Here is a 115,343-nt window from a genome sequence, read left to right as displayed (position 1 = left end):
TAGTACATCAATAAAAAGTATAGGAGGTTATACATGAAGCTGATAAGATATAAAGGAGCATACACATATAATATAGAAAGTAGTAAGTTATCCGATTATGAAATGTTAACGCAATATAACCCTTTATTTATATCTAAAAAGATTAGATTAATAGAACTATTTATAAATGATCTATACCATCTTAATCAGTCTCATGTAACGTGTTGTGACGCTAGAGGTGTTGTGTCTGTATCATATCCATTAGATAAGCTAGTATTTTATATCATAGAACAAAAAGATAGGTTACAACATTATAGAGAAGCGTCTGATATAAAACTATCAATGGTGAAGCGGTTATTAGAACGATATACACACCAGGAACAGAAAGAAATAATGGTATTTATGAAAAGTAATGGTATATATAGAGTGAATAAGACGATAGACAAGCTAGGTAAGGAACTCTATATATTATCAAATAACGCACGTATTGAGCGTAATAGAGAACGTGAACGTAATAAGTTAATTAATAAATACAAGCGTTCTATGGGGCTTATATGAAACAGAAAATAGAAGATATAAAAGCGTTTATTAAGTATTACAGCCGATTAAACATAGAAGAAAAATCAATAGAATTAGAAGATGATATAGATACGTTCTTTAGTACAAATAATATTGATAATCACTATACAATCAATGAACACATTGATGATATAGCCTATATGAATGAACTATTATATTTAGCGGAAGCGGTTGGAACTGATAAAGAATTTTATATATTCTACTTGATGAGTGAAGGCAGAACACTAGAAGAAGTAGGGAAGGTGTTTAGCTTATCCAGGGAACGTGTAAGACAAGTATATGATGATGTAATAATTAAGATTATAAATAAGCAATAATGAAGCCTATACATTTAATGTAGGGCTTTTTATTATGGACTACCCCCACCATAGAAATTGATGGTAAATATAAAGACTTTGGAAACGGTGTAGGGGTCGATTGTTCAAAAATATAGATCACTCACACGTAAGGGGCTCCTGATTATTAGATATACGATTTTTGAGCATCTGACAATCAATGTATGAAGTCGAAGGAAAATATTAATTAGATAAATTATAAAAGCATTTGATGGTTTATAAAAGAAAAAGTAGCTTTTTTTAGTTGTTTAGACAATAATTAATATGAAATATAAGTGTATACTAAAATATTAATTATTATGGAGGGGTAACTAGATGTTCCAAATTGATATTCCTCATTCTAGCTTTGATTATAGAGGGAGTGCGTGGTCTGGCTATGGCTTGAATATTGTATTACATGAAGATGTTTATAATGACCATCTAGAAGTAAAAAATTATTCATTTAATACAGATTATGTTAAGTATGTTTGTAATGACATTCAAGAACAAATCATTACTCAATATTTCTTTGATGTTTATAATGGTGTGAGATTGATTTCGGGAGAAGTTAGATTTAAACAGTATCCCAATAATGTTGATAGTTTATCTATGTTTGAATTTCTGAAGGTTGATAAAAAAGTTTCTAATCTAAAGTTTCCAAATATAGAAGAACGTCATTTAAAAGAAGTACATTACAAATACTTAGATTTAGTATTTAAATCAAAATTGAATATGGATATGATGTCTTTATTAAATAGAGTGGCTAATTCAGATGGTAAATCCTTAATAAATCAATATAAAATTTATGACTCTTGTAATACGTTTAAAAATAACTTAAAAAAAGAATTTATATATGCTGATAAATTAGCTGATAATTTAAAAAAATTTAAAGTATACAATAATTTTTCTAATAACTTTAATACGTCAGGGATTATTGGGAGACATGGAAATAAAATTGGAATTTCATCTGTTAAAATTGACGATCTTCAATGTTTTGTTGCTGATACGATAGAATTAGTTAAATTGGTGTTTGATATACAGATAAACAATCAAATTGTATATGATTATTTAGATTTCAATAAATAATCATATATTTTGGCTAAAATAATAAATGGGCAAAAAATGGGCAGATTTATAAACCAATGGGCAACCTCAGGAAACATAATATAAAATATGACCGCTTCAACCCCTTGTTATACAAGGTTTTGCAACGCTATGATTTTTCTATTTTTCGTGTTGTCGATTGAGTGGGAATAGATTAGAAAGAATCCTTTAATCATAAAGATTAAAGGATTCTTTTATTTCATAAAATACATGATAAACAAATAAGCGATTGTAAAGAATAACGCATTTGTCACGGCAAATTTAAAATTAAAATGATATTCATTCTTTGAGAAGCGATTGATTAACAAAGCTGTGACATAACTTGCTGTGATACAGATAATGAAGATCATGAGTCCGAATAATAATATTTCCATTTGGCACCTCCTGTTTTCTTTATTATAACAAAAGGTGGGATATAGTTTATTTCATGTGAAACGTTTCTTTTCTTAATGATTCTAGACTGACATGTCTTTGTATAAAAGATAAATATAAGTCATTTTAATGAAGTATTAAGATTTATTTAAGAATTTACGTAGTTTCATTTTTAATGTGAAGGGTATTAAAGTATTATAGTCAACAATTACTGCAGTGAGTAAAAGTAGTTTCAGCTAATCGTTATATTAATTAGATGAATGATTATAATAGGCATATATCTTGTGCTGAAGCAGTAACAGAGGTTGCTGCCGATATTAAGTCAGAAGAATAATACGGAGGCCATTATTGGCCTCTTTATTTATATTGTATAGGAGCGATATTATGCCGATGACGGAGAAAAAGTTACATGAGATTTATAGAACGTTGGTCGATGGTATGATTGAAAAGGATACGCATTCAATCGATAGGATTATGATGGATGGCAGTCATATTATACATATTACTGGGTATAAGCAGAAGAAATGTGAATGGCTCCATGCTGTTCAATCGGAAACGATGAAATATTATAGTGTTCGTGAAGAGTTCTTGGAAATCATTTATAGAGAAAAAACGGCACGTGTTATTGCGCGTAATTTAGTGGATGCAAGAACTGATGGCTATCGCAATATTTTGCCATTGGAACTGACGATATTTTTAGCGAAATTCGGAAAAGAATGGATGATTAGTAACATAGAGACTAAAATGTATTAAAATATTGATCATGAATTATTGACAGCATCCTTGATATATTATATTATTGATATTGTCTTATTTGGAGGAATACCCAAGTCCGGCTGAAGGGATCGGTCTTGAAAACCGACAGGGGCTTAACGGCTCGCGGGGGTTCGAATCCCTCTTCCTCCGCCATTATTTTGACAATTAAACTTTTATATATTGAAGACCTTAACATTATGTTAAGGTCTTTTTTACTTATATCTATCATCAATGTATTTTTGAAAACCCTTTCATAAAACCTTTACATACTTGTATAGACAGAGTACAATGTTAGCATATTAAGAAAAGGGGATGGAACATATGGCAGTCAACAGAAAAGATGTAAAAGATATTATAAAAGCCATTGGTGGAAAAGAAAATGTTAATGCCGCAACGCATTGTGTTACGAGATTAAGATTAGTATTAGATGATGATAATAAAGTAGATAAGTCAGCTCTAGATAAAATTAGTTTAGTTAAAGGATCGTTCGCAGCAAATAACCAGTTCCAAATTGTTATCGGCCCTGGTACTGTAGACGAGGCATATAAAGTATTTGTAGATGAGACGGGTGTCGGCGAGAGTTCGAAAGAAGAAGTTAAAACAGCAGCAGCAGAGAAGATGAGTCCGATTCAAAAGTTGATAAAAACATTAGGTGATGTATTTATTCCATTACTTCCTGCGATCGTAACAGCGGGTCTATTACTTGGTTTATCAAATTTATTATTAGAAGCTGGTGCAATTTATAAAGGGAAAGCTGTAGTTGATGTATACCCACAAATAAAAGGTATTGCAGAAATCATCAAGTTGATAGCTGTAACTCCATTCCACTTCTTACCTGCATTAATCGGTTGGAGTGCGATGCGTGTGTTTGGGGGCAGTCCGATTCTTGGATTAGTATTAGGTTTAGTGTTAGTTAACCCCGCACTTGCTTCACAATACGGATTAGCGGATGCGAAAACAGGTAAACTTGTTGAAATTCCAACTTGGGATGTATTTGGATTGAAAGTTCAACAATTAAACTATGCAGCTCAAGTATTACCAATCTTAATTGCAACTTGGTGTTTAGCACAAGTTGAGCGTTTCTTAAATAAACGTGTGCATGATTCAATTAAGATGTTAGTCGTAGGACCTGTTGCATTATTGTTAGTAGGTTTCTTATCATTTATAATCATTGGGCCAGTTGCATTCTGGTTAGGTAACCAAATTACTGGCGCAATTCAATTTATCTTTGAACAAGCTGGATGGTTAGGCGGATTAATTTATGGGTTAGTTTATGCTCCGCTTGTTATCACGGGGTTACATCACATGTTCTTAGCGGTAGACTTCCAACTGATGAGTTCTAAATTAGATGGAACATATTTATGGCCAATCTTAGCAATTTCTAATATTTCTCAAGGGTCTGCAGCGTTTGCAGCATGGTTCTTATATAAACGTAAGAAGATGGTGAAAGAACAAGGTTTAGCATTTACTTCAGGTATTTCTGGATGGTTAGGTGTAACAGAGCCTGCAATGTTTGGTGTAAACATCCCACTGAAATATCCATTTATTGCCGCAGTAATAACTACGGGTCTTGTTGGTGCATTATTTGGTTCTCAGCAACTATTGGGTAAAGTCGGTGTTGGTGGTGTCCCTGCTATTATGAGTATTAATAGCGGGTTTAAAGGCACGTTCTTAATCGGTATGCTTATCGCGATGGTATTGCCGATGATTTTAACATTAGTATTCTCAAACTTTGCGAAGAAGAAGATGGGCGATGATATTGCAGAACCGATTGTTGCAGATAAAAAGTTATAGGACTTACATTATACCGAACAACTTGTAAATACATGTTGTTCGGTATAAAATTATATAAATACTTTAAGTTAGGGGTAATACAATGGCGGTAACAGATTGGAGAAAGTCGGTTGTCTATCAGATTTATCCTAAATCATTTAACGACACAACAGGAGATGGACAAGGAGATATCAATGGAATTATCGAGAAACTGGATTATTTAAAGCATCTAGGTATTGATTATATATGGCTTACTCCGGTTTATCATTCCCCGATGAACGATAACGGTTACGATATTAGCGATTATTATGAGATTAATCCTGAATTTGGAACTAAGGAGGATTTCAGGCGCTTGTTAGATGAAGCCCATGCACGTGGTATCAAGATCATGTCTGATATTGTCATCAATCATACATCTACCCATCATAATTGGTTTGTAGAATCACGCAAATCTAAAGATAATCCTTACCGAGATTATTATATTTGGAAAGATGGGTCGAAAGACAACCCTCCAACGAACTGGGAATCCAAGTTTGGGGGTAATGCATGGCAATACGATGAATTATCAGGACAATATTACTTACGACTGTTCGATGTGACACAGGCTGATTTGAACTGGGAGAATGAATCGCTACGTAAAGAAATTTACGATATGATTAACTACTGGATTGATTTTGGGATGGATGGCTTTAGGTTTGATGTTATTAATTTGATTTCAAAAGGGACATTCAAAGATTCTGATAAGATAGGTAAAGAATTTTATACAGATGGCCCTCGAGTACATGAATTTCTGCATGAATTAAATCGCAATACGTTCGGTGATAAAGAAGGATTTATGACAGTAGGCGAAATGAGTTCCACGACATTGGAGCATTGTATTCGCTATACAAGGCCAGATCGTCAAGAATTGAGCAGTGTCTTTAATTTTCATCATTTAAAAGTTGATTATAAAAATGGTGAAAAATGGACGACGATGCCCTTTGATTTTGTAGAATTAAAGCGTATATTATTTCACTGGCAGACGGGGATTTCAAAAGGGAATGGATGGAATGCGATATTCTGGTGCAATCATGATCAACCTCGTGTTGTAAGTCGTTTCGGTAGTGACAAGACGGAAGCAGAACGCGTGAAATCTGCAAAAATGCTGGCAATTGTTCTGCACTTGCTTCAAGGTACGCCTTATATCTACCAAGGAGAAGAGATTGGTATGACAAATCTCTATTTAAATAGTATAGAAGATTATCGTGATGTAGAGTCATTAAATGCTTATCAAATCATGAAAGCAGAAGGACGCTCAGAAAATGAGATTCTAAAGGTGCTTCAAGATAAATCAAGAGATAATTCAAGGTCTCCGGTACAATGGGATGATAGTAAGTATGCAGGGTTTACAACGAATGAACCTTGGATTAAGGTCGCAGATAATTATCAACAGATAAACGTTGAGAAAGCTTTAAAAGATGAAAATTCTATCTTCTATACTTACCAAAAACTGATAAAATTAAGACATGAACGAGATATAATAACTTATGGAGAAGTGAAACCGTTATTAGAAGAACATAAACAGTTATTTGTTTATGAGAGAACACTGGGTAATCAAGTTTTATTTGTTGTTGCAAACTTTAGTGAAGAACCTGCAGAACTACCAGTATCATTTGATCTAGAAGGCGAAGTGCTAATAACAAATAACGATACTGTATCGCATAAAATAAAGCCGTATCAAGCATTTGCCATTCTTCGATAATGCATTTCCCTAATCTGAAAACAATATTTTAGATATAGAGGTGAAAGAATTGAACAGCAATAAGTACAGAAAGATCTATCAGGACTTAAGCGGAAAGATCATCAACGGAGAATATAAAGAAGGTGCACAACTACCTTCCGAAAACTTGCTCGTACAAAGTTATGGTGTATCAAGAGAAACAGTACGTAAAGCATTGAGCCTGCTTCAAACTAATGGTTATATACAAAAGTTAAAAGGAAAAGGTTCAATAGTTATTTATAATCAAGCAATGAATTTCCCTGTTTCTCAACTCATCAGCTTCGAAGAAATTAAGCATTCATTGAATATGGATTATAATACGGTTGTAGAATCTTTTGAAACTGTAAGAGCAAAAGATCATAAAACTGTTCAAGAAGCTTTGAATTTAGGCGATGATACAGAGTTGTATCGTGTAGTACGAAGTAGAAGAGATAAAGAGCGTGTTAATATTATTGATACTGATTATTTCATTAAATCGATGATGCCAGGATTAAATGAGGAAATAGCACAGCACTCAATCTATGATTATATTGAGAAACGACTAGGACTTTTAATCTCATATTCGAAGAAAGCAATTACTTTTGAGCCTATGACAGACGATGATCTTGAATTGTTTAAAGAAACTATGCCCCCATATGCAGCGGTTGTTCGTTCGGTTGTACACTTGGAAGATGCGTCTGCATTCCAATACAATGTATCCAAGCATAGAGCGAGTGAGTTTAAATTTGTAGACTTCTCAAGACGTACGATAAGAAAATAGTATAACGAAATAGTTGCAATAACTATGAGAAATATAGTATTATTAACTTTGCCGTGCTAAGTGGGGAGGTAGCGGTTCCCTGTACTTACAATCCGCTTAGGTAAGACCTAATTCCTTTGCTGAGGGTAATGAGTTGTGAGGTCTGACCTGAACACGTAGTGTTGAGAGAGCGGTCCTAGTCAATATAAACCCACGAATCATGTCAGGTCCGGAAGGAAGCAGCATTAAGTGGTCATTTGTATGTGGCTAGGGCAGCCGTTCTTGAGCTGTCGATTTAGGTAACGCTTGTGCTTGTTATTCGAAGCGAAGGTGCACGGTTTTAATTTAAAATAATACATTTATTATAGATAAAGTATCGGAACAATTGTTTCGGTACTTTTTTAAATATACTCAGAATATCATTATCGTTTTTATATGATGCTGATATTTTCAATGTTATAATTAATATTATTATATTTTTGGAGGGAACCCTTTTGAGTTATCAAGCGTTATATAGAGTGTTCAGATCTCAGTCATTCGAAGAGGTTGTCGGACAAAAACATGTTACTACGACATTAAAGAATGCAATTCAAAAGAATAAGATTTCCCACGCCTATTTATTTAATGGCCCGAGAGGAACAGGCAAGACAAGTATCGCTAAGATATTTGCAAAAGCCATTAATTGTACCGTGAGTACAGATGGCGAGCCGTGTAATTCTTGTGATACGTGTGTCTCAATTACGAAAGGAACAAACTCAGATGTCATTGAGATTGATGCTGCGAGTAATAACGGTGTTGATGAAATTCGTAATATAAGAGATAAAGTAAAATATGCACCAGGTGAATCTACATATAAAGTCTACATTATCGACGAAGTTCATATGCTGACAACAGGTGCATTCAATGCATTATTGAAGACATTAGAAGAACCACCTGCTCATGCTGTTTTTATTCTTGCTACAACGGAACCACATAAGATTCCTGCGACAATTATTTCAAGATGCCAACGGTTTGATTTTAAAGCAATTTCTGTTAATGATATCGCTGAACATCTTGCTTACGTCTGTCGAACAGAAGAGATTAAGTATGATGAAGATGCCTTGTATTTTATTGCGACAACTGCTGAAGGTGGTATGCGGGATGCGCTGAGTATACTTGATCAGGCAATTGCATTTGGAACTGAGGCATTGACTTTAGAACATGTCCATAGTGTCACAGGAAGTGTAGGGCGTGAAGACTTCTTTGAACTTACGGATTATATAATCACACATGACGTTAAAGAAGCGTTCAAACAATTTCATCGCTTATTGTCTGAAGGAAAAGAAACGACACGTTTAGTAAATGATTTAATTTATTTTTTAAGAGATATTATTATGGATTATGCAGCAGACAATAAAGGAGACGAAAGTATTTATCAGCTTAATATAGGATTACTGTATGAGATGATAGATAAAATAAACGATACATTAGTATCTATGCGTTTTGCAGTAAATACGAATGTTCACTTTGAGGTGCTGATTGTTAAACTGTCGGAACTTATTAAACGTAGACAAGGTGCTACACAAAGTGTTGTTCAAGTTGATACTTCGCACTTAGAAAAGCGTTTACAACAACTTGAAAAGCAAGTCGCAAGTGGAATCCAAAGTGCTCCCGTGCAAGCGTCCAGACCAAAAAAAGAACAAAAACGTTCGAAAAATGCATTTTCAATGCGTCAAATTGAAACGGTGCTGGATCATGCAAATCGACAGGATTTAAACTATTTGAAGCAGAATTGGCATACATTGATTCAGCACGTGGAAAACGAGGGGAAGAAAGCGCTAGTAAGCCTTCTAAAAAATTCTGAGCCTGTTGCTGCAAGCAGCACGCACGTATTAATTAAATTTGACGAAGAAATTCATTGCGATATGGTTAATAATGATGACGCAAAAAGGGAACAGATTGAGTCAATAGTATACACAATTATTGAAAAACAAGTTAAAATGGTGGGAGTGCCAGGTTCTCAGTGGCTGCAAGTCAGACATAATTATCTGGAGAATAAAAAGCAACCAAAGCAGGAAACGCAGTCTGTGGAAGATGATATTGTTACTCAGGCAGAAAACCTGTTTGGTAAAGATGCAATTAACATTATAGATTAATTAGGAGGAATAAATTATGCGCGGTGGCGGAAATATGCAACAAATGATGAAACAAATGCAAAAAATGCAAAAGAAGATGGCTGAAGAGCAAGAGAAATTAAAAGAAGAAAGAATTGAAGGAACAGCTGGTGGCGGCATGGTTACTGTTGTCGTTTCAGGCCATAAAGAAGTACTTGATGTAATTATCAAAGAAGAAGTAGTAGATCCAGAAGATATCGAAATGTTACAAGACTTAGTATTAGCTGCGACAAACGATGCATTATCTAAAGCGGATGATGTCACAGCGCAACGTTTAGGACAACATACTAAAGGATTAAACATTCCGGGAATGATGTAATATGCATTATCCTGCACCAATTTCCAAATTAATTGATAGTTTTATGAAATTACCTGGAATCGGCCCGAAAACTGCAAGTCGTCTGGCCTTTCATGTGTTAGATATGAAAGAAGACGATGTAGTAGGTTTTGCGAAGGCACTTGTAGATGTGAAGCGTGAATTAACGTATTGTTCAGTCTGCGGACATATTACGGATACAGATCCATGTTATATATGTGAAGATAAGACGCGTGATCAATCTATGATATGTGTAGTAGAAGAAACTAAAGACGTTATCGCAATGGAGAAGATGCGAGAGTATAAAGGACTGTATCATGTTCTGCACGGTGCGATTTCTCCGATGGAAGGCGTTGGACCTGAAGATATTAATGTCCCTTCGTTGCTCACGAGATTACGTGATGAGCATGTACAGGAATTAATATTAGCAACAAATCCAAATATTGAAGGTGAGTCAACGGCGATGTATATTGCAAGACTCGTGAAACCCATCGGAATTAAAGTGACACGTCTAGCGCACGGTCTTCCAGTAGGTGGAGATTTAGAGTATGCGGATGAAGTGACGTTATCCAAAGCAATAACAGGAAGAACGGAAATCTAGAGAAATCATGAAAAAGCATCCTCAATCAATGATTGGGGATGCTTTTTCGAATAGTGCCTAAGTATCAGTGATAATAACCATGTTAGATATATCGTTAAACATCCCAATATAGACGTTATTATGAAGTAAAGATTGATGTATTTGCATTACATGACAAACATATTAAAAGATTATAGATACTACAATAAGTAATTTTGTATATAGGCTGTTATAATTAATAATTATAATGAGGTGAATAAAATGACAACTGGATTAGTATTAGAAGGCGGCGGTATGAGAGGTATATATACTGCAGGAGTCCTGGATTGTTTTTTAGAGCATGGTGTTCAATTTAATTATGTAATCGGTGTTTCAGCAGGTGGGAATATGGCAGCATCTTATCTTTCAAAGCAGAAAGGAAGAAATAAGAAAGTATCATTAGATTTTTTAGATGACAAACGTTACTTATCACTTTCTAACTATATAAAGAATAAAGAGATGTTTGGAATGGATTTTATCTTTGATGAAATACCAAAAGAATATGTACCGTTCAATATGGAAGAGTTTCTTCGATATAATGGAGAATATGTCATCGCATGTACTAACTGTGAAACCGGAGAAACGGAATATTTTAATAAAGCATATTTAAGAAAAGACTTAATGACGATTCTTCGAGCTTCAAGTTCTTTGCCACTAATGGCACCAATAGTAGAGTACGATGGTAAGAAACTATTAGATGGTGGAGTAACAGACCCGATACCTTTAAGAAAGGCACAGCGCGATGGCATGATCAATAATGTAGTCGTACTCACTAGGCCGAAAGGATATGTAAAACGTTCCAGCCGACTTTCTAAATACTTTAAAGTAAAGGGGTATAAGAAAGTGGATGAAGCGATGCAGAAAAGACCCGCAGTTTATAATGAGACGTTGCAATATATAGACAATCAGGAAAAAAGCGGGCATGCAATAGTAATTCGTCCATCTAAAGATTTAAAAGTAGATCGTATGGAAAAGAATTGCGATAAGCTTTCAGCAATGTACGAATTAGGCTATCATGATGCTTTAGAACAACTTCCTAAGATAAAAGGATGGCTCGATCCAAAAGAAAAGTAAAAACTTTTTAAAAAAAGTAGCGAAAGTGTAATTTTTATGCTTGTTATAGTGCTTGAAACCCTGTATAGTTATATCTTGTCCGGAAGAGATAATTCATACAGGACAAGCGCTTCGAAAGACAACAAAAAACTTTTTAAAAAAAGTTGTTGACTTTCGAAAAACAAGAGAGTATAATTAAATCTTGTGAGACGCAAAGAATAACGCAATGAACATTGAAAACTGAATGACAATATGTCAACGTTAATTCCAATAATTTGAGTGATTAAGTTCACTCCCAAGAGTGATTGCCTCAAGCAATCAAAGAGCTTTATCAAGCAATCTATTATGGAGAGTTTGATCCTGGCTCAGGATGAACGCTGGCGGCGTGCCTAATACATGCAAGTCGAGCGAACGGACGAGAGTGCTTGCACTCTCTGATGTTAGCGGCGGACGGGTGAGTAACACGTGGGTAACCTACCTATAAGACTGGGATAACTTCGGGAAACCGGAGCTAATACCGGATAATATCTAGCTTCGCATGAAGCGATAGTGAAAGACGGTTCTGCTGTCACTTATAGATGGACCCGCGGTGTATTAGCTAGTTGGTGAGGTAACGGCTCACCAAGGCAACGATACATAGCCGACCTGAGAGGGTGATCGGCCACACTGGGACTGAGACACGGCCCAGACTCCTACGGGAGGCAGCAGTAGGGAATCTTCCGCAATGGACGAAAGTCTGACGGAGCAACGCCGCGTGAGTGAAGAAGGTTTTCGGATCGTAAAACTCTGTTGTAAGGGAAGAACAAGTACGTTAGTAACTGAACGTACCTTGACGGTACCTTACCAGAAAGCCACGGCTAACTACGTGCCAGCAGCCGCGGTAATACGTAGGTGGCAAGCGTTATCCGGAATTATTGGGCGTAAAGCGCGCGTAGGCGGTCTCTTAAGTCTGATGTGAAAGCCCCCGGCTCAACCGGGGAGGGTCATTGGAAACTGGGAGACTTGAGTGCAGAAGAGGAGAGTGGAATTCCATGTGTAGCGGTGAAATGCGCAGAGATATGGAGGAACACCAGTGGCGAAGGCGGCTCTCTGGTCTGTAACTGACGCTGAGGTGCGAAAGCGTGGGGATCAAACAGGATTAGATACCCTGGTAGTCCACGCCGTAAACGATGAGTGCTAAGTGTTGGGGGGTTTCCGCCCCTCAGTGCTGCAGCTAACGCATTAAGCACTCCGCCTGGGGAGTACGGTCGCAAGACTGAAACTCAAAGGAATTGACGGGGACCCGCACAAGCGGTGGAGCATGTGGTTTAATTCGAAGCAACGCGAAGAACCTTACCAAATCTTGACATCCTTTGACAACTCTAGAGATAGAGCTTTCCCCTTCGGGGGACAAAGTGACAGGTGGTGCATGGTTGTCGTCAGCTCGTGTCGTGAGATGTTGGGTTAAGTCCCGCAACGAGCGCAACCCTTATCTTTAGTTGCCATCATTAAGTTGGGCACTCTAGAGAGACTGCCGGTGACAAACCGGAGGAAGGTGGGGATGACGTCAAATCATCATGCCCCTTATGATTTGGGCTACACACGTGCTACAATGGATGGTACAAAGGGCAGCAAAACCGCGAGGTCAAGCAAATCCCATAAAACCATTCTCAGTTCGGATTGTAGTCTGCAACTCGACTACATGAAGCTGGAATCGCTAGTAATCGTAGATCAGCATGCTACGGTGAATACGTTCCCGGGTCTTGTACACACCGCCCGTCACACCACGAGAGTTTGTAACACCCGAAGCCGGTGGAGTAACCTTTTAGGAGCTAGCCGTCGAAGGTGGGACAGATGATTGGGGTGAAGTCGTAACAAGGTAGCCGTATCGGAAGGTGCGGCTGGATCACCTCCTTTCTAAGGATAATTACGGAAACAGACCCTCAGGTCTGTAGGAATTGACATTGACATATTGTATTCAGTTTTGAATGTTTATACATTCAGATTGTACTTTGAAAACTAGATAAAGTAAGAAGATATAAAGATTTTACCAAGCAAAACCGAGTGAGTTCATATTTGAATTCTTGAAAAAATCGCGCGTCTGCATTTATGCAGACATCACAATATTAATAACAGATTAAGTTATTAAGGGCGCACGGTGGATGCCTTGGCACTAGAAGCCGAAGAAGGACGTTACTAACGACGATATGCTCTGGGGAGCTGTAAGTAAGCTTTGATCCAGAGATTTCCGAATGGGGAAACCCAGCATGAGTTATGTCATGTTATCCATATGTGAATACATAGCATATGAGAAGGCACACCCGGAGAACTGAAACATCTAAGTACCCGGAGGAAGAGAAAGAAAATTCGATTCCCTTAGTAGCGGCGAGCGAAACGGGAAGAGCCCAAACCAGAGTGCTTGCACTCTGGGGTTGTAGGACACTCAACACGGAGTTACAAAGGAATAGTTTAGACGAATGACTTTGGAAAAGTCAGCCATAGAAGGTAAAGGCCCTGTAGTCGAAAAGTTATTCTCTCCTGAGTGGATCCTGAGTACGGCGGAACACGTGGAATTCCGTCGGAATCCGGGAGGACCATCTCCCAAGGCTAAATACTCTCTAGTGACCGATAGTGAACCAGTACCGTGAGGGAAAGGTGAAAAGCACCCCGGAAGGGGAGTGAAATAGAACCTGAAACCGTGTGCTTACAAGTAGTCAGAGCCCGTTAATGGGTGATGGCGTGCCTTTTGTAGAATGAACCGGCGAGTTACGATTTGATGCAAGGTTAAGCAGTATATGTGGAGCCGTAGCGAAAGCGAGTCTGAATAGGGCGAATGAGTATCAGGTCGTAGACCCGAAACCAGGTGATCTACCCATGTCCAGGTTGAAGTTCAGGTAACACTGAATGGAGGACCGAACCGACTTACGTTGAAAAGTGAGCGGATGAGGTGTGGGTAGCGGAGAAATTCCAATCGAACCTGGAGATAGCTGGTTCTCTCCGAAATAGCTTTAGGGCTAGCCTCGCATGATGATTACTGGAGGTAGAGCACTGTTTGGACTAGGGGCCCCCCTCGGGTTACCGAATTCAGACAAACTCCGAATGCCAGATAATTTAATGCGGGAGTCAGACTGCGGGTGATAAGGTCCGTAGTCGAGAGGGAAACAGCCCAGACCACCAGCTAAGGTCCCAAAATATATGTTAAGTGGAAAAGGATGTGGCGTTGCCCAGACAACTAGGATGTTGGCTTAGAAGCAGCCATCATTTAAAGAGTGCGTAATAGCTCACTAGTCGAGTGACGCTGCGCCGAAAATGTACCGGGGCTAAACATATTACCGAAGCTGTGGATTGTCCGTAGGACAATGGTAGGAGAGCGTTCTAAGGGCGTCGAAGCATGATCGTAAGGACATGTGGAGCGCTTAGAAGTGAGAATGCCGGTGTGAGTAGCGAAAGACGGGTGAGAATCCCGTCCACCGATTGACTAAGGTTTCCAGAGGAAGGCTCGTCCGCTCTGGGTTAGTCGGGACCTAAGCCGAGGCCGAATGGCGTAGGCGATGGACAACAGGTAGATATTCCTGTACCACCTAAGATTGTTTGAACGATGGGGGGACGCAGTAGGATAGGCGAAGCGTACTGTTGGTTATGTACGTCCAAGCACTGAGATTGAGTATCAGGCAAATCCGGTACTCACCAAGATCAAGGTGTGATGGGGAGCGAAATTATAGTAGCGAAGTCGTTGATTTCACACTGCCAAGAAAAGCCTCTAGTTAGAAATTAGGTGCCCGTACCGCAAACCGACACAGGTAGTCAAGATGAGAATTCTAAGGTGAGCGAGCGAACTCTCGTTAAGGAACTCGGCAAAATGACCCCGTAACTTCGGGAGAAGGGGTGCTTTTTAGGGTGCAAGCCTTGAAGAGCCGCAGTGAATAGGCCCAAGCGACTGTTTATCAAAAACACAGGTCTCTGCAAAACCGTAAGGTGAAGTATAGGGGCTGACGCCTGCCCGGTGCTGGAAGGTTAAAAGGAGTGGTTAGCGTATGCGAAGCTACGAATTGAAGCCCCAGTAAACGGCGGCCGTAACTATAACGGTCCTAAGGTAGCGAAATTCCTTGTCGGGTAAGTTCCGACCCGCACGAAAGGCGTAACGATTTGGGCACTGTCTCAACGAGAGACTCGGTGAAATCATAGTACCTGTGAAGATGCAGGTTACCCGCGACAGGACGGAAAGACCCCGTGGAGCTTTACTGCAGCCTGATATTGAAATTCGGCACAGCTTGTACAGGATAGGTAGGAGCCTTTGAAGCGTGAGCGTCAGCTTACGTGGAGGCGCTGGTGGGATACTACCCTGGCTGTGTTGACTTTCTAACCCGCGCCACTTATCGTGGCGGGAGACAGTGTCAGGCGGGCAGTTTGACTGGGGCGGTCGCCTCCTAAAGAGTAACGGAGGCGCTCAAAGGTTCCCTCAGAATGGTTGGAAATCATTCGCAGAGTGTAAAGGCACAAGGGAGCTTGACTGCGAGACCTACAAGTCGAGCAGGGTCGAAAGACGGACTTAGTGATCCGGTGGTTCCGCATGGAAGGGCCATCGCTCAACGGATAAAAGCTACCCCGGGGATAACAGGCTTATCTCCCCCAAGAGTTCACATCGACGGGGAGGTTTGGCACCTCGATGTCGGCTCATCGCATCCTGGGGCTGTAGTCGGTCCCAAGGGTTGGGCTGTTCGCCCATTAAAGCGGTACGCGAGCTGGGTTCAGAACGTCGTGAGACAGTTCGGTCCCTATCCGTCGTGGGCGTAGGAAATTTGAGAGGAGCTGTCCTTAGTACGAGAGGACCGGGATGGACATACCTCTGGTGTACCAGTTGTCGCGCCAGCGGCATAGCTGGGTAGCTATGTATGGACGGGATAAGTGCTGAAAGCATCTAAGCATGAAGCCCCCCTCAAGATGAGATTTCCCAACTTCGGTTATAAGATCCCTCAAAGATGATGAGGTTAATAGGTTCGAGGTGGAAGTACAGTGATGTATGGAGCTGACGAATACTAATCGATCGAAGACTTAATCAATTTTATAGATTTTTTATTCGGGATTGCCGGGTAGAATCTAATATATCTTACTTACTTTATCTAGTTTTGAAAGTATAAACTATTTATTCTTTCATTTGTCTGGTGACGATGGCAGAGAGGTCACACCTGTTCCCATACCGAACACAGAAGTTAAGCTCTCTAGCGCCGATGGTAGTTGGTCTTACGATCCGCGAGAGTAGGACGTTGCCGGGCAATATATAAATGGATGCGATGAGCCGCACATTGGGGACCTGTTAGGTCTCTTTTTTTTATGTCTTAATTTAAGTGAAATTATTTGCTTCTTTATATTCGAAGTCAATTTTATTGTGAGATATAATAGTATAGATAGAGATAACCAAAAGAGGGATGATGAACTTGAATACTCCTATATTGAATCAAATGAAAACGCACTTTGAAAATTTGGAGCCTATTTCATTGCATGTACCGGGTCATCATTATAATACGATTGGTCATCTGAGTGAAGTCCAATTTAAATATGATGTGACGGAGATAGAAGGGATGGATGATTATCATCATCCTGAATCGATAATTCTTGAAAGTGAAAAGAAATTAACGAGAAATCAATTATACGAATCTAAATACTTAGTTGGAGGTACAACGAGTGGTATTTTGTCAGCAATATTAGGATTCTTACATAAATCTCAGCATGTAGATGGGTATCGTATTGCGATTATGAGGAATGCACATAAATCTATAATTAATGCTATCAATATAGCGAAAGCAAATACTTATATACTTCCTACAAAAATTTCTGAGGCTACAAATGAATATTCAGGTGTAGACTTAGATCAAGTTAATCATGATATTCTAAAAAATGTAGAAGTAGTTGTATTAACTTATCCTAACTATTTTGGAGAAACATATCATATAAAAAAAGTTATAGAATTTTTTCGATCAAGAAATATTGTTACTATAATAGATGAAGCTCACGGTGCACATTTTGATATTTCTACTTCTTTTCCAAGTTCATCTATTAACTATGGCGCAGATATCATTGTGCAGTCATATCACAAAACATTACCAGCCTTTACGATGAGTTCAGTGATGCATATTAGAAAAGATAACCTATATATTGAAGATGTGTGGCGTATGTGTTCGATACTTCAATCTTCTAGTCCATCTTATATGTTAATGTTAGGATTAGAGCACGCGCATCAATTCTACTTGGATTATGATGAGATGCTGTTTTTCCATAGGCGTCAAGAATTGATTGATACGTTTAGAAAAAAGGGATTTCAGGTGATTACTCCTAGTGATCCTTTAAAATTAATGATAACCCATCAAGAATTCTCAGGGTTTCAAATTGCTGAATTATTAGCACAGCATCATATATACACGGAGTTAAGCAACGGAAAATTTTCACTGATTATCCTCCCTTTATGGCATAATGGGGATAGATATCCATTTAAAACGTTATTGGAAAGAATAAAACAATTAAAGATTGAACATGTTGCTTTAAAGGATATTATCATAAAAGAAAATGATATTTTATTAAACAAAAATAGTTCAGATGGTGTTATTAATTATCGAACGCAATCTGATTTAAAAAAATGGATTCCTATAAGTGAAAGTGAAGGGTATTTTTCAGTTCAGCCAATCGTGCCATATCCACCAGGGATACCTTTAATTATGCAAGGAGAAGAGATTAAAAAAGCTGCGATTGAGGGCTTAGCACAGTATATATCTAATGGTGGAAAGGTACACGGCATTAAAGAAGGAAATATTTTAGTTTATCAATAGTTAGGAGAAGATTATGTCTTATTTTATAACAATCGAAGGGCCAGAAGGTTCTGGAAAAACAACGGTAATCAAAGCGATCGCTGATCAATTAATAGCGCGCTTTGATGTGGTTTGCACAAGAGAACCTGGAGGTATAAAAATTAGTGAGGACATTCGAAAGATATTGCTAGATGAAGCGAATGTAATGGATTATCGTACGGAAGCATTATTATTTGCTGCAAGCAGACGGCAACATCTTGTTGAAAAGGTATTGCCAGCAATTCAAAAAGGGGAAATTGTAATTTGTGATCGTTTTATAGATAGTTCATTAGCATATCAAGGCTATGCTAGAGGGATTGGAATGGATGAAATTCGCTCTATTAATGAATTTGCGATTGAAGGTAAATATCCAGATTTAACATTGTATCTTAAAGTAAGTGCAGAAATCGGTTTAAATCGTATTAAAGATAATTCACGTGAAACAAATCGTCTAGATAAAGAAGCGATTGATTTTCATGAACAAGTAGTTGAAGGATATGATATATTAGCCGCACAGTATCCCGATCGTATTCGTATTATTGATGCTGAACAGTCACCGGAGCAAGTGGTATCAGAAAGTATGAAATGGATTAATCAGTTATTGAATTAATTTATGATATAATTTAATAAAGAGGTGTTTAATATGAAAATGGTAATAGCAATCGTACAGGACCAAGATAGCCAGACGTTATCTGATGAACTAACTAAGCATAACTTTAGAACTACTAAATTAGCATCAACAGGTGGTTTTCTGCGTGCAGGGAATACGACATTCTTATGTGGTGTAGAAGATGAACGTGTTGATGAATTATTGAATCTTATCAATATGAAATGCAGAAATAGAGAGCAGACGATTACGCCAGTTACGCCAATGGGTGGAAACGCCGATGCATATATTCCTTTCCCAGTCGAAGTAGAAGTTGGTGGAGCAACTGTATTTGTTATGCCGATTGAACAATTTCATCAGTTTTAATTAAGCTGCGCTAAGCGGCTTTTTCAATATATTTAAAGGAGTTTAAGATGCAACAACAATTAATGCAAGCAATAAAAAATGATAAGCTCAGTCATGCATATTTGTTTGAAGGTTCTAATAAGCAGGCATTAAAAGAAGAAGCAATCATTTTCGCTTCAGCAATTATTTGTGGCGATGATGAAGTTTGTCATTCTAGAATAGCTGCCCATAATCATTCGGATTTTATTATTATGGAAACTGATGAAGCTACGATAAAAAAAGAGATGATTGAAGAAGTACTTCATAAAATGAACCAAAAGCCGATTGAAGGATCATATAAAGTATATATTATCGTTGATTTTGACAAAGTGACAACACAAGGGGAGAACAGCATTCTTAAATTCCTGGAAGAGCCACCAGGGAATACAATTGCATTATTGTTAACAAGTGCACCAAATGAAATATTGCCAACAATTCATTCGCGATGCCAGCATATTTCAGTACAGAACAGACAGGATATCTCATTAACGTTAAGTGGGCAAGTCCCTACGCCTTTACTAATGACATTATCCAAATTAATGATGAGTGAGGACGAGGCAATTTCTTGGTATACAGAGAAAAATTTTGGGGAAGTTCGAAGCCAGGTTGTAACTTGGCTACAGACATTATTAAATGGGGATATGATGGGGCTTATTCAAGTTTCACAATTACAATCACACATCTCAGAACGCGTATATCAACAAATTGCATTGGATATGGTGCAATTATTTCTGCAGGACATACTATATCTTCAACTGAATGAACAGTCAGTAAGAAGCTATCCTGATTATGAAGTTGCCATACAACGTATTAGTCAAAAAATTACGATTCAACAATCAATTAATATGATAGAAGCAGCGCTTAATGCAAAGCAAAAATTATTACAATATGTAAATGCAACATTAGTGTTTGAGCAGATGGCAATAAAAATTGTAGGTGAGGTTAGAGCATGATAGAAATTATAGGTGTCAAGTTTCACAGAGCTGGGCGTACAGAATATTATAGTCCAGGGCATGAACAATTTAATAAGAATGAGTATGTCGTAATCAATCATAAGAAACGTGGTATGGAATTAGCACGCGTCGTAATACCTAATAAGGAAATTAATGAAGATGAAGTTGTAATGCCAGTTGCGGTTATTCATAGAAGAGCGACTGAAGAAGATCTTATAAAGTATGAACAGAACATGGTAGATGCGGATATTGCACTTGAAATATGTAAAAAACACGTTAAAAATCATGAGCTCGATATGCGCCTCGTCAATGCAGCTTACACATTAGATAAAGGGAAGATCATATTTAATTTTACTGCAAGCGAACGTGTGGACTTTAGAGAACTTGTAAAAAGTTTAGCATATGATTTGAAAACACGTATAGAGCTTAGACAAATTGGTGTTAGAGATGAGGCAAAGATTTTGGGTGGCATAGGACCTTGTGGTAGAAGTCTATGTTGTGCAACGTATCTTGGAGACTTTGAGCCTGTATCTATTAAGATGGCGAAAGATCAAAATTTGTCATTAAATCCCACGAAAATTTCAGGCGCATGTGGGCGGTTGATGTGCTGTCTAAAATATGAAAATGATTATTATGAAGAAACAAGAAATAAACTACCGGATATCGGTGCAATTATTGATACACCGCATGGTAAAGGAAAAGTTATCGGACTTAATATCTTAGATGTTACAATGCAGATAAAAGTACCGGAAATTGAAGCACCAATTGAATTCCATATTGACGAAGTAGAAGTTTAGGGGGGCTAGAATTGAATCGAGACGAAATGTTGATGAGACTTTCGCAACTTGAAAAAGACATTAATCAAATTAATGAAAGCTATGATCACTTAAAAACAATGGTTGTAGAACTCATTGAGGAAAATGTCACGTTAAATTTAGAAAACGATAACTTACAGATGTTTATACATGAACCAAAACAAGAAGAGGCGAAAGTACCAAAGAAACATAAAGTACTGCAAAGTAAAGACAATCTTGCAATGCTTTACGCAGAGGGTTTTCATATATGCCCCACAGACTTATTCGGAAAACACCGTGGGGGCGAAGGCTGTATTTTCTGCTTAAATTTATTATCTGATCACAAATAAAAGAGGGCGAAGGGCCTTTTTTTATTAGGGAGGGAAAAATGTTAAAAGAAAATGAACGATTCGATCAGCTTTTGAAAGAAAATCTATCTATCATTCAAAATGATGATGTATTTTCGTTCTCAACAGATGCGTTATTGCTAGCCCATTTCACACAATTACGTGCGAAGGATCAAATAATTGATCTCTGTTCGGGTAATGGGGTTATACCTTTACTCTTGTCGTCTCGTACAACAATGACTATAGAAGCGATAGAGATTCAAGATGCATTAGTTGATATGGCAGTACGTACAATCCAGTATAATGATTTGATATCTCAAATAAAAATGCATCATATGGATCTCAAAGATGTTGGTAGTACATTCTTACCAAGTCAATTTGATGTCGTTACATGCAACCCACCTTATTTCAGGGAGAATCAATCTTATCAACATTTAAAGGAAGCGCATCGTGTTGCACGTCATGAAGTAATGTGTACATTCATGGATTGTGTACGTGCTGCAAACCACCTACTTAAGCAAGGTGGCAAGATGGTGATTGTTCAACGTGCAGATCGATTAGCAGATGTTATTGTGGATATGAGAACCGGAGGCATTGAACCGAAGCGACTCATTCCTATTTACTCCAAAAAATCTAAAACTCAAGCGATTACTGTTATTGTTGAGGGGATTAAAGGTGGTAAACCAGATTTGAAATTACAACCGCCATTTTATATATATAACGATGACGGAACTTATAGTTCAGAGATGAATGGCGTTTATTATGGATAAACACTATATCTATATTCTGAAATGCGCAGATGATTCCCTTTACACAGGATATACAACACATTTAGATAGAAGGTTAGCTGTACATAGTAGCGGAAAAGGTGCGAAATATACAAGGGTAAGGTTACCTGTTGAACGCGTATATGAGGAAAGCTTTGATTCAAAACGAGAAGCTATGCAAAGAGAATATGCGATAAAACAAATGACAAGAGCTCAGAAACTTAAGCTCATAAAAGGAGACTTAGCATGACCGGGGTATTATACTTAGTAGGTACACCAATAGGAAATCTAGAGGATATTACATTTCGAGCGGTTAGAATATTAAAAGAAGTAGATTGTATTTACTGTGAAGACACGCGTGTCACAAGAACTTTGACGATGCATTATAATATTGATACGCCTCTGAAGAGTTACCATGAACATAATAAAGATAAAGTCACCGATCAGCTGATTGAAACATTGGTATCCGGCAATCATATCGCACTTGTATCAGATGCAGGGTTACCACTAATTAGTGACCCAGGTTATGAACTCGTAGTAGAATGTCGTGATAAAGGAATTAGAATAGAAACAATACCTGGTCCAAATGCTGCACTCTCAGCACTTATGACAAGTGGCATTGCTTCATATTCATTTATTTTTGATGGTTTTTTGCCACGTAAAGATAAGGAGAAGAAAAAGAGGTTACAAACTTTAATGGAACTCCCTCATACGGCGATTATATACGAATCACCATTTCGTGTGAAACACACGATTGAAACAATAATGGAAATTGATGCAACAAGAAAAGTATCTATTGCAAGAGAATTAACTAAGAAATTCGAACAAGTAGAAACAGCTAATGTCAAAGAAATCTATAACAAGTTAGACAATGAAATCAACTTGAAGGGTGAATTTGTAATCATAATCGATGCAGTAAGCGAAGCGGATAAAGTACATTGGTGGGCAGAGCTTACGGTATATGAGCATGTGATACATTATATTGAAACAGGTATGCGATCTAAAGAGGCAATCAAACAAGTCGCAGTCGATAGAGATATAAAGAAGAATGAAGTATATGAAATTTATCATATTGAACATTAAAAAAGGTGCCCTGCGGCACCTTTTTTAATGGATATAGTATTTATTTTTCTTCTTGCGCTTCTTTTTCTTCGATTTCTTTAAGTAATTGTGCAATACCTTCTTTACTTAACACAAGTTTACCGCCAGCTAATAGATAGTTATCTTCAGAAACATCGCCTGTCACGGCACAAGTCATGCTAGGTTTATATTTCTTTAAAATAATTTTATCGGCGTCTGTATAAATTTCTAAAGCATCTTTCTCAGCAATATCTAAAATACGTCGTAATTCGATCGGAATAACAACACGTCCTAATTCATCAACTTTTCTTACAATACCTGTAGATTTCATTTTATTTCCTCCATATAATTGTATATTTGATAATATCAGTAAATTCGACACTCGAATTAAATTGTTCGACATTTGTCTTAATTAGAGTGTACTACCTTTTTTTTACAAAGTCAATGGAATAAGGTTATATATATAATTTGTAATGAAATAGTAATGTTTGTTAATTATAATTAATATTATTTGATGTTTATTATTTGTATGTTTTTTTAAAACATGTCGAATTGTAAGTATTAGTAATATTGAAAAAAACCTTTATTTTATGTATATTTAATAAGTAAAGACGAGGAGGATTTCATATGACGAACAATACTTTTTACGTTACGACCCCTATTTATTATCCAAGTGGGAAGTTACATATAGGACATGCATATTCAACGGTAGCTGGAGATGCAATTGCACGCTATAAAAGAATGCAAGGCTATGATGTTAAATACTTAACGGGTACAGATGAACATGGTCAAAAGATTCAAGAAAAAGCTCAAGCTGCTGGTAAATCTGAAATTGAATATTTAGATGAAATCATCGCAGATATTCAAGCACTATGGAAAAAATTAGATATCTCTAATGATGACTTCATTAGAACGACAGAAGATAGACATAAAGTTGTGGTAGAAAAAGTATTTGAGAGATTACTGGAGCAAGGGGATATTTATCTAGGCGACTATGAAGGTTGGTACTCTGTACCTGATGAGACGTTCTATACTGAAACGCAACTTGTAGATCCTATTTATGAAGGAGAAAAAATTGTTGGGGGTAAGAGTCCAGATTCTGGGCATCCGGTGCAACTTGTCAAGGAGGAAAGTTATTTCTTTAAGTTGAGTAAATATACAGATCGTTTAATTGAATACTATGATGCACATCCAGACTTCATCCAGCCTGTTTCACGTAAAAATGAAATGCTGAATAATTTCATTAAACCAGGTCTTGAAGACTTAGCAGTATCACGAACTTCATTTGATTGGGGAATTAAAGTTCCATCTAATCCGAAGCATGTTGTTTACGTCTGGATAGATGCGTTAACGAATTATATCTCGGCGCTTGGATATTTATCTGAAGATGAGACAGAATTTAATAAGTACTGGCCTGCTGATGTACATATTATGGCAAAAGAAATTGTGCGTTTCCATACAATTATCTGGCCAGCGTTATTAATGGCGTTAGATTTACCTCTTCCTAAGAAAATTTTTGCTCATGGCTGGATTCTTATGAAGGATGGCAAGATGAGTAAATCTAAAGGAAATGTCGTGGATCCTCATATATTAATCGATCGTTATGGCCTAGATGCCGTTCGTTATTATTTAATGAGAGAGCTGCCATTTGGATCAGATGGTGTATTTACTCCGGAAGCTTTCATAGATCGTACAAACTTTGATTTAGCCAACGATCTCGGTAATCTGGTAAACCGTACGATAGCCATGATTAACAAATATTTTGACGGTAACCTTACCGGATACAAAGGGCAAATGCATACAGTTGATGCAGAAATTGAAGATCTAGCAGTAGCAACTAAGAAAGCTTATGATAATGCGATGGAAAATATGCAGTATTCAGTTGCTTTACAAGAAGTATGGAAATTAATTTCACGTACTAATAAATATATTGATGAAACAACACCGTGGATTCTTATTAAAGATACGTCCCAAAAAGAACTCTTAGAGAGCGTAATGTATCATCTTGTTGAGAATATTCGCTTTGCAGCGGTATTGTTACGTCCATTCTTAACAGAAGCACCATATAAAATCTTTGAACAGTTAAATTTAAAAGACAATGCACTTTATGAATTTGATAGTTTAAACACTTATGGACATATTACGGAACTTAAAGTAGTGGAAAAAGCGACACCGATTTTTCCGAGATTAGATGTAGAAGCAGAAGTGGAATTTATTAAAGGTACAATGCAACCACCTGTATCTGAGAAAAATGAAGCTGAAGGTAAAAGTGAAATCACAATTGATGTATTCGATAAAATAGAATTAAAGGCAGCAACAATTATTGATGCAGATTACGTGAAGAAGGCTAAGAAACTGCTGAAAATTCAAGTAGACTTAGGTAATGAAAAACGCCAAATTGTATCAGGTATTGCAGAATTCTATAATCCAGAGGATATCATTGGCAAAAAAGTAGTAGTCGTTACAAATCTAAAGGCGGTAGAACTACGTGGTGAGAAATCAGAAGGTATGATTCTTTCTGCTGAGAAAGATGGACAATTAACACTTGTAAGCTTACCAAGCACGATTGAAAATGGTTCTATCGTTAAATAAATAGGAGTGATTTTGTGTTAATCGATACACATGTACATTTAAACGCAGACCAATATGATGAAGATTTACAGGAAGTTATTGATAGAGCACGTAAAAATGGAATAGACCGTATGATTGTCGTGGGATTTGATGAAAAAACGATTAAACGGACAATGAAATTAATAGAGGATTATGATTTCGTATACGGTGTTATTGGGTGGCATCCAGTTGATGCTATCGATTTCACTGATGAGTATTACGAATGGATAAAAGAACTTTCAAAACATCCTAAAATTGTTGCGATTGGTGAAATGGGTCTTGATTATCACTGGGATAAGTCTCCAAAAGATATACAAAAAGAAGTATTTAAGCGACAAATTCAACTTGCAAAAGAAGTGAAACTTCCAATTGTTATTCATAATCGTGAAGCAACTCATGATGTAATTGAAATATTGAAATCAGAAAATGCCCAAGAAGTTGGCGGCGTAATGCATAGCTTCAGTGGCAGCCCAGAAACTTGCGATGAAGTATTAAAACTAAACTTTGTTATTTCTTTAGGGGGACCTGTAACGTTTAAAAATGCCAAACAGCCTAAAGAAGTTGCGAAGCATGTACCACTCGATAAACTACTTGTTGAAACAGATGCGCCGTATTTAACACCGCATCCTTATCGTGGAAAGCGTAATGAACCGATGCACGTAAAGTTGGTGGCAGAAGAGATTGCGGAACTACGCGGTATCACATTAGAAGAGGTGGCACTACAAACAACAGCTAACGCTGAGAGATTATTTAAAATGGCAAATAGGGATTAAATAACTTTAGCGATAAAGACCACGTATTACTCACGTGGTCTTTTATATATATATAACGTATAATATTTAGTTGTATAAAAGTAAAGGATAGATATATATGAAAATTAACGAAATTATTGTAGTGGAAGGTAAAGATGATACAACACGTGTAAAGCTTGCAGTAGAATGTGATACGCTTGAAACGAATGGTTCTGCTATTAACGAAGAGACCATTGAAGCGATTAGACATGCAGCCGAAGTGAGAGGTGTTATTGTACTTACAGATCCTGATTACCCAGGAAATAAAATCAGGAAGACGATTGAAAGTCATGTACCTGCAGTAAAGCATGCGTTTATTGATGCTGATATTGCTGTAAGTAAACGTGGTAAGATTGGTATCGAACATGCACCCATTGAAGCAATTCAAGATGCATTAATGCATGTATCAACGCCGTTTGATTATACTTCTGAAACGGTAAGTAAAGCGTTTTTAGTAGATAACGGCTTAATTATCGGTCCTTATGCGAAGGAAAAAAGGAAGCAAGTATGCAAGTACTTAAGAATCGGTTATTGCAATGGAAAGCAATTATTTCATAGACTCAATGCTTTCGGTATAACTGAGCAGGATGTAAAGCAAGCACTATATGATAAAGGAGAGGAATAATGGAATATAACGATATTGCAACACCAACAAGAACGAAACAGTTATTAGATCGATACGGGTTTAAGTTTAAGAAAAGTCTTGGCCAGAATTTTCTTGTGGATACAAATGTCATCAGAAATATAATTGAGGCTGCAGGTATAGATAAGACGTCAGGTGTAATTGAAATTGGTCCTGGAATGGGGAGTTTAACTGAACAATTAGCAAAACACGCGAAACAAGTCTTAGCATTTGAAATAGACCAGCGACTTATACCGATACTAGGAGAAACGTTAAGTCCTTATGATAATGTAACTGTAATCAACGAGGATATATTAAAAGCAGATGTAGCTTCTGCTATAGAAACGTATCTACATCATTGCGATGAAATTTTCGTTGTGGCCAATTTACCTTATTATATTACAACGCCGATATTAATGGGCTTACTGGAAAAAAACTTGAATATTAACAGTTACGTGGTGATGATGCAAAAAGAAGTAGGAGAGCGTTTGTCTGCAATCCCTTCAACAAAAGCGTATGGTTCATTATCCATTGCAGTGCAGTACTATACGGATGTGAAACGTATTATGGTTGTTCCTAAAGGTGTCTTTATGCCCCCGCCGAATGTAGACTCTCTCGTAGTTAAGCTGACAACATTAGAGAGCCCTCGTGTAGATGTTGAAGACGAAACGTTGTTCTTTAAGTTAACTAGAGGTGCTTTCGTCCAGCGCAGGAAGACAATCTTAAATAACTATATGAGCTTGATACAAGATAGTAAGGAGCACAAAGAACTTATTATTGAATGGCTTGAGGCAAGTGGCGTAGCACCTTCACGTCGTGGAGAGAGCCTTAATTTAAATGATTATGCACAACTTTCAAATAATATGAAAAAGTATCCAGAGTTGGTGATTTAAAACATTGACAACAGAAAATAAAATTGTTAAAATTAAAAATTTTATTGACTATTTTTCATTATAATGCTAAAATGAAGGGCATAGCGAGGTGGGTCATTATGCCAAAAACATTAGTAGACATCAAAAAAATTCTTGACTGTCAGTTGGGTAATCGAATTGTATTAAGAGCTAATGGAGGACGTAAAAAGTTAATTGAGCGTCGTGGTGTGCTTAAAGAAACTTATCCATCAGTTTTCGTGGTCGAACTAGACCAGGAGCAACATAATTTTGAGCGTGTGTCTTATACATACACGGACGTTTTAACAGAAAACGTGCAAGTTACATTTGTAAATGATCAACAAGAAGAATTTCTTGTACAATAATTAGTGAAGCATATTCTCTACGTAGAGAATATGCTTTATTTTTTATTTTCTTTATCAATCTACAATTTAGAAATCGAATTGTGATAAAATAACTGTATTAATTAATTGAGCGAGGACGAGATATGATTTATGAGAATGCACCAGCTAAAATAAATTTGACACTAGATACACTATATAAAAGAAATGATGGCTATCATGAAGTAGAAATGATAATGACAACAGTAGACTTATATGATCGACTGACTTTTGAGAAGAGAAAAGATAAAAAAATTGTACTCAAAATAGAGCATCGATACGTGCCAAACGATCATAGAAACTTAGCTTATAAGGCTGCAGAACTTATGATAGAGCGTTACAATATAAAATGCGGAGTAACGATTACGCTCGATAAAACAATTCCGATAGCGGCAGGTCTAGCAGGAGGTTCTAGTGATGCTGCTGCCACATTTCGCGGAATGAACAAACTGTTTGAATTGAACCTATCACTTGAAACTTTAGCAGAACTGTCAAGTGAAATTGGGTCAGATATTCCATTTTGTATATACGGAAGAACGACACTATGTACAGGCCGTGGTGAAGTACTTGAACATTTACCGAAGCCACCTTCATGCTGGGTAATCTTAGCTAAACCTGAGATCAGTGTATCGACGCAAGAGGTTTATAGTGCACTTGATCTATCACAAGCACATGAACAGATTGAAAATGAGAAATGCAGACGTGCCATTGAAGCAGGAGATTACCTGGAGATGATACGCTCTTTAGGGAATAGGCTAGAAGCTGTAACGATAGAAATGCATCCTGTTATTCAAATGCTTAAAGAAACGATGATGAAAGCCGGAGCAGATGCTGCTATGATGAGCGGCAGTGGACCTACTGTATATGGATTAGCAGCAAAAGAACGCCAAGCTAAAAGCGTAGTCAATGCATTAAAAGGATGTTGTAAAGAAGTATATATGGTAAGGATGCTGGGGTAGGGAAAACCGAACATTTGTGGTATATTAAACATACATCATGCGTAAATGAGGGATTTTATGAAATTTAAGAGGAGTGAACGTATCGTCTACATGACGAGTTATTTGCTAAGCCATCCAAATGAGCTTGTGCCATTAACCTACTTTGTAGAAAAGTTTGGACAGGCTAAGTCTTCAATTAGCGAGGACGTACAAATTATTAAAGATACTTTTGAAAAAGAAGAGATTGGAATTATCACAACAACAGCTGGAGCGAGTGGTGGAGTAACGTTCAGACATAGAATGTATTATGATGAAGCCGAAGGACTGATCAGAACATTATGTAATATGTTGCAGGAGGAGGAAAGACTGCTTCCTGGAGGTTATTTATTCATGTCAGATGTTGTGGGTAATCCGAGATTGCTTGGGCAAGTGGGAAAACTGATTGCTACAATGTATATGAATGAAGAAATAGATGCAGTAGTTACCATAGCGACAAAAGGAATCTCATTGGCGAATGCAGTAGCCAGCATTTTAAACTTACCGGTTGTAGTAATAAGAAAAGATAACAAAGTAACGGAAGGTTCTACGGTTTCTATCAACTATGTATCTGGTTCTTCGAGAAAGATAGAGACGATGGTATTATCAAAGCGCACGCTTCCTGAAGGTTCGAAAGTTTTGGTTGTTGATGATTTCATGCGTGCAGGAGGCTCTATAACAGGGGTCATGAATTTAATGAATGAGTTTAAAGCAACAGTAAAAGGGGTAACAGTATTAGTAGAATCGAAAGAAGTTAAGAATCGTTTAATTCAGGACTATACCTCTTTGGTTAAATTATCTAATGTAGATGAATATAATCAATCTTTTACTGTTGAAGAAGGTAATTGCTTAGACAAATTTTCTGAAGCAGGGAGAAATTAACATGAAAAATATTTATTCTAAAAATGCGCCAGAAGCAATCGGGCCATATTGTCATGCTGTTGTTGTAAACAATATGGTTTATACAAGCGGTCAAATTCCTTTGACATTACAAGGTGAATTAGTCAGTGAAGATGTTCAGGAACAAACAAAGCAAGTGCTGGACAACTTATCTGCCGTTCTTGTAGATAGCGGTGCTCATTTGGATAGTGTGGTAAAAACGACAATCTTTATTAGTGATATGAATGACTTTCCGTTAATTAATGAAGTTTACGGTGAATATTTTAATACCCATTTACCAGCAAGAAGCTGTGTTGAAGTGAGTAGATTACCAAAAGACGTAAAAGTTGAAATTGAAGCGGTGGCCCTGAAACTATAAACGATCATTAACTTACATTTATATTAGGAGGCTATTCAGAATGAAGGTCACAGATGTAAGAATGAGGAAGTTGGTTACGGATAGTAGGATGAAAGCTTTAGCATCCATTACGTTGGATGAAGCGTTTGTAATACATGATTTGAGAGTAATTGACGGAAATAATGGTCTTTTTGTAGCGATGCCAAGTAAACGAACATCTGATGGAGAATTCCGTGATATCGCACATCCTATTAACAGCGAAATGCGACAAGAAATTCAAGAAGCAGTTATGAAGGTTTACGATGAAACAGAAGCGGTTGAACCTGGTACAAGTGCTATAGATATCGCTGATAGTGCTACAAGTGAAGTATCATCACAATTAGAAGAGTCTGATTCAGATACGGCGTTATCAGAAGATTTAAAAGCATAAAAAAGGTAGGCAGATGCCTATCTTTTTTTTTTTAATGGATTGTTGGCACTTTCGAAATTTGCTTTCAATGCCTTCCGAAAATTGCCCTAAATAGATAAAAAATATGTTAAAATATTATAGACTGGGTACTTAAGAAAAGATGCTCTATCATAAACTATAATATCACTCAAAATGGAGGACATATGATGACAAGACAAGCTGTTATTCTCGCTGCAGGTAAAGGGACGAGAATGAAGTCGAAACTTCACAAAGTGTTGCATCCTGTCTGTGGTAAGCCGATGGTGAAACATGTCATAGATAATATTAAGAAAGCAGACGTTACTGAAATCGTAACGATTGTGGGATACGGTGCCGAAGATGTAAAGGCTGCTTTACGAGATCAATCATTATTCAGTATGCAAAGTGAGCAACTTGGTACTGCGCATGCTGTACAAATGGCTGCAGAACATTTAGAAGGTAAACAAGGAACAACAATTGTCATTTGTGGAGATACGCCATTAATCTCTGAAGAAACAATTGCCGGATTTATTGCGCATCATGAATTAACAGGTGCAAAAGCGACGATTCTTTCCGCTAAGACAAATACACCATTTGGCTACGGTAGAATTATTCGCGATACACATGGTGCAGTAGAGCGCATTGTTGAAGAGAAGGATGCTTCGATAGAAGAGCGACTAATAAATGAAGTGAGTTCGGGAACATTCTGCTTTGATAACGCATTGTTATTCGAACTGCTTGGACAAGTCGATAACAACAACGCACAAGGCGAGTACTATCTTCCGGATGTAATCAAATTACTACGTGAAAGAAATGAACTTGTTGAAGCATATGTCACTGAAGATTTTAGTGAAACATTAGGGATTAATGATAGATATAATTTATCTATAGCAGAACAAACGCTACGTTTAAGAATTAACAAACAACATATGATGAATGGTGTAACCATTATTGATCCATTAACGACATACATAGAATCGGATGTAGTCATCGGTAGCGACACAATTATTGAACCGAATGTGATGTTAAAGGGAAGCACGCAAATTGGTAATGATGTCATCATTACTTCCGGTAGTACTATTTCAGATAGTAAGATTGCCGACAACGTAACAATAAAGCATTCTGTAATCGCTGAATCTGAGGTGGGTGACTCTACGACAATTGGGCCGTTTGCTCAATTAAGACCGGGAAGTCTCTTGGGAACGGATGTAAAGGTTGGAAATTTTGTAGAGATCAAAAAAGCAAAGTTGGATGATGAAGCAAAAGTGTCACATCTAAGCTATATAGGAGATGCACAGATCGGTGCTAGAACGAATATAGGCTGTGGAGCCATTACTGTCAATTATGATGGTACAAATAAATTTAAAACAATTGTTGGGAAAGATGCGTTTATCGGTTGCAACTCGAATCTAGTTGCACCTGTTACAATTGGCGATGAATCCTTTATCGCAGCAGGTTCTACCATTACTGATGATGTACCTGAAAAAAGTCTGGCACTAGGTCGTGCGCGTCAGACAACTAAAGATGGCTATTATGATAAATAAATATTCATATTTCAAAACGGAGGCTTAAAAAATGATGAACAGCGAATATAAGAATACGTCTTTAAAAATCTTTGCATTAAATGGTAATAAACCTTTAGCAGAGGAAATTGCTAAAGTCGTAGGTATTCCTTTAGGAAAATCAAGTGTTAAACGTTTTAGTGACGGGGAAGTTCAAATTAATATTGAAGAAAGTATTCGAGGATGTGATGTATTCATCGTTCAACCTACTTCAAATCCTGTTAACGAACGCTTAATGGAACTATTAATTATGATTGACGCACTAAAGCGTGCTTCAGCAGAAACTATTAACATCGTGATGCCATATTATGGCTATGCAAGACAAGATCGTAAAGCAAGAAGTCGGGAACCAATTACGGCAAAACTTGTTGCAGATATGATGGAAAAAGCAGGAGCAGACCGTGTAATTGCTCTTGATTTACATGCGCCGCAAATTCAAGGATTTTTCAATATTCCAATTGACCACCTCATGGGTGTTCCGATTCTTTCAGATTATTTCGATGCGAAAGAAGGGATTGACAAAGAGTCTATCGTAGTTGTATCACCTGACCATGGTGGGGTGACACGTGCACGTAAGATGGCAGATCGATTAAAAGCGCCGATTGCGATTATTGATAAACGTCGTCCAAAACCGAATGTAGCAGAAGTTATGAATATTGTAGGAGATATCAATGGTAAGACGGCGATTATCATCGATGATATTATTGATACTGCTGGTACAATTACACTTGCTGCTCAAGCGCTGATTGATAAAGGTGCTAAAGAGGTATATGCATGTTGTACGCACCCTGTACTATCAGGGCCAGCATATCAACGTATCGAGGACTCGGCTATTAAAGAGCTGGTTGTAACAAATTCCATTATTCTACCAGAAGAGAATAAGCCAGCTAAGATTAAGCAATTATCTGTAGGAGAACTTTTAGCACAGGCAATTGTGCGTGTATATGAACAAGAGTCTGTAAGTATTTTATTTGATTAGTAACAAGAAGAAATTGGGTAGGAGCATTCAGTCGTCTAGGCCGTCAATCATAATAGTAAAAAGGGTTTTGTTGCATCTTTCGAAGTAAAAATTAAAAATTAAAAATTATGTTTATTAGTTAAAAATAATGGGTATTTATAATATATCGATGAACACAATAAACGTTTTACAAGCAGGTTTTCACAACTGATGGGTAAACGTAGGAGCGCGATGGTGCGCAAAAAGGAGATTATATTATGACTTCATTAAAAGCAATTATTAGACAAGGTAAACAAACTAAAGGTGAACTAAACAAGATTAGAAATGAAGGTAAGATTCCTGCAGTTGTTTATGGCTACGGTGCATCAAATACTTCAGTTAAAGTAGATGAGCCTGAATTCGTTAAAGTTATTCGTGAAGTTGGGCGCAACGGAGTTATTGAACTAGGAGTGGGTGCAAAAACTATTAAAGTTATGGTTTCAGATTATCAAGTCGATCCTCTTAAAAATAAGGTTACGCATATTGACTTCTTAGCAATTAATATGAAATCTGAATTAACGGTAGATGTTGTTATAAATTTAACAGGCGAAGCTCAAGGTGTTAAAGAAGGTGGCGTAGTTCAACAGCCACTGTTCCAGTTATCTGTAACAGCTACACCAGATGAAATTCCTGAAACGATTGAAGTTGATGTAACTGAATTAAATATCGGAGACTCAATTATGGTAGGAGATTTGAAATCAGGTAAAGCTTATACAATTAATAATGAAGACGATGAAGCGATTGTATCTGTAGTTCCACCAACAGTCGAAGTAGAGTCAGAAGAAGGCGAAGCTGCTGAAGGTGAAGAAGCTTCTGAAGAGGACGCTCAAGGCGAAGAAAAAGCTGAATAATACGTTAGTTTTTAGGGATGAGGCTTATAGTCTCATCTCTTTTTGTGTCTTTAATGAATTATTATTATAATTTGTCTATAATGGAAGTATTATTAATTCGGAGGAATAATTTATGAAGTGCATTGTTGGTTTAGGGAATATTGGAAAGAAATATGAATTAACAAGACATAATATAGGTTTTATGGTAGTTGATCGTTTGGTTGAATCATATAATTTAGAGCTCAATCAACAGAAATTTAAAGGTCTCTATACAATTGCGATGATAAATGGTGAAAAAGTCCTGCTAATTGAACCAATGACATATATGAACTTGTCTGGCGAAGCAGTGAGGCCATTGATGGATTACTTTAATGTTTCAACAGAAGATTTACTTGTATTATATGATGATTTAGATATGCCGCCTGGTAGACTACGCTTACGCCAAAAAGGATCTGCTGGGGGACATAATGGTATTAGATCATTGATTCAGCATCTAGGAACAGATCAGTTTAAAAGAATTAGAATCGGTATTGGTAGACCGACGGGCCATTTAAAGGTCGTTGACTTTGTTTTACAGAAATTTACCCATGATGAAATGATTATTATGGATAAAGTAATAGATCAGACTATTAAGGCGGTAGAGGCATTCATCGCAGGTGAAAGATTTGAAAATATTATGAATCAGTATAATGGTGATGTATGAAACAAATAATAGATAAACTCATATATAAAGATGAGCGATTTCAAGATTATAACAATGCAATCGGTAATAAAAATATACTAATCACTGGATTAAACCCATCTGCAAAAGCAATGATGCTCGCTGAAAGTTATATGCATCATCAAAAACAGATGGTTGTTGTTACAAGCAACCTTTATCAGGCTGAAAGGTTAGAAAGAGATCTCGTACAGCTCGTCAATGAAGAAGATGTCTTCAAATTTCCTGTACAAGATATCATGATTGAAGAATTCTCTACAAAGAGTCCGGACCTTATGCAAGAGCGTATAAGAACCCTCACCCATTTGGCAAAAGGCCAAAATGGGCTATTTCTCATTCCGGTGAATGGGCTTGAGAAATTAATTAGTCAAAAAGAAACATTCCTAAAATATCATTTAGAAATTACGTTAGGTATTGATATAGACTTAGTGGAATTGCAGCAACGACTCATTGATATGGGATATCAAAAGACAGAACGTGTAACAACATTAGGAGAATTTTCCGTTCGTGGAGGACTCATTGACATATACCCAATGATTGGTGAACCTGTACGTATCGAACTATTTGACACCGAAGTAGACTCGATTCGTGCATTTGATATTGATAGTCAACGTTCGTTGCATAATATAGATAAGGTGGAGTTATCGACTGCAAGTGAATTTATTTTTTCTGCTGAAGATTTAAAGTTGATGTCAGATAATCTCAGCGAAGCATTTGAGAACACACGTACGAAGATTAAGACGAATGTCCGAGATGATTTAAGAGAAACTTATGAAACGGTAAAACTTAATATGACGGAGTTGTTTAGTCATAATATTCTGCGTCGCATGGTTAAATTTGCCTATCGTGAAGAGACGACAATTGCAGATTATTTTAAAGAGGATGCCATCATTGTGATTGATGAATATAATCGTGTGATAGAGGCTAAAGATGCGGCGATTCGAGAAAACAGCGAATTTATGGAATCACTGATCGAATCTGGTCGTGGATTTATTGGTCAGACGTTTATCAAAGAAGGTAGTTTAGAAGCACTTACGAATAAACATAAAGTTGCGTACTTCACTTTATTTACTGCAAGTATGACTGCAGTGATCGATGAGGTTTTTAAGTTTTCATGTAAACCTGTGCAACAATTTTATGGTCAATATGACTTAATGTTCTCAGAGTTTGATCGTTATCGTAAGAATGACTTTAATATAGTGGTGTTAGCAACAAATGATACGCGAAAAGAAAAGATTAAGTCGATGCTCACTGATATGAATCTTCCAGTAACATTTAATATCGATGAAAGCAAGCCTGGTATATCTACAATTGTACAAGGGGATCTTTCAGAAGGGCTCGAACTTCCTTATATGAAACTAGTTGTTATAACGGAGCGAGAACTGTTTAAGTTACGTAAAGAAAAACCAAAACGTACTCAAAAAAAATTATCAAATGCTGAGAAAATAAAATCGTATCAAGAACTAAATATAGGTGATTATGTTGTTCATACACATCACGGTGTTGGCCGTTATCTTGGTGTAGAGACATTGCTCGTTAATAAACTGCATAAAGACTATATTAAGATTCAATATAAAGGTACGGATCAACTGTTTGTCCCTGTTGATCAGATGAGCCAAGTACAAAAATTCGTTGGTTCAGAAGATAAGGATCCAAAGCTCAATAAACTTGGCGGAACAGAGTGGAAAAAAACGAAAGCGCGTGTTCAAAAGAACGTTGAGGATATTGCGGAAGAATTATTAAAGCTCTACCAAGAACGCGAACGCATAGAAGGGTATCAATTTGGTCCGGATACTGAAGAACAAGAAAACTTTGAAATGGACTTTCCGTATGAACCGACGCATGATCAAAAGCAAAGTCTTATCGAAATTAAAGGTGATATGGAAAAAAGTAAGCCGATGGATCGTCTGTTATGTGGAGATGTTGGATACGGTAAAACGGAAGTTGCAATTCGCGCGGCATTTAAAGCTGTTATGGATGGGAAACAAGTTGCGTTCTTGGTACCTACAACAATCTTAGCCCAACAACATTATGAAACAATTATTGAGCGTATGCAGGATTATCCGGTAGAAGTGCAGATGATGAGTCGTTTTAGAACGACGAAAGAAGTTAATGAAACAAAGAAAGGACTCAAATCAGGGTTTGTAGATATCGTTGTCGGAACACATAAATTACTCGGGAAAGATATCGTATACAAAGATCTGGGATTGCTGATTGTAGATGAAGAGCAACGTTTCGGCGTGACGCATAAAGAAAAGATTAAAGCATTAAAGACGAATGTAGATGTATTAACTCTAACAGCGACACCAATTCCAAGAACATTGCATATGAGTTTGTTAGGTGTACGAGATTTATCGGTGATTGAGACGCCGCCAGAAAATAGATTCCCAGTGCAGACTTACGTACTTGAGTACCAGCATAACTTCATAAAAGAAGCGATGGAAAGAGAATTATCAAGGAATGGACAAGTGTTTTACCTTTATAATCGCGTTGCTACCATTTATCAAAAGGCAGAACAGCTCGAGATGATGATGCCTGATGCGAGGATTGCGGTAGCACATGGACAAATGTCTGAAAGAGAATTGGAAGAAACGATGCTCGGCTTTATTAATGGCGAATATGATATTCTTGTTACAACTACGATTATCGAAACAGGGGTGGATGTGCCGAATGCAAATACATTGATAATTGAAGATGCAGATCGTTTCGGATTAAGTCAGCTGTACCAACTGCGCGGACGTGTTGGTCGTAGTAATAGAATTAGTTATGCATACTTCCTTCATGCGCCGAATAAAGTACTCACTGAAGTTGCAGAGCAAAGACTACAAGCGATTAAGGAATTTACTGAACTTGGTTCAGGTTTTAAAATTGCGATGCGTGATCTAAATATTCGTGGTGCAGGGAATCTACTAGGAAAACAACAGCACGGATTCATTGATTCAGTGGGATATGACCTGTATTCAGAAATGCTACAGCAAGCAGTGAATGAAAAACGGGGGATTAAAGAGGAAGAAGCGGTGCCACAATTAGAGATTGATGTAGAAATAGATGCATATATTCCGGCAGAATATATAAGAGAAGAACAGGCAAAGATTGAATTTTATAAGAAATTACGTAGTGTTACGACAGAGCAGGAACTGATCGATGTCCAAGACGAAATGACCGATCGTTACGGGGAATATCCAGAAGCCGTAGATCACCTCATGAAAATTGTTGAAATTAAAGTAAATGCATTAAGCTTCGGTATTGTACAAGTGAGAGACACAGGAAAATCGATTGAACTGGAAGCTTCAGAAGCAACAACGACTAAAGTTAATGGTGAGCGTTTATTTAAAGCGACAGAATCTTTTGGCAGAGATTTGAAGATTGAATATAAAGATAATAAACTGACATTTATATTAAAGAAACAATCAAATTGGTTATCTGCACTTGTGCAGCTATCTCATCGAATTCAGGAAGGAATTATGATGGATGGAGAATAAGCCAGTCTTTAATAGCGTAATTATCTTAACGCTTACAATGCTATTCGTAAAGGTATTAAGTGCAATATATAGAGTGCCATACCAAAATGTATTAGGGGATACCGGGTTATATGCTTATCAACAAGTGTATCCGCTAATTGCAATTGTCTCAGTGCTATCTTTAAATGCGATTCCCTCCGTTGTCAGTCAGTCGCAGTATGACACTTTATTTATGAAACAGTTAAGAAGTATACTGGCGATGGTTAGTTTACTGAGTTTAGTGTTAATTGTTGTATTTAGTAAACATATTGCATTTCTTATGGGAGATACAGAGCTTGAGCGCATGTTGCAAGTATCTGCATTAGTACTCCTACCATTTCCATTTGTGGCTTTGGCGCGTGGACAGCTTCAAAGAAAACATCAAATGGAGCATATTGCTGTCAGTCAGGTTATTGAACAGATTGTTAGGGTTACAACGATATTGTTTGCAATTACCTTGTTTGTAAAAGCTGATTTTTCAGTGTATGAAAGTGGTAGCATCAGTATATTCGGATCGTTTTTAGGTTTGAGTGCTGCTTATATCTATTTAAAGGTAAAAGGATTTACGCATCTTGAAAGTAATTATCAAAACAATGAGGTACGAACCTATTATCTCGATTTCTTTACTTTAATATTTTTTTATAGCTTAAGTTATTTAGTACTCATTTTATGGCAGCTGGTTGACAGTTTTACGATGATTAATCAACTGAAACAAATAATGAGTTTAGATGAAGCAAAAGAACTAAAAGGAGTTTATGACCGAGGCAGCTCGTTAATTCAAGTGGGGCTTATAGTAACAACGTCATTTTCGCTCGTGCTCATTCCAGTATTAGCAGAGTGCAGAGCTAAGAATGCATTAACTGAAATGAAATCTTATGCGGATAGTGCTTTGAAGATAACGATCGTTTTCAGTAGTGCAGCTGCTGTAGGATTGATGAATTTAATTCGTCCTCTAAATTTATTTTTATTTGAAACGATAACGGGATATGAAGCGTTAGCCATATATATGTTATCTGTAATATTCGTATCACTGATTATTATGTTTACAGCCATGCTACAAATCTATAACGCATTTCGTATTCAGTTGGTAGCTGTCATAGCCGGAATCATGACGAAGTTTCTGCTTAACTTGTTGTTAATACCACAGTTCGACATCACAGGGGCATCAATAGCTACTGTGGCTGGACTTGTAATGTATACACTATGTCTTTATTACAAAGTACAAAAAATATATGAACTAAAATTAAATACCTTTATAAAACGCTGGTTGCTAGCACTTACTGTAATGAGTATCGCCATTCAATGCATATTAGTGATTCCTTATAGTACAAGACTTACAGCTATGGGTGTATCTATTATGGGTGTGGTTATAGGATTGACTGTTGTATTGTATGCTATGGTGAAATGGAAGATTATCAGTGTACAAGAGTGGTATCATCTACCGTTTGGAAATATAATGATAAAATTAATGAAAGGATGATTTGATGGGTAAGATAACAGTGGTAGGATTAGGGAACTATGGGTTAGATGAACTACCGTTTGGTATTTATCGCTTTTTAAATAAAGTAGATAAAGTATATGTTCGTACATTAACGCATCCGGTAGTAGAAGATTTAGAAGATATCGAGTGGATCAGTTTCGATGAAGTGTATGAAAAGCATGATCAATTTAGCGAAGTATATGCAGAAATTGTTCAGACTTTAAAAGAAAAAGCGATGGATGATGATATTGTTTATGCAGTTCCTGGACATCCAATGGTGGCAGAATCTACAACGGAGTTATTATTACAGGATAAAGCTATCGATATAGAAGTGTTAGGTGGGAAAAGCTTTATCGATGACTTATTCCAGGCAGTATCATTTGATCCTAATAATGGATTTCAAATGCTGGACGGGACGATGATGACAAGTGAAGCGATTAATATTAGAAATGCATTAATCATCACGCAAGTATACGATCAGATGATAGCAGGAGATGTGAAAGTTACATTGATGGAGAAATACCCTGACGATCACAAAGTTGCTATAGTTACAGGTGCCAGAGGGCAAGGATCAGCAGTTAAGTGGTGCCCTTTATATGAGATGGATCATGACTTTGAGCTATCTAATTTAACTTCGCTTTTTGTACCTGCGTTAAGTCAAGAACATTATGCTGGAGATTTTGAATATTTAACATCCATTATGGATAGATTAGTTGCAGATGACGAATGTCCATTTGATAAAGTTCAAACCCATTCTAGCTTGAAACGTTACCTTTTGGAAGAGGCATATGAATTATTTGAAGCGATTGATAATGATGATATCGACCATATACTTGAAGAGTTAGGAGATATACTTCTTCAAGTAGTGTTCCATGGTGCGATTGGCAAGAAGTCAATGATGTTTGATACACGTGAAATTGTCCAGGCTATTAGCGAAAAGATGATTAGACGTCATCCGCATATATTTGGAGAAGGAGTAGAAGTAAACAGCATTGAAGAATTAAATCAAGTGTGGAAAAATGCAAAGCAATCAGAAGGTAAAGAAGAAAAACAGATAAAACAAGAGAAAATTTTTGCAGATTTATATTTAAAATTATATGATTTGGTTAACAATCAGAAAATGACAGTTCAGCAAGCACTTAAAGTATTGGTAGGTGAAGAGAATGAGACTCGATAAATATTTAAAAGTATCACGGTTGATAAAAAGACGTACTTTAGCAAAGGAAGTCAGTGACCAGGGACGCATTAAAATCAATGGCAATGTGGCTAAGGCCTCAAGCAATGTAACGATTGATGACGTATTGGAAGTAAGGCTTGGACAACGTGTTATCACGGTTAAAGTGACTGATTTAAAAGAGCATGCAACAAAAGATAATGCAAAAGGTATGTTTGAAGTGGTGTCAGAAGAAAAAATACACGCTGATGAATAGAGGTGTTATGCGTGGCAAAAAAAGTGAGTAATCTGGACAATGACTATATTTCAGAAAAAGCGTTGCGAGAACGAAGGAAAAGAAAAAATAATCGAGTAATAAAGAAAAGGTTGTTCGTATTCGGTGGAGGATTATTGAGTATCTTGCTACTTCTAACAGGAGTGTTGTTATATCAGATAAGTGTCAATAACCACCTAAAAGAAGAGCATGCTAAGCAACGTGCAGAATATAAGCAATTGCAGGAAAAAGAGATTGTACTTAGAGAAAAGCTAAAACAACTCAATAGTAAAGAATATATTGAGAAAATAGCAAGAAGTGAATATTTCCTGAGCAATGATGGAGAAGTAATCTTTAAGTTACCGGATAATAAAGATTCGAAGTCAGATAGTGAAGGGCAATAAAGAATTCACTGACTATTTAGATTTATAGCGTTGTAAAAAGTAGTGAGTAAGCATATAATGGTATATTATGAAGAATTTTATCAGGAGGATTTATTAATCTTATGTCAATTGAAGTTGGAAACAAATTAAAAGGTAAAGTTACAGGTGTTAAAAATTTCGGTGCTTTCGTTGAATTACCTGAAGGAAAAAGTGGTCTTGTACACATCAGTGAAGTTGCAGATAGCTATGTAGAGAATGTTGCAGATCATTTAAAAGTCGGCGATGAAGTAGAAGTTAAAGTATTGACGATTGGTCAGGATGGTAAAATTAGTCTTTCTATTAAGAAAGCAAAAGAGCGTCCTAAAAAACCTGTAGCCCCTAAAGTTGAAAAAAAACCGGAAGATTTTGAGAAACAATTATCAAACTTCCTAAAAGACAGTGAAGACAGACAAACTTCAATTAAGCGACAATCAGAATCTCGTCGTGGTGGTCGTGGATCAAAACGCTAATATTATTTTTTAGCATTAAACAATCTCACTTAAATATTACTTTAGTGAGATTGTTTTATTTTATTGATAAAAGGTGATGAAATGGAACGTTTCTGGAAAAAAGATGAGAACATTGGCGTTGCTGTTTCGGGCGGTGTTGATAGTATGGTATTACTCGATAAAATAAGACAATCAGGGTGCTTTAAGCAGTTATATGTACTACATGTTAATCATCAGTTACGTGATATATCGCAAGAAGAACAAGAGATGTTGCAACGATATTGTACATTACATGGACTCGAACTTATCGTCTATACGATACCACAAGGAACTTTCGATTTAAGCAAAAGTATTCAGCACAAAGCGAGGAAACTCCGCTATGCTTTTTTTGAGTGGACTGCAAAAGAAAAAGGTATCAGCTGGGTTCTGACCGCGCATCATAAAGATGATCAGATTGAAACGATATTCTTCAGGTTGCTATCTAACCGTTTTACTTTTCAGCCTCCAAGTATGCAGATGATTGTAAAGGGTACGGTGAATTACGGGAAGCCACTATTAAATTATTCTAAATCAGAATTGTATCAATATGCAGAGCGTGAACGTGTTCCATTTATGGAAGATGAATCAAACGAAGAGATAAAGTATACTCGTAATTACATAAGGAATGAAATTATAGATAAGTTAGATGAGGCAAAGCTTTCAAAAGATAACTTGCTACACGTTGCCCATTACATAGACTTGGCACAATCATTGGTCAGACAATGTGCGGTGAAGTATTCAGAAGGTATAGAAATTAACAGTGTTAACCGTACGCAGCTAAAGAAAGAGAATCATCTTGTGCAGCAATATGTCATCCAGTCATTATTAAGTCATTTTATAGATGAATCTATCAGTGTGCGTGAAGTTGATGAGATCATACGAGTGATGAAGACGGAGGCTACGCACGCGTCATATACATTTGGAGAATATACATTGTATATGGCCTATGACCACATTACGGTGCGTAAACAAGAAGAGAAGAATAACTTTCTTCACATTTCGTTACCAGGGAAGTATAAATTTAATGAATATATGATTCAAGTAAATTATTTAAAAAGTGATATAATAGTAAGGAATCGTCAAGAAGGAGATGTGCTCTCTACTGATGGTCATCATCAAAAGGTTTCTAGAATAATGAAAGATTTAAAGATTCCCATATATGAAAGAGACACTATTCCGCTCATAGTATATGAGGGAATAATCATTGCTATTGGAAGTTTAAAGTCGAGTAACCATTTTATGAATCAACATATAAAAATTTCAAAGGAGTATTAATATGCACAATGATATTAAAAGTACAATTTTAACGAGCGAACAAATTCAAGATACTTGCAAACGGTTAGGAAGTGAAATCACTAAAGATTACGCTGGGAAAAACCCGCTGTGTATCGGTATATTAAAGGGATCAATTTTATTCATGGCAGATCTTATTAAAAATATTGATACCCATGTTGAATTAGAATTTATGGATGTGTCTAGTTATCATGGCGGAATGGAATCCACTGGAGAAGTAAAGATTTTGAAGGATTTAGATGTTTCTGTAGAAGGTCGTGATTTGATCATCATAGAAGATATTCTTGAGACAGGTACTACGTTAAATGCTATTGTAGACTTATTAAAGTATCGCAAGGCTAACTCAATCGAAATCGTCACATTACTCTATAAACCAATGCGCAGAAAGGTAGATATCGAAGCAAAATATGTAGGTGAAAAAATACCGGATGAGTTTGTAGTAGGATATGGCCTTGACTATCAAGAGCATTATAGAAATCTGCCGTATATCGGTTTGCTGAAAGAAGAAGTATATACTAAATAACACTCAAATGTTGTTATTTCCCCTTAAGTTTAAATAGTAGATTGAATATAGTTAAATATGGTAAAATGCTTTTTAGCTTTATATATGGAGTAGGAGGAAAATTTGAATGCAAAAAGCCTTTCGTAGTATTTTAATGGTAGCGCTTGTTGGTATTGTAATATTCGGTGTGTTCTCTATGATTAACGGCACTGGATCAATGCCCAAGCAAATGACATATACAAAACTCATGTCCGAACTTGAAAAAGGCGAAGTTGAAGAAATGACAATTCAGCCAGGACAGGAAGTTTACCTCGTAAAAGGAAAGTTAAAAGGTGCAAAAGCAAATGAAACATTTACTTCTGTACTGATGTATAACAACCAGAAAGATTTAGAGAAGATTACTAAAATTGCCGAAGATCAAAAAGGTGATTTAAAGTTTGATATTAAACCAGCTGATAAAGAAAATGTATTTTTAGGTATGTTAAGTACACTAATCCCGATTTTATTATTAGCATTCGTCTTTATCTTCTTCCTCTCTCAATCACAAGGTGGCGGCGGCGGTGGCCGTGTTATGAATTTCGGTAAATCGAAAGCCAAATTATATGACGATAAGAAGAAAAAAGTACGTTTCAGCGATGTTGCTGGAGCTGATGAAGAGAAGCAAGAGCTTGTTGAAATTGTCGATTTCTTAAAAGACAATCGTAAATTTAAGAAGATGGGTGCAAGAATTCCTAAAGGTGTTCTTTTAGTAGGACCTCCTGGTACAGGTAAGACATTGCTTGCACGTGCAGTTGCTGGTGAAGCAGGCGTACCATTCTTCTCAATTAGTGGTTCTGACTTCGTGGAAATGTTTGTCGGTGTTGGTGCTAGTCGTGTACGTGATTTATTTGAAAATGCAAAGAAGAATGCACCATGTATTATCTTTATCGATGAAATTGATGCAGTAGGACGTCAACGTGGTGCTGGTGTCGGTGGCGGTCACGATGAACGTGAACAAACATTAAACCAGTTATTAGTTGAAATGGATGGTTTCGGTGAAAACGAAGGAATCATTATGATTGCAGCTACGAACAGACCGGATATACTTGACCCTGCCTTACTTCGTCCAGGACGTTTTGATCGTCAAATTCAAGTAGGTGCACCGGACGTTAAGGGTCGTGAAGCAGTACTTAAAGTACATGCACGTAACAAACCATTCGATGAAACAGTAGACTTAAAGGCACTTAGCCAACGTACTCCTGGGTTCTCTGGAGCAGATTTAGAAAATCTATTAAATGAAGCAGCACTTGTTGCGGCACGTCAAGGTAAGACTAAAATTGATATGCGTGATATTGATGAAGCAACAGACCGTGTAATTGCTGGTCCAGCGAAGAAATCACGTGTTATCTCGGTAAAAGAACGAAATATTGTTGCATGGCACGAAGCAGGTCATACCATTATCGGTTGTGTACTTGATGAAGCAGAGATGGTTCACAAAGTAACAATCGTTCCACGTGGAAATGCCGGTGGATATGCAATGATGTTACCGAAGCAAGATCGTTATTTCATGACGAAGCCTGAGTTGTTAGACAAGATTGTTGGTTTACTTGGTGGACGAGTAGCAGAAGAAATTACATTCGGTGAAGTATCTACAGGTGCACACAATGACTTCCAGCGTGCGACAGGAATTGCTCGTAAAATGGTAACTGAATATGGTATGAGCGATAAGCTTGGACCATTACAATTCGGCCAATCACAAGGTGAAGTATTCCTTGGACGTGATATGGGTCACGAAGCTAATTATTCAGATCAGATTGCTTATGAGATTGACCTTGAAGTACAACGTATCATCAAAGAAAGTTACGAACGTTGTAAACAGATTTTACTTGAAAATCAAGACAAACTTAATTTAATTGCTAAGACGTTATTAACAGAAGAAACACTAGTTGCCAACCAAATCAATAGCTTATTTGAAAACGGGACACTACCAGAAGTAAGCTACGATGATTCTCATTTATATCATATTAAAGAAAAAGATGAGAAAGTAATGGACAACACTTCAGATAATAGCCGTGTTACGATTAAGGATGAGGATGAAGATGAAGAAGAAACAGGCTCATCTTATGAAGAAGTGAAAGAGCAGTTAAAAAATCCAGATGTACCTGTTGAAGAAAATGAACAAGAACCAGAACCTAAAGTAGATAGATTAGATAAAGATAAATTTTAACAAACCAATCCCTTTTCTTCTTTACTATGAGATGAAAAGGGATTTTTTAAAGGAGAGTCAAGATGACACAAGATTATTTAGTAAGAGCCTTAGCATTTAATGATGAAGTACGTGCCTTTAGTGTACGTACTACAAATACAGTTGAAACTGCAAGACAAAAGCATGACACATGGCGTGTAGGAACAGCGGCGTTAGGTAGAACGATTACTGCTGGAGCGATGATGGGTGCAATGTTAAAGAATGAAGAAAAATTGACGATAACGATTAATGGTGGCGGACCATTAGGACAAATCGTTGTTGATGCGAATGGTAAAGGTGAAGTAAGAGGTTACGTAGAAAATCCACATATAGAAGTTGAATCTATTCGTCCAGGTAAGATGAATGTTGGTGCCGCAGTGGGAGCAAATGGGTTTTTACGAGTGGTTAAAGATATAGGGATGAGAGACTACTTTACAGGATCTACTGAATTGCATAATGGTGAAATTGCTGAAGATTTTACCTACTATTTTGCGACAAGTGAACAAGTACCAAGTGCTGTAGGTCTCGGTGTATTATGTACACCTGAAGAAGTTACTGAAGCAGCAGGTGGTTTTATCATTCAGCTGATGCCTGGTGCGAGCGAAGAAACAATCTCTTTATTAGAAGAGCGTCTTGCGAACTTAACTCCAATCTCAACTTTGATTGATCGTGGTTTGTCTCCTGAACAAGTGCTTGAAGAAGTGCTTGGAGAAGACAATATTCGTATACTCGATCAGATGCCTATAGAATTTAAATGTAATTGTGGTAGAGAGAAGTTTCTTGCTGCTATTAAAGGCTTAGGAGAGGCGGAAATTGTAAGCATGATTGAAGAAGATCATGGTGCAGAAGTAGAGTGTCATTTCTGTAGAGAACAATATCATTATTCTGAAGAAGATCTTAGAGCATTGATTACAGATTAATATAAGCTTGAATATTTTTATCTTGTGTGTGAATTTGATATAATAAATCCGATAAGTGTAATAAGAATAAAATTACAATTTGGAGGAATTATCATGACACAAAGAGTTGAATGCATTACAGACTTAATCGGGAATACACCTTTAGTTAAGTTGAACAATATTGTTCCAGCTGGAGCAGCAAATATTTATGTAAAGTTAGAGTATCAAAATCCAGGAAGCTCAGTGAAAGATAGAATCGCACTTGCGATGATTGAAGCAGCCGAAAAAGAAGGTATTATTAAACCTGGTGATACGATTGTCGAACCGACGTCAGGAAATACTGGAATTGGTCTTGCAATGGTGGCAGCAGCAAAAGGTTATAAAGCGACTTTAGTTATGCCGGATACGATGAGTCAAGAGCGTCGTACATTGTTACGTGCATATGGTGCTGAGCTCGTACTTACTCCTGGCGCTGAAGGAATGAAGGGTGCAATTCAAAAAGCGAATGAACTTAAAGAACAAAATGGTTACTTTATGCCGCAACAATTTGAAAACATGTCCAACCCTAAAGTGCACGAACTGACGACAGGACCTGAGATTATTGAAGCGATGGAAGGGTTATCGATTGATGCCTTTATTTCAGGTGTTGGTACGGGCGGAACACTAACAGGTGCTGGACGCGTATTAAAAAAACATAATCCAGATGTTGAGATTGTCGCGGTAGAACCTGCCGATTCTCCAGTATTAGGTGGCGGACAACCTGGACCGCATAAAATACAAGGTATCGGCGCAGGCTTTGTACCTCAAACTTTAGATACAGAGGTTTATACAAGCATTCAGCAAGTAACGAATGATGAAGCGATAGAAATGAGTCGAAAAATAGCCAAAGAAGAAGGTATTCTTGTAGGAATTTCATCAGGTGCTGCGGTCAAAGCTGCAATTGATAAAGCGGTCGAACTTGGTGAAGATAAAAATGTTATTGCAATCATCCCAAGTAACGGGGAGCGTTATTTATCAACAGTATTATTTGCTAACTTAGCGGATTAATAACCTTATTGAATCCCACTTAAATCGATTGATTTTTGTGGGATTTTGTTATTTTTTTATACCTTGTCTATTTTTGATATAATATTTACAAACTAAGATGAGGTGAGATAAGTGAAACGAACACAAGTAATGGGAATCCTGAATGTAACTCCTGATTCATTTTCGGATGGTGGAAAATATAATACTTTACAAACCGCGGTAAGTCATGCGCGAGAGATGATTGAAGAAGGTGCGGATATTATCGATATCGGTGGCTATTCAACGCGACCTGGATATACAGAGATTTCTATCGAAGAAGAATTAAATCGCGTTATTCCGGTGATAGAAGCGCTGAAAGATGAAAAGGTACTGCTTTCAGTAGATACTTTTCGTAGTGAAGTAGCGCGTGAAGCTCTGAAGGCAGGATGCAGTATTATTAATGACCAATGGGCTGGAAAGTTTGATCAGTCGATGTTCGATGTTGTAGCACAGTACGATGCAGATATTGTATTGATGCACAATGCAGAGACGGAAGTCGTTGGTGATGTGATGGAACATATGATCACAGATTTATGTACACAAGCAAGAGCAGCAGAACAAGCTGGCATTGAAAGAGATAAAATTTGGCTTGATCCAGGTATTGGGTTTGCAAAGAACCGTAATCAAGAAGTTGAGGTTATGAGAAGGCTTGAAGAACTTACGCAAATAGGATATAAAGTATTGTTAGCTACTAGTCGTAAACGTATGGTGAAAGAATTACTGAACGACAACTCAGTACCTGCCGATCGTGATGAAGGAACACTTGCAACAACGGCAATTGGTGTGAATGCAGGTGTAGATGCGGTGCGCGTTCATAATGTTTTGATGAATAGTAGATTTTTACGTGTAATGGATCAACTAAAAGGAGATTGTGATGGATAGAATATTTATAGATGGAATGCAATTCTATGCGTATCATGGTGTGTTTGAAGCGGAAAATGAAATAGGTCAGATCTTTATCGTAGACGTTTCTCTTGATGTAGATTTGAAGCATGCAGGCGAAACAGATGATCTGGAACATACTGTAAACTACGGTGCAGTATATGAAGATGTGAAGCGCGAGATGCAAATTCAGTCTAAACTACTTGAGCATGTAGCAGAACGTATTGCAAAAACACTCTTCAATCACTATAATCAGATAATGGCGTTAAAAGTAAAGATTACAAAACAAAATCCACCAATACCTGGTGTGTATGATGGTGTGGGTGTAGAAATCGTCAGGGAGCGTCAATAAATGAAAGTTTATATTAGCTTTGGCAGCAATATAGGTGATAGAGAATATCAAATAAACGAAGCATTGCGAAAGCTTGAGCAAATTCAAGATACAAAGCTTTTAGCAGTATCATCTTTGTATGAAACTGTCCCTGTTGGTGGGGTTGAGCAGGACGACTTTTTAAATGGTGCAGCGGTTGTTGAAACGAGTTTAACACCGATTTCATTTTTAAATGAAATTCAGCGTATTGAACTTGAATTAGGTCGCGAACGTAAAATTCATTGGGGTCCGAGAACGATAGATTTAGACGTATTGTTAATAGATGAGATTGTTATTGAACATGATAGGTTGAAAGTACCACATCCTTTTATGCATGAGCGAAGCTTCGTACTCATCCCGTTAGCTGAAATTGCATCTGAAGCAGTACATCCTGTCTTAAATAAGAAAATTAGAGAACTTGTAACTATGGACCCGGAAGTAAGACAATATAAGTGAGGGTAATGATATGTGGAAAATTGGAGATATTGAAATTAATAACAAAGTAGTGCTTGCGCCTATGGCTGGTGTATGTAATGCGGCATTTAGATTGACGGTTAAAGAATTTGGTGCAGGATTAGTATGCGCTGAAATGGTAAGTGATAAAGCAATTTTGTTTAACAACGAAAAAACGATGAAGATGCTGTATATTGATGAAAATGAACGCCCATTGTCACTTCAAATCTTTGGTGGAGAAAAAGAGACGCTTGTTGAAGCAGCGAAATATGTTGATCAAAATACAACTGCAGATATTATCGATATAAATATGGGTTGCCCGGTTTCTAAAATTATTAAATGTGAAGCGGGTGCCAGATGGTTATTGGACCCACCGAAAATTTATGAAATGGTTTCTGCTGTAGTCGAAGCAGTAAATAAACCGGTAACTGTAAAGATGCGCATTGGATGGGATGATGAACATATTTACGCTGTAGAGAATGCGAAGATGATTGAAAAAGCAGGAGCATCAGCAATAGCAGTACACGGTAGAACACGTGTGCAGATGTATGAAGGTCATGCAGACTGGGACGTCATTCGCCAAGTAAAAGAAGCGGTAAGTATCCCGGTTATCGGGAATGGTGATGTTACAAGTCCGGAACTTGCTAAGAAGATGCTGGATGAGACCGGTGTAGATGCAGTTATGATTGGTCGTGAAGCACTGGGTAACCCGTGGATGATTTATAGAACAGTACATTATTTAGAAACTGGAGAACTTATGCCAGAACCACCGATTTCAGAGAAGATGGATGTTGCAGTATTGCATTTAGACCGTCTGATCAATTTAAAAGGTGAAAAGGTAGCGGTAATGGAAATGCGTAAACATGCATCATGGTATTTAAAAGGTATTAGAGGTAACGGTAAAGCAAGAAAATTAATCAATCAGGCTGAGACACGCGATGAATTAGTTGATATACTTAGAACATTCGAACAAGAAGTAGAAGCATCAGAATCTAAAATTTTAGAAGGAGTAGAATAATATGACTGAAGAATTAAATGACCAAATGCTGGTTCGCCGTCAAAAAATGCAAGATTTATTGGATTTAGGAATCGATCCATTTGGACAGAAGTTTGAAAGAACAGCAACATCTAAAAGCTTAAAAGAAGATTGGGATGCTTTTTCTAAAGAAGAATTACATGATAAAGAAGCGGAGTCTCACGTTTCGATTGCAGGACGTATTATGACGAAGCGTGGTAAAGGTAAGGCAGGATTTGCCCATGTCAAAGATTTAGAAGGACAAATTCAGATTTACGTTCGCAAAGACGCAGTGGGTGATGAACAGTTCGATTTATGGAACAGTGCTGATCTAGGAGATATTGTAGGTGTTGAAGGTGTAATGTTTAAGACGAATACTGGAGAACTTTCTGTTAAGGCAACATCATTTACGATGCTTGCGAAAGCTTTACGCCCATTACCTGACAAATTCCACGGCTTACAAGACGTAGAACAACGTTACCGTCAACGTTATCTTGATTTAATTACAAGCGATGAATCAACACAGACGTTCATTACACGTAGTAAAATTATTCAGGAGATGCGTAGCTACTTAAATGCAAAAGGCTTCTTAGAAGTAGAAACGCCAATGATGCATACAATTGCCGGAGGTGCCGCAGCACGTCCGTTCGTTACACATCATAATGCGTTAGACATGGAATTATACATGCGTATTGCGATTGAATTACACTTAAAACGATTAATCGTTGGTGGATTAGAGAAAGTTTATGAAATTGGACGCGTGTTCCGTAACGAAGGAATTTCAACACGTCACAATCCTGAATTTACAATGATCGAATTATATGAAGCTTATGCTGATTATAACGATATTATGGATTTAACTGAAGAGATGGTAGCTTATATTGCGGAGAAAGTAACTGGATCTACAACAGTAACGTATGATGGTGAAGAGATTCACCTTGCACCAAAATGGCGTAGATGGCATATGGTTGATGCTGTAAAAGAATTTACAGGTGTTGATTTCTATAATGTAAATACAGACGAAGAAGCACATGCGCTTGCAAAAGAACATGGTGTAGAAGTAAAGCCGAATATGAAATACGGTCATGTATTAAATGAATTCTTCGAACAAAAAGTAGAAGAAAATTTAGTGCAGCCAACATTTATATATGGCCATCCTGTTGAAGTATCACCACTTGCAAAACAAAATCCCGAAGATAAACGTTTCACAGATCGTTTTGAATTGTTTATTGTACGTCGTGAACACGCGAATGCATTTACTGAGTTAAATGACCCGATTGACCAAAAACAACGTTTCTTAGCGCAAATGGAAGAGAAAGCCCAAGGCAATGACGAAGCGCACGAAATGGATGAAGATTACATCGAAGCATTAGAATATGGTATGCCACCAACAGGAGGACTCGGTATCGGTATTGACCGTTTAGTAATGTTGCTTACAGATAGTGCATCAATCCGAGATGTATTATTATTCCCATACATGAGACATAAATAATGAATTTAAGCGCTAAATCCCTTTAAACAAGGGTTTTTAGCGTTTTTTTATTGCATGATTATTTATCAGAAAAATAAAACTTTAAGAATGAGAAAAAAAGTATTGAAAAAGTGTTGACTTTAACATGAGTATTTTGTAAGATATAAAAGTCGCTTGAAACGAGTGGCATTAAAGAAAATAAATCAATTGTAAAGTTCATGAACGCAGTGTAAAATTTACTATTGAAAATATCTTCGAAGCTGTTATACTTATATAAGTATTGAAAATTTGTCTGGTGACGATGGCAGAGAGGTCACACCTGTTCCCATACCGAACACAGAAGTTAAGCTCTCTAGCGCCGATGGTAGTTGGTCTTACGATCCGCGAGAGTAGGACGTTGCCGGGCAATATATACCCAGGAGGATTAGCTCAGCTGGGAGAGCATCTGCCTTACAAGCAGAGGGTCGGCGGTTCGAGCCCGTCATCCTCCACCATTTAATATTACGCCGGAATAGCTCAACTGGTAGAGCAACTGACTTGTAATCAGTAGGTTGAGGGTTCAAGTCCTTTTTCCGGCACCATTTTTGAGCCATTAGCTCAGTTGGTAGAGCATTTGACTTTTAATCAAAGGGTCAGAGGTTCGAATCCTCTATGGCTCATAATTATTTTTAATAAGTGCGCGAAAGTAGTTCAGTGGTAGAATACAACCTTGCCAAGGTTGGGGTCGCGGGTTCGAATCCCGTCTTTCGCTCCATTGGAGAAATTAAATGCCGGGGTGGCGGAACTGGCAGACGCACAGGACTTAAAATCCTGCGGTAAGTGATTACCGTACCGGTTCGATTCCGGTCCTCGGCACCATTTAATTTTTATAATATGCGCCCGTAGCTCAATTGGATAGAGCGTTTGACTACGGATCAAAAGGTTAGGGGTTCGACTCCTCTCGGGCGCGCCATTATTATTAGCTACGGGAAGTAGCTCAGCTTGGTAGAGCACTTGGTTTGGGACCAAGGGGTCGCAGGTTCGAATCCTGTCTTCCCGACTTACTTAATATGGGGGCTTAGCTCAGCTGGGAGAGCGCCTGCTTTGCACGCAGGAGGTCAGCGGTTCGATCCCGCTAGTCTCCACCATTATTATTTAAAAATGAACATTGAAAACTGAATGACAATATGTCAACGTTAATTCCAATAATTTGAGTGATTAAGTTCACTCCCAAGAGTGATTGCCTCAAGCAATCAAAGAGCTTTATCAAGCAATCTATTATGGAGAGTTTGATCCTGGCTCAGGATGAACGCTGGCGGCGTGCCTAATACATGCAAGTCGAGCGAACAGACGAGAGTGCTTGCACTCTCTGACGTTAGCGGCGGACGGGTGAGTAACACGTGGGTAACCTACCTATAAGACTGGGATAACTTCGGGAAACCGGAGCTAATACCGGATAATATCTAGCTTCGCATGAAGCGATAGTGAAAGACGGTTCTGCTGTCACTTATAGATGGACCCGCGGTGTATTAGCTAGTTGGTGAGGTAACGGCTCACCAAGGCAACGATACATAGCCGACCTGAGAGGGTGATCGGCCACACTGGGACTGAGACACGGCCCAGACTCCTACGGGAGGCAGCAGTAGGGAATCTTCCGCAATGGACGAAAGTCTGACGGAGCAACGCCGCGTGAGTGAAGAAGGTTTTCGGATCGTAAAACTCTGTTGTAAGGGAAGAACAAGTACGTTAGTAACTGAACGTACCTTGACGGTACCTTACCAGAAAGCCACGGCTAACTACGTGCCAGCAGCCGCGGTAATACGTAGGTGGCAAGCGTTATCCGGAATTATTGGGCGTAAAGCGCGCGTAGGCGGTCTCTTAAGTCTGATGTGAAAGCCCCCGGCTCAACCGGGGAGGGTCATTGGAAACTGGGAGACTTGAGTGCAGAAGAGGAGAGTGGAATTCCATGTGTAGCGGTGAAATGCGCAGAGATATGGAGGAACACCAGTGGCGAAGGCGGCTCTCTGGTCTGTAACTGACGCTGAGGTGCGAAAGCGTGGGGATCAAACAGGATTAGATACCCTGGTAGTCCACGCCGTAAACGATGAGTGCTAAGTGTTGGGGGGTTTCCGCCCCTCAGTGCTGCAGCTAACGCATTAAGCACTCCGCCTGGGGAGTACGGTCGCAAGACTGAAACTCAAAGGAATTGACGGGGACCCGCACAAGCGGTGGAGCATGTGGTTTAATTCGAAGCAACGCGAAGAACCTTACCAAATCTTGACATCCTTTGACAACTCTAGAGATAGAGCTTTCCCCTTCGGGGGACAAAGTGACAGGTGGTGCATGGTTGTCGTCAGCTCGTGTCGTGAGATGTTGGGTTAAGTCCCGCAACGAGCGCAACCCTTATCTTTAGTTGCCATCATTAAGTTGGGCACTCTAGAGAGACTGCCGGTGACAAACCGGAGGAAGGTGGGGATGACGTCAAATCATCATGCCCCTTATGATTTGGGCTACACACGTGCTACAATGGATGGTACAAAGGGCAGCAAAACCGCGAGGTCAAGCAAATCCCATAAAACCATTCTCAGTTCGGATTGTAGTCTGCAACTCGACTACATGAAGCTGGAATCGCTAGTAATCGTAGATCAGCATGCTACGGTGAATACGTTCCCGGGTCTTGTACACACCGCCCGTCACACCACGAGAGTTTGTAACACCCGAAGCCGGTGGAGTAACCTTTTAGGAGCTAGCCGTCGAAGGTGGGACAGATGATTGGGGTGAAGTCGTAACAAGGTAGCCGTATCGGAAGGTGCGGCTGGATCACCTCCTTTCTAAGGATAATTACGGAAACAGACCCTCAGGTCTGTAGGAATTGGCATTGACATATTGTATTCAGTTTTGAATGTTTATACATTCAAATTAATAATGGGCCTATAGCTCAGCTGGTTAGAGCGCACGCCTGATAAGCGTGAGGTCGATGGTTCGAGTCCATTTAGGCCCACCATTAAATATTGTACTTTGAAAACTAGATAAAGTAAGAAGATATAAAGATTTTACCAAGCAAAACCGAGTGAGTTCATATTTGAATTCTTGAAAAAATCGCGCGTCTGCATTTATGCAGACATCACAATATTAATAACAGATTAAGTTATTAAGGGCGCACGGTGGATGCCTTGGCACTAGAAGCCGAAGAAGGACGTTACTAACGACGATATGCTCTGGGGAGCTGTAAGTAAGCTTTGATCCAGAGATTTCCGAATGGGGAAACCCAGCATGAGTTATGTCATGTTATCCATATGTGAATACATAGCATATGAGAAGGCACACCCGGAGAACTGAAACATCTAAGTACCCGGAGGAAGAGAAAGAAAATTCGATTCCCTTAGTAGCGGCGAGCGAAACGGGAAGAGCCCAAACCAGAGTGCTTGCACTCTGGGGTTGTAGGACACTCAACACGGAGTTACAAAGGAATAGTTTAGACGAATGACTTTGGAAAAGTCAGCCATAGAAGGTAAAGGCCCTGTAGTCGAAAAGTTATTCTCTCCTGAGTGGATCCTGAGTACGGCGGAACACGTGGAATTCCGTCGGAATCCGGGAGGACCATCTCCCAAGGCTAAATACTCTCTAGTGACCGATAGTGAACCAGTACCGTGAGGGAAAGGTGAAAAGCACCCCGGAAGGGGAGTGAAATAGAACCTGAAACCGTGTGCTTACAAGTAGTCAGAGCCCGTTAATGGGTGATGGCGTGCCTTTTGTAGAATGAACCGGCGAGTTACGATTTGATGCAAGGTTAAGCAGTATATGTGGAGCCGTAGCGAAAGCGAGTCTGAATAGGGCGAATGAGTATCAGGTCGTAGACCCGAAACCAGGTGATCTACCCATGTCCAGGTTGAAGTTCAGGTAACACTGAATGGAGGACCGAACCGACTTACGTTGAAAAGTGAGCGGATGAGGTGTGGGTAGCGGAGAAATTCCAATCGAACCTGGAGATAGCTGGTTCTCTCCGAAATAGCTTTAGGGCTAGCCTCGCATGATGATTACTGGAGGTAGAGCACTGTTTGGACTAGGGGCCCCCCTCGGGTTACCGAATTCAGACAAACTCCGAATGCCAGATAATTTAATGCGGGAGTCAGACTGCGGGTGATAAGGTCCGTAGTCGAGAGGGAAACAGCCCAGACCACCAGCTAAGGTCCCAAAATATATGTTAAGTGGAAAAGGATGTGGCGTTGCCCAGACAACTAGGATGTTGGCTTAGAAGCAGCCATCATTTAAAGAGTGCGTAATAGCTCACTAGTCGAGTGACGCTGCGCCGAAAATGTACCGGGGCTAAACATATTACCGAAGCTGTGGATTGTCCGTAGGACAATGGTAGGAGAGCGTTCTAAGGGCGTCGAAGCATGATCGTAAGGACATGTGGAGCGCTTAGAAGTGAGAATGCCGGTGTGAGTAGCGAAAGACGGGTGAGAATCCCGTCCACCGATTGACTAAGGTTTCCAGAGGAAGGCTCGTCCGCTCTGGGTTAGTCGGGACCTAAGCCGAGGCCGAATGGCGTAGGCGATGGACAACAGGTAGATATTCCTGTACCACCTAAGATTGTTTGAACGATGGGGGGACGCAGTAGGATAGGCGAAGCGTACTGTTGGTTATGTACGTCCAAGCACTGAGATTGAGTATCAGGCAAATCCGGTACTCACCAAGATCAAGGTGTGATGGGGAGCGAAATTATAGTAGCGAAGTCGTTGATTTCACACTGCCAAGAAAAGCCTCTAGTTAGAAATTAGGTGCCCGTACCGCAAACCGACACAGGTAGTCAAGATGAGAATTCTAAGGTGAGCGAGCGAACTCTCGTTAAGGAACTCGGCAAAATGACCCCGTAACTTCGGGAGAAGGGGTGCTTTTTAGGGTGCAAGCCTTGAAGAGCCGCAGTGAATAGGCCCAAGCGACTGTTTATCAAAAACACAGGTCTCTGCAAAACCGTAAGGTGAAGTATAGGGGCTGACGCCTGCCCGGTGCTGGAAGGTTAAAAGGAGTGGTTAGCGTATGCGAAGCTACGAATTGAAGCCCCAGTAAACGGCGGCCGTAACTATAACGGTCCTAAGGTAGCGAAATTCCTTGTCGGGTAAGTTCCGACCCGCACGAAAGGCGTAACGATTTGGGCACTGTCTCAACGAGAGACTCGGTGAAATCATAGTACCTGTGAAGATGCAGGTTACCCGCGACAGGACGGAAAGACCCCGTGGAGCTTTACTGCAGCCTGATATTGAAATTCGGCACAGCTTGTACAGGATAGGTAGGAGCCTTTGAAGCGTGAGCGTCAGCTTACGTGGAGGCGCTGGTGGGATACTACCCTGGCTGTGTTGACTTTCTAACCCGCGCCACTTATCGTGGCGGGAGACAGTGTCAGGCGGGCAGTTTGACTGGGGCGGTCGCCTCCTAAAGAGTAACGGAGGCGCTCAAAGGTTCCCTCAGAATGGTTGGAAATCATTCGCAGAGTGTAAAGGCACAAGGGAGCTTGACTGCGAGACCTACAAGTCGAGCAGGGTCGAAAGACGGACTTAGTGATCCGGTGGTTCCGCATGGAAGGGCCATCGCTCAACGGATAAAAGCTACCCCGGGGATAACAGGCTTATCTCCCCCAAGAGTTCACATCGACGGGGAGGTTTGGCACCTCGATGTCGGCTCATCGCATCCTGGGGCTGTAGTCGGTCCCAAGGGTTGGGCTGTTCGCCCATTAAAGCGGTACGCGAGCTGGGTTCAGAACGTCGTGAGACAGTTCGGTCCCTATCCGTCGTGGGCGTAGGAAATTTGAGAGGAGCTGTCCTTAGTACGAGAGGACCGGGATGGACATACCTCTGGTGTACCAGTTGTCGCGCCAGCGGCATAGCTGGGTAGCTATGTATGGACGGGATAAGTGCTGAAAGCATCTAAGCATGAAGCCCCCCTCAAGATGAGATTTCCCAACTTCGGTTATAAGATCCCTCAAAGATGATGAGGTTAATAGGTTCGAGGTGGAAGTACAGTGATGTATGGAGCTGACGAATACTAATCGATCGAAGACTTAATCAATTTTATAGATTTTTTATTCGGGATTGCCGGGTAGAATCTAATATATCTTACTTACTTTATCTAGTTTTGAAAGTATAAACTATTTATTCTTTCATTTGTCTGGTGACGATGGCAGAGAGGTCACACCTGTTCCCATACCGAACACAGAAGTTAAGCTCTCTAGCGCCGATGGTAGTTGGTCTTACGATCCGCGAGAGTAGGACGTTGCCGGGCAATATATAAATGGATGCGATGAGCCGCACATTGGGGACCTGTTAGGTCTCTTTTTTTATACAAAAAAGTAACTGCATAGTGCAGTTACTTTTATTTATTATGGGCTTAATTTTTTAGTCGTTTAATAATGGAAGAGATTTCATCGTCTTCGATACTTCCAAATCCGATAATATATTTATTTTTATAACTTGTTTTTTCTCCAGAATAGTAATCATCTATCGTATTAATTGCAATACTATCTTTATTGATAATTTCTTTCGTCTCGAGTACGAAGTGCATACCCGCATCACTGCCAGTTATATTACTTTGCTTAAAGGTCTCTTTAACAGACTGAAGTACAAGCTCTAATTTCTTCTTATATTCCTTTCTCATCCTGTTAATATTCCGTTCAAATTCACCATCTTTCATAAATGCAGCTATCATATATTGAATATGTCTTGGAACAGTGTTATTTGGCTTTGACATCGCTTTATACAATTTCAGCAGTTTATCAGGCAGTACTAAATAGGCACATCTGATGCTTGGATAGATAGATTTTGAGAATGTACTCATATATATCACACAATCATTGCTCATACCTTGTAATGCAGCGAGAGGCCTTCCTTTATATCTAAACTCACTATCGTAATCGTCTTCAATAATATAGCGATTTTGTTTTTGCTTTGACCAATTAATCAGTTCAGTTCTGCGCTTTGCGCTGAGTACGACACCTGTTGGGAACTGATGACTTGGTGTAACGTGCACAATTTCAACATCTTCAGGAAGTGATGAAACGATGAGTCCTTCTTCATCAACATCGATATACTGATAGTCTTTGTGTTCGCTTTGTAATACTTTTCGAATGAGTGGGTAACCAGGGTTTTCTAATATATATGAGCTGTTACCTAATATTTTAGTAAGGAGGGTAAACAGCTGTTCTGTAGAACTGCCGATAATGATTTGATAATTTTCGCAGTTCACTCCGCGAGAATGATATAGATAGCGTCTAATTTCATTGCGCAATATTTCTTCTCCCTGAACATCACCAAGTTCCAGTAAATGATATTGCTCTTGTTCAAATGCATCTCGTGCGTACTTTCTGAATTTGTGAAATGGAAATGATTTTATGTGACTGTCTTCTATTTTAAGAGATAACTGTCTTTGTTTATGATGATGATTTGGCATGTCTGATTTACTTTCAGGTGCTATATTTATCGTCTGAATATCTTCTACAAAAAAACCTACTTTTGGTACTGAATATATATATCCTTCATCCAGTAATTGCTGATATGCGATCTCGATTGTGGTTCCACTTAAGTTCAGATGTGTACTGAGTTTACGTTTCGAAGGGAGTTTTTCTTTATGTTTTAATTTGCCAGATAAAATATCTCTTTTAATGTTTTCATATAATTGCGTATATAAATATTTTTGATCACTGAATTTGTATGTAAGTATCTCCATGAAACTGACCCCTTTATTTTATTAATAACTGATACTTTTATAATATCAGATAATATTATACATTAGTAATTGTAGTGTAAATTCAGAATATGAGGTGTATATTAATGAGTAAAATCGTAGGATCAGATAAAGTTAAACGTGGTATGGCAGAAATGCAAAAAGGCGGCGTTATTATGGATGTTGTCAACGCTGAACAAGCAAAAATTGCTGAAGCTGCTGGTGCAGTAGCTGTAATGGCATTAGAACGTGTGCCTAGTGATATTCGTGCAGCAGGTGGCGTTGCTCGTATGGCTGACCCTCGTATCGTTGAAGAGGTAATGAATGCAGTATCTATACCTGTTATGGCAAAAGGTCGTATTGGTCACATTACTGAAGCACGTGTATTAGAAGCAATGGGCGTTGACTATATCGATGAGTCAGAAGTATTAACTCCAGCAGATGAAGAGTTTCATTTAAAGAAAGATGAATTTACAGTACCATTCGTATGTGGATGTCGTGATTTAGGTGAAGCAGCGCGTCGTATCGGTGAAGGAGCAGCGATGTTACGTACAAAAGGTGAACCTGGTACAGGAAATATCGTTGAAGCTGTACGTCACTTACGTAAAGTAAATGCACAAGTGCGTAAACTATCTGTAATGAACGATGATGAAATTATGACGGAAGCTAAACTTTTAGGCGCACCTTATGAGGTATTAAAAGAGATTAAAGCTTTAGGTAAGTTACCAGTTGTGAACTTTGCAGCAGGTGGTGTTGCTACACCAGCGGATGCAGCATTAATGATGGAGCTAGGAGCTGATGGTGTATTCGTAGGTTCTGGTATCTTTAAATCAGAATCACCTGAGAAATTTGCAAAAGCAATCGTTCAAGCGACAACACATTATCAAGACTATAAATTAATCGGTGAACTTTCTAAAGAGTTAGGAGCAGCGATGAAAGGTTTAGATATTAATAAGCTTTCTTTAGAAGAAAGAATGCAGGAACGTGGCTGGTAATATGAAGATTGGTGTATTAGCATTGCAAGGTGCTGTAAGAGAGCATATTCATCATATTGAACTAGCAGGTCATACAGGTTTACCTGTAAAGCGTGTAGAACAACTAGAAGATATCGATGGATTAGTATTGCCTGGTGGAGAATCAACAACGATGCGTCGTCTGATGGATCTATATGGCTTTACTGAAACGTTACGCCAAAGTGAATTACCGATGTATGGCACATGCGCAGGGTTAATCTTACTTGCAAATGATATCGTCGGTTATGAGGAAGGTCATTTAAGGAAGATAGATATTACAGTTGAACGTAATTCATTTGGACGTCAAGTCGATAGCTTTGAAGCTGATCTTGATGTTAAGGGTATTGAAGATCGAGTAAATGCAGTTTTTATCCGTGCACCACATATTGTGTCAGTTGGGCCAGAAGTGGAAGTACTGAGCATAGTAGACGATAAGATGGTAGCAGTCAAACAAGGGAAATATCTCGGTATATCATTTCATCCGGAACTTACTGAAGATTTTAAAATCATGAAATATTTTATAGAAGAAATGGTAATGAAATAATATTTTGGTAAAAAGGCTACATTTGAAAAATGTAGGCTTTTTTATTTTGTGACATTTCAGATGCATGTTATAATCAATCATTATAAAAAAGGAGTGTCTTACATGAAAGACTTATCATTAAAACAAGCAATCGAATCACGTCATTCAATAAAAGAGTTTAATCCAGATATCACAATTCCTCATGAAATAATGGAAGAAATGATTACTTTAGCAACGAAGGCACCGTCTTCTTTAAATTTACAACCTTGGAGATTTGTTGTAGTAGAATCCGATGAATCGAAAGCGGCAATAAGAAATCACGTTCATTTTAATACGCGTCAATTAGATACAAGCTCAGCTTTTGTACTAGTATTATCGGATAATAACCATAAAAATGACTTAGATAGAATTATGCAGCAAAATGTAAAAGAAGGATATATGGATCAAAATATAAAAGATGAAAATACGAAGGTGATTCAACAGCTTCTGGATCAGACGCCAGATGAATCTATGTATACTCAAGGAATGATGGATTCTGCCATGGCGGCAATGCAGTTTATGCTTGTCGCAAAAGATTATGGCTTCGATACAAATCCAATTGGTGGTTTTGACAGAGGAGCGGTATTACAAGCGTTAAATATTGATGGAGGACGATACACACCTGTAATGTTCATCGCAATTGGAATTGCAGCTAAAGAACATTATCCATCCTCAAGATATGATGTATCAGAAATATTGACATATAATTAATTAGAGACGAATTTTGTAGGAACAAAACAATCAATATTATCATAAAAAAGAGTGGACTGTTTATGAAACAGTCCACTTATCTTTTATATAAAGAAACCTGCAATTGTTGCTGAAATGAATGATACAAGTGTAGCGCCGTATAATAATTTCAGACCGAACCTAGCGACCACATCACCTTGCTTATCGTTAAGTGACTTAATAGCCCCTGCGATAATACCGATAGATGAGAAGTTAGCAAAAGATACTAAGAATACAGAAACGATTCCGACCGCATGTTCTGATAATTCGCCAGTCTTTCCTTTAACGATGGCCTGAATATCTAGCATTGCAACAAATTCATTCGAAACGAGTTTAGTCGCCATAATAGATCCTGCGCGAACCGCATCGTCCCAAGCGATTCCTGTTAAGAATGCAAGAGGTGCAAACAAATACCCAAGTATAGTCTGGAAGTTCATTTCGCCTGGTGTAAACGCCTCGACGATTCCATTAAGCATTGCAATTAAGGCGATATAACCGATTAACATTGCTGCAACGATAATAGCAACTTTAAATCCATCAAGAATATATTCGCCAAGCATCTCGAAGAATGATTGTTTCTTTTCATCTTCAGTCATAATCACCGCATCTTCTTCTTCAGCAGATACTCTATAAGGATTGATGATTGAAGCGATAATAAATCCACCAAATAAATTAAGTACGATGGCTGTAACAACAAATCGTGGTTCAATCATCTGAAAGTAAGCTCCGACAATTGATAACGAAACGGTAGACATTGCCGACGCTGTTAAAGTATACAGCCTATGCTTCGGTATAAACGGTAGTTGCTTCTTTAATGAAATGAATACTTCAGATTGCCCAAGAATTGCTGCGGCTACTGCATTGAAAGATTCAAGTTTGCCCATCCCGTTTACTTTAGAAATAACTAATCCTAAATATTTGATGATAAAAGGTAAGATTTTTAAATATTGAAGGATACCTATTAATGCTGAAATAAAAGTGATTGGTAACAATACATCAAAGAAAAATGAATTAGCTACGCCATCATTTTTAACACCTGGGAATACAAAATATACACCTTCTGCTGCATACTTAAGTAAATAACCAAATCCAGTTGCTAGTTGTGTAACGAGCCAAATCCCAGCTGTTGTTTTTAGCAAGACGAAAGCAAGTATGAATTGAATTACAAGCATGATACCAATATATTGCCATCTTACGCCTTTTTTATCCGAACTCATGATCCATGCGAGAGACAAGAAGATAATAAGTCCGATAATACCTATTATAAAGTTCATAATATCGCTCCTTTTAATATTAATTTTAACTATACATATCATACTATATAATTTATGAAAGCGCTAAACAAATTTTAATTTCATTTTGAACAGATGTTCAAATATGAAAGATAAACATATTGTTTGCACTAAATGACAAATCAAAATATAATAAAGTCAAAGAAGGTCAAAGGTGGGTGATGTCATGCACAATATGTCGGATATAATTGAACAATATTTAAAGCAACTGCTTGAAGAAGCGACAGATGACGTCGTGGAAATTAAGCGTGCCCATATTGCAGAGAAGTTTGATTGTGTACCTTCACAGTTAAATTATGTCATTAAAACAAGGTTTACAAATGAACATGGTTATCAAATCGAAAGTAAACGTGGTGGCGGTGGCTATATCCGTATTACAAAGATTGAATCAAACGATAAGTCAGCTTTTTTAAATCATCTTAAAGAGCTTACAAGTAAGCAGATTTCCCAGCAAAACGCTGAGCGCATTATTGCGGGTCTATATGATAACGAATTGATTACATTAAGAGAGAAGAAGTTGATCATGTCAACGATTCACAGAGATACTTTAAGGATGGAAGTACCGTACCGTGATTATATTAGAGCGAATATATTACAAAATGTACTTGCAATCATCCAATACAACTAGGAGGTACAGTATGGCTTATGAAGAAGAATTTTCGATGAATCAGCTATTGAAACATTTACTTAATAGCGGAGAATTTCAAACACATCCTGATAAATGTCCTAACTGTGGTCTTTCGCTAAGAGAGGCGTTGCATATCGGCAAGTTTGGTTGTAGTGAATGTTACGACGCATTTAGTCAATATGTCCCTCAAGTAATAGAGAGAGTTCAAGCAGGTAATCTGGAACATGTCGGACAGCAACCTTTTAAGTCTCAAGAAAAGATTGCACTTAAAAAGCGTATTGAAGCACTGGAAGAACAACTACAGCAATTAATAGAAGTACAAAACTTTGAAGAAGCTGTAAATGTAAGAGACGAAATAAAAGTATTAAAGGAAGGTGGTGATACTCATGTTGAGTAAACACCTTCAAAGTGAACTTAGCGACTGGATGCAAAGTGGTAAAGATGAACCGGTCATCTTGAGTTCTAGAATCAGATTGGCGCGTAACTTAGAAGATTTTGTGCATCCGATGATGTTTAGTGAGGGAGATGCAGAACGTGTTATTGAAGCGGTGGGGAGTGTGCTTCATGATTATGAAGAAATAAAGATGAGCAAAATATCTGAACGAGAGCGCTTAATGCTTGTCGCAAAGCATTTGATGAGTAAAGAATTATTGGATAATAACGGTGGTGCCGTCTATATTAACGATGATGAATCAGAGAGCATTATGGTAAATGAGGAAGATCATATCAGAATACAAGTGCTCGGTAAAGATTTATCTCTTCAGAAGTTATATATGCGTGCTCAAGATATTGATAAGCGGTTAGATGAAAAGTTAACAATGGCCTTTGACGAGCATTATGGATATTTAACGACATGTCCTACTAATATAGGAACAGGTCTACGTGCTAGTGTAATGCTCCATTTACCAGGACTTTCTATTATGAATCGTATGAATCGAATCGCTCAAGCTATCAATCGTTTTGGTTTTACGATTCGTGGTATATATGGAGAAGGGACACAAGCATTAGGTCATATATACCAAGTATCTAATCAGTTGACACTCGGTAAAGATGAAGAAAGTATTATTGAAGATCTTCAGCAAGTTGTCGAACAGATTATTGAGGAAGAACTCAATATGCGCAAACGAATGAATAATTACGATCATATTGAAACTATTGATAGAATTTATCGTAGTTTAGGTATTTTGAAATACAGCCGTAAGATTTCAGTAGAAGAAGCAAGCCTTCGTCTAAGTGAAGTAAAGCTTGGAATTGATATGGATATCATCAATATTCCGTTTAGGTTTAACGAACTTATGGTAGCAATTCAAGCACCGTTTTTAGATACCGTATATGATACACAAGGCACAATAGAAGAAAAAAGAGCAGAGATGCTACGAACGCATCTATAAGGAGGAATTATATTGTTTGGTAGATTAACAGAACGTGCTCAAAGAGTACTTGCACATGCACAAGAAGAAGCGATTCGTTTAAATCACAACAACATTGGAACAGAACATTTATTGTTGGGTCTTGTAAAAGAGCCTGATGGTATCGCTGCAAAAGTCTTAGCGGCTTACAATATCACAGAAGATAAAGTTGTATCTGAAGTAGAACAACTTATCGGTCATGGTACAGACATGGGTGGCACAATACAATATACACCACGCGCTAAGAAGGTCATCGAATTATCACTTGATGAAGCACGTAAATTAAATCATAACTTTGTAGGGACAGAGCATATTCTACTTGGTTTAATCCGTGAAAATGAAGGAGTTGCAGCACGCGTACTAGCGAATCTTGACTTAAACATTACAAAAGCAAGATCTCAAGTGGTGAAGTTACTTGGTAGTCCTGAGATGACAGGCAAAGATACGAATGCTTCAAAATCACAAAATACACCGACACTTGATGAACTTGCGCGCGATCTAACAGTCATTGCAAAAGATGGCACACTAGATCCAGTGATTGGGCGTAGTGCTGAAATTACGCGTGTTATTGAAGTGTTGAGTCGTCGTACAAAAAATAATCCTGTGCTTATTGGGGAACCGGGTGTAGGTAAAACGGCGATTGTAGAAGGATTAGCACAAGCAATTATCAATAATGAAGTGCCAGAAACATTAAAAGGAAAACGTGTAATGAGTTTAGATATGGGTACTGTTGTTGCTGGTACTAAATATCGAGGCGAATTCGAAGAGCGTCTTAAGAAAGTGATGGAAGAAATTCATCAGGCAGGTAATATTATCTTATTCATCGATGAATTACACACTTTAATTGGAGCTGGAGGTGCAGAAGGTGCAATCGATGCTTCTAACATATTAAAGCCTGCACTTGCACGTGGTGAGTTACAATGTATTGGTGCGACAACATTGGAAGAGTACCGTAAATATATAGAGAAAGATGCAGCACTTGAACGTCGATTCCAACCTGTTCAAGTGGATCAGCCGAATGTAGAAGATGCAATAGAAATATTAAAAGGGTTGCGTGACCGTTATGAAGCACATCACAGAATTAAGATTTCTGATGAAGCACTTGTAGCTGCAGTTAAGATGAGTGATCGTTATATATCAGATCGCTTCTTACCAGATAAAGCGATAGACTTAATCGATGAAGCAGGTTCTAAAGTACGCTTACGCAATTATACAACACCGCCAAGCTTAAAAGAGCTTGAAGCGGAATTAGAAAAAGTGAAGAATGAAAAAGACGCTGCAGTACATTCTCAAGAGTTCGAACAGGCAGCAAGTTTACGTGATAAACAGACACAGCTTGAGAAAAAGTTAGAAGAAACTAAAAAAGAATGGCAAAAAACACAAGGTTCAAACAATACTTCAGTAACTGCAGATGACATTGCCAATGTTGTAGCGCAATGGACAGGTATTCCGATTGCTAAAATTGCAGAAACTGAATCACAAAAGCTATTGAACCTGGAAGAAATCTTGCATAATCGTGTCATTGGTCAAGCTGATGCCGTATCATCTATTTCTAAAGCTGTGCGTCGTGCACGTGCTGGTCTTAAAGATCCGAAACGTCCGATTGGGAGCTTTATCTTCTTAGGACCTACTGGTGTAGGTAAAACAGAACTTGCGAAAGCACTAGCTGAGGCAATGTTTGGTGAAGAGGATGCGATGATTCGCGTAGATATGAGTGAGTTTATGGAGAAACATAGCGTCTCACGTATGGTAGGTTCTCCTCCAGGATATGTAGGTCATGATGATGGCGGTCAATTAACAGAAAAGGTACGTCGTAAACCTTATTCAGTTATCTTATTTGACGAAATAGAAAAAGCACATCCAGATGTCTTTAACATTCTGTTACAAGTACTCGATGATGGGCGTCTTACAGATTCGAAAGGTCGTACGGTAGATTTCAGAAATACGGTTATTATTATGACGAGTAACGTCGGAGCTCAAGAAATTAAAGATAATAAATTTGTTGGGTTCGGGGGGCAGACTGCAGCTCAGGATTATGAAACAATCCGTAAAACGATGATGGATGAGCTTAAGAAACAATTCCGCCCTGAGTTTTTAAACAGAATTGATGATATCATCGTATTCCATAAATTGGAGAAAGATCAATTGAAAGAAATTGTGACATTAATGGTCGAAGGGCTTGCAAACAGACTGAAAGAGCAAGATATCCATATTTCATTGACAGATGCAGCGAAAGAGAAAATCGCAGATGAAGGCTATGATCCTGAGTACGGAGCAAGACCACTTGCTAGAGCAATTCAAAAACATATTGAAGATCAGTTATCTGAAGAACTATTAAAGGGTGAAGAATTAACTGGACATCACATTACTATAGATTATGTGGATGATGCATTTAAAATTGATAAAGCAAAAGCATAATTGATGAGTAGGGACATAAGTTTCAGATTAATAATCTTTAATTAATAGCGGTACAGAAATTACTATAATCAAACCCGAATAGTGCTGGAAATAAAGAATATTTTCTTAGCATCATTCGGGTTTTACTTATGGTAGAACACTTCTGTACCGACTTTTTCGTTATAATTGTTTAATTAGTTAAAAAGCTTTAAAATAAATAGATACATAATGAGGAGGAATCGCTTTGGTAAAGGTGAAAAGCACATTTGAATGTATGGCCTGTGGTTATCAGTCACCAAAATGGATGGGAAAGTGTCCGAATTGTGGTGCATGGAATCAAATGGAAGAAGTTATTGAGCATAAACAGAAGGGCCCTAAAAATGCGATTTCTGAATCACAAAGTGGTAATAAAGTTGAAAAACTAAAAGATATAACGAAAGAAAGTGTTCCTCGTGATCATACGCAGATGAAAGAACTGGATCGTGTACTTGGAGGAGGAATCGTTCCGGGTTCATTGATACTTATCGGCGGAGACCCGGGGATTGGTAAGTCCACATTACTACTACAAGTTTGTGCAATGCTTTCACAAAACCATCCCGTACTCTATATTTCTGGAGAGGAATCGGTAAGACAAACGAAATTACGTGCCGATCGTCTATTAGAGGATGCAGGTGAGCTTGATGTATATGCAGAAACCAACCTTCAGATTATCCACGAAACGGTAAGGAAAACAAAACCGAAATTTTTGGTTATCGATTCAATTCAAACAATATTTCATCCAGAGGTTACAAGTGCACCTGGTTCTGTATCGCAAGTCAGAGAATGTACACAAGAGTTAATGCGTATCGCAAAGCAGATGAACATTGCAACATTTATCGTAGGGCACGTGACAAAAGAAGGACAGATCGCAGGTCCAAGGTTACTAGAACATATGGTTGATACAGTTCTTTACTTTGAAGGAGATACTCATCATAGCTACAGAATATTACGCGCAGTGAAGAATCGTTTTGGTTCGACAAATGAAATGGGTATATTTGAAATGAAGAATACAGGCCTTAAAGAAGTCCTGAATCCTTCAGAAATGTTCCTTGAAGAACGTACAAAAAATGTAGCAGGTTCAACTATCGTTGCAACGATGGAAGGCACGCGTCCATTACTAGTTGAAGTTCAGTCACTTGTAACGCCGACATCTTTTCATAATCCAAGAAGAATGGCATCAGGTGTCGACCATAATCGACTGAACCTATTGATGGCTGTACTAGAGAAAAAACAAGGATATTTATTACAGCAACAGGATGCATATGTGAAAGTTGCGGGTGGTGTAAAACTTGATGAACCTGCTGTTGATTTAAGTGTTATCGTAAGCATCGCTTCAAGCTATAATGATAAACCGACACGAGGCGATGACTGTTTTATCGGAGAAGTCGGTCTGACTGGTGAAGTGAGACGTGTTGCACGTATTGAACAACGTGTACAAGAAGCTGAAAAACTCGGTTTTAAACGTGTCATCATCCCCAAAAATAATATTGGTGGCTGGGATTTCCCCGGAAATATTGAAGTGATTGGTGTAACAAATATTAACGAAGCATTAAAAATGGCATTTTAAGGAGGTGTATAGATGTTAAGAAAGCTTGTTTTATTAATATTTTTCGTTGTAGGTGCTTCAGCAGGTATCTTCTTGATACCTGAGCTTGTTGGACTGTTTGATTTTAAAGTTCCTGATATATTATCTAATCCATATATCGATGGGGCCGTAGGTATCGCTGTCTTTTTTCTTTTATTTTACTGGCTTGTCGATCGTGTTGTGGCTTTAATTATAAGAGGTGAGAAACTCCTCCTTAAGATCAATTTTATTGATTTGATTATCGCAACTTTCGGTATGATTATTGGTCTGATGATTGCTTCAATGATCAGTTTAATCTTTAACTTTATGGGGTTTCCTTTTCTTAAGAATACGGTACCGATTATTTTAGCAGTTGTATTAGGATATTTAGGTTTTCAAGTGGGTATTCAAAAACGTGGTGAGATATTAAGTTTCTTGCCTGAACGTTTTCAGCCTAATAAGAGAAAATCATTCGATTTCCCAAAACTATTAGATACTTCTGCAATTATCGATGGGCGTATTTTATCAATCGTAAAGTGCGGTTTTTTAGATGGTACGATTGTAGTGCCACAAGGTGTGCTGGATGAATTACAATTAATAGCTGATTCGACAGATGGAATAAAGAGAGATAAGGGGCAACGTGGGTTAGATATATTAAGTGAACTGCAAGAGACAGGACATCCTTTGAATATTATTCCAGGGAATAAGAACATTAAAGAAGTGGACCAGTTGCTTGTTACGATGGCGAAAGACATGAAGGCGAGTGTGATCACTACAGATTTCAATTTGAATAAAGTCTGCCAAGTGCAAGGTATCCAAGTGCTGAATGTAAATGATCTGTCAGAAGCAATTAAACCTGTTGTCGCTCAAGGAGATAAGATGTTATTAAATGTCACTAAATCAGGAAAAGAAGAAGATCAAGGTGTAGGCTACATGGAAGATGGTACGATGGTTGTTGTAGAACACGGTAAGAAGTATATCAACAAACAAATTCAAGTGGAAGTGCAATCCATATTGCAGACATCTTCAGGTCGAATTATTTTTACGAAGAAAGTGAATGACTAATATGTATGATGTAATTATTCCCGCAGCCGGTATGGGCAAAAGAATGCAGGCGGATAAAAACAAGGTTCTGCTACAGCTGCAAAGTAAATCGATTCTTGAACACACACTTGAAACGTTTCAGAGTGATGATAATTGCCGTGCCATTCATTTAGCAGCACAAAAAGATGAATTGGAAATGCTTAAAGCAATGTCTAAAGCTTATAACAAAATAGAAGTAGTGACTGTAGGCGGTAGTGAAAGACAATATAGCATCTATAATGTGCTCAAAGCAATTCAGCCATGCGATTATGTGTTTATACATGATGCGGCAAGACCTTTTGTTACACCAGAAACATTGTATAAGTTATATACAAAAGTACAACAATATAAAAGCGTTGTTGCGGCTGTTAAAGTGAAAGATACGGTTAAGCGTGTGATTGATTTCCAGGTAGAAGAAACGTTAAATAGAGAAGAACTTTGGCAGATTCAAACACCACAAGCATTTAGCTATCATTTATTACTTGAAGCATATAATAAAGCAGATGAAGATGACTTTTTAGGTACTGACGATGCGTCGCTTGTTGAACGGCTGTACCCAGTTAACATCGTTGAAAGTGATTATGATAATATTAAGATTACAACGCCGGAAGATATGTTCTTTGCGGAAGCAATACTGAAGAAAAGAGGGATTTGATGAGAATTGGATATGGATATGATGTACACCAATTAGTCGAAGGTCGACCTTTAATCATCGGCGGCATCGAACTGGGACACGATAAAGGATTACTTGGACATAGTGATGCCGACGTATTACTCCATGCGATTACAGATGCAATTTTAGGTGCTGTCTCTCTTGGTGACATCGGCAAATTTTTTCCGGATGATGATCCGAAGTACAAAGGTGCGGATTCTAAGATTTTATTAAAAGAGGCGTACCAGCATGTTCTTAAGTTAGGATATGAAATAGGCAATTTAGATGCGACAATTATTGCAGAAAAACCGAAATTCCGTCCGCATATCGATGCTATGCGAGAGTCGATTGCGAATGTCTTAAATACAGACATTTTCAACGTGAACGTCAAAGCGACAACGAACGAGAAGATGGGTTATTTAGGACGACAAGAAGGTATACAGGCACAAGCTGTGGTATTATTATTAAAAACAAACTAATTAATGGAGTGAACAAGATGAGTAAAGTAAGAGTAAGATATGCACCAAGTCCAACGGGGTTCTTACATATTGGAAATGCGCGTACGGCATTATTTAACTATTTATTTGCCAGACATAACGGTGGAGATTTTATTATCCGAATTGAAGATACAGATACTGCGCGTAACGTAGAAGGTGGAGAAGCGAGCCAGTTAAAGTTCTTACAATGGTTAGGAATGGACTGGGATGAATCAATTGATAAAGATGGAGGATTTGGTCCTTATCGTCAATCTGAGCGTGCTGATATTTATAATCCAATTATCGAGAAATTATTAGCTGAAGACAAAGCTTATCGCTGCTATATGACTGCCGAAGAATTAGAAGCAGAACGCGAGGCACAACTTGCGCGTGGAGAAATGCCAAGATATGGTGGTAAGCATGCGCATTTAACGAAAGAAGAAGAAGCAGCACTGATCGCTGAAGGTAGACAACCTGCAATTCGTATCCGTGTGCCGAAAGATAAGGTATACACGTTTAATGATATGGTTAAAGGAGAAGTTTCATTTGATTCTAACGGTATCGGTGACTGGGTTATTGTTAAGAAGGATGGTATCCCAACGTATAACTTTGCAGTAGCAATCGATGATCACTTTATGGAGATTACTCATGTCATTCGCGGTGACGACCATATTTCAAACACGCCAAAACAAATGATGGTCTATGAAGCGCTAGGATATGAAATCCCGACGTTTGGTCATATGACGTTAATCGTGAACGAAGACCGTAAGAAATTGTCTAAACGTGACGGTTCAATCATTCAGTTTATTGAACAATACCACGATCTTGGATACTTACCAGAAGCGTTATTTAATTTTATTGGACTGCTTGGCTGGTCTCCTGAAGGTGAAGAGGAAATCTTTACAAAAGAACAATTCATTGAAATGTTTGACGAGAAACGTCTAAGCAAATCACCAGCATTCTTTGATAAACAAAAACTAGCGTGGATCAACAATCAGTATATGAAAACGAAAGATTTAGATACTGTATTTGAAATGACGTTACCACATATGAAAAAAGCTGAACTTGTTTCTGAACAACCGACAGATGAAGAGCTTGCTTGGGCAAAAGCTTTAGTTGGATTATATCAGGAGCAGATGAGTTACGCCGGTGAAATTGTTGAACTAAGTGAGTTATTCTTCCGTGATGAAATTGAACTTGGAGAAGCAGAGTCTGAGGTCGTAAATGGAGAACAGGTCCCTGAACTTGCTCAAAGTTTAATTGGTCAGTTAGAAGCATTAGAAACATTTGATGCGCCAAGTATTAAAGGGGCAATTAAATCTGTACAGAAAGAAACAGGTATCAAAGGGAAAAATTTATTTATGCCGATTCGTGTTATGACAACAGGACAAATGCATGGTCCAGAGCTACCAAATACATTAGAATTACTTGGTAAAGAAAAAGTTATTGCACGTGTTCAAAAGTACGTGAAATAAAATCGTTGAAAAATTATCGCTATCCTTTATAATCAAGGTATGAGACTAAGTAAGTCTTCAATTTATCTTTTAGAGAGTATTCGGCTGGTGGAAGAATACGATAAATAGATGACTGAATGCACCTCATGTATGAAATTGAATATAATACGAGTGAATAGATGCTATCTATTAATAAGAGTGGAACCGTGCTGAAGCACCTCTGTAATAAGAGGTGCTTCTTTTTATTTAGAGGGGAGGATGCCGTTGTTTAAACGTATTAAAGATGATATTGCAATGGTCTTTGAACAGGATCCGGCAGCGAGAAGTAGTATTGAGGTATTTTTGACATATTCGGGATTACACGCAGTGTGGTGGCATTTAATTGCCCATTGGTTCTTCAAGCGTAGAATGTACTTCATTGCACGAAGTATCAGTCAGATTTCAAGATTCTTCTCTGGAATTGAGATCCATCCAGGTGCAAAGATAGGAAGGCGTTTATTTATTGACCATGGTATGGGTATTGTCATTGGTGAAACGTGTACGATTGGAGATAACGTTACAATCTATCAAGGAGTAACGCTTGGTGGTACGGGTAAAGAACGCGGAAAACGTCATCCTGATATAGGAGATAACGTATTAATTGCAGCTGGGGCTAAGGTGCTGGGAAATATACAGATTGGGAATAATGTAAATATTGGAGCGAATTCTGTTGTTCTGAAATGTGTTCCCGATTATTCTACTGTCGTAGGAATACCGGGACGTATTGTAAGACAAAATGGGGTCAAGGTAAAGGTCGGTAAGTCGTTTGAACATACGAATTTGCCCGACCCGGTATATGAAAAATTAAAAGAACTAGAACGTCATATAGAGGCGTCAAGAAATGGAGAGATTCAGGATGATTACGTTATATAATACATTGACTCGAAGTAAAGAGAAGTTTGTACCCATTGAAGAAGGAAGAGTAAAAATGTATGTGTGTGGACCGACTGTCTACAATTATATTCATATCGGAAATGCCCGTCCGGCTATCAGTTTTGATGTGGTACGTCGTTATTTTGAATATCGAGGATATGAGGTTGATTATGTCTCTAACTTCACCGATGTAGACGATAAGCTGATTAAAGCGGCAAATGAACTTGGAGAGACGGTGCCAGAGATAGCAGACCGTTTTATTGAAGCATACTTTGAGGACACACATGCTTTAAACTGTAAGACTGCAACACACCACCCTCGTGTAATGGATCATATGGAGGACATTATTGAATTTATCGATGAATTAATTAAGAAAGGCTACGCTTATGAAAGTGGTGGCGATGTTTATTTTAGAACACGTAAGTTCGATGGTTATGGTAAGCTTAGCCACCAGTCAATCGATGAACTTAAAATAGGTGCACGTATCCAGACTGGAGAACTTAAAGATGATGCGCTTGACTTTGCATTATGGAAAACAGCAAAGCCGGGAGAAATCAGCTGGCAGTCGCCTTGGGGAGAAGGACGACCGGGGTGGCATATTGAGTGTTCTGTAATGGCAAAGAAGCATTTAGGAGATTCTATCGATATCCATGCTGGAGGAAGTGATTTAACATTCCCGCATCATGAAAATGAAATTGCACAATCAGAAGCGCACAACGACACGACTTTTGCTAATTATTGGCTACACAATGGATTTATTAATATAGACAATGAGAAGATGAGTAAATCTTTAGGAAACTTCATTCTTGTACATGACATTATTAAAGAAATTGATCCGAATGTATTACGTTTCTTTATGATCAGTGTCCACTACAGAAATCCTATCAACTATAATATGGAGCTTGTTGCTAGCGCTAAAGCAGGGCTTGAGCGTATTCAAAATGCGTACCAGGCGATGAAAGAACGTCAGGCAATATCGGTGGATGTTGTAGATCATGCTGAAACAATCCTTGTGATTGATAACATATTGAAACAATTTGAAACTGCCATGGATGATGATTTCAATACTGCTAATGCGATTACTGCATGGTATGAACTTGCGAAACAGGCAAATATATATAATCAGAATTCATCTACAGATTTAAAAGTCATTAATCGATTTATCGAAGTGTTTGAAATTTTTAGTGAAGTCCTAGGTGTGAAACTGAATACAAGTGATACATTGCTAGATGAAGAGGTTGAACGATTAATTGAAGAGCGTCAAGAGGCGAGAAAGAATAAAGACTTTAAACGTGCAGATGAGATTCGTGATGCATTAAAAGAGCAAAATATTATTCTTGAAGATACAGCGCAAGGTGTGAGGTACAAACGTGGTTAATCAGGCAAGTTTATATAATCCGTTGACGCTTGCATATTTAGGCGATGCAGTTCTAGATTTATATATACGCAATTACATTGTGCGCGAAAAAAATCGTAAACCCAATGAACTGCATCGATATGCGACATTCTTCGTTTCTGCTAAGAGTCAGTCTCAGACATTTGATTCACTTGTTGAAGACAACTTTTTTACAACGGAAGAAATGGACATATTAATGCGTGGACGTAACGCTAAGAGCCATACAAAAGCAAAAAATACAGACGTCGTAACTTACAAAAAAAGTACGGGATTAGAAGCGGTTATCGGGTACTTGCATTTGAATGAAGATAATGAAAGGCTCGATGCACTGCTCAATGAAATCATATCACTGTGTGAAAAGAGGGGTAAAGATGAAAGCAACTGATGAAATAATCGTAGGCAGGCATGCTGTAAAAAGCGCTGTAACTTCAGACCATGAAATCAATAAAGTATTAATTCAAGAAGGTATTAATAAGTCTCAAATCAGCAGTCTTTTGAATCTGTGTAAAGAAAAAAAGATTGTCGTTCAAACAGTTCCTAAATCAAAACTGGATTATTTATCAGATGTTCCGCATCAAGGGATACTGGCAATGATATCTCCTTATGAGTATACGGAACTTGAAGATTTTCTGAGCAATAAAGCGTCTGATAAGTTAAATACAATTATGATATTAGATGGACTGGAGGACCCACACAACTTAGGTTCAATTATTAGAACTGCCGATGCTATTGGTATAGATGGTATCATGATACCAAAGCGCCGTTCTGTAAGTCTGAATCAAACGGTTGTCAAAGCTTCTACAGGTGCAGTGGAGCATGTGCCAGTAATGCGAGTGAATAATATTAATCAGGCGATTGATAAGTTAAAGGATGCGGGTTACTGGATAGCGGGAACGGACGCCAAGCAATCAGTAGACTATCGTAAAATGAATGCTGATATGGATTTGGCAATCGTTATTGGCTCAGAAGGCGAAGGGATGAGCCGACTAGTGAAAGAGAAATGCGACTTCTTGGTTCATTTACCGATGGTTGGTCATGTTAACAGTTTAAATGCTTCTGTTGCGGCAAGTTTGCTGATGTACGAAGTGTATCGTAAAAGGAACCCAGTAGACTGATGAAAGAATTTTATACAATTATAGACGGCTATAACGTAATAGGGCAAAGTCGTCATCTATCCGCTATTGCTATGGATTCACTAGAAGAAGCACGTATGAATTTATTACTGGAACTTGCGAATTATAATGCCAGGATTCAAGATGATGTCATTGTGGTCTTCGATGCGTATGATGTAAAATCTCATGAACAAGAAGAATTATTCCATGGTATCCGTGTGATTTATTCTAAAGAGAATGAAACCGCGGATGCAGTGATTGAGCGTTTAACTTTTGAGTTGTACAAAAAACATATTACGACCATTAAAGTCGTAACAAGTGATATGTCAGAACAGCATGCAATCTTTGGCAGTGGTGCACTACGCATACCATCACGTGAATTTATTACAAATCTTGAAGAAGAAAAAATGATCGTTGAAAAAGATATGAAGCAGATGCATGAAGTGAAACCAAGAACTAGAATCGTGCTAGATAAAGAAACTTTGCAAAAGTTAGAACGTATACGAAGAGGAAAACAATAATTTTTTGAGTAAAAACTATTGTTTGTAATAATCTTTAAAACAATTTACGCTATAGTTAAAAACTAGAGGGCCGTCATGCTTATAACATACTTAACACTATGTGAAAAATCTTCTCCTTACGTTGTAATGACTTTAGAGGAAATTGTGTATGAAATACAAAATGGAAATCTGGATTGCTTTGATACTTTAGTTGTGCGTATGCAAAATGGAATGGAAGTTTATATTAGAAAGTATTACTACATTGAACGTGCTATAGTCTATCAGCAATGTTTAATAACATTGTATGAAACTGCACTGAACTATAAAAAAGAGCGCAATGATTCTTTCGAACGCTATTACTATCATATGCTGAAATTCGCGCTATTAAATATGATGAAACAAAATAAAGGTTCACGTGATGTAGAAGAAATCAGTATTGATATGGTGGACCGTTATGATCGCCCGGTTGCTGAACATATTGTCGATGTCAATGCATTAAGGCCAGAAGTTATGAGCGAGTATTATGCATTGACGGACGCACTTACGCCAGCAAACTTAAAACTCAGTCTGCTTGAAAGTAAAGTTTTAGACTATGTACAAGATGGGTTATCCGTCAAAGCGATGGCACTATTAGAAGATGAGTCCATAAAGACGATTCAAAATGCAATTGTAAGACTAAGACGTAAAATCAGAAAACATTTACTGGATGATGGAGACGTTTGACAAAGTTTAAGATAATTTGTATATTTAACTAGGATTATAACAAAACGATGCATAGTATAATAAGTGAATATAAATAAAAATATATCGGATGTTCACGTTCGGTATATTTTTTATCATTCAATAAAATTGGAGGCAAGACCAAATGGAAAATAAAGAAAACTTTTTTCAAGGTGTAGTTTCTGAGATGAAAAAGACGACTTGGCCTACGGGACAAGAAGTTGTAAGAGACACATCAATTGTTGTAGCGACAGTTATCTTCTTTATCATTTTCTTTTTCCTTATCGATATGGGGATTACGGAATTAATTCGATTAATTAAATAAGGAGGCATATTAAATGTCTGAGGAAAGTAAAAAACACTGGTATGCGGTTCATACATACTCAGGATATGAAAATAAAGTAAAAGACAATTTAGAAAAACGTCTTGAATCAATGAACATGCAGGATCAAATTTTTCGTGTAGTAATTCCTGAAGAGGAAGAAACAACGATTAAAGACGGGAAAAAGAAAACGAGTCTCAAAAAGACGTTCCCTGGATATGTCCTTGTAGAACTTGTGATGACAGATGAATCGTGGTATGTCGTACGTAATACTCCAGGAGTTACTGGGTTTGTAGGTTCGGCTGGCGCTGGATCTAAACCAAATCCATTATTACCTGAAGAAGCAAGATTTATCTTGAAATCTATGGGTATGAATGAAAAGACAATCGATGTTGAGATTGAACTTGGTGAACAAGTGCGTGTTACAAGTGGACCGTTCACGAATCAGGTTGGTGAAGTAAAAGAAATCGATGCAGAGAAATATAAATTAACAGTGCTCGTTGATATGTTTGGACGAGAAACACCTGTTGAAGTTGAATTTGACCAGATTGAAAAATTATAATATTCATTTTATAAATAATTGTAAATTTTCACTTGCCAAAATGGGTTTAAAGTGGTAATATTTTATAGTCGTGCAAATGCACGTATATGAGTGGGAGGGTAAATATCATACCCTGTGACCACATCACGATATCAAGGAGGTGCACATCGTGGCTAAAAAAGTAATCAAAGTTGTTAAATTACAAATCCCTGCGGGGAAAGCAAATCCAGCACCACCAGTTGGACCAGCATTAGGTCAAGCGGGTGTAAACATTATGGGATTCTGTAAGGAATTTAACGCACGTACACAAGAACAAGCAGGTTTAATTATTCCGGTTGAAATTTCTGTATTTGAAGACCGTTCATTTACATTTATCACTAAAACACCACCTGCAGCAGTATTACTTAAGAAAGCAGCTAAAATTGAGAAAGGTTCTGGTGAACCTAACAAAAATAAAGTTGCTACAGTAACTGAAGATCAAGTACGTGAAATCGCTGAAGCTAAAATGGAAGATTTAAATGCAGCAAGCGTAGAAGCGGCAATGAGAATTGTTGCTGGTACTGCTCGTAGTATGGGTGTAGAAATTAAATAATAGAATCAAGATTTAAGCAGACGTTAACTCGTCTGCTCTTGCATTGTATATAGCAATGCCCGTGGGAGGAAATTCCGCTAAAACCACTATAAGGAGGAAATGAACAATGGCTAAAAAAGGTAAAAAATATCAAGAAGCCGCTCAAAAAGTTGATAGCACAAAATTCTACTCTGTAGAAGAAGCAATCAAACTTGCGAAAGAAACGAGCACTGTTAACTTTGATGCATCTGTTGAAGTTGCATTCCGTCTAGGAATTGACGTGCGTAAAAACGATCAGCAAATCCGTGGGGCTGTAGTACTTCCAAATGGTACTGGTAAAACTCAACGTGTATTAGTATTTGCTAAAGGTGAAAAATTAAAAGAAGCTGAAGCAGCAGGTGCTGACTTCGTTGGTGATTCAGAATACATCAATAAAATTAACCAAGGATGGTTCGATTTTGATGTTATCGTTGCAACTCCAGATATGATGGGAGAAGTTGGTAAACTTGGTCGTGTACTTGGACCTAAAGGTTTAATGCCAAACCCTAAAACTGGAACAGTTACTATGGATGTAACGAAAGCGGTTCAAGAAATCAAAGCTGGTAAAGTAGAATACCGTGCTGAGAAATCTGGTATCGTTCATGCTGCAATCGGTAAAGTATCATTTGATGCTGATAAATTAGTTGAAAACTTTAACACACTTAAAGATGTTTTAGCTAAAGCTAAACCAGCTTCATCTAAAGGTACTTACTTCAAAACAGTTGCTGTAACAACAACTATGGGCCCTGGTATTAAAATCGACCCATCAGAAGTAAGAAACTAATTTTTAAAAACAATTGACAAGATTCAAGTTTCACGATATAGTGTAATTTGTATTTTATAAATAACCTAAGACAGTAGGGGCGTTAAGCTTAATAATCCTACCGAGGTGAAATTTGACTTGAACATTTCAAGCACTTTTTGCCATGGGTGAAAAGTGCTTTTTTAATACTCTTATTAGAAAAGCACGAAAATCTTAATGGAGGTGTCACAATGAGTACAAAAGCGATCGAAATCAAACAACAAAAAGCTGACGTGATTACTGAACAGTTAAAAAATTCAGTATCAACAATCATCGTTGACTACCGTGGTTTAACAGTTGCGCAAGTAACAGAACTACGTAAACAACTTCGTGAAGCTGGCGTGGAATTCAAAGTATATAAAAACACTTTAGTTCGTCGTTCTGCTGTTGCTGCTGGAATTGAAGGAATTGATGAATTCTTAACAGGTCCAAACGCTATCGCATTCTCAACTGAGGAAGTTGTTGCTCCAGCTAAAATTATCGCTGATTTCGCTAAAGAAAACGAAGCGTTAGATATTAAAGCTGGTATCATCGAAGGAACTGTAACGTCTGCTGAAGATGTTAAAGCTATTGCATCTTTACCATCAAAAGAAGGACTTATTTCTATGGTTCTTTCAGTATTACAAGCACCAATCCGCAACTTCGCATATGCAGTTAAAGCGGTTGGAGAGCAACAAGGCGGAGAAGAAACTGCTGCTGAAGAAGCGTAAGCTCTTAAAACAAGTTTCATAAAAACTAATTAAAATTTAAATGGAGGAATAAAACATGTCTAACGAAAAAATTATCGAAATGATTAAAGAAATGTCAGTTTTAGAATTAAACGATTTAGTTAAAGCAATCGAAGAAGAATTTGGTGTAACTGCTGCTGCTCCTGTAGCTGTAGCTGGTGCTGCTGGTGGCGAAGGTGCTGCTGCTGAGAAAACTGAATTTGACGTAGAATTAGTATCTGCTGGTTCTTCAAAAATCAAAGTTGTTAAAGCTGTTAAAGAAGCAACTGGTTTAGGATTAAAAGACGCTAAAGACTTAGTTGACAACGCTCCTAAAGTTGTTAAAGAAGCTGTTTCTAAAGACGAAGCTGAAGAATTAAAAGCTAAATTAGAAGAAGCTGGAGCAACTGTAGAAGTTAAATAATTTCTCTTTTGTTTAAAACCCGTTATGTATATAACGGGTTTTTCTTGCTTTATATTAGTATAATTTCAACTGAGCGCGCATTGCGCTGAGTTGAAATAAGTGAGGTGTCAGAGTGAGTCATTATTATAGTGAAGAACAAACGGTAGCAAGTCATGAAAGTACAATCGATTTTAATATGGGGAGTCATAGCTTAAAACTTACGACCGATGCCGGTGTGTTTTCTAAAGGCGGCGTCGATTTCGGATCAAAATTACTTGTACAAACATTTTTGGATGATGCACAACCTGAACGTATTTTAGATGTAGGATGTGGATACGGTACGATGGGATTGATGGTAGCAAATCATTTCCCAGAATCAACAGTACATATGGTGGATGTGAATACGCGTGCGTTAGCTTTATCAGAAAGAAACGCCGTGACAAACAAAATTAATAACGCCATGATTTATAAAAGCGATGGTTTAAATGAAGTAACTGAACAGTTTGATGCAGTTATTACAAACCCGCCTATTCGTGCGGGTAAAGATGTTGTACATCGCATTCTTTCAGATAGTTATAACATATTAGAACATCGAGGTGCACTATATGTTGTAATACAAAAGAAACAAGGGATGCCATCAGCGAGGAAAAAGATGGATGAGGTTTTTGGTAATGTCACAGTGCTTAAGAAAGATAAAGGCTACTATATATTAAAGAGTGTAAAAGGTTGACCTTATACAATCTGTCTGTTATAGTAATAGAATGTAAAATTTTAAATGAATAAGTGTGCACTTTTCTATCTTTTATAGATGTCGGATGAGCAAAAGAAAATGAAAATGGAATGATCTGATTTCCGTTTTCTTTTTGTCTTAACAACGCTATATGAATAAGTGTGCACCACAATTTTTTGAGGGGTGAATCTGTTGACAGGTCAACTTATCCAATACGGAAGACATCGTAAACGTAGAAGTTATGCGAGAATTTCCGAAATTCTAGAACTACCTAACTTAATCGAGATTCAAACGAAATCTTATGATTGGTTCCTAAAAGAAGGTTTAATCGAAATGTTTAAAGACATTTCTCCGATTGAAGACTTCACAGGTAACTTATCATTAGAGTTTGTAGATTACAAATTAGGTGAACCAAAGTACGATTTAGATGAATCGAAAAACCGTGATGCAACTTATGCTGCACCACTTCGTGTTAAGGTTCGTTTAATCATCAAAGAAACAGGTGAAGTGAAAGAACAAGAAGTATTTATGGGTGATTTCCCATTAATGACTGATACAGGTACGTTCGTTATTAACGGTGCCGAACGTGTTATCGTGTCTCAGCTTGTTCGTTCACCGTCAGTTTATTTCAATGACAAAGTAGACAAAAACGGTAAAGTCAGCTTCGGTGCGACTGTAATCCCTAACCGTGGTGCATGGCTTGAATATGAAACTGATGCGAAGGATGTTGTATTTGTACGTATTGATCGTACACGTAAACTTCCAATTACGGTGTTGCTCCGTGCGTTAGGATTTAGTACGGATCAAGAAATTATTGACCTATTAGGTGATAATGAATATTTGCGTAACGCATTAGATAAAGATAACACTGAATCAACAGAAGCTGCATTGCTTGAAATTTATGAACGCTTACGTCCAGGTGAACCACCGACAGTTGAGAATGCTAAGAGTTTATTATACTCTCGCTTCTTTGATCCAAAACGCTATGACTTAGCAAGCGTTGGGCGTTATAAAATGAACAAAAAATTACATTTAAAACATCGTCTATTTAACCAAGTGTTAGCTGAGCCGATTGTGAATACTGAGACAGGTGAAATCGTAGCTGAAGAAGGTACACTATTAGACCGTCGTAATTTAGATCAAATTATGGATGTGCTAGAAAGCAATGCAAACCAAAAAGTTTATGATTTAGATAATGGCTTATTAGATGAACCGATTGAAATTCAGTCCGTTAAAGTTTACGTTCCTGGAGATGAAGAGAAACGTACAACGACAATTATTGGTAATGCTTTCCCAGATGATGAGGTGAAATGTATTACCCCAGCAGATATCTTATCTTCTGTAAGTTACTTCTTTAACTTACTAGCAGGTGTTGGATTTACGGATGATATTGACCACTTAGGTAACCGTCGTTTACGTTCGGTAGGTGAATTGCTACAAAATCAATTCCGTATTGGGTTAAGTCGTATGGAGCGTGTTGTGCGCGAACGTATGAGTTTGCAAGATACTGAATCTGTAACACCACAACAATTAATCAACATCCGCCCTGTAATTGCATCTATCAAAGAATTCTTTGGTAGCTCTCAATTATCTCAGTTCATGGACCAGGCAAATCCATTAGCCGAGCTTACACATAAACGTCGTTTATCTGCATTAGGACCTGGTGGTTTAACAAGAGAACGTGCTGGTATGGAAGTACGTGACGTTCACTATTCTCACTATGGCCGTATGTGTCCGATTGAAACACCTGAGGGCCCAAACATCGGGTTAATCAACTCACTTTCAAGTTATGCGCGCGTAAATGAATTTGGTTTCATTGAAACACCATATAGAAAAGTTGATATCGAGACCAATACAGTAACAAGCCAAATTGACTACTTAACAGCAGATGAAGAAGATGCTTACGTAGTTGCTCAGGCGAATGCGCGTTTAGATGACAATGGTAAGTTCTTAGACGATGAAGTTGTATGTCGTTTCCGTGGAGATAACACAGTCATGGCACGTGAACGTATGGATTACATGGATGTATCGCCGAAACAGGTTGTTTCTGCAGCGACTGCATGTATCCCATTCTTAGAAAACGATGACTCGAACCGTGCATTAATGGGTGCGAACATGCAACGTCAAGCAGTACCTTTAATGAATCCAGAAGCGCCATTTGTTGGTACGGGTATGGAACACGTAGCTGCGCGTGACTCTGGAGCTGCAGTAGTTTCGAAATATAAAGGTCGTGTGGAACACGTAGAAGCACGTCAAATTAAAGTTCGCCGTATTGTTGAAGAAGGCGGAAAAGAAATCGAAACAGATTTAGATGTATACAAATTAGCGAAATTCGCACGTTCAAACTCTGGTACTTGTTACAACCAACGTCCAATCGTTGAAGCTGGTGACATCGTAACGAAAGGTGAAATCTTAGCAGATGGTCCTTCTATGGAACTTGGTGAGATGGCACTTGGACGTAACGTAGTTGTTGGATTTATGACTTGGGATGGTTATAACTATGAGGATGCTGTAATCATGAGCGAACGTCTTGTGAAAGACGACGTATATACTTCTATCCATATTGAAGAATATGAATCAGAAGCGCGTGATACGAAGCTTGGACCTGAAGAAATCACACGTGACATTCCGAACGTTTCAGATAATGCACTGAAAAACTTAGATGATCGTGGTATCATTTTCGTTGGAGCTGAAGTACGTGATGGTGACATCTTAGTTGGTAAAGTAACGCCTAAAGGGGTTACTGAATTAACGGCTGAAGAACGTTTATTACATGCAATCTTCGGTGAAAAAGCGCGTGAAGTACGTGATACTTCATTACGTGTACCACACGGTGCTGATGGTATCGTATTAGACGTTAAAGTCTTCAATCGTGAAGATGGCGACGAGTTACCACCAGGTGTTAACCAATTAGTACGTGTTTACATCGTTCAAAAACGTAAAATTCACGTTGGGGATAAAATGTGTGGACGTCATGGAAATAAAGGGGTTATCTCACGTATCTTACCAGAAGAAGATATGCCATTTATGCCTGACGGAACACCAATCGACATCATGTTAAACCCACTTGGGGTACCTTCTCGTATGAATATCGGACAAGTATTAGAGTTACACTTAGGTATGGCTGCTAAAAACTTAGGTCTGCATGTTGCGTCTCCAGTATTTGATGGAGCGAACGATGAAGATGTTTGGTCAACAATCGAAGAAGCTGGTATGGCACGTGACGGTAAAACAGTACTTTATGATGGACGTACTGGTGAACCATTCGATAACCGTGTATCAGTTGGTGTAATGTACATGCTTAAATTAGCCCACATGGTTGATGATAAGTTACATGCACGTTCAACTGGACCTTACTCACTTGTTACACAACAACCACTTGGTGGTAAAGCGCAATTTGGTGGACAACGTTTTGGTGAGATGGAAGTATGGGCACTTGAAGCTTACGGTGCGGCGTATACTTTACAAGAAATCTTAACGTACAAATCAGATGATACTGTAGGGCGTGTTAAAACTTATGAAGCAATTGTTAAAGGTGAAAACATTCCACGTCCAGGTGTTCCAGAATCATTCCGTGTACTTATGAAAGAGTTACAAAGTTTAGGTTTAGACGTTAAAGTAATGGATAACAAAGATGAAGAAATTGAAATGCGTGATTTAGAAGATGACGATTTCGTTGATTCTAAGATTAATATTGCTAAAGCGCCGATGCCAGAAGCTGAGATCACTGAATAATCACTGTCTCGGAAGAATTAACCGATGATTCGGCCGAGGCTGAATCATCTCTAAATTTCATTATGATATAGAAAAATTTTTAATATACTAAGGAGGTAGGGCTTTGATTGATGTAAATAACTTTCATTACATGAAGATAGGTCTCGCTTCACCTGAAAAAATCCGTTCTTGGAGTTTCGGTGAAGTTAAAAAGCCAGAAACAATTAACTACCGTACATTAAAACCTGAAAGAGATGGTTTATTCTGTGAGAAGATTTTTGGTCCGACAAAAGACTGGGAATGTAGCTGTGGAAAATATAAACGTGTACGTTACAAAGGTATGGTCTGTGACCGTTGTGGCGTTGAAGTAACAAAATCAAAAGTACGTCGCGAACGTATGGGTCACATTGAACTTGCAGCACCAGTATCACATATCTGGTACTTTAAAGGCATTCCATCACGTATGGGATTATTACTAGACATGTCACCACGTTCTTTAGAAGAAGTCATCTACTTTGCTTCTTATGCGGTAATTAATCCAGGGCCAACGGGTCTAGAGAAGAAAACGTTATTATCTGAAAGAGAATATCGTGAATACTATGATAAATTCCCAGGTCAATTTACTGCAAAAATGGGTGCTGAAGCGATTAAAGATTTACTTCTTGATATCGATTTAGATCAAGAGTTGCGTTCATTACGTGAAGAACTAGAATCTGCAACTGGTCAACGTTTAACACGTGCAATTAAACGTCTTGAAGTAGTAGAATCATTCCGTAACTCAGGAAATGATCCTTCATGGATGATTTTAGATGTACTGCCGATTATCCCACCTGAAATTCGTCCGATGGTTCAATTAGATGGTGGACGTTTTGCGACAAGTGACTTGAACGATTTATATCGTCGTGTCATTAACCGTAACAACCGTTTAAAACGTTTATTAGATTTAGGTGCTCCTGGCATCATCGTTCAAAACGAAAAACGTATGTTACAAGAAGCAGTTGATGCGTTAATCGATAATGGTCGTCGTGGCCGTCCGGTTACTGGACCAGGTAACCGCCCATTAAAATCTTTGTCACATATGCTTAAGGGGAAACAAGGTCGTTTCCGTCAAAACTTACTTGGTAAACGTGTAGACTACTCTGGTCGTTCGGTTATCGTAGTAGGACCTAACTTAAAGATGTATCAATGTGGTCTTCCTAAAGAAATGGCACTTGAATTATTTAAGCCATTTGTTATGAAAGAGCTTGTTGAACGTGAAATTGCTACAAACATTAAGAATGCTAAAGGTAAAATTGAGCGCATGGAAGCAGAAGTATGGGATGTGTTAGAAGATGTTATTCGTGAACATCCAGTACTGTTAAACCGTGCACCAACACTTCACCGTTTAGGTATCCAGGCGTTTGAACCAACATTAGTTGAAGGACGTGCAATTCGTCTTCACCCGCTTGTAACAACTGCTTACAATGCCGATTTCGATGGTGACCAAATGGCCGTTCACGTACCTTTATCAAAAGAAGCACAAGCTGAAGCACGTATGTTAATGTTAGCAGCACAAAACATCTTAAACCCGAAAGATGGTAAGCCAGTAGTTACACCATCTCAGGATATGGTACTTGGAAACTATTACTTAACATTAGAGCGTGTAGGTTCTATTGGTGAAGGTAAAATCTTTAAAGACGCAAATGAAGTTATCATGGCTTATGTGAATGGTTATGTTCATTTACATTCAAGAATCGCCGTTTATGCAGGGTCATTTAATAATCCTACATTTACAGACGAACAAAACAAACAGTTATTGTTAACATCTGTTGGTAAAGTAATATTCAATGAAATTATGCCGGAATCTTTCCCATATATTAATGAACCAACTTTATCTAACTTAGAAACAAGAACACCAGACAGATACTTTATCAATGCAACTGATATTACTGAAGAAGGACTTCTCAAATTATTGGATGAAACACCACTTGTTAGACCTTTTAATAAGAAATTCTTAGGTCAGATCATTGCAGAAGTATTTAATAAGTTCCATATAACAGATACTTCAATGATGTTAGATAGAATGAAAGACTTAGGATTTAAGTATTCATCACGTGCAGGTATTACTGTAGGTGTATCTGATATCGTAGTATTACCAGATAAGCAGGAAATTATTGATGCTGCAGAAGAGAAAGTAGATAGAGTTACAAAACAATTCACGCGTGGTTTAATTACTGAGAGTGAACGTTATGCAGCTGTTATCGAAATCTGGACAAAAGCAAAAGATGATATTCAAGCGAAGTTAATGAACTCTTTAGATGACTTAAACCCAATCTTCATGATGAGTGATTCTGGTGCCCGTGGTAACGCATCTAACTTTACGCAGCTAGCAGGTATGCGTGGACTGATGGCCAACCCATCTGGACGAATCATTGAGTTACCAATCAAATCATCATTCCGTGAAGGTTTAACGGTATTAGAATACTTTATCTCGACACATGGTGCCCGTAAAGGTCTTGCTGATACAGCACTTAAAACAGCCGATTCTGGTTACTTAACACGTCGTCTTGTTGACGTGGCACAAGATGTGATTGTTCGTGAACCGGATTGTGGTACAGACCGTGGATTACTTGTATCAGCGATTCGTGAAGGTTCAGAACTTATTGAACCATTTATTGAACGTCTTGAAGGTCGTTATTCAAGAGAGGCAGTTAGACACCCAGAAACAAAAGAAATATTAGTCCAATCTAACGAATTAATCACACCTGAAATTGCGAAATCAATTGTTGATGCTGGCATTGAAGAAATGCATATCCGTTCAGCATTTACTTGTAATACACGTCACGGTGTATGTGAAAAATGTTACGGTAAAAACCTTGCAACAGGTGAAAAAGTTGAAGTTGGTGAAGCAGTTGGAACAATTGCTGCACAATCTATCGGTGAACCTGGTACACAGCTTACAATGCGTACGTTCCATACAGGTGGGGTAGCCGGTGCCGATATCACTCAAGGTTTACCGCGTATTCAAGAGTTATTCGAAGCGCGTAATCCGAAAGGTCAAGCTGTAATTTCTGAAATTAACGGTGAAATCATCGATATTAATATCGTAAAAGATCGTATGCAAGAAATTAAAGTTAAAGGTGAAAATGAAGTACGTACGTACTTAGCGCCTGGTAACGCAAGACTTAAAGTTGAAATCGGTCAGAAAATCGCGCGTGGAGAAGTAATGACTGAAGGTTCAATTGAGCCTAAAGAGTTACTTGCAATCGCAGGTTTAAATGCAACACAAAGTTACTTACTAAAAGAAGTACAAAAAGTTTACCGTATGCAAGGGGTAGAAATTTCTGATAAACACGTAGAAGTAATGGTACGTCAAATGTTACGTAAAGTACGTATCATCGAAGCAGGAGACACTTCATTACTTCCTGGTGCATTAGTAGATATCCATACATTTACAGATGCAAACAGAAAAGTGTTTAAAGAAAGAAAACACCCAGCAACAGCGAAGCCAGTATTACTTGGTATTACGAAAGCTTCTCTTGAGACAGAAAGTTTCTTATCAGCAGCTTCATTCCAGGAAACAACACGTGTGTTAACGGATGCTGCAATTAAAGGTAAGCGAGATGACTTACTTGGACTTAAAGAGAACGTTATTATCGGTAAATTGATTCCAGCTGGTACAGGTATGAGACGTTACAGAGACGTTGAATATGATAAGGTTGTAGCAGAAACTGAAGAAACAACTGTTAATAATTAAGTGAAAGAAGACGAGACATTCGTGTCTCGTCTTTTTTATATTTTTGAGAAGTAAAAAATCACTCAAATTTTAAATAATATGGTATAATGCTAAAAAATAAGTGATGTAGAGTGCTAATTAAAACTCAAGATTCTTATAAAAGACGACATTATTATGTAGAACTGTCGCTTTTTTTGTCATTTGATGAAAATAAGGATAGAATTTTAGAAAGTTGTGCAAATAGAATATATGATACCGATATTTACTCATAAAAGAGAAGTATTAATTCTAGATACTATGAAAAACGTGAAAGAACATCCTTATGGCACCATCGATTATAGAAGAATTGTTAATGATCCTATAACACTTAAATAACATTTAAACGATTTGTTTAAATGTTATTTTTTATATAGTTGACGTATGGCTTAAAAGATGATAATATTGTTTAGGTTGATGAGTAGCTCTATAGCTTTGGAGGATAATGATGTCTAATGAAAAAGTTATGCACTCTAGTCAATATGTTGTGGGACTTAAGGAGACATTAAAGTCACTTAGGAAAGGAACTGTCGATTATATTGTGATTGCACAGAATACCGAGATCCACTTATTAACTAATGTGCTATTACTAGCATACCAGCAAGAAATACCTATTGAATTCAGTGATTCGAAAGAAACGCTGGGTAAACAATATGGAATTCAAGTTCGGGCAACAGTCGTTGCACACTTGAAACCCGCTTTGTAAGGCGGTATTCTTACAAATTTTTATTTACCTTAAAAATGAACCACCTGGATGTGTGGAATTAAAGAAGAGAGAGGAGGACATTTAGAATGCCAACTATTAACCAATTAGTTAAAAAGCCAAGAACTTCTAAAGTTAAAAAATCAACTGCGCCTGCATTAAACAAAGGTTATAACAGTCATAAGAAAAAAGCTACAGATTTAGCATCTCCACAAAAACGTGGTGTTTGTACTCGTGTAGGAACTATGACACCTAAAAAACCTAACTCAGCGTTACGTAAATATGCACGTGTGCGTTTATCAAATAATATCGAAGTTAATGCTTATATTCCTGGTATCGGACATAACTTACAAGAACATAGTGTAGTACTTATTCGTGGAGGTCGTGTAAAAGATTTACCGGGGGTACGTTACCATATCGTACGTGGAGCATTAGATACTTCAGGTGTTGACGGCCGTATGCAAGGACGTTCTTTATACGGTGCTAAAAAACCTAAAGAGAAAAAATAAGCATTAAAAACGATAAATTCTATTAACAGTATTTCATTTGTGTAAATGATGCCTTCTTAATAGACATAAAACAATCAAAAAAATATACTTAAGAAAGGAGGATATTAATATGCCTCGTAAAGGTCCTGTTGCAAAAAGAGATGTATTACCAGATCCAATTCATAATTCTAAATTAGTTACTAAATTAATCAATAAAATTATGATTGACGGAAAACGTGGTACTGCTCAAAAAATCTTATACAATGCATTCGATTTAGTTCAAGAACGTTCTGGTCGTGATGCAATGGAAGTTTTCGAAGAAGCAATCAACAATATTATGCCTGTATTAGAAGTTAAAGCTCGTCGTGTTGGGGGTTCTAACTACCAAGTACCTGTAGAAGTTCGCGCTGAGCGTCGTACGACTTTAGGTTTACGTTGGTTAGTAAACTACTCACGTCTTCGTGGTGAGAAAACTATGGAAGAGCGTTTAGCTAATGAAATCTTAGATGCTGCTAACAACACTGGTGGTGCTGTTAAGAAGCGTGAAGATACTCATAAAATGGCAGAAGCAAACAAAGCATTTGCTCACTATCGTTGGTAAGATGAATTATAGCCTTTCCAGTCGCACATGGCAGCTTGCTGTCTATATGTGACTGTTAGGCTATACTTCTATAAAATAAACCAATCCTGGAAGGAGAAAGAATACCCATGGCAAGAGAATTCTCTTTGAAGAACACGCGTAATATCGGTATCATGGCTCACATCGATGCTGGTAAAACGACGACTACTGAACGTATTCTTTATTATACTGGTCGTATCCATAAAATTGGTGAAACACATGAAGGTGCTTCACAAATGGACTGGATGGAACAAGAACAAGAACGTGGTATCACAATCACTTCAGCTGCTACAACAGCTCAGTGGAATGGCCATCGTATCAACATCATCGATACACCTGGACACGTAGACTTCACTGTTGAAGTTGAACGTTCATTACGTGTACTTGATGGTGCGGTTACAGTACTTGATGCACAATCAGGTGTTGAACCACAAACTGAAACTGTATGGCGTCAAGCAACGACTTATGGAGTACCTCGTATCGTATTCATCAATAAGATGGATAAAACTGGTGCGGATTTTAATTACTCTGTAGGCACGTTACATGACAGATTACAAGCAAATGCACATCCTATTCAAATGCCAATTGGTGCTGAAGATCAATTCAATGCAATCGTTGATTTAGTTGAAATGAAGCTTCACACTTTTACAAATGATTTAGGTACTGACATTGAAGTATCAGATGTTCCTGAAGAATATTTAGCAGATGCAGAAGCTATGCGTGAACAACTAATTGAAGCAGTAGCGGATGTTAATGAAGATTTAATGGATAAGTACTTAGGTGGCGAAGAGATTTCTGTTGAAGAATTGAAATCTGCTATTCGTCAAGCAACTTGTGACGTTGAATTCTATCCAGTATTAGCTGGTACTGCATTCAAAAATAAAGGTGTTCAGTTAATGCTTGATGCTGCAATTGAATACTTACCATCACCATTAGATGTTAAGCCAATTGTTGGACATGCTGCTGATGATGAAAATGAAGAAATCATAGCTAAACCTGATGATTCAGCACCTTTCGCTGCATTAGCGTTTAAAGTTATGACAGACCCATTCGTTGGTAAATTAACATTCTTCCGTGTATATTCTGGTACATTAAACTCAGGTTCTTATGTACAAAATGCTACTAAAGGTAAACGTGAACGTGTTGGACGTATTTTACAAATGCATGCCAACTCACGTGAAGAGATTTCAACAGTTTACTCTGGTGATATCGCTGCTGCAGTAGGTTTAAAAGATACTACAACGGGTGACACTTTATGTGACGAGAAGAACCAAGTAATCTTAGAATCTATGGAATTCCCGGAACCAGTTATTCACTTATCTGTTGAGCCTAAATCTAAAGCTGACCAAGATAAAATGACGAACGCTCTTGTAAAATTACAAGAAGAGGATCCGACTTTCCACGCGCATACTGATCCGGAAACTGGACAAGTTATTATCGGTGGTATGGGTGAGTTACACTTAGATATCTTAGTTGACCGTATGAAACGTGAATTTAAAGTTGAAGCAACAGTTGGTGCGCCAATGGTATCTTACCGTGAAACGTTCAAAACAACTGCAGCTGTTCAAGGTAAATTCTCACGTCAATCTGGTGGTCGTGGACAATATGGTGACGTTCATATCGAATTCTCACCAAACGAAGTTGGCGGCGGATTCGTATTCGAAAACGCTATCGTCGGAGGGGTAGTTCCACGTGAATATATTCCTTCAGTTGAAGCAGGTCTTAGAGATTCTATGGAAAACGGTGTATTAGCTGGTTATCCATTAATCGACGTTAAAGCGAAATTATTCGATGGTTCTTACCATGATGTCGATTCATCTGAGATGGCCTTCAAAGTAGCTGCTTCATTAGCACTTAAAGAAGCTGCTAAAAAATGTGATCCTGTAATTTTAGAACCTATGATGAAGGTAGAAATAGTTATGCCTGAGGAATACATGGGAGATATTATGGGTGACGTAACAAGCCGTCGTGGACGTGTTGAAGGTATGGAAGCTCGTGGTAACGCTCAAGTTGTTCGTGCATTCGTACCATTAGCAGAAATGTTCGGTTACGCGACTAACTTACGTTCTAATACGCAAGGTCGCGGTACTTACTCAATGGTATTTGATCACTATGAAGAAGTGCCTAAATCAATTGCTGAAGACATCATTAAGAAAAACAAAGGTGAATAATCTGTATTTATTATGCATTCGTGCTTAATATATTGCAATTTATCACTAAATGTTTTATAAATGAATTATGAATTCCCTCATGAGGGTGAGAATCCCTCATGAGTAATAAATACTATTAACTTAAAACTAAGGAGAGATTTCAAAATGGCTAAAGAAAAATTTGATCGCTCGAAAACACATGCCAATATTGGTACAATCGGTCACGTTGACCACGGTAAAACTACTTTAACAGCTGCTATCGCAACTGTTTTATCAAAAAAATTAGGTGGAGAAGCTCGTTCTTACGACCAAATCGATAACGCACCTGAAGAAAAAGAACGTGGTATCACAATCAATACTTCACACATCGAGTATGAAACTGACAAACGTCACTATGCTCACGTTGACTGCCCAGGTCACGCGGACTACGTTAAAAACATGATCACTGGTGCTGCTCAAATGGACGGCGGTATCTTAGTAGTATCTGCTGCTGATGGTCCAATGCCACAAACTCGTGAACATATCCTTTTATCACGTAACGTTGGTGTACCAGCATTAGTAGTATTCTTAAACAAAGTTGACATGGTTGACGATGAAGAATTATTAGAATTAGTTGAAATGGAAGTTCGTGACTTATTATCTGAATATGACTTCCCTGGTGACGATGTACCTGTAATCGCTGGATCTGCTTTAAAAGCATTAGAAGGCGTTGAAGAGTACGAAGACAAAATCATGGAATTAATGGACGCAGTTGATGAGTACATCCCAACTCCAGAACGTGATTCTGACAAACCATTCATGATGCCAGTTGAGGACGTATTCTCAATCACTGGTCGTGGTACAGTTGCAACTGGACGTGTTGAGCGTGGACAAGTTAAAGTTGGTGAAGAAGTTGAAATCATTGGTTTAACTGAAGAGCCATCAAAAACTACAGTTACAGGTGTAGAAATGTTCCGTAAATTATTAGATTACGCTGAAGCTGGAGATAACATCGGTGCTTTATTACGTGGTGTTTCTCGTGAAGACGTACAACGTGGACAAGTATTAGCTAAACCAGGTTCAATTACTCCACATACTAAATTCAAAGCTGAAGTTTACGTATTATCTAAAGAAGAGGGTGGACGTCATACTCCATTCTTCACTAACTACCGCCCTCAGTTCTACTTCCGTACAACTGACGTAACTGGTGTAGTTAACTTACCAGAAGGTACTGAAATGGTAATGCCTGGAGATAACATCGAAATGAACGTTGAATTAATTTCTCCAATCGCGATTGAAGACGGAACTCGTTTCTCAATTCGTGAAGGTGGACGTACTGTAGGATCAGGCGTTGTATCTGTAATCGAAAAGTAATAATCACTTTTTGTGATATAGAAAAAGCTATGAGGCGTGCCTCATAGCTTTTTTTTATTTTAGTTCATTCATTTTTTGTATGAGTGCTAAGAATATTTTGGGACCATTTAACAGACCATTTTCATCCATATCAAACTTTGGATGATGATGAGGATAATCTGCTTGTATTGCCGTGTTTTTTACTCCAGTATTAAAGTAACATCCCGGACGTTCTTTTAAGAAATAAGCGAAGTCTTCACCGCCTAAACTAGGAGCGGTAGTAACAACATTATTGATGGATGAAATGTTTTTAGCAATATTCTTGAGCCATAATGTTTCTTTCTCGCTATTGACAAGTGCAGGATATCCGTGGGTGTATTCAAGATTAATTTCTACATTGAAGCTTTTTTCTATTCCATTGGAAATTTCATGCAATCGCTGAATAATTACATTTTTGATCTCCTCTTTGTATGTGCGTACTGTACCTGTTAATGTAACACGATCTGCAATAACATTAAACGCATCTCCACCTTTAAACTCACCAATGGTTACAACGCCCGTCTCTATAGGATCTACGCTGCGTGATATGATTGTCTGAAGCTGAGAGATTAAGTGGCTTGCTGCTACTATAGAATCATGTGTTACATGAGGTGTCGCACCATGTCCACCTTTACCTTGTATAGTAATCTTCAATGAATCTGCATGACCGTATGACGGTCCTGTAATAAAGCCAACGTCACCGGTTTCCATACTGCTAGATGAATGTGTACCAAACACGAAGTCTACACCTTCTAATATCCCAGCTTCAATCATGGACTTTGCACCGCCAGGCAGCACTTCTTCAGCATGCTGGAAGCATAATATAACATTCCCTTTAATTTCGGATTCATATTTCTTTAAAATTTTTGCAGTAATCAGTAACATTGCAGTATGCCCGTCATGACCACATGCATGCATTACGCCTTGCACTCGTGAGCGATAAGGTACATCTTTTTGATCATTAATTGGTAATGCATCAAAGTCTGCTCTGAGTAATACTGTTGGTCCATCGCCTTGTCCTGAAAGTTTACCGTATAGGCCATATCCTCCGACATTTGTTACTATTGGAATATTAAGTTCAGTTAAATAATCTTCGATAAATTTAGAAGTATTTTTTTCTTGAAAAGAGAGTTCCGGATTCATATGTAAGTAACGTCTAATTTCTATAAGTTCTTCCCTATAGTTAATGACCTCATCTGTCCAGCTCATTATTTATCCTCCTTGTTGAAAAAGTCTTCAGTCGCTTGTAAAAATACTTTAAGGGCATTGAGCATGCCCGTCTCATCAATATCAAATTTCGGGTGATGATGTGGGAAATCGGCTTTAAAGTTTTCGTTACGTGTCCCTGTATAGAAGAAAGAACCCGGAACACGTTGTAAATAGTAAGAGAAATCTTCTCCGCCAAGAGAAGGTTTTAGTTCGACAAGTTCCTCGATATCTTCTATCTTTCTCGCGGCATTAACAATAAGGTCAGTCTCATTGATAGTATTTACTACAGGTGGATAGCCTTTACTATACTTAAGTTCATAAGTAATACCCATCGTAGTAACCAGTCCTTCGAGACATCTTTTTAATTCATCTATCATCAATCTTTGTGTCGTCGGATTAAATGTTCTTATCGTACCGGCTATTTTAGCACTATCAGGGATGACATTATTTTGGTCTCCAGCTTGTAGCTGTGTTACGGATATGACAGCAGGTGTAGTAGCGCTTGTTTTACGTGAAACGATATACTGAAGATCATTACAGAGTCTAATAGTAGCAGCAACAGGATCGATTGTAGTGTCAGGATGTGCAGCATGTCCACCTTTCCCGTTTATTGTAATCCAGAAATCATCAGGTATGCCAGTTGCAGTGCCGTATTTATAGCCTAATTTTCCTACTTCTAGATCACTGGAGACGTGTTGACCAATGATAGCATCTACGCCTTTCAAACAATTGTCCGCAATCATTTGTATCGCGCCACCAGGGTCTACTTCTTCAGCATGCTGGTGTATAAAAACAAGATTCCCGTTTATTTTATCGAAGTTCTTTGCAAGAATCTTTGCAGTGATCATAAGTATGGCTGTGTGTGCATCATGTCCACAAGCATGCATCACGCCAGGGACTTGCGATTTATAAGGTGCATCTTTCTCATCTTGTATTGGTAATGCATCAAAATCTGCACGTATCGCAAGCGTCGGAAGTGATTCATCTTTGATTAACCGACCGACAACGCCTCTACCACCGACATTACGTTCTACTGTAATACCTTGCTCCTCAAGAAATGCTGCGATATACTCAGGTGTTTTTTCTTCTTGGAAAGAGAGTTCCGGGTGCATGTGCAAATGTCTTCTTATTGCTACTAATTCATCATAGTATTCATTGACTAGGGTTATCATACACATGCTCCTCTTTTAATATACATAAGAATAACTTTACAGCATCAATCATTGCCTGTTCATCAAAGTCAAAGAGTGGATGATGATGAGGTGCAGTTATCCCTTTTGCTTTATTTCCTGCTGCTGTTAAGAAGAATGCACCTGGTTTATGCTGTATGTAGTATGAAAAGTCTTCACCAATCATCAATTGCTCTGTTTCTTTGTATTCAATACCTGCATGTTGTGCAGCACGCTGTATGACTTCTACAGATTGCGTGTCATTAATAACAGCAGGATAGCCATCGATATAATTGAATGTGTACGTTGCTCCTTTAGCTGCAGTAATGCCTTTAATCTCTCTGTCCATCGCTTTCTTAATCAGTGCCTTAACTTCAGGATTAAAAGTCCGTACTGTACCTGTACAATAAGCGCTATCACTGATGACGTTAAAAGTATCGCCTGCGACGACTTTACCTATTGTCAGGACAGCTTGTTCAGTGGGGGCCACATTACGTGAAACGATTGTCTGCAAATTGATAATGAGTTCGGCTAGAACAACAATGGCGTCTACTGTTGTATCGGGGTGAGCTCCATGACCTCCCTTTCCTTGCACAGTAATATGAAATGTATCTGGGCTAGCCATTAGCGCACCATTTCTTGAATAGATAGCACCCTGTTCATAAGGAGACCATAGATGATTACCATAAACTTTATCAACACCGGCTAGTGCTCCATCATTCACCATATCATGTGCACCACCTGGGGCGACTTCTTCAGCAAATTGAAAAATTAGCGTGACCGAACCTGTTATTAATTCATAAGTTGAATTTAGAAGTCTTGCAACAGAGAGTAAAATTGAAGTATGTCCGTCATGTCCACAAGCATGCATAACGCCATCATTTTTAGAACGATAATCTACATCTTTCTGGTCTTGTATCGGCAGTGCATCAAAGTCCGCACGTAGAGCGATAGATGGTCCTTCACCATTTGATATGTTTGCTACAATACCTTTACCACCCACATGTTCTCTAATTTTGAAATGTTTGAGATGCGTTAAAGAATTTAATATGTATGCGTATGTCTTTTCTTCATGAAAACTAATTTCAGGATGTTGATGAAGATATCTTCTGATCTCCACCATCTTATCAAAATCATTAGCGATTAATTGTTCAATGTCCATTTCAACGCTCCTTACTTTAAAAAAATTTAATATTTCTAGTGTATCAAAAAGTTTAGAATATTTAAACTTCTTAACACCAAAATTTCAATAGTGCGTTCATTAGAACTCCTAAAATAGTTGTGTTATGATGATAGTGAAAATGAAAAGGGGTGTCAATTTATGACTAAAGCTTTACAATCGTTCTTAACGGAGCGTTTAGACGAACTAAAGGACAATGGTTTATACAATGAAATTAATGTAGTACAAGGACCAAATGGTGCTAAAATTAAGATTGATGGTAAAGAACTTATCAACTTATCTTCTAATAACTATTTAGGGTTAGCAACACATGAGCGTTTAAAGAAAGTTGCAAAAGAAGTGGTAGATTCTCATGGCGTAGGTGCGGGGGCAGTTCGTACGATTAATGGTACTTTAGACTTACATGTGCAATTAGAAGAGAAATTAGCAGAGTTCAAAGGGACAGAAGCTGCGATTGTATATCAATCTGGTTTCAACTGTAACATGGCTGCTATTAGCGCAGTAATGGACAAAAATGATGCAATTCTTTCTGATGAATTAAACCACGCTTCAATCATTGATGGTTGTCGTTTGTCAAAAGCGAAAGTTATTCGTGTTAATCACTCGGATATGGCTGATTTACGTATAAAAGCAAAAGAAGCGGTTGAGTCTGGTTTATACAATAAAGTGATGTATATTACTGATGGTGTTTTCTCAATGGATGGAGATGTTGCAAAACTCCCTGAAATCGTAGAAATTGCTGAAGAATTTGGATTAATTACGTATGTAGATGATGCACATGGATCAGGTGTTATGGGTAAAGGGGCAGGAACAGTTAAGCACTTTGGTCTTCAAGATAAGATTGACTTCCAAATCGGGACATTATCTAAAGCAATCGGCGTCGTAGGTGGATATGTAGCAGGAACTAAAGATTTAATCGACTGGTTAAAAGTGGCTTCACGACCATTCTTATTCTCTACTTCTCTAGCACCAGCTGATACACGTGCAATTACGGAAGCAGTAACAATACTTATGGAATCTACAGAATTACATGATAAATTATGGGAAAATGGAGACTACTTAAAAGCAGGGTTAGAAAAATTAGGCTTTGATATCGGTCATTCTGAAACACCCATCACACCATGTATTATCGGTGATGAGAAGACAACTCAAGAATTCTCTAGACGTTTAATGGAAGAAGGCGTATATGCAAAATCTATCGTCTTCCCAACAGTGCCACGTGGAACAGGGCGTGTACGTAACATGCCGACAGCAGCACATACGAAAGAAATGCTTGAAGAAGCGTTAGCAATCTATGAGCGAGTAGGGAAAGAATTAAACATTATTAAATAGTTTATTGGCTGGAGTGCACCTCCAGCTTTTTTATATATGTTCATGTAAAAAGATAAATAAATGTATTCTTATGGTGGACATGTAAGCGTTTTTAATATAGAATCTAGGGGGTAATAGTCAATATATTAATTATTTGTTCGTTTCGGGAATACAGTTGTATAAGGGGAGAATGAAATGGAAAAGATTATGATTACGGGTGCTTTGGGTCAAATTGGTACAGAATTAACATTAAAATTAAGAGAAATCTATGGGGTGGATAATGTATTAGCTACTGATTTACGTCATCCTGAAGCAGGTGCTAAAGTATTAGAAGGGCCATTTGAAGAACTAGATGTAACGGATGCTGAGCGCATGGATAAATTAGCTTCAGACTTTAATGCTGACACGATTATGCATATGGCAGCACTCTTATCCGCAACAGCTGAAAAGGATCCGGTATTTGCGTGGAACTTAAATATGGGCGGCTTACTTAACGCTTTGGAAGTTGCACGTAAATATAATATGCAATTCTTTACACCGTCTTCGATTGGTGCATTTGGACCAAGTACACCAGCTGACAACACACCACAAGTTACAGTTCAACGTCCTACAACAATGTACGGTGTAAATAAAGTTTCTGGTGAGTTATTATGTGACTATTACTTCCACCGCTTTAATGTGGATACGCGTGGCGTACGTTTCCCGGGACTTATCTCACATGTCAAAGAACCGGGTGGTGGTACAACGGATTATGCAGTAGAGATTTACTTCAAAGCAATTCGTGAAGGTAAATATACTTCATACATAAACAGTGGTACTTTCATGGATATGATGTTTATGGATGATGCGATTGATGCAATTATTAAGTTAATGGAGGCACCTTCTAAAAACCTAAAAGACCGTAATGCTTTTAATGTAACTGCAATGAGTGTTGATCCGGAAATGATTGCTGCAAGCATTCGTAAATTAGTGCCAGACTTCGAACTTGATTATGATGTAGATCCAGTGCGTGAAGGTATTGCACAAAGCTGGCCAGACTCAATTGATGCAACAGAAGCAAAGAAACAGTGGGGATTTGATCCTAAGTTTGATTTAGATGCAATGACGAAGGAAATGTTAAATGCAATTAAATTAAAAGAAAATAAATAATTGATGAATCTTATAAAAATCCAAAGAAATGAGTAGTATCAGCTACCCATCTCTTTGGATTTTTTTAATAGCATAATGGAAGCGTTTTAATTGTATATAAGAATTAGAATTTTCTAAAAACTTATTGAAAAAGGAATTTGGAGTTGCTATACTAAGTGACATTAATAATAAATTTTGAAGGGATTGGATGAAATGGTAGTAGTATTTGAAGTGGAAGAACGAATGCACAAACAGCAAAAACCTAATCCTGAAAACTTAGGATTTGGTAAGTTTTTTACAGATTATATGTTTTCAATGGATTACTCAAATGAAGAAGGTTGGCATAACAAAAAAATTATCCCTTATCAAGAAATCTCCATGAGCCCTGCTTCACAAGTGCTTCATTATGGTCAGGCAGTATTTGAAGGGCTGAAAGCTTACAAGACGCAACACGGTGTTCAGTTATTTCGACCTGATCAAAATTTTAAACGAATGAATCAATCATGTGAGCGTTTAGAAATACCCCAGATAGATGTTGAAGAAATGGTACAAGCGCTCAAACAGCTTGTTGAACTCGAGAAAGATTGGATTCCAAGTGGTGCAGGTCAATCTTTATACATTAGACCGATTGTATTTGCGAATGAACCTTTCCTAGGTGTACGACCAGCGATCAGCTATAAATTTCTGGTTCTTTTATCTCCAGTCGGTGCATATTATGGTGGTGGGCAATTAACGCCAACGAAAATCTATGTTGAAGATGAATATGTTAGAGCTGTTAGAGGTGGTGTGGGATTTGCTAAAGCAGCAGGAAACTATGCTGCAAGTTTAATTGCACAGTCTAGAGCTGAAAAATTAGGCTATGATCAAGTGTTGTGGCTAGATGGTGTAGAACAGGCTTATATTGAAGAAGTAGGAAGTATGAATATTTTCTTTGTTATCAACAATAAACTCGTTACACCTGAACTGAATGGTAGTATATTACCGGGGATTACACGAAAATCTATTTTAGAGCTTGCAGAGCATCTAGGGTACGAAGTGGAAGAGCGCCGCATTAGTATCCAGGAGGTTGTGGATAATGCAAAGAATGGTAGTTTAACAGAAGTATTCGGTGCAGGAACAGCAGTCGTTATCTCACCGGTTGGCGAGATTAAATATAAAGATGATGTATTGACGATTGGTGATGGCAATACAGGTAAGATTACTGAAGAACTATATAGTGCTTATACTAGTATTCAAAGTGGTTCGAAAGAAGATCCGTTTGGATGGTGTGTATCAGCAGAATAATTATTAAGGAGTGGTTCAACTATGGATATTCATATTTGTAACGATAAAGAAGGTCATATTATGTAAAAACTAAAAATAGGAGTGGATGATTATGGAACATGAGATGAGTAGAAAAGACTATTTTAAAGATCGATTCGAAAAGGGAGCACAAGGTATCTCGGCAGGAATCTTTGTAGCGCTCGGGGTAGGAATGTTATTGAAGTCAATTGGAGGTTTATTGCATATTGATTTATTAGTTCTTTTCGGTACGATTTCGATGTTAATTTTAGCACCGGCACTAGGAGGAGCTATCGCTTATAGTTTAGGCGCAAATGGAATTACATTAGTTTCTGCTATGGTTGCTGCAACAATCGGTGGTAATGCACTGAAAGAAGTAGATGGAGCTTTTACAATCCAGACAGGACTACCTATCGGAGCAATTATCGGTGCAATCGTAGCAACTTATGTCGGTAAGAAAGTAACCGGAAAGACCATTCTCGATATGATGGCAGTGCCAGTATCTGCAGTGCTTGCTGGTAGTTTAGTAGGTTATTATCTAGCACGCGTTGTGGAACCTGCATTAGTTGTTATTTCGAAATCAATCGCTCAATCTGTAGAAGGACAACCACTCATCTCGTCTGTAGTGATCGCGCTCGTATTTGCAGTTATCGTAATGACCCCAGCATCGTCAGCAGCACTGGTTATTGTCTTACAACTTGATCCAGCATCTTCTGCGGCAGCACTCGTCGGTATCTCAGCACAATTCGTCGGATACACAGCGATGGGGCTAAAGGATAATGATCTAGGTGGCTTCTTAGCGCAACTCGTGTGTACGCCTAAGGTTCAGTTCCCGAACATTGTAAACAACCCTAAAATTACGATTGCGCCTCTCGTAGCATCTGCAATCAGTGGTCCAGTTGCAATTCTGTGGTTTAAGCTGGGCGTACCCTATGAAATTGGTGGTATCGGTTTATGCGGCTTCATCGCACCGATGCAAATTTTAAATGATCAAGGCATTGTCGCATTTACGCAGTTTATGATTGCAGGCGTCTTTCTACCGCTTGTCGTAACGTATGTATTACACTACGGTGTTGCACGACGTTTTAATCATGTGAAAGCAGGGGACTTAACTTTAGAAATCAAATAAATAAAATATCTCGCTCAAGTTAGAGTGAGATATTTTTGCGTGAAAAGGTTATAAAATAATAAAAGTGAAGTTAGGGAGTAGACAAAAATTATGACGAAATTAATCATTTTTGATAAAGATGGGACATTAATGAAATTAGGACATCCGGTGGTGAAGTTAGCTGATGATTTGATCAATGAATTTTCAGTGCGTACAGATATTCATGTGCCAAAATCTGAAATAAAAGACGCATTCGGTATTGTCGATGATCATGTTGATAAATTGATTGGTGCAAAAACAACAAAGGCAATCGTATCCAGTTTAGAAAAGCTTCCGAATGGTGATGCGATGGCCAGCTGGTTACTTAAAAAGATTGAATATGCAACATCTAATGATGAAGCGGAAGGCATAGAAATTATTGAAGGTGTCGAGGAAACATTGAAATCTCTACATGATAAAGGTTATCTTCTTGCTATCGTATCAGCAGATGACAATGCATCGATGGATTTATTCATAGATAAGTATGGTATTCGTGAATATTTCGATAAGATTATTACGAGTGATTCATCAGATTATCATAAACCACAAAAAGAGTTGGTGCAGCTTATAATGGATGAGTTAAATGTTGAAAAAGAGGATACGATGATGGTAGGAGATACTGAGATGGATGTTGAACTTGGTCAGAATGCTGAAGTCAGAAAAATAGTAGGCGTATTATCAGGCTCTGGTGATGCACAAGATTTGCGAAATGCGGATATAGTATTAAATAGTGTGGCTGAGATTGTTGATAGGTTAGGGTTATAAACCAATATAAAAATGGTGCGGTAATGTTTTACCGTACCATTTTTAATATTTATCTTTTATGCATTGCACGATGTGTGTGGATCACTTTAGCAATCTTCTCAATCACTGGATCAAGTGAATCGATATCACCATATACATCATATTCATTGATATTAATTCTTACGACAGGGCATGCATTGAAGTTCTCAATCCATTCGACATAACGCGCATATAATGCACGCCAATAAGTTTCATCTGTTTCGATTTCCATTTGACGACCACGTTCCGCGATACGATTAATCACATCTTCATAATCGCTTTCTAAGAAGATTAAACAGTCGGGTTGCGGGAAGTATGGTGTCATTACCATTGCTTCGTATAACTGATAATAAGTTGCGAAGTCTTCTTTCGTCATCGTGCCGCCTTCTTCATGCATCTTAGCAAAGATATCTACATCTTCATAGATGGAGCGATCCTGTATAAAACCGCCGCCATATTCAAACATACGTTTTTGTTCTTTAAAACGTTCTGCAAGAAAATAGATTTGTAAATGAAAGCTCCAGCGATCAAAATCATTGTAGAATTTTTCTAAGTAAGGATTGTTATCTACTTTTTCAAAAGAAGTTCTGAAGTTTAGCTTCTCAGCCAGTGCTTTTGTTAACGAACTTTTTCCGACTCCGACAGTACCTGCAATAGTGATGATTGCATCATTAGGGATTGTATACATATTAAGCTCCTATAATATCTTTTATTTGTTGTACGATATACTCATAATCAGCTGCATTATTTACAAAGTCCGTATCACTTGTATCGATAAGTATCGTCTGATGATCATGTTTCATTGATTCATATACACGTCTATAATCCTCGGTTAACTTTAATAAATAATCATCTTCGATATGAGATTCAAAGTCACGATTACGTAGCTGAATGCGTTGTTTAAGTACATCTAGATCTGCTGTTAAGAACACAGTAACGTCAGGTCTGCGAACTTCTCGTGTCAATATATCGTAAATTTCTTCGAACATCTTATATTCTTTATCATTTAAAGTGTTGTTTGCGAATACTTTATTTTTAAGAATATGATAATCGCTAACTACAGATATATCATTTGATAATTCTGTTAAAACCTTATATCTGTTGCACAGGAAAAACATTTCTGTCTGAAAGCTCCACTTATCGATATCTTCATAAAAGTCAGATAAGAAAGGATTTTCTTCAACGATTTCATAGATGGGGGTTAAATTTAAAGTGGATGATAGCTTCTTAGTCAGTGAACTTTTGCCGACACCGATCGGTCCTTCTATTGCTATAAATAAAGGTGCCATATTTCTCTCCTCGAATGTTAAAATAAAATAGTATTTGTATTGTACCATAAAATAAATAAGGCGGATGAAGAAATGAATCATGAAATCTTTATGCAGATGGCGATTGATGAAGCAAAAAAAGCATATAAAATCAATGAAGTACCTATTGGAGCAATCGTTGTAAAGCATGGGGAAGTTATTGGCCGTGGCCATAATTTACGAGAATCGTTACAAAATCCACTGATGCATGCAGAAGTTGTTGCGATAAATGAAGCAAGTAAAAATATTGGCTCATGGCGTTTAGAGGAATGTGTATTGTATGTGACACTTGAACCTTGTGTAATGTGTAGCGGAGCAATTGTAATGAGTAGGATTCCGACTGTCGTATACGGTGCTCATGATGCAAAAGGTGGTTGCAGTGGATCGCTCATGAACTTGTTGCATGAATCACGATTCAATCATCAGGCAACAGTAATTGCAGGTATCAAACATGAAGAATGCAGTCTATTGCTTAAAGATTTCTTTAAAACACTTAGAAATAATAAATTACTCGAGAAGAATAAGAAACTAAAAGAGTAACATCTTTAGATAAAAGTCACTGAATTTGATACACTGTATGTATTAATAATAGGAGATGAAATGATGATTAGACTAATCGCAACAGATATGGATGGTACATTATTGAATAGTGCGCATGAAATCTCAGAAGAAAATATTCAAGCGATTAAATATGCACAATCGAAAGGTGTCACTGTGGCTATTGCGACGGGACGCGCATTCTATGAAGCAAATACGCCTGTGAAACCAACTGGACTTAAAGTCCCTTTTATTTGTCTGAATGGGGCAGAAGTACGCGATGAAGCCTTCAATATAATATACACTTCTAAGATTAGTGATGAACAGATTAGGCTCATCACAGAAACTCTTAAAAAACATCATCTATACTATCAGGTATATACGAGTGCACGTATCTATACTGAAGATAAAGAGAAGGATCTTGAAATTTACATAGATATTGCGGAGAAAATGGGGCATACTCCAGATGTTGAAAAGATTCGTAAATCAATACAAAAGCGTATAGATAACGGCTCTTTAAAAGAAGTCGATAGTTATGAAGAAATATATAAACGTGAGGGTGAGGTTGTTCTGAAATTCCTGGCGTTTTCTAGTGATTTGTCAAAGATAGATGCAGCAAAGGCTGAACTTGCTGAATATAATAGTTTAGCAATATCATCATCATCAAGAGGGAATATAGAAATTACGCATACTAATGCACAAAAAGGAATTGCATTGGAATCCATATGTGAAAAACTGAATATTACGATGGATGAAGTGATGGCCATTGGTGATAACTTAAATGATGTTTCAATGTTAGAACGTGCTAAATATTCATTCGCTATGTCTAATGGAGCAGAGGAAGTTAAGCAGGTTGCTAAATACATGGCCGGGGACAATGAAGAAAGCGGTGTAGGACGCGCAATTATGCAAGTTATGAATGGAGAAATAAAATAAGCAGCCGTCTGGCTGCTTATTTTATTTGCCTGATTACTGTTGCAGGAATGCCTGCAACGACAGCATTATCTGGTATGTCTTTTGTTACAACTGCACCGCTCGCAATAACGACATTATTACCTATCTTTACACCTGGATTAATGATACTGCGTCCACCAATCCAGCAATTATCACCAATCACAACAGACTTTGCATACTCTAAACCGCTATTACGTTGAATAGGATCAATCGGATGAGTGGCTGTATAGATATGCACACCTGGAGCTATCATACAGTTATCGCCAATTGTAACTGACGCGCCATCTAAAATCGTTAAATCATGATTTGAATAAAAGTTTTCACCTAAGTGAATATTATAGCCATAATCAACACGTATATTTGCTTCGACATGAATGTGCTCGCCCGTGGTTCCGAAGATTTCTTTAATGAGCTGACAGCGAGCATTTACTTCATCTTCTGGCAGATTATTGTAACGACGTGTCATAAGCTTTGCATTCATTCTATCGTGCGCAAGTTGTGCGTCAGAGGGATTATATATAGCACCTTGTAGCATCTTTTCTTTTTCAGTGAGCATATTATTTATTATACGTCAGACGTGCAAAGGCATCATGCTGATGAATAGATTCTTCATTGCGACATTCAATTGTAAAACCTGTAACGAAATCAAGTTCTACTAAATCAGCTGCAATTAATCGTAATAAATCTTCGACAAAACGTGGGTTTTCATATGCACGTTCCGTTACTGATTTTTCATCTGTACGTTTTAATATTGGGTATAGCATTGAACTAGCGTTGACTTCCATCGCTTCTAAGATGCGTTCTTTGAAGTTTGCTGGTAATTCACCTTCTGGTGCAAAGTCAGCTTTAACTGTCACGATACCGCGTTGGTTATGAGCAGAGTATTCGCTGATTTCTTTAGAGCATGGGCAAAGTGTTGTTACCATTGCAGTCAATGTTAACGATTTATTAACTGTCGTATCACCTTCAACTGTCATAGAAAAACGTGTATCAGCATGTCCGATTGCACGTAGGTTTGTTACTGGACTGAAACGGTCAAAGAACCATTTTGCATCTACATCAACAGTCGCATCTTTTTGATGCATTACTGTCTGTAAAGTAATTAATACTGTTTTTAATGTATCGAAATCAAGCGATAAACCATTATCATAATGGGCTTCAACTGATTCTAAAATACGGCTCATGTTAATGCCTTTTTCATCTTTAGCCAAATGTGTAGATAGGCTAAATGTTCCTGCTGTTTGATAACCATCCAGTCGGACAGGATATGTTAAATTTTTAATACCTACATGATCGATTTCAAATAAAAAATCTTTTTTCGAACTTTGCAGGTCTGTCATCTTTTCTTTCTCAGTAGGTTTATTCCCTTTAATAGGATCTACCGAACCGAAATGTTTCCATCGACCTTCACGTGTATTTAAATTATATTGATCCATCTCATTCTCCTAATTAAACTTCGTATTCGTAGAAGCGTTCTTTTCGAAGCCACATATCTTGTGCCGCTTCTGCTTCTTGTGTATTTGCCGCTAAATTTTCTAGCATTGGTCCTGTTTGCGATGCATGTGCACCTAATACATTCATCTTTCTTTCTTCATAACCCGTAATATCATATTCAACATTTGGTTCTCCGATATTCTCAACAGTATCATTACTAAAAGCGACTAAATGTAATTTAGGCTTTTCACCCTCCATACGACGCACCGCTTCAACTACTGCATCTGCTGTAGCTTCGTGGTCTGGATGTACAGAGTAACCTGGATAGAACGAAATAATTTTTGAAGGATTTAATTCATTGATTAATCCTGTTACCATGTCGACTAAGTCATCTAATAATTCAAATTCTAATGTCTTATCACGGTAACCCATTTTGCGTAAGTCGGTAATTCCCATTACGCGACAAGCTTCTTCTAGTTCTTTCTCACGAATCTTTGGTAATGATTCACGGGTTGCGAATGGCGGATTCCCTAGGTTTCTCCCCATTTGCCCTAGTGTTAAGCATGCATAAGTAACTGGCGTGCCTGCATCTATATGTTTCATAATCGTACCTGATACACCGAATGCTTCATCATCCGGATGAGGGAAGATTACGAGCACTTGTCTTTCTTGTTCCATCATCATTTCCCCCTTAAACCTCAAATGGCGTTTCGCTTATTTCAAGAGCTGCGGCAAGCTGACCTTGATAGTTTAAACCAGCCATTAAAAAACGGCCTTCTTCGTCAATTTCAAAGTGTGTTAAACCTTGTACATAAATCCAGCCACTATTTAATTTCAAACCGACACGGAAAGGTTCTTTTCCGCCGCCAGTAATAATCCCTTGAATATATGATACTTGAATATTACGTAAGAATGTACCTGCATTGAACACTTTTTGATCAAAGTGACTTGCATAAGCACCATTCGTTGTTTCTACATGTAAATAGACAGGTTTCTCTTGAAATTGATTCAATAGCTCCTGTACTTGTTGTTTGTCGATTAGTTCCATCTTCATTACTCCTCAAAGTTTATACTAAACTATTTTACTAAATAAATTGTAAAAATTATACCTTTTGAGCTTGTATAAGAAAAAAAGACATAAAAAAACTGAGCGACATCCGTACTTATAATGCAGTACGCTCGAACTAACGGCGTTCCACGCTCAGGCACGAGTTAAATCAAAAAAGATGACTGGAAACAAAGAACATTTCCTGCCATCTTTTCATAATATTACTCATGTCACAATCTTTTTTTTACACTTCTTTAGTTGTTACTTCAATCTTCTCAACGTTATTGTAAGCACCATGCTGTACTGGTCCTACAAATTCGTTCATTTTCCATCCGTGTTTAATTGCTGATGCGACAAATCCTTTAGCAGCAATTACCGCTTCACATGGAGATTTACCTAATGCTAAGTTTGCTGTTGTAGCAGCGGCAAATGTACAACCTGCACCGTGATTATATGATGATTGGAATTTATCAGTTGTCAGTAATGTATAATTATCACCATCGTAATATAAATCTAATGCTTTATCAGATTCTAAAGCTTTTCCACCTTTGATAATAACGTGTTTTGCACCACGTTGATGAATGATTTCAGCAGCTTCTTTCATTTGTTCGATTGTTGTTAGTTTACCTAAACCAGATAATTGACCTGCTTCGAACAAGTTCGGTGTCACAATTGTAGCAAGTGGTAATAAATATTTAATCATAGCATCCGTGTTGCCAGGATTAAGCACTTCATCTTCCCCTTTGCATACCATAACAGGATCCACTACGAAATACGCAGCATCAGAATCTTCAAAAGCTTTGGCCGCACGCTGGATGATTTCTTCGGTTCCTAACATACCTGTTTTAATGGCATCAGGGCCGATAGATAATGCAGTTTTAATTTGTTTATCTAATAATTCAATTGGCAGTGGTGTAACATCATGGCCCCAAGTTTCTGGATCCATTGCGACTACAGCGGTTAATGCCACCATACCGTATGTGTTATATTCCTGGAAAGTTTTTAAGTCAGCTTGCATACCAGCTCCGGCACTTGTATCAGATCCGGCAATTGTTAAAATCTTTTTTAAGCTCATTTTCATTTCCCCTATTCTTGTTTGTTTGTTAATATCATATCATGAATACGTTTAATTCAAAATGATATATTTATAATATATATGAGGTGGATAGTATGGAATGGGAGCAGATTTTTCATGGAATTAAAGAGAAATATAATTTTAATGAAATGGATGAAATATTAGAAAAAGCATATGCAACACAGACAGTATATCCAGCACGTGAGAATATATATAATGCGTTTAAGTTTACGCCATTTAATGACGTTAAAGTTGTAATTATAGGTCAAGATCCTTATCATGGTCCAAATCAGGCACATGGCTTGGCCTTTTCTGTAATGAATGGGACAAAACTTCCGCCATCATTACGTAACATGTACCAGGAGCTGGAAAACGATTTAAACATTCGAAGACATACAGGTGAATTGACAGGATGGGCATATGAAGGTGTGTTATTATTGAATAATGTATTGACTGTTTTAGGTGGTCAGGCACATTCGCATAAAGGTATTGGGTGGGAGCAGTTTACAACTGAAATTATAAAAGCTGTTTCGCAATATAGAGAAAATGTGGTCTTCATACTATGGGGTAAACCAGCACAGAAACTTGAGCCTTTAATTGATAAGACGAAACATAAAGTCATTAAAAGTGTCCATCCAAGTCCGTTGAGTGCCTACAGAGGATTCTTTGGATCAAAACCATATAGTCAGACGAATGAATATTTAGTTGCACACAATAAGACGCCAATAGACTGGGGAAGGGAGGATGTTCAGTGAACGATAAACTCATTCAGAAATTGTCCGAAGAAGTTGAAGCGCTTAAACGCGCTTCAACTGTTGTAGAATTTAATAAACATCTCTATGCGATAGAAATGATGGCAAATATCGGACAAAGCGAAACGAAATCAATACCTAAACCTGCATATATGGCTGCAGAATCACCACCAGTAAAACAAACCGGACCGCACGAAGCGATTTCACCAGAAGAACTGAAGATGATGGGTGCTAAAGTTGTATCGAATGATAGTAAGATTAAAACAGATGATGGTTTTGGTAATGGAGATTCAATCTTTGATTTTTAATAAATAGGAGGGCATTAACATGAAATTATTCTTGATTATAGGTGCATTTAACGCAATGTTAGCAGTGGCACTTGGTGCATTCGGTGCACATGGTTTAGAGGGTAAGTTAAGTGAGAAGTACATGGATATATGGGATAAAGCGACGGCGTATCAAATGTATCATGCACTTGGTATTATTGCGATTGCAATTTTAAATGGTACTACGAAGATGAACTTAAATACAGCAGGATGGTTGATGACAATAGGTATTGTACTTTTTAGTGGATCACTTTATCTACTGGCATTAACGCAAATTAAAGTGCTTGGTGCGATTACTCCAATTGGTGGTGTCCTGTTTATTGCAAGCTGGGTTATGCTGATGATTGCAGCAATTAAATATTAGGCTTATCATAAAGAAATTTTTGACGAGCATCCCTTAAACTATATTTTATGTTAAGGGATGCTTTTTTATATAAGCCTTCAGAAAAGTATATGTGGGAATTTACATGTTATGGACTAGATAGATTAGGGTAAAGCATTTCTGAGGTGATTTTATGAGAGGGAAAATTATTAAAAAACCACAAAAACCTGTACGTAAGGAGCTTGAGAAGAATCTTTCTGAAAAATTTGTATGGGCTATAGCATATGGTTCAAGTATAGGATGGGGTGCATTTATTTTACCAGGGGACTGGATAAAAAGCGCTGGACCAATAGGTGCTACAATCGGCATACTCCTTGGCGCATTACTTATGATTGTCATTGCAGTAAGTTACGGTGCTTTAGTTGAGAAATTTCCGGTATCAGGAGGCGCATTTGCATTTGGTTACTTAGGATTCGGAAAATACATTGCATTTTTTTCAAGCTGGTTCTTAACTTTTGGATATATATGTATTGTCGCATTAAATGCATCAGCGTTTAGTTTAATCTTTAAATTCTTATTCCCGGGACTTATGACAAGAGGTAAATTATATACGGTCGCCGGATGGGATGTATATGTTACAGAGATTATATTATCTTCAGTAATACTTATTATATTTGGATGGATAAGTGTTAAAGGAGCAAGTTTTTCAGGAAACTTACAATACGTATTTTGTGTCATATTAGCAGTCGTAGTAATCATGCTATTTATCAGTTCAATGTTTACAAAGGATTTTTCATTTGGATATTTATCACCAATTTTCAACGAAAACATGGGAGCTTTACAATCGATACTTATGATCTTAGCAGTCGCACCTTGGGCTTTTGTGGGATTTGATAATATTCCTCAAACTGCAGAAGAATTTAATTTTGCGCCTAGCAAAACATTTAAATTAATTGTTTTTAGTTTATCTGCAAGTGCATTTACATACGTAGCAATGATTTTATTGACGGGCTGGACAGTTAAAGATGCATCTGTATTAGGCGGAGATTTATTTGTTACAGGATCAGTTATCCAGTATGCATTTGGATACATTGGTGTAGGAATACTATCAGTTGCAATACTGATGGGGATATTTACTGGATTGAATGGATTTCTGATGAGTTCAAGCAGATTGTTGTTTTCGATGGGGCGTTCGGGTGTAATGCCGAGAATATTTAGCCGTATTCATCCAAAATACAATACACCATACATAGCAATAGCATTCATTACATTACTGGCGCTTTGTTCTCCATGGCTAGGTAGAACAGCGTTGACGTGGATTGTCGATATGAGTTCTACAGGAGTGTCTATTGCGTATTTAGTGACATGCTTAAGTGCTTATCGTCTTTTTGGACAACGTAATACACTACACTATGACCTGAAATATAAATGGATGGCGTTACTTGGAGTAATTGTGAGCGCCACGTTCCTTATTTTATTACTCTTTCCGGGGTCTCCGGCATCACTTAAACTACCTAGTTATATTGCATTAGCAGTTTGGTTAATAATAGGGATTATATTCTTTATGATTCGTTTTCGTAAACTTAAAGCAATGTCTAAAGAGACATTAGATCACCTAATTTTAGATAAGGAAATAAACAAAAGCAGCTAAAACTTTAGCTGCTTTTGTTTATTTACGTGTTGTATTTTGTTGGTGCGAACGTTTCTCTAATTGTTTTTTTACGATTGGAATTAGGATGGGACTTAATTTAATGATTAGTCGAACTAAACGTTTCATAGTATATCCTCATTTCTGTAATGTATTAGTAGTTATATAACCGTTATTGCGTATATTAAACATGTTTTTTGCGCAACATGAAATAAAATGGAATTCCGATGACTACGAAAAGTACACCGAGCATTGAACCGGTGAAATCACTCATTAATGTACTGATGATAATAAATAGACCTCCACCCATCGCAACGATAGGGACGATTGGATATAAAGGTACTGAATAATCGCGTTTTTGTCCTTTATTTTGTTTGCGTAATATAAACAGTCCGATAAAGCTAGCGATATAGAAGATATAAATTACGAATATACATACTTCAGATAAGTAGTCGGCGTTCACGACTTCAGGAATTACGATTGTAAGTAAAAGTAGAATCATACTTACAACATACATTGTAATCATTGCACCGATGGGTGTTTTAAATTTAGGGCTTACATAGCTGATAAATTTCGCGAAGGGCAATAAGTTATCATCAGCCATTGCAAATGGAATACGAGGGAAAGTCATAATTTTTCCGTTCAAGCAACCGAATATCGAGATAATAACGCCGATATTAACAAATTTAGAACCGAGGTCACCGAATAATATTTTAGCGGCTTCCGCAGATGAAGTGTTTCCTAGTCCAACAAGCGTTTCAGCAGGGATGACTTTAAAGACAGCGATATTGATGAGTACATATGCGAATGTAACAACGCTTAGTCCTATAAGCATCGCAAGTGGCAGATTGCGCTTTGCATTTTTCATTTCACCTGTTAAGTTTGTCAGTAGAATCCATCCATCGTATGCAAATAACGTAGCTAGTACGGCACGACCGAAATTAACTTCTCCTTTATTCTCAATTAAGCTTGTCACGTTATGTCCGAATACACCTTCTTTACCCCACAACAAACCGAAGATAATAATAGCGAATACAGGAATCAGTTTACAGATTGTAGTAAAGGTCTGCATCGCACCACCAGCATTTGTACCAAGAATATTAAGAATGACAAGAAAAGTAAATGCTGCGACACCAATCCATATACCTAGGGCTGGATCGATTCCAAAAAAGTTCGTTACGAGTATGCCGAAGAATAATGAAAGTGAAGCGATAATTGCGGGGCCATAGATGACCGTCTGCATCCAACCTGTTAAAAATCCCCAGAAGGGACCATAAATATCTCTAATATAAGCATACAATCCTCCGGTTTTTGGTATTTGTGCGCCTACTTCTGAAATAGTCAGACCTGCTGCTAAAGTTAATACACCTCCGACAACCCAGGCCCAGATTGC

General features: G+C 37.9%; 108 protein-coding genes, 10 tRNA genes, 7 rRNA genes, 1 other RNA gene and 1 other annotated feature (2 of these 127 only partly in view). Of the genes, 111 read left to right on the top strand and 15 right to left on the bottom strand.

Features of this window, described 5'->3' with window-relative positions; genetic code table 11:
* The 4 genes from KYI10_11095 to KYI10_11080 form a co-directional block, all read left to right on the top strand.
* Positions 1 to 3, top strand: the 3' end of a protein-coding gene (locus KYI10_11095; GenBank protein QYA32845.1) for a hypothetical protein. Its footprint begins 567 nt before the window's first position; only the last 3 of its 570 coding nucleotides appear in the window; its start codon lies beyond the left edge, outside the window; the stop codon is at positions 1 to 3.
* A gap of 30 nt (positions 4 to 33) precedes the next feature.
* On the top strand, positions 34 to 537 hold the full coding sequence (locus tag KYI10_11090; protein QYA32844.1) for a pathogenicity island protein: 504 nt from the start codon (positions 34 to 36) through the stop codon (positions 535 to 537).
* On the top strand, positions 534 to 875 hold the full coding sequence (locus tag KYI10_11085; GenBank protein ID QYA32843.1) for a sigma factor-like helix-turn-helix DNA-binding protein: 342 nt from the start codon (positions 534 to 536) through the stop codon (positions 873 to 875). Before KYI10_11090 ends, KYI10_11085 begins: the two co-directional genes overlap by 4 nt.
* 333 nt (positions 876 to 1,208) lie before the next feature.
* A complete protein-coding gene (locus tag KYI10_11080) occupies positions 1,209 to 1,958 on the top strand; it encodes a hypothetical protein (protein QYA32842.1) in 750 nt (249 codons plus the stop codon).
* 212 nt (positions 1,959 to 2,170) lie between these two features.
* Here KYI10_11080 and KYI10_11075 read toward each other — a convergent pair whose 3' ends face one another.
* Positions 2,171 to 2,350, bottom strand: coding sequence for a hypothetical protein (locus KYI10_11075; protein ID QYA32841.1), 180 nt, complete (start codon positions 2,348 to 2,350; stop codon positions 2,171 to 2,173).
* Positions 2,351 to 2,732: 382 nt separating this feature from the next.
* Here KYI10_11075 and KYI10_11070 point away from each other — a divergent pair, with 382 nt between their 5' ends.
* The 22 genes from KYI10_11070 to rsmI all read left to right on the top strand — a co-directional run bounded on the left by KYI10_11070 (position 2,733) and on the right by rsmI (position 23,269).
* The gene (locus KYI10_11070; GenBank protein QYA32840.2) at positions 2,733 to 3,101 is read left to right on the top strand and encodes a nuclear transport factor 2 family protein; all 369 of its coding nucleotides are present in this window, start codon (positions 2,733 to 2,735) and stop codon (positions 3,099 to 3,101) included.
* Between the two features lie 63 nt (positions 3,102 to 3,164).
* A tRNA-Ser gene (locus KYI10_11065) sits at positions 3,165 to 3,257 on the top strand.
* Between the two features lie 168 nt (positions 3,258 to 3,425).
* Entirely contained in the window at positions 3,426 to 4,898 is a 1,473-nt protein-coding gene (gene treP, locus KYI10_11060; GenBank protein ID QYA32839.1) for a PTS system trehalose-specific EIIBC component, read from the top strand.
* A gap of 82 nt (positions 4,899 to 4,980) precedes the next feature.
* Positions 4,981 to 6,618, top strand: a complete 1,638-nt coding sequence (treC, locus tag KYI10_11055) for an alpha,alpha-phosphotrehalase (protein QYA32838.1) — start codon at positions 4,981 to 4,983, stop codon at positions 6,616 to 6,618.
* 40 nt (positions 6,619 to 6,658) lie between these two features.
* Positions 6,659 to 7,396 (top strand): trehalose operon repressor, encoded by a 738-nt coding sequence (treR, locus tag KYI10_11050; protein ID QYA32837.2) that lies wholly within the window; start codon positions 6,659 to 6,661, stop codon positions 7,394 to 7,396.
* A 51-nt stretch (positions 7,397 to 7,447) separates the two neighbouring features.
* An RNA gene (gene ffs / locus KYI10_11045) (signal recognition particle sRNA large type) lies at positions 7,448 to 7,713 on the top strand.
* Positions 7,714 to 7,869: 156 nt separating this feature from the next.
* Positions 7,870 to 9,510, top strand: a complete 1,641-nt coding sequence (gene dnaX / locus KYI10_11040; protein QYA32836.1) for a DNA polymerase III subunit gamma/tau — start codon at positions 7,870 to 7,872, stop codon at positions 9,508 to 9,510.
* Between the two features lie 16 nt (positions 9,511 to 9,526).
* Positions 9,527 to 9,847 (top strand): YbaB/EbfC family nucleoid-associated protein, encoded by a 321-nt coding sequence (locus tag KYI10_11035; protein ID QYA32835.1) that lies wholly within the window; start codon positions 9,527 to 9,529, stop codon positions 9,845 to 9,847.
* Position 9,848: 1 nt separating this feature from the next.
* Complete coding sequence (gene recR, locus KYI10_11030; GenBank protein ID QYA32834.1) at positions 9,849 to 10,445, top strand: recombination mediator RecR; 597 nt, start codon at positions 9,849 to 9,851, stop codon at positions 10,443 to 10,445.
* A 240-nt stretch (positions 10,446 to 10,685) separates the two neighbouring features.
* On the top strand, positions 10,686 to 11,537 hold the full coding sequence (locus tag KYI10_11025; GenBank protein ID QYA32833.1) for a patatin family protein: 852 nt from the start codon (positions 10,686 to 10,688) through the stop codon (positions 11,535 to 11,537).
* Between the two features lie 321 nt (positions 11,538 to 11,858).
* Positions 11,859 to 13,412 (top strand): 16S ribosomal RNA (locus KYI10_11020).
* A 218-nt stretch (positions 13,413 to 13,630) separates the two neighbouring features.
* Positions 13,631 to 16,555, top strand: a 23S ribosomal RNA gene (locus KYI10_11015).
* A 98-nt stretch (positions 16,556 to 16,653) separates the two neighbouring features.
* Positions 16,654 to 16,768: ribosomal RNA gene (gene rrf / locus KYI10_11010) — 5S ribosomal RNA — on the top strand.
* Together the 16S, 23S and 5S rRNA genes form the textbook arrangement of a ribosomal RNA operon.
* A 177-nt stretch (positions 16,769 to 16,945) precedes the next feature.
* The gene (locus tag KYI10_11005) at positions 16,946 to 18,316 is read left to right on the top strand and encodes an aminotransferase class I/II-fold pyridoxal phosphate-dependent enzyme (protein QYA32832.1); all 1,371 of its coding nucleotides are present in this window, start codon (positions 16,946 to 16,948) and stop codon (positions 18,314 to 18,316) included.
* Between the two features lie 13 nt (positions 18,317 to 18,329).
* Complete coding sequence (gene tmk / locus KYI10_11000) at positions 18,330 to 18,944, top strand: dTMP kinase (protein ID QYA32831.1); 615 nt, start codon at positions 18,330 to 18,332, stop codon at positions 18,942 to 18,944.
* 33 nt (positions 18,945 to 18,977) lie between these two features.
* Positions 18,978 to 19,307, top strand: a complete 330-nt coding sequence (locus KYI10_10995) for a cyclic-di-AMP receptor (GenBank protein ID QYA32830.1) — start codon at positions 18,978 to 18,980, stop codon at positions 19,305 to 19,307.
* 47 nt (positions 19,308 to 19,354) lie between these two features.
* Positions 19,355 to 20,278, top strand: a complete 924-nt coding sequence (locus KYI10_10990) for a DNA polymerase III subunit delta' C-terminal domain-containing protein (protein QYA32829.1) — start codon at positions 19,355 to 19,357, stop codon at positions 20,276 to 20,278.
* Positions 20,275 to 21,075 carry a stage 0 sporulation family protein gene (locus KYI10_10985; protein QYA32828.1) on the top strand — a complete coding sequence of 267 codons (801 nt, stop codon included), beginning with the start codon at positions 20,275 to 20,277 and terminating at the stop codon, positions 21,073 to 21,075. The genes KYI10_10990 and KYI10_10985 overlap by 4 nt, the downstream gene beginning before the upstream one ends.
* 11 nt (positions 21,076 to 21,086) lie before the next feature.
* Complete coding sequence (gene yabA / locus KYI10_10980) at positions 21,087 to 21,422, top strand: DNA replication initiation control protein YabA (protein QYA32827.1); 336 nt, start codon at positions 21,087 to 21,089, stop codon at positions 21,420 to 21,422.
* A gap of 38 nt (positions 21,423 to 21,460) precedes the next feature.
* A complete protein-coding gene (locus tag KYI10_10975) occupies positions 21,461 to 22,189 on the top strand; it encodes a tRNA1(Val) (adenine(37)-N6)-methyltransferase (GenBank protein QYA32826.1) in 729 nt (242 codons plus the stop codon).
* Positions 22,182 to 22,436: a GIY-YIG nuclease family protein gene (locus KYI10_10970; GenBank protein ID QYA32825.1), complete on the top strand. Its 255-nt coding sequence runs from the start codon at positions 22,182 to 22,184 to the stop codon at positions 22,434 to 22,436. Before KYI10_10975 ends, KYI10_10970 begins: the two co-directional genes overlap by 8 nt.
* Positions 22,433 to 23,269 carry a 16S rRNA (cytidine(1402)-2'-O)-methyltransferase gene (gene rsmI / locus KYI10_10965; protein QYA32824.1) on the top strand — a complete coding sequence of 279 codons (837 nt, stop codon included), beginning with the start codon at positions 22,433 to 22,435 and terminating at the stop codon, positions 23,267 to 23,269. The genes KYI10_10970 and rsmI overlap by 4 nt, the downstream gene beginning before the upstream one ends.
* Positions 23,270 to 23,309: 40 nt before the next feature.
* On the opposite strand, the gene KYI10_10960 is transcribed toward rsmI, so the two are convergent.
* Positions 23,310 to 23,597, bottom strand: a complete 288-nt coding sequence (locus KYI10_10960) for an AbrB/MazE/SpoVT family DNA-binding domain-containing protein (GenBank protein ID QYA32823.1) — start codon at positions 23,595 to 23,597, stop codon at positions 23,310 to 23,312.
* A gap of 296 nt (positions 23,598 to 23,893) precedes the next feature.
* Between KYI10_10960 and metG the strand changes: the two genes are divergently transcribed.
* The 42 genes from metG (at position 23,894) to rrf (KYI10_10750) (ending at position 59,053) form a co-directional block, all read left to right on the top strand.
* Complete coding sequence (gene metG / locus KYI10_10955) at positions 23,894 to 25,858, top strand: methionine--tRNA ligase (GenBank protein QYA32822.1); 1,965 nt, start codon at positions 23,894 to 23,896, stop codon at positions 25,856 to 25,858.
* Positions 25,859 to 25,872: 14 nt separating this feature from the next.
* A complete protein-coding gene (locus tag KYI10_10950; GenBank protein ID QYA32821.1) occupies positions 25,873 to 26,649 on the top strand; it encodes a TatD family hydrolase in 777 nt (258 codons plus the stop codon).
* A gap of 97 nt (positions 26,650 to 26,746) precedes the next feature.
* Entirely contained in the window at positions 26,747 to 27,292 is a 546-nt protein-coding gene (rnmV, locus tag KYI10_10945; protein ID QYA32820.1) for a ribonuclease M5, read from the top strand.
* Positions 27,292 to 28,182: a 16S rRNA (adenine(1518)-N(6)/adenine(1519)-N(6))-dimethyltransferase RsmA gene (gene rsmA / locus KYI10_10940; GenBank protein QYA32819.1), complete on the top strand. Its 891-nt coding sequence runs from the start codon at positions 27,292 to 27,294 to the stop codon at positions 28,180 to 28,182. The genes rnmV and rsmA overlap by 1 nt, the downstream gene beginning before the upstream one ends.
* Before the next feature lie 98 nt (positions 28,183 to 28,280).
* Positions 28,281 to 28,544: a Veg family protein gene (locus KYI10_10935; protein ID QYA32818.1), complete on the top strand. Its 264-nt coding sequence runs from the start codon at positions 28,281 to 28,283 to the stop codon at positions 28,542 to 28,544.
* A 122-nt stretch (positions 28,545 to 28,666) separates the two neighbouring features.
* On the top strand, positions 28,667 to 29,518 hold the full coding sequence (ispE, locus tag KYI10_10930; GenBank protein QYA32817.1) for a 4-(cytidine 5'-diphospho)-2-C-methyl-D-erythritol kinase: 852 nt from the start codon (positions 28,667 to 28,669) through the stop codon (positions 29,516 to 29,518).
* A 57-nt stretch (positions 29,519 to 29,575) separates the two neighbouring features.
* Complete coding sequence (purR, locus tag KYI10_10925; GenBank protein QYA32816.1) at positions 29,576 to 30,415, top strand: pur operon repressor; 840 nt, start codon at positions 29,576 to 29,578, stop codon at positions 30,413 to 30,415.
* A 1-nt stretch (position 30,416) separates the two neighbouring features.
* Entirely contained in the window at positions 30,417 to 30,791 is a 375-nt protein-coding gene (locus KYI10_10920) for a RidA family protein (protein QYA32815.1), read from the top strand.
* Positions 30,792 to 30,831: 40 nt separating this feature from the next.
* Positions 30,832 to 31,200: a septation regulator SpoVG gene (gene spoVG, locus KYI10_10915; GenBank protein QYA32814.1), complete on the top strand. Its 369-nt coding sequence runs from the start codon at positions 30,832 to 30,834 to the stop codon at positions 31,198 to 31,200.
* A gap of 185 nt (positions 31,201 to 31,385) precedes the next feature.
* Complete coding sequence (gene glmU, locus KYI10_10910; protein ID QYA32813.2) at positions 31,386 to 32,741, top strand: bifunctional UDP-N-acetylglucosamine diphosphorylase/glucosamine-1-phosphate N-acetyltransferase GlmU; 1,356 nt, start codon at positions 31,386 to 31,388, stop codon at positions 32,739 to 32,741.
* Between the two features lie 31 nt (positions 32,742 to 32,772).
* On the top strand, positions 32,773 to 33,738 hold the full coding sequence (locus KYI10_10905) for a ribose-phosphate diphosphokinase (protein ID QYA32812.1): 966 nt from the start codon (positions 32,773 to 32,775) through the stop codon (positions 33,736 to 33,738).
* A gap of 236 nt (positions 33,739 to 33,974) precedes the next feature.
* Positions 33,975 to 34,607: a 50S ribosomal protein L25/general stress protein Ctc gene (locus KYI10_10900; GenBank protein QYA32811.1), complete on the top strand. Its 633-nt coding sequence runs from the start codon at positions 33,975 to 33,977 to the stop codon at positions 34,605 to 34,607.
* A 112-nt stretch (positions 34,608 to 34,719) separates the two neighbouring features.
* Positions 34,720 to 35,289, top strand: a complete 570-nt coding sequence (gene pth, locus KYI10_10895) for an aminoacyl-tRNA hydrolase (GenBank protein ID QYA32810.1) — start codon at positions 34,720 to 34,722, stop codon at positions 35,287 to 35,289.
* The gene (mfd, locus tag KYI10_10890) at positions 35,286 to 38,786 is read left to right on the top strand and encodes a transcription-repair coupling factor (protein QYA32809.1); all 3,501 of its coding nucleotides are present in this window, start codon (positions 35,286 to 35,288) and stop codon (positions 38,784 to 38,786) included. The genes pth and mfd overlap by 4 nt, the downstream gene beginning before the upstream one ends.
* Positions 38,776 to 40,284, top strand: a complete 1,509-nt coding sequence (locus KYI10_10885) for a polysaccharide biosynthesis protein (protein ID QYA32808.1) — start codon at positions 38,776 to 38,778, stop codon at positions 40,282 to 40,284. The genes mfd and KYI10_10885 overlap by 11 nt, the downstream gene beginning before the upstream one ends.
* A gap of 1 nt (position 40,285) precedes the next feature.
* Positions 40,286 to 41,461: a MazG nucleotide pyrophosphohydrolase domain-containing protein gene (locus KYI10_10880; GenBank protein ID QYA32807.1), complete on the top strand. Its 1,176-nt coding sequence runs from the start codon at positions 40,286 to 40,288 to the stop codon at positions 41,459 to 41,461.
* A complete protein-coding gene (locus KYI10_10875) occupies positions 41,448 to 41,714 on the top strand; it encodes an RNA-binding S4 domain-containing protein (GenBank protein QYA32806.1) in 267 nt (88 codons plus the stop codon). The genes KYI10_10880 and KYI10_10875 overlap by 14 nt, the downstream gene beginning before the upstream one ends.
* Positions 41,715 to 41,725: 11 nt before the next feature.
* Positions 41,726 to 42,115 carry a septum formation initiator family protein gene (locus tag KYI10_10870; protein ID QYA32805.1) on the top strand — a complete coding sequence of 130 codons (390 nt, stop codon included), beginning with the start codon at positions 41,726 to 41,728 and terminating at the stop codon, positions 42,113 to 42,115.
* Positions 42,116 to 42,216: 101 nt separating this feature from the next.
* Complete coding sequence (locus KYI10_10865; GenBank protein QYA32804.1) at positions 42,217 to 42,603, top strand: S1 domain-containing RNA-binding protein; 387 nt, start codon at positions 42,217 to 42,219, stop codon at positions 42,601 to 42,603.
* An 81-nt stretch (positions 42,604 to 42,684) separates the two neighbouring features.
* Entirely contained in the window at positions 42,685 to 43,896 is a 1,212-nt protein-coding gene (gene tilS, locus KYI10_10860; protein ID QYA32803.1) for a tRNA lysidine(34) synthetase TilS, read from the top strand.
* A gap of 1 nt (position 43,897) precedes the next feature.
* Positions 43,898 to 44,437 (top strand): hypoxanthine phosphoribosyltransferase, encoded by a 540-nt coding sequence (gene hpt / locus KYI10_10855; protein QYA32802.1) that lies wholly within the window; start codon positions 43,898 to 43,900, stop codon positions 44,435 to 44,437.
* A gap of 106 nt (positions 44,438 to 44,543) precedes the next feature.
* Complete coding sequence (gene ftsH, locus KYI10_10850; GenBank protein ID QYA32801.1) at positions 44,544 to 46,622, top strand: ATP-dependent zinc metalloprotease FtsH; 2,079 nt, start codon at positions 44,544 to 44,546, stop codon at positions 46,620 to 46,622.
* A gap of 62 nt (positions 46,623 to 46,684) precedes the next feature.
* Positions 46,685 to 47,560 (top strand): Hsp33 family molecular chaperone HslO, encoded by an 876-nt coding sequence (hslO, locus tag KYI10_10845; protein ID QYA32800.1) that lies wholly within the window; start codon positions 46,685 to 46,687, stop codon positions 47,558 to 47,560.
* A 93-nt stretch (positions 47,561 to 47,653) separates the two neighbouring features.
* A complete protein-coding gene (gene cysK / locus KYI10_10840) occupies positions 47,654 to 48,586 on the top strand; it encodes a cysteine synthase A (protein QYA32799.1) in 933 nt (310 codons plus the stop codon).
* 111 nt (positions 48,587 to 48,697) lie between these two features.
* Entirely contained in the window at positions 48,698 to 49,486 is a 789-nt protein-coding gene (folP, locus tag KYI10_10835; GenBank protein QYA32798.1) for a dihydropteroate synthase, read from the top strand.
* The gene (folB, locus tag KYI10_10830; GenBank protein QYA32797.1) at positions 49,476 to 49,838 is read left to right on the top strand and encodes a dihydroneopterin aldolase; all 363 of its coding nucleotides are present in this window, start codon (positions 49,476 to 49,478) and stop codon (positions 49,836 to 49,838) included. The genes folP and folB overlap by 11 nt, the downstream gene beginning before the upstream one ends.
* Positions 49,839 to 50,312 carry a 2-amino-4-hydroxy-6-hydroxymethyldihydropteridine diphosphokinase gene (gene folK, locus KYI10_10825; protein ID QYA32796.1) on the top strand — a complete coding sequence of 158 codons (474 nt, stop codon included), beginning with the start codon at positions 49,839 to 49,841 and terminating at the stop codon, positions 50,310 to 50,312.
* A gap of 10 nt (positions 50,313 to 50,322) precedes the next feature.
* Positions 50,323 to 51,327: a tRNA dihydrouridine synthase DusB gene (gene dusB, locus KYI10_10820; protein QYA32795.1), complete on the top strand. Its 1,005-nt coding sequence runs from the start codon at positions 50,323 to 50,325 to the stop codon at positions 51,325 to 51,327.
* Position 51,328: 1 nt separating this feature from the next.
* Positions 51,329 to 52,816 carry a lysine--tRNA ligase gene (gene lysS, locus KYI10_10815; protein QYA32794.1) on the top strand — a complete coding sequence of 496 codons (1,488 nt, stop codon included), beginning with the start codon at positions 51,329 to 51,331 and terminating at the stop codon, positions 52,814 to 52,816.
* 270 nt (positions 52,817 to 53,086) lie between these two features.
* Positions 53,087 to 53,201, top strand: a 5S ribosomal RNA gene (gene rrf, locus KYI10_10810).
* Positions 53,202 to 53,213: 12 nt separating this feature from the next.
* A tRNA-Val gene (locus KYI10_10805) sits at positions 53,214 to 53,289 on the top strand.
* 11 nt (positions 53,290 to 53,300) lie between these two features.
* Positions 53,301 to 53,376 (top strand) — tRNA-Thr (locus KYI10_10800).
* 5 nt (positions 53,377 to 53,381) lie between these two features.
* Positions 53,382 to 53,454 (top strand) — tRNA-Lys (locus tag KYI10_10795).
* A 20-nt stretch (positions 53,455 to 53,474) separates the two neighbouring features.
* A tRNA-Gly gene (locus KYI10_10790) sits at positions 53,475 to 53,549 on the top strand.
* 15 nt (positions 53,550 to 53,564) lie between these two features.
* Positions 53,565 to 53,653: transfer RNA gene (locus tag KYI10_10785), tRNA-Leu, on the top strand.
* Positions 53,654 to 53,670: 17 nt separating this feature from the next.
* Positions 53,671 to 53,747, top strand: a tRNA-Arg gene (locus tag KYI10_10780).
* Between the two features lie 13 nt (positions 53,748 to 53,760).
* A tRNA-Pro gene (locus KYI10_10775) sits at positions 53,761 to 53,834 on the top strand.
* A gap of 12 nt (positions 53,835 to 53,846) precedes the next feature.
* Positions 53,847 to 53,922, top strand: a tRNA-Ala gene (locus KYI10_10770).
* A 129-nt stretch (positions 53,923 to 54,051) separates the two neighbouring features.
* A 16S ribosomal RNA gene (locus KYI10_10765) occupies positions 54,052 to 55,605 on the top strand.
* A gap of 96 nt (positions 55,606 to 55,701) precedes the next feature.
* Positions 55,702 to 55,778: transfer RNA gene (locus KYI10_10760), tRNA-Ile, on the top strand.
* A gap of 137 nt (positions 55,779 to 55,915) precedes the next feature.
* A 23S ribosomal RNA gene (locus tag KYI10_10755) occupies positions 55,916 to 58,840 on the top strand.
* Between the two features lie 98 nt (positions 58,841 to 58,938).
* Positions 58,939 to 59,053, top strand: a 5S ribosomal RNA gene (rrf, locus tag KYI10_10750).
* A 105-nt stretch (positions 59,054 to 59,158) separates the two neighbouring features.
* Here rrf (KYI10_10750) and KYI10_10745 read toward each other — a convergent pair.
* Positions 59,159 to 60,493, bottom strand: a complete 1,335-nt coding sequence (locus KYI10_10745) for a PLP-dependent aminotransferase family protein (protein QYA32793.1) — start codon at positions 60,491 to 60,493, stop codon at positions 59,159 to 59,161.
* Between the two features lie 104 nt (positions 60,494 to 60,597).
* On the opposite strand from KYI10_10745, the gene pdxS reads away from it, so the two are divergent.
* The 3 genes from pdxS (at position 60,598) to KYI10_10730 (ending at position 62,776) form a co-directional block, all read left to right on the top strand.
* Complete coding sequence (pdxS, locus tag KYI10_10740) at positions 60,598 to 61,485, top strand: pyridoxal 5'-phosphate synthase lyase subunit PdxS (GenBank protein ID QYA32792.1); 888 nt, start codon at positions 60,598 to 60,600, stop codon at positions 61,483 to 61,485.
* Position 61,486: 1 nt separating this feature from the next.
* The gene (gene pdxT / locus KYI10_10735) at positions 61,487 to 62,047 is read left to right on the top strand and encodes a pyridoxal 5'-phosphate synthase glutaminase subunit PdxT (protein ID QYA33974.1); all 561 of its coding nucleotides are present in this window, start codon (positions 61,487 to 61,489) and stop codon (positions 62,045 to 62,047) included.
* A gap of 102 nt (positions 62,048 to 62,149) precedes the next feature.
* A complete protein-coding gene (locus KYI10_10730; protein QYA32791.1) occupies positions 62,150 to 62,776 on the top strand; it encodes a nitroreductase family protein in 627 nt (208 codons plus the stop codon).
* Between the two features lie 83 nt (positions 62,777 to 62,859).
* Here the strand turns inward: KYI10_10730 and KYI10_10725 are convergent, their stop codons facing one another.
* A complete protein-coding gene (locus KYI10_10725) occupies positions 62,860 to 64,068 on the bottom strand; it encodes a NupC/NupG family nucleoside CNT transporter (protein ID QYA32790.1) in 1,209 nt (402 codons plus the stop codon).
* A 184-nt stretch (positions 64,069 to 64,252) separates the two neighbouring features.
* Here KYI10_10725 and KYI10_10720 point away from each other — a divergent pair, with 184 nt between their 5' ends.
* The 29 genes from KYI10_10720 to tuf all read left to right on the top strand — a co-directional run bounded on the left by KYI10_10720 (position 64,253) and on the right by tuf (position 95,321).
* A complete protein-coding gene (locus tag KYI10_10720) occupies positions 64,253 to 64,714 on the top strand; it encodes a CtsR family transcriptional regulator (protein ID QYA32789.1) in 462 nt (153 codons plus the stop codon).
* 10 nt (positions 64,715 to 64,724) lie between these two features.
* Positions 64,725 to 65,111 (top strand): UvrB/UvrC motif-containing protein, encoded by a 387-nt coding sequence (locus tag KYI10_10715; GenBank protein ID QYA32788.1) that lies wholly within the window; start codon positions 64,725 to 64,727, stop codon positions 65,109 to 65,111.
* The gene (locus tag KYI10_10710; GenBank protein QYA32787.1) at positions 65,101 to 66,105 is read left to right on the top strand and encodes a protein arginine kinase; all 1,005 of its coding nucleotides are present in this window, start codon (positions 65,101 to 65,103) and stop codon (positions 66,103 to 66,105) included. Before KYI10_10715 ends, KYI10_10710 begins: the two co-directional genes overlap by 11 nt.
* A 9-nt stretch (positions 66,106 to 66,114) precedes the next feature.
* Complete coding sequence (locus KYI10_10705; GenBank protein ID QYA33973.1) at positions 66,115 to 68,541, top strand: ATP-dependent Clp protease ATP-binding subunit; 2,427 nt, start codon at positions 66,115 to 66,117, stop codon at positions 68,539 to 68,541.
* A gap of 223 nt (positions 68,542 to 68,764) precedes the next feature.
* Positions 68,765 to 70,126 carry a DNA repair protein RadA gene (radA, locus tag KYI10_10700; protein QYA32786.1) on the top strand — a complete coding sequence of 454 codons (1,362 nt, stop codon included), beginning with the start codon at positions 68,765 to 68,767 and terminating at the stop codon, positions 70,124 to 70,126.
* A 12-nt stretch (positions 70,127 to 70,138) separates the two neighbouring features.
* Positions 70,139 to 71,188 carry a PIN/TRAM domain-containing protein gene (locus KYI10_10695; protein QYA32785.1) on the top strand — a complete coding sequence of 350 codons (1,050 nt, stop codon included), beginning with the start codon at positions 70,139 to 70,141 and terminating at the stop codon, positions 71,186 to 71,188.
* Positions 71,181 to 71,861 carry a 2-C-methyl-D-erythritol 4-phosphate cytidylyltransferase gene (gene ispD, locus KYI10_10690; GenBank protein QYA32784.1) on the top strand — a complete coding sequence of 227 codons (681 nt, stop codon included), beginning with the start codon at positions 71,181 to 71,183 and terminating at the stop codon, positions 71,859 to 71,861. The genes KYI10_10695 and ispD overlap by 8 nt, the downstream gene beginning before the upstream one ends.
* On the top strand, positions 71,858 to 72,337 hold the full coding sequence (gene ispF, locus KYI10_10685) for a 2-C-methyl-D-erythritol 2,4-cyclodiphosphate synthase (GenBank protein QYA32783.1): 480 nt from the start codon (positions 71,858 to 71,860) through the stop codon (positions 72,335 to 72,337). Before ispD ends, ispF begins: the two co-directional genes overlap by 4 nt.
* 17 nt (positions 72,338 to 72,354) lie before the next feature.
* Positions 72,355 to 73,809 (top strand): glutamate--tRNA ligase, encoded by a 1,455-nt coding sequence (gltX, locus tag KYI10_10680; protein ID QYA32782.1) that lies wholly within the window; start codon positions 72,355 to 72,357, stop codon positions 73,807 to 73,809.
* Between the two features lie 237 nt (positions 73,810 to 74,046).
* Positions 74,047 to 74,700: a serine O-acetyltransferase gene (gene cysE / locus KYI10_10675; protein ID QYA32781.1), complete on the top strand. Its 654-nt coding sequence runs from the start codon at positions 74,047 to 74,049 to the stop codon at positions 74,698 to 74,700.
* On the top strand, positions 74,684 to 76,078 hold the full coding sequence (gene cysS / locus KYI10_10670; protein ID QYA32780.1) for a cysteine--tRNA ligase: 1,395 nt from the start codon (positions 74,684 to 74,686) through the stop codon (positions 76,076 to 76,078). Before cysE ends, cysS begins: the two co-directional genes overlap by 17 nt.
* Positions 76,071 to 76,481, top strand: coding sequence for a Mini-ribonuclease 3 (locus KYI10_10665; GenBank protein ID QYA32779.1), 411 nt, complete (start codon positions 76,071 to 76,073; stop codon positions 76,479 to 76,481). The genes cysS and KYI10_10665 overlap by 8 nt, the downstream gene beginning before the upstream one ends.
* Entirely contained in the window at positions 76,468 to 77,211 is a 744-nt protein-coding gene (rlmB, locus tag KYI10_10660; protein QYA32778.1) for a 23S rRNA (guanosine(2251)-2'-O)-methyltransferase RlmB, read from the top strand. The genes KYI10_10665 and rlmB overlap by 14 nt, the downstream gene beginning before the upstream one ends.
* On the top strand, positions 77,211 to 77,729 hold the full coding sequence (locus tag KYI10_10655) for an NYN domain-containing protein (protein QYA32777.1): 519 nt from the start codon (positions 77,211 to 77,213) through the stop codon (positions 77,727 to 77,729). Before rlmB ends, KYI10_10655 begins: the two co-directional genes overlap by 1 nt.
* Positions 77,730 to 77,804: 75 nt before the next feature.
* The gene (locus KYI10_10650; GenBank protein QYA32776.1) at positions 77,805 to 78,431 is read left to right on the top strand and encodes a hypothetical protein; all 627 of its coding nucleotides are present in this window, start codon (positions 77,805 to 77,807) and stop codon (positions 78,429 to 78,431) included.
* A gap of 142 nt (positions 78,432 to 78,573) precedes the next feature.
* Positions 78,574 to 78,753, top strand: coding sequence for a preprotein translocase subunit SecE (gene secE, locus KYI10_10645; GenBank protein QYA32775.1), 180 nt, complete (start codon positions 78,574 to 78,576; stop codon positions 78,751 to 78,753).
* Between the two features lie 13 nt (positions 78,754 to 78,766).
* Positions 78,767 to 79,312 carry a transcription termination/antitermination protein NusG gene (gene nusG / locus KYI10_10640; protein ID QYA32774.1) on the top strand — a complete coding sequence of 182 codons (546 nt, stop codon included), beginning with the start codon at positions 78,767 to 78,769 and terminating at the stop codon, positions 79,310 to 79,312.
* Positions 79,313 to 79,460: 148 nt separating this feature from the next.
* Positions 79,461 to 79,883 carry a 50S ribosomal protein L11 gene (rplK, locus tag KYI10_10635; protein QYA32773.1) on the top strand — a complete coding sequence of 141 codons (423 nt, stop codon included), beginning with the start codon at positions 79,461 to 79,463 and terminating at the stop codon, positions 79,881 to 79,883.
* Positions 79,884 to 79,989: 106 nt separating this feature from the next.
* On the top strand, positions 79,990 to 80,685 hold the full coding sequence (gene rplA, locus KYI10_10630; protein ID QYA32772.1) for a 50S ribosomal protein L1: 696 nt from the start codon (positions 79,990 to 79,992) through the stop codon (positions 80,683 to 80,685).
* 46 nt (positions 80,686 to 80,731) lie between these two features.
* Positions 80,732 to 80,857: a sequence feature (ribosomal protein L10 leader region), on the top strand.
* Positions 80,858 to 80,894: 37 nt separating this feature from the next.
* The gene (gene rplJ, locus KYI10_10625) at positions 80,895 to 81,413 is read left to right on the top strand and encodes a 50S ribosomal protein L10 (GenBank protein ID QYA32771.1); all 519 of its coding nucleotides are present in this window, start codon (positions 80,895 to 80,897) and stop codon (positions 81,411 to 81,413) included.
* Positions 81,414 to 81,468: 55 nt separating this feature from the next.
* Positions 81,469 to 81,834, top strand: a complete 366-nt coding sequence (gene rplL, locus KYI10_10620) for a 50S ribosomal protein L7/L12 (GenBank protein ID QYA32770.1) — start codon at positions 81,469 to 81,471, stop codon at positions 81,832 to 81,834.
* Between the two features lie 163 nt (positions 81,835 to 81,997).
* Entirely contained in the window at positions 81,998 to 82,543 is a 546-nt protein-coding gene (locus KYI10_10615; protein ID QYA33972.2) for a class I SAM-dependent methyltransferase, read from the top strand.
* Positions 82,544 to 82,735: 192 nt separating this feature from the next.
* Positions 82,736 to 86,278 (top strand): DNA-directed RNA polymerase subunit beta, encoded by a 3,543-nt coding sequence (rpoB, locus tag KYI10_10610; GenBank protein ID QYA32769.1) that lies wholly within the window; start codon positions 82,736 to 82,738, stop codon positions 86,276 to 86,278.
* Between the two features lie 103 nt (positions 86,279 to 86,381).
* A complete protein-coding gene (rpoC, locus tag KYI10_10605) occupies positions 86,382 to 89,993 on the top strand; it encodes a DNA-directed RNA polymerase subunit beta' (protein ID QYA32768.1) in 3,612 nt (1,203 codons plus the stop codon).
* Between the two features lie 463 nt (positions 89,994 to 90,456).
* Positions 90,457 to 90,714: a ribosomal L7Ae/L30e/S12e/Gadd45 family protein gene (locus KYI10_10600; protein ID QYA32767.1), complete on the top strand. Its 258-nt coding sequence runs from the start codon at positions 90,457 to 90,459 to the stop codon at positions 90,712 to 90,714.
* 86 nt (positions 90,715 to 90,800) lie between these two features.
* Positions 90,801 to 91,220, top strand: a complete 420-nt coding sequence (rpsL, locus tag KYI10_10595) for a 30S ribosomal protein S12 (protein ID QYA32766.1) — start codon at positions 90,801 to 90,803, stop codon at positions 91,218 to 91,220.
* A 109-nt stretch (positions 91,221 to 91,329) separates the two neighbouring features.
* Positions 91,330 to 91,800: a 30S ribosomal protein S7 gene (gene rpsG / locus KYI10_10590; protein QYA32765.1), complete on the top strand. Its 471-nt coding sequence runs from the start codon at positions 91,330 to 91,332 to the stop codon at positions 91,798 to 91,800.
* A 107-nt stretch (positions 91,801 to 91,907) separates the two neighbouring features.
* On the top strand, positions 91,908 to 93,989 hold the full coding sequence (gene fusA, locus KYI10_10585) for an elongation factor G (GenBank protein QYA32764.1): 2,082 nt from the start codon (positions 91,908 to 91,910) through the stop codon (positions 93,987 to 93,989).
* A 144-nt stretch (positions 93,990 to 94,133) separates the two neighbouring features.
* Entirely contained in the window at positions 94,134 to 95,321 is a 1,188-nt protein-coding gene (gene tuf, locus KYI10_10580) for an elongation factor Tu (protein QYA32763.1), read from the top strand.
* A gap of 54 nt (positions 95,322 to 95,375) precedes the next feature.
* Here the strand turns inward: tuf and KYI10_10575 are convergent, their stop codons facing one another.
* From KYI10_10575 to KYI10_10565, 3 genes are read right to left on the bottom strand one after another with little or no spacing between them, the layout of a single operon-like run.
* The gene (locus KYI10_10575) at positions 95,376 to 96,548 is read right to left on the bottom strand and encodes an amidohydrolase (GenBank protein ID QYA32762.1); all 1,173 of its coding nucleotides are present in this window, start codon (positions 96,546 to 96,548) and stop codon (positions 95,376 to 95,378) included.
* Entirely contained in the window at positions 96,548 to 97,726 is a 1,179-nt protein-coding gene (locus KYI10_10570) for an amidohydrolase (GenBank protein ID QYA32761.1), read from the bottom strand. Before KYI10_10570 ends, KYI10_10575 begins: the two co-directional genes overlap by 1 nt.
* On the bottom strand, positions 97,701 to 98,879 hold the full coding sequence (locus KYI10_10565; GenBank protein ID QYA32760.1) for an amidohydrolase: 1,179 nt from the start codon (positions 98,877 to 98,879) through the stop codon (positions 97,701 to 97,703). The genes KYI10_10570 and KYI10_10565 overlap by 26 nt, the downstream gene beginning before the upstream one ends.
* 159 nt (positions 98,880 to 99,038) lie before the next feature.
* Between KYI10_10565 and KYI10_10560 the strand changes: the two genes are divergently transcribed.
* The 5 genes from KYI10_10560 to KYI10_10540 all read left to right on the top strand — a co-directional run bounded on the left by KYI10_10560 (position 99,039) and on the right by KYI10_10540 (position 104,529).
* Positions 99,039 to 100,229 (top strand): glycine C-acetyltransferase, encoded by a 1,191-nt coding sequence (locus KYI10_10560; GenBank protein QYA32759.1) that lies wholly within the window; start codon positions 99,039 to 99,041, stop codon positions 100,227 to 100,229.
* Between the two features lie 174 nt (positions 100,230 to 100,403).
* Positions 100,404 to 101,357, top strand: a complete 954-nt coding sequence (locus KYI10_10555; protein QYA32758.1) for an NAD-dependent epimerase/dehydratase family protein — start codon at positions 100,404 to 100,406, stop codon at positions 101,355 to 101,357.
* Between the two features lie 192 nt (positions 101,358 to 101,549).
* Positions 101,550 to 102,620: a branched-chain amino acid aminotransferase gene (locus KYI10_10550; GenBank protein QYA32757.1), complete on the top strand. Its 1,071-nt coding sequence runs from the start codon at positions 101,550 to 101,552 to the stop codon at positions 102,618 to 102,620.
* 91 nt (positions 102,621 to 102,711) lie between these two features.
* Positions 102,712 to 103,746, top strand: a complete 1,035-nt coding sequence (locus KYI10_10545; protein QYA32756.2) for a PTS sugar transporter subunit IIC — start codon at positions 102,712 to 102,714, stop codon at positions 103,744 to 103,746.
* Positions 103,747 to 103,836: 90 nt separating this feature from the next.
* Entirely contained in the window at positions 103,837 to 104,529 is a 693-nt protein-coding gene (locus KYI10_10540) for an HAD family hydrolase (GenBank protein QYA32755.1), read from the top strand.
* A 49-nt stretch (positions 104,530 to 104,578) separates the two neighbouring features.
* Here the strand turns inward: KYI10_10540 and KYI10_10535 are convergent, their stop codons facing one another.
* Both KYI10_10535 and KYI10_10530 read right to left on the bottom strand, forming a co-directional pair.
* Positions 104,579 to 105,235: a deoxynucleoside kinase gene (locus tag KYI10_10535; protein QYA32754.1), complete on the bottom strand. Its 657-nt coding sequence runs from the start codon at positions 105,233 to 105,235 to the stop codon at positions 104,579 to 104,581.
* A gap of 1 nt (position 105,236) precedes the next feature.
* Positions 105,237 to 105,836, bottom strand: coding sequence for a deoxynucleoside kinase (locus tag KYI10_10530; GenBank protein ID QYA32753.1), 600 nt, complete (start codon positions 105,834 to 105,836; stop codon positions 105,237 to 105,239).
* Between the two features lie 72 nt (positions 105,837 to 105,908).
* Here KYI10_10530 and tadA point away from each other — a divergent pair, with 72 nt between their 5' ends.
* Both tadA and KYI10_10520 read left to right on the top strand, forming a co-directional pair.
* The gene (tadA, locus tag KYI10_10525) at positions 105,909 to 106,394 is read left to right on the top strand and encodes a tRNA adenosine(34) deaminase TadA (GenBank protein QYA32752.1); all 486 of its coding nucleotides are present in this window, start codon (positions 105,909 to 105,911) and stop codon (positions 106,392 to 106,394) included.
* 63 nt (positions 106,395 to 106,457) lie between these two features.
* Entirely contained in the window at positions 106,458 to 107,327 is an 870-nt protein-coding gene (locus KYI10_10520; GenBank protein ID QYA32751.1) for a Cof-type HAD-IIB family hydrolase, read from the top strand.
* 16 nt (positions 107,328 to 107,343) lie between these two features.
* On the opposite strand, the gene KYI10_10515 is transcribed toward KYI10_10520, so the two are convergent.
* The 5 genes from KYI10_10515 to thiD form a co-directional block, all read right to left on the bottom strand.
* On the bottom strand, positions 107,344 to 107,901 hold the full coding sequence (locus tag KYI10_10515) for a sugar O-acetyltransferase (protein QYA32750.1): 558 nt from the start codon (positions 107,899 to 107,901) through the stop codon (positions 107,344 to 107,346).
* A 1-nt stretch (position 107,902) separates the two neighbouring features.
* Positions 107,903 to 108,781, bottom strand: coding sequence for a GTP cyclohydrolase FolE2 (folE2, locus tag KYI10_10510; protein ID QYA32749.1), 879 nt, complete (start codon positions 108,779 to 108,781; stop codon positions 107,903 to 107,905).
* A gap of 13 nt (positions 108,782 to 108,794) precedes the next feature.
* Positions 108,795 to 109,457, bottom strand: coding sequence for a bacillithiol biosynthesis deacetylase BshB2 (gene bshB2, locus KYI10_10505; GenBank protein QYA32748.1), 663 nt, complete (start codon positions 109,455 to 109,457; stop codon positions 108,795 to 108,797).
* A gap of 13 nt (positions 109,458 to 109,470) precedes the next feature.
* The gene (locus KYI10_10500; protein QYA32747.1) at positions 109,471 to 109,827 is read right to left on the bottom strand and encodes a YojF family protein; all 357 of its coding nucleotides are present in this window, start codon (positions 109,825 to 109,827) and stop codon (positions 109,471 to 109,473) included.
* A 244-nt stretch (positions 109,828 to 110,071) separates the two neighbouring features.
* The gene (gene thiD, locus KYI10_10495; GenBank protein ID QYA32746.1) at positions 110,072 to 110,902 is read right to left on the bottom strand and encodes a bifunctional hydroxymethylpyrimidine kinase/phosphomethylpyrimidine kinase; all 831 of its coding nucleotides are present in this window, start codon (positions 110,900 to 110,902) and stop codon (positions 110,072 to 110,074) included.
* Between the two features lie 95 nt (positions 110,903 to 110,997).
* On the opposite strand from thiD, the gene KYI10_10490 reads away from it, so the two are divergent.
* From KYI10_10490 to KYI10_10475, 4 genes are all read left to right on the top strand, one after another.
* Positions 110,998 to 111,657, top strand: coding sequence for a uracil-DNA glycosylase (locus KYI10_10490; protein QYA32745.1), 660 nt, complete (start codon positions 110,998 to 111,000; stop codon positions 111,655 to 111,657).
* Positions 111,654 to 111,962: a DUF5327 family protein gene (locus KYI10_10485; GenBank protein ID QYA32744.1), complete on the top strand. Its 309-nt coding sequence runs from the start codon at positions 111,654 to 111,656 to the stop codon at positions 111,960 to 111,962. Before KYI10_10490 ends, KYI10_10485 begins: the two co-directional genes overlap by 4 nt.
* 19 nt (positions 111,963 to 111,981) lie before the next feature.
* Complete coding sequence (locus KYI10_10480; protein QYA32743.1) at positions 111,982 to 112,344, top strand: DUF423 domain-containing protein; 363 nt, start codon at positions 111,982 to 111,984, stop codon at positions 112,342 to 112,344.
* Between the two features lie 151 nt (positions 112,345 to 112,495).
* Positions 112,496 to 113,953 (top strand): APC family permease, encoded by a 1,458-nt coding sequence (locus tag KYI10_10475; protein ID QYA32742.1) that lies wholly within the window; start codon positions 112,496 to 112,498, stop codon positions 113,951 to 113,953.
* Between the two features lie 181 nt (positions 113,954 to 114,134).
* Here KYI10_10475 and KYI10_10470 read toward each other — a convergent pair whose 3' ends face one another.
* Positions 114,135 to 115,343 carry the 3' portion of an amino acid permease gene (locus KYI10_10470; protein ID QYA32741.1) on the bottom strand. It continues 144 nt past the right edge of the window, so only the last 1,209 of its 1,353 coding nucleotides appear in the window; its start codon lies beyond the right edge, outside the window — the gene reads right to left on this strand; it ends in the stop codon at positions 114,135 to 114,137.

The organism is Macrococcus sp. 19Msa1099 (assembly GCA_019357535.2).
GTDB classification, from domain to species: domain Bacteria; phylum Bacillota; class Bacilli; order Staphylococcales; family Staphylococcaceae; genus Macrococcoides; species Macrococcoides psychrotolerans.
This window is presented reverse-complemented; position numbering and strand designations above follow the sequence as displayed.

Coding starts and splice junctions, on each gene's coding strand:
- KYI10_11090 (QYA32844.1), top strand. CDS start 34: ATGAAGCTGATAAGATATAAAGGAGCATACACATATAATATAGAAAGT.
- KYI10_11085 (QYA32843.1), top strand. CDS start 534: ATGAAACAGAAAATAGAAGATATAAAAGCGTTTATTAAGTATTACAGC.
- KYI10_11080 (QYA32842.1), top strand. CDS start 1,209: ATGTTCCAAATTGATATTCCTCATTCTAGCTTTGATTATAGAGGGAGT.
- KYI10_11075 (QYA32841.1), bottom strand. CDS start 2,350: ATGGAAATATTATTATTCGGACTCATGATCTTCATTATCTGTATCACA.
- KYI10_11070 (QYA32840.2), top strand. CDS start 2,733: ATGCCGATGACGGAGAAAAAGTTACATGAGATTTATAGAACGTTGGTC.
- treP (QYA32839.1), top strand. CDS start 3,426: ATGGCAGTCAACAGAAAAGATGTAAAAGATATTATAAAAGCCATTGGT.
- treC (QYA32838.1), top strand. CDS start 4,981: ATGGCGGTAACAGATTGGAGAAAGTCGGTTGTCTATCAGATTTATCCT.
- KYI10_11035 (QYA32835.1), top strand. CDS start 9,527: ATGCGCGGTGGCGGAAATATGCAACAAATGATGAAACAAATGCAAAAA.
- recR (QYA32834.1), top strand. CDS start 9,849: ATGCATTATCCTGCACCAATTTCCAAATTAATTGATAGTTTTATGAAA.
- KYI10_11025 (QYA32833.1), top strand. CDS start 10,686: ATGACAACTGGATTAGTATTAGAAGGCGGCGGTATGAGAGGTATATAT.
- tmk (QYA32831.1), top strand. CDS start 18,330: ATGTCTTATTTTATAACAATCGAAGGGCCAGAAGGTTCTGGAAAAACA.
- KYI10_10995 (QYA32830.1), top strand. CDS start 18,978: ATGAAAATGGTAATAGCAATCGTACAGGACCAAGATAGCCAGACGTTA.
- KYI10_10990 (QYA32829.1), top strand. CDS start 19,355: ATGCAACAACAATTAATGCAAGCAATAAAAAATGATAAGCTCAGTCAT.
- KYI10_10985 (QYA32828.1), top strand. CDS start 20,275: ATGATAGAAATTATAGGTGTCAAGTTTCACAGAGCTGGGCGTACAGAA.
- KYI10_10975 (QYA32826.1), top strand. CDS start 21,461: ATGTTAAAAGAAAATGAACGATTCGATCAGCTTTTGAAAGAAAATCTA.
- KYI10_10970 (QYA32825.1), top strand. CDS start 22,182: ATGGATAAACACTATATCTATATTCTGAAATGCGCAGATGATTCCCTT.
- rsmI (QYA32824.1), top strand. CDS start 22,433: ATGACCGGGGTATTATACTTAGTAGGTACACCAATAGGAAATCTAGAG.
- KYI10_10960 (QYA32823.1), bottom strand. CDS start 23,597: ATGAAATCTACAGGTATTGTAAGAAAAGTTGATGAATTAGGACGTGTT.
- metG (QYA32822.1), top strand. CDS start 23,894: ATGACGAACAATACTTTTTACGTTACGACCCCTATTTATTATCCAAGT.
- rnmV (QYA32820.1), top strand. CDS start 26,747: ATGAAAATTAACGAAATTATTGTAGTGGAAGGTAAAGATGATACAACA.
- rsmA (QYA32819.1), top strand. CDS start 27,292: ATGGAATATAACGATATTGCAACACCAACAAGAACGAAACAGTTATTA.
- KYI10_10935 (QYA32818.1), top strand. CDS start 28,281: ATGCCAAAAACATTAGTAGACATCAAAAAAATTCTTGACTGTCAGTTG.
- ispE (QYA32817.1), top strand. CDS start 28,667: ATGATTTATGAGAATGCACCAGCTAAAATAAATTTGACACTAGATACA.
- purR (QYA32816.1), top strand. CDS start 29,576: ATGAAATTTAAGAGGAGTGAACGTATCGTCTACATGACGAGTTATTTG.
- KYI10_10920 (QYA32815.1), top strand. CDS start 30,417: ATGAAAAATATTTATTCTAAAAATGCGCCAGAAGCAATCGGGCCATAT.
- spoVG (QYA32814.1), top strand. CDS start 30,832: ATGAAGGTCACAGATGTAAGAATGAGGAAGTTGGTTACGGATAGTAGG.
- glmU (QYA32813.2), top strand. CDS start 31,386: ATGACAAGACAAGCTGTTATTCTCGCTGCAGGTAAAGGGACGAGAATG.
- KYI10_10905 (QYA32812.1), top strand. CDS start 32,773: ATGATGAACAGCGAATATAAGAATACGTCTTTAAAAATCTTTGCATTA.
- KYI10_10900 (QYA32811.1), top strand. CDS start 33,975: ATGACTTCATTAAAAGCAATTATTAGACAAGGTAAACAAACTAAAGGT.
- pth (QYA32810.1), top strand. CDS start 34,720: ATGAAGTGCATTGTTGGTTTAGGGAATATTGGAAAGAAATATGAATTA.
- mfd (QYA32809.1), top strand. CDS start 35,286: ATGAAACAAATAATAGATAAACTCATATATAAAGATGAGCGATTTCAA.
- KYI10_10885 (QYA32808.1), top strand. CDS start 38,776: ATGGAGAATAAGCCAGTCTTTAATAGCGTAATTATCTTAACGCTTACA.
- KYI10_10875 (QYA32806.1), top strand. CDS start 41,448: ATGAGACTCGATAAATATTTAAAAGTATCACGGTTGATAAAAAGACGT.
- KYI10_10865 (QYA32804.1), top strand. CDS start 42,217: ATGTCAATTGAAGTTGGAAACAAATTAAAAGGTAAAGTTACAGGTGTT.
- tilS (QYA32803.1), top strand. CDS start 42,685: ATGGAACGTTTCTGGAAAAAAGATGAGAACATTGGCGTTGCTGTTTCG.
- hpt (QYA32802.1), top strand. CDS start 43,898: ATGCACAATGATATTAAAAGTACAATTTTAACGAGCGAACAAATTCAA.
- ftsH (QYA32801.1), top strand. CDS start 44,544: ATGCAAAAAGCCTTTCGTAGTATTTTAATGGTAGCGCTTGTTGGTATT.
- hslO (QYA32800.1), top strand. CDS start 46,685: ATGACACAAGATTATTTAGTAAGAGCCTTAGCATTTAATGATGAAGTA.
- cysK (QYA32799.1), top strand. CDS start 47,654: ATGACACAAAGAGTTGAATGCATTACAGACTTAATCGGGAATACACCT.
- folK (QYA32796.1), top strand. CDS start 49,839: ATGAAAGTTTATATTAGCTTTGGCAGCAATATAGGTGATAGAGAATAT.
- dusB (QYA32795.1), top strand. CDS start 50,323: ATGTGGAAAATTGGAGATATTGAAATTAATAACAAAGTAGTGCTTGCG.
- lysS (QYA32794.1), top strand. CDS start 51,329: ATGACTGAAGAATTAAATGACCAAATGCTGGTTCGCCGTCAAAAAATG.
- KYI10_10745 (QYA32793.1), bottom strand. CDS start 60,493: ATGGAGATACTTACATACAAATTCAGTGATCAAAAATATTTATATACG.
- pdxS (QYA32792.1), top strand. CDS start 60,598: ATGAGTAAAATCGTAGGATCAGATAAAGTTAAACGTGGTATGGCAGAA.
- pdxT (QYA33974.1), top strand. CDS start 61,487: ATGAAGATTGGTGTATTAGCATTGCAAGGTGCTGTAAGAGAGCATATT.
- KYI10_10730 (QYA32791.1), top strand. CDS start 62,150: ATGAAAGACTTATCATTAAAACAAGCAATCGAATCACGTCATTCAATA.
- KYI10_10725 (QYA32790.1), bottom strand. CDS start 64,068: ATGAACTTTATAATAGGTATTATCGGACTTATTATCTTCTTGTCTCTC.
- KYI10_10720 (QYA32789.1), top strand. CDS start 64,253: ATGCACAATATGTCGGATATAATTGAACAATATTTAAAGCAACTGCTT.
- KYI10_10715 (QYA32788.1), top strand. CDS start 64,725: ATGGCTTATGAAGAAGAATTTTCGATGAATCAGCTATTGAAACATTTA.
- KYI10_10710 (QYA32787.1), top strand. CDS start 65,101: ATGTTGAGTAAACACCTTCAAAGTGAACTTAGCGACTGGATGCAAAGT.
- KYI10_10695 (QYA32785.1), top strand. CDS start 70,139: ATGTTAAGAAAGCTTGTTTTATTAATATTTTTCGTTGTAGGTGCTTCA.
- ispD (QYA32784.1), top strand. CDS start 71,181: ATGACTAATATGTATGATGTAATTATTCCCGCAGCCGGTATGGGCAAA.
- gltX (QYA32782.1), top strand. CDS start 72,355: ATGAGTAAAGTAAGAGTAAGATATGCACCAAGTCCAACGGGGTTCTTA.
- cysE (QYA32781.1), top strand. CDS start 74,047: ATGCCGTTGTTTAAACGTATTAAAGATGATATTGCAATGGTCTTTGAA.
- cysS (QYA32780.1), top strand. CDS start 74,684: ATGATTACGTTATATAATACATTGACTCGAAGTAAAGAGAAGTTTGTA.
- rlmB (QYA32778.1), top strand. CDS start 76,468: ATGAAAGCAACTGATGAAATAATCGTAGGCAGGCATGCTGTAAAAAGC.
- KYI10_10655 (QYA32777.1), top strand. CDS start 77,211: ATGAAAGAATTTTATACAATTATAGACGGCTATAACGTAATAGGGCAA.
- KYI10_10650 (QYA32776.1), top strand. CDS start 77,805: ATGCTTATAACATACTTAACACTATGTGAAAAATCTTCTCCTTACGTT.
- secE (QYA32775.1), top strand. CDS start 78,574: ATGGAAAATAAAGAAAACTTTTTTCAAGGTGTAGTTTCTGAGATGAAA.
- nusG (QYA32774.1), top strand. CDS start 78,767: ATGTCTGAGGAAAGTAAAAAACACTGGTATGCGGTTCATACATACTCA.
- rplA (QYA32772.1), top strand. CDS start 79,990: ATGGCTAAAAAAGGTAAAAAATATCAAGAAGCCGCTCAAAAAGTTGAT.
- rplJ (QYA32771.1), top strand. CDS start 80,895: ATGAGTACAAAAGCGATCGAAATCAAACAACAAAAAGCTGACGTGATT.
- rplL (QYA32770.1), top strand. CDS start 81,469: ATGTCTAACGAAAAAATTATCGAAATGATTAAAGAAATGTCAGTTTTA.
- KYI10_10600 (QYA32767.1), top strand. CDS start 90,457: ATGTCTAATGAAAAAGTTATGCACTCTAGTCAATATGTTGTGGGACTT.
- rpsL (QYA32766.1), top strand. CDS start 90,801: ATGCCAACTATTAACCAATTAGTTAAAAAGCCAAGAACTTCTAAAGTT.
- rpsG (QYA32765.1), top strand. CDS start 91,330: ATGCCTCGTAAAGGTCCTGTTGCAAAAAGAGATGTATTACCAGATCCA.
- fusA (QYA32764.1), top strand. CDS start 91,908: ATGGCAAGAGAATTCTCTTTGAAGAACACGCGTAATATCGGTATCATG.
- tuf (QYA32763.1), top strand. CDS start 94,134: ATGGCTAAAGAAAAATTTGATCGCTCGAAAACACATGCCAATATTGGT.
- KYI10_10575 (QYA32762.1), bottom strand. CDS start 96,548: ATGAGCTGGACAGATGAGGTCATTAACTATAGGGAAGAACTTATAGAA.
- KYI10_10570 (QYA32761.1), bottom strand. CDS start 97,726: ATGTGTATGATAACCCTAGTCAATGAATACTATGATGAATTAGTAGCA.
- KYI10_10565 (QYA32760.1), bottom strand. CDS start 98,879: ATGGACATTGAACAATTAATCGCTAATGATTTTGATAAGATGGTGGAG.
- KYI10_10560 (QYA32759.1), top strand. CDS start 99,039: ATGACTAAAGCTTTACAATCGTTCTTAACGGAGCGTTTAGACGAACTA.
- KYI10_10555 (QYA32758.1), top strand. CDS start 100,404: ATGGAAAAGATTATGATTACGGGTGCTTTGGGTCAAATTGGTACAGAA.
- KYI10_10550 (QYA32757.1), top strand. CDS start 101,550: ATGGTAGTAGTATTTGAAGTGGAAGAACGAATGCACAAACAGCAAAAA.
- KYI10_10545 (QYA32756.2), top strand. CDS start 102,712: ATGGAACATGAGATGAGTAGAAAAGACTATTTTAAAGATCGATTCGAA.
- KYI10_10540 (QYA32755.1), top strand. CDS start 103,837: ATGACGAAATTAATCATTTTTGATAAAGATGGGACATTAATGAAATTA.
- KYI10_10535 (QYA32754.1), bottom strand. CDS start 105,235: ATGTATACAATCCCTAATGATGCAATCATCACTATTGCAGGTACTGTC.
- KYI10_10530 (QYA32753.1), bottom strand. CDS start 105,836: ATGGCACCTTTATTTATAGCAATAGAAGGACCGATCGGTGTCGGCAAA.
- tadA (QYA32752.1), top strand. CDS start 105,909: ATGAATCATGAAATCTTTATGCAGATGGCGATTGATGAAGCAAAAAAA.
- KYI10_10520 (QYA32751.1), top strand. CDS start 106,458: ATGATTAGACTAATCGCAACAGATATGGATGGTACATTATTGAATAGT.
- KYI10_10515 (QYA32750.1), bottom strand. CDS start 107,901: ATGCTCACTGAAAAAGAAAAGATGCTACAAGGTGCTATATATAATCCC.
- folE2 (QYA32749.1), bottom strand. CDS start 108,781: ATGGATCAATATAATTTAAATACACGTGAAGGTCGATGGAAACATTTC.
- bshB2 (QYA32748.1), bottom strand. CDS start 109,457: ATGGAACAAGAAAGACAAGTGCTCGTAATCTTCCCTCATCCGGATGAT.
- KYI10_10500 (QYA32747.1), bottom strand. CDS start 109,827: ATGGAACTAATCGACAAACAACAAGTACAGGAGCTATTGAATCAATTT.
- thiD (QYA32746.1), bottom strand. CDS start 110,902: ATGAGCTTAAAAAAGATTTTAACAATTGCCGGATCTGATACAAGTGCC.
- KYI10_10490 (QYA32745.1), top strand. CDS start 110,998: ATGGAATGGGAGCAGATTTTTCATGGAATTAAAGAGAAATATAATTTT.
- KYI10_10480 (QYA32743.1), top strand. CDS start 111,982: ATGAAATTATTCTTGATTATAGGTGCATTTAACGCAATGTTAGCAGTG.
- KYI10_10475 (QYA32742.1), top strand. CDS start 112,496: ATGAGAGGGAAAATTATTAAAAAACCACAAAAACCTGTACGTAAGGAG.